The organism is Paenibacillus swuensis, from assembly GCF_001644605.1.
Lineage (GTDB): Bacteria > Bacillota > Bacilli > Paenibacillales > DY6 > Paenibacillus_N > Paenibacillus_N swuensis.
Genome location: NZ_CP011388.1, coordinates 4,460,716 through 4,576,058 on the forward strand (window position 1 = coordinate 4,460,716; position 115,343 = coordinate 4,576,058).

At 48.5% G+C, this 115,343-nt stretch carries 94 protein-coding genes, 1 tRNA gene, 1 other RNA gene and 2 pseudogenes (1 of these 98 running past the window's edge); 26 read left to right on the forward strand and 72 right to left on the reverse strand.

Annotated elements, in window-relative coordinates:
- Positions 1-105 precede the first annotated feature (105 nt).
- Positions 106-1,191, reverse strand: a complete 1,086-nt coding sequence (locus SY83_RS20130) for a lactonase family protein (protein ID WP_068609806.1) — start codon at positions 1,189-1,191, stop codon at positions 106-108.
- A gap of 167 nt (positions 1,192-1,358) precedes the next feature.
- On the opposite strand from SY83_RS20130, the pseudogene SY83_RS20135 reads away from it, so the two are divergent.
- Together SY83_RS20135 and SY83_RS20140 are read left to right on the forward strand one after the other, a co-directional pair.
- Positions 1,359-2,855: pseudogene (locus tag SY83_RS20135) on the forward strand (catalase); the annotation flags it as partial.
- Positions 2,856-3,015: 160 nt separating this feature from the next.
- A complete protein-coding gene (locus SY83_RS20140) occupies positions 3,016-3,447 on the forward strand; it encodes a DUF1284 domain-containing protein (protein WP_068609808.1) in 432 nt (143 codons plus the stop codon).
- Here the strand turns inward: SY83_RS20140 and SY83_RS20145 are convergent.
- The 6 genes from SY83_RS20145 to SY83_RS20170 all read right to left on the reverse strand — a co-directional run bounded on the left by SY83_RS20145 (position 3,405) and on the right by SY83_RS20170 (position 9,185).
- Complete coding sequence (locus SY83_RS20145) at positions 3,405-3,938, reverse strand: hypothetical protein (RefSeq protein ID WP_082882649.1); 534 nt, start codon at positions 3,936-3,938, stop codon at positions 3,405-3,407. The genes SY83_RS20140 and SY83_RS20145 overlap by 43 nt on opposite strands.
- 161 nt (positions 3,939-4,099) lie before the next feature.
- On the reverse strand, positions 4,100-5,440 hold the full coding sequence (locus SY83_RS20150) for an LLM class flavin-dependent oxidoreductase (protein ID WP_068609810.1): 1,341 nt from the start codon (positions 5,438-5,440) through the stop codon (positions 4,100-4,102).
- A 239-nt stretch (positions 5,441-5,679) separates the two neighbouring features.
- Complete coding sequence (locus SY83_RS20155) at positions 5,680-5,913, reverse strand: hypothetical protein (RefSeq protein ID WP_068609812.1); 234 nt, start codon at positions 5,911-5,913, stop codon at positions 5,680-5,682.
- Positions 5,914-6,057: 144 nt separating this feature from the next.
- Complete coding sequence (locus SY83_RS20160; RefSeq protein ID WP_068609814.1) at positions 6,058-6,897, reverse strand: hypothetical protein; 840 nt, start codon at positions 6,895-6,897, stop codon at positions 6,058-6,060.
- Between the two features lie 49 nt (positions 6,898-6,946).
- Complete coding sequence (locus tag SY83_RS20165; protein ID WP_068609817.1) at positions 6,947-8,044, reverse strand: threonine aldolase family protein; 1,098 nt, start codon at positions 8,042-8,044, stop codon at positions 6,947-6,949.
- Positions 8,045-8,099: 55 nt separating this feature from the next.
- Positions 8,100-9,185, reverse strand: coding sequence for an AI-2E family transporter (locus SY83_RS20170; RefSeq protein ID WP_197479906.1), 1,086 nt, complete (start codon positions 9,183-9,185; stop codon positions 8,100-8,102).
- Positions 9,186-9,316: 131 nt separating this feature from the next.
- Here SY83_RS20170 and SY83_RS20175 point away from each other — a divergent pair, with 131 nt between their 5' ends.
- Positions 9,317-10,156 carry an SDR family oxidoreductase gene (locus tag SY83_RS20175; protein WP_068609821.1) on the forward strand — a complete coding sequence of 280 codons (840 nt, stop codon included), beginning with the start codon at positions 9,317-9,319 and terminating at the stop codon, positions 10,154-10,156.
- A gap of 63 nt (positions 10,157-10,219) precedes the next feature.
- On the opposite strand, the gene SY83_RS20180 is transcribed toward SY83_RS20175, so the two are convergent.
- The 4 genes from SY83_RS20180 to SY83_RS20195 form a co-directional block, all read right to left on the reverse strand.
- A complete protein-coding gene (locus SY83_RS20180; RefSeq protein WP_068609823.1) occupies positions 10,220-12,343 on the reverse strand; it encodes a heavy metal translocating P-type ATPase in 2,124 nt (707 codons plus the stop codon).
- Positions 12,344-12,363: 20 nt separating this feature from the next.
- Positions 12,364-12,690, reverse strand: a complete 327-nt coding sequence (locus SY83_RS20185; RefSeq protein ID WP_068609825.1) for an ArsR/SmtB family transcription factor — start codon at positions 12,688-12,690, stop codon at positions 12,364-12,366.
- Positions 12,691-12,828: 138 nt separating this feature from the next.
- Positions 12,829-14,691, reverse strand: a complete 1,863-nt coding sequence (gene asnB / locus SY83_RS20190; protein ID WP_068609827.1) for an asparagine synthase (glutamine-hydrolyzing) — start codon at positions 14,689-14,691, stop codon at positions 12,829-12,831.
- A 197-nt stretch (positions 14,692-14,888) separates the two neighbouring features.
- Complete coding sequence (locus SY83_RS20195; RefSeq protein WP_068609830.1) at positions 14,889-16,184, reverse strand: DUF455 family protein; 1,296 nt, start codon at positions 16,182-16,184, stop codon at positions 14,889-14,891.
- 94 nt (positions 16,185-16,278) lie between these two features.
- Between SY83_RS20195 and SY83_RS20200 the strand changes: the two genes are divergently transcribed.
- Entirely contained in the window at positions 16,279-17,199 is a 921-nt protein-coding gene (locus tag SY83_RS20200; protein WP_157279893.1) for an AraC family transcriptional regulator, read from the forward strand.
- 34 nt (positions 17,200-17,233) lie between these two features.
- Here the strand turns inward: SY83_RS20200 and SY83_RS20205 are convergent, their stop codons facing one another.
- From SY83_RS20205 to SY83_RS20240, 8 genes are all read right to left on the reverse strand, one after another.
- The gene (locus SY83_RS20205) at positions 17,234-21,802 is read right to left on the reverse strand and encodes a fibronectin type III domain-containing protein (protein WP_068609833.1); all 4,569 of its coding nucleotides are present in this window, start codon (positions 21,800-21,802) and stop codon (positions 17,234-17,236) included.
- A gap of 18 nt (positions 21,803-21,820) precedes the next feature.
- Positions 21,821-24,895, reverse strand: a complete 3,075-nt coding sequence (locus SY83_RS20210) for a hypothetical protein (protein WP_157279894.1) — start codon at positions 24,893-24,895, stop codon at positions 21,821-21,823.
- A 263-nt stretch (positions 24,896-25,158) separates the two neighbouring features.
- Entirely contained in the window at positions 25,159-27,630 is a 2,472-nt protein-coding gene (locus tag SY83_RS20215) for an alpha-L-rhamnosidase-related protein (protein ID WP_068609837.1), read from the reverse strand.
- A gap of 107 nt (positions 27,631-27,737) precedes the next feature.
- Positions 27,738-28,403, reverse strand: coding sequence for a ribulose-phosphate 3-epimerase (gene rpe, locus SY83_RS20220; protein WP_068609841.1), 666 nt, complete (start codon positions 28,401-28,403; stop codon positions 27,738-27,740).
- A gap of 52 nt (positions 28,404-28,455) precedes the next feature.
- Entirely contained in the window at positions 28,456-29,493 is a 1,038-nt protein-coding gene (locus SY83_RS20225; RefSeq protein WP_068609843.1) for an alcohol dehydrogenase catalytic domain-containing protein, read from the reverse strand.
- A 21-nt stretch (positions 29,494-29,514) separates the two neighbouring features.
- Positions 29,515-30,561 carry a galactitol-1-phosphate 5-dehydrogenase gene (locus SY83_RS20230; protein WP_068609845.1) on the reverse strand — a complete coding sequence of 349 codons (1,047 nt, stop codon included), beginning with the start codon at positions 30,559-30,561 and terminating at the stop codon, positions 29,515-29,517.
- A gap of 56 nt (positions 30,562-30,617) precedes the next feature.
- Entirely contained in the window at positions 30,618-31,520 is a 903-nt protein-coding gene (locus tag SY83_RS20235; protein WP_068609847.1) for a sugar phosphate isomerase/epimerase family protein, read from the reverse strand.
- Between the two features lie 128 nt (positions 31,521-31,648).
- Positions 31,649-32,866, reverse strand: coding sequence for a GntR family transcriptional regulator (locus SY83_RS20240; protein ID WP_068609849.1), 1,218 nt, complete (start codon positions 32,864-32,866; stop codon positions 31,649-31,651).
- Positions 32,867-33,136: 270 nt separating this feature from the next.
- Here SY83_RS20240 and SY83_RS20245 point away from each other — a divergent pair, with 270 nt between their 5' ends.
- The gene (locus SY83_RS20245; protein WP_068609851.1) at positions 33,137-33,850 is read left to right on the forward strand and encodes a helix-turn-helix transcriptional regulator; all 714 of its coding nucleotides are present in this window, start codon (positions 33,137-33,139) and stop codon (positions 33,848-33,850) included.
- A gap of 54 nt (positions 33,851-33,904) precedes the next feature.
- Here SY83_RS20245 and SY83_RS20250 read toward each other — a convergent pair whose 3' ends face one another.
- From SY83_RS20250 to SY83_RS20350, 21 genes and pseudogenes are all read right to left on the reverse strand, one after another.
- Entirely contained in the window at positions 33,905-34,744 is an 840-nt protein-coding gene (locus tag SY83_RS20250; protein ID WP_068609853.1) for an alpha/beta hydrolase, read from the reverse strand.
- A 116-nt stretch (positions 34,745-34,860) separates the two neighbouring features.
- The gene (locus SY83_RS20255) at positions 34,861-36,303 is read right to left on the reverse strand and encodes a response regulator (RefSeq protein ID WP_068609855.1); all 1,443 of its coding nucleotides are present in this window, start codon (positions 36,301-36,303) and stop codon (positions 34,861-34,863) included.
- The gene (locus tag SY83_RS20260) at positions 36,278-38,113 is read right to left on the reverse strand and encodes a sensor histidine kinase (protein WP_068609857.1); all 1,836 of its coding nucleotides are present in this window, start codon (positions 38,111-38,113) and stop codon (positions 36,278-36,280) included. The genes SY83_RS20255 and SY83_RS20260 overlap by 26 nt, the downstream gene beginning before the upstream one ends.
- A gap of 89 nt (positions 38,114-38,202) precedes the next feature.
- Positions 38,203-39,087 carry a carbohydrate ABC transporter permease gene (locus SY83_RS20265; RefSeq protein ID WP_068609859.1) on the reverse strand — a complete coding sequence of 295 codons (885 nt, stop codon included), beginning with the start codon at positions 39,085-39,087 and terminating at the stop codon, positions 38,203-38,205.
- A 39-nt stretch (positions 39,088-39,126) separates the two neighbouring features.
- The gene (locus SY83_RS20270) at positions 39,127-39,984 is read right to left on the reverse strand and encodes an ABC transporter permease (protein ID WP_068611239.1); all 858 of its coding nucleotides are present in this window, start codon (positions 39,982-39,984) and stop codon (positions 39,127-39,129) included.
- A gap of 345 nt (positions 39,985-40,329) precedes the next feature.
- Positions 40,330-42,033, reverse strand: coding sequence for a type 2 periplasmic-binding domain-containing protein (locus SY83_RS20275; RefSeq protein WP_068609861.1), 1,704 nt, complete (start codon positions 42,031-42,033; stop codon positions 40,330-40,332).
- Between the two features lie 227 nt (positions 42,034-42,260).
- Positions 42,261-43,874 carry an alpha-amylase family protein gene (locus SY83_RS20280; RefSeq protein WP_197479907.1) on the reverse strand — a complete coding sequence of 538 codons (1,614 nt, stop codon included), beginning with the start codon at positions 43,872-43,874 and terminating at the stop codon, positions 42,261-42,263.
- A gap of 206 nt (positions 43,875-44,080) precedes the next feature.
- On the reverse strand, positions 44,081-45,601 hold the full coding sequence (locus tag SY83_RS20285; protein WP_068609863.1) for a glycoside hydrolase family 43 protein: 1,521 nt from the start codon (positions 45,599-45,601) through the stop codon (positions 44,081-44,083).
- Between the two features lie 91 nt (positions 45,602-45,692).
- On the reverse strand, positions 45,693-46,637 hold the full coding sequence (locus SY83_RS20290; protein WP_197479908.1) for a GerAB/ArcD/ProY family transporter: 945 nt from the start codon (positions 46,635-46,637) through the stop codon (positions 45,693-45,695).
- Between the two features lie 193 nt (positions 46,638-46,830).
- On the reverse strand, positions 46,831-47,904 hold the full coding sequence (locus SY83_RS20295) for a Ger(x)C family spore germination protein (protein WP_197479909.1): 1,074 nt from the start codon (positions 47,902-47,904) through the stop codon (positions 46,831-46,833).
- 13 nt (positions 47,905-47,917) lie between these two features.
- Positions 47,918-49,369, reverse strand: a pseudogene (locus SY83_RS20300) (spore germination protein).
- Positions 49,370-49,589: 220 nt separating this feature from the next.
- Positions 49,590-51,845, reverse strand: a complete 2,256-nt coding sequence (locus tag SY83_RS20305; RefSeq protein ID WP_068609873.1) for an ATP-binding cassette domain-containing protein — start codon at positions 51,843-51,845, stop codon at positions 49,590-49,592.
- Between the two features lie 145 nt (positions 51,846-51,990).
- Positions 51,991-52,428: a hypothetical protein gene (locus SY83_RS20310; protein ID WP_068609875.1), complete on the reverse strand. Its 438-nt coding sequence runs from the start codon at positions 52,426-52,428 to the stop codon at positions 51,991-51,993.
- A gap of 159 nt (positions 52,429-52,587) precedes the next feature.
- Complete coding sequence (locus SY83_RS20315; RefSeq protein ID WP_068609877.1) at positions 52,588-55,050, reverse strand: carbohydrate-binding protein; 2,463 nt, start codon at positions 55,048-55,050, stop codon at positions 52,588-52,590.
- A 92-nt stretch (positions 55,051-55,142) separates the two neighbouring features.
- Complete coding sequence (locus tag SY83_RS20320) at positions 55,143-56,498, reverse strand: FAD-dependent oxidoreductase (RefSeq protein WP_068609879.1); 1,356 nt, start codon at positions 56,496-56,498, stop codon at positions 55,143-55,145.
- A 28-nt stretch (positions 56,499-56,526) separates the two neighbouring features.
- Positions 56,527-57,351, reverse strand: a complete 825-nt coding sequence (locus SY83_RS20325) for a carbohydrate ABC transporter permease (RefSeq protein WP_068609881.1) — start codon at positions 57,349-57,351, stop codon at positions 56,527-56,529.
- 26 nt (positions 57,352-57,377) lie between these two features.
- Positions 57,378-58,280, reverse strand: coding sequence for a carbohydrate ABC transporter permease (locus SY83_RS20330; protein ID WP_157279896.1), 903 nt, complete (start codon positions 58,278-58,280; stop codon positions 57,378-57,380).
- A gap of 171 nt (positions 58,281-58,451) precedes the next feature.
- Entirely contained in the window at positions 58,452-59,798 is a 1,347-nt protein-coding gene (locus tag SY83_RS20335) for an ABC transporter substrate-binding protein (protein WP_068609885.1), read from the reverse strand.
- Positions 59,799-59,901: 103 nt separating this feature from the next.
- Complete coding sequence (locus SY83_RS20340; RefSeq protein ID WP_068609887.1) at positions 59,902-61,503, reverse strand: response regulator; 1,602 nt, start codon at positions 61,501-61,503, stop codon at positions 59,902-59,904.
- Complete coding sequence (locus tag SY83_RS20345) at positions 61,475-63,262, reverse strand: cache domain-containing sensor histidine kinase (protein ID WP_068609889.1); 1,788 nt, start codon at positions 63,260-63,262, stop codon at positions 61,475-61,477. The genes SY83_RS20340 and SY83_RS20345 overlap by 29 nt, the downstream gene beginning before the upstream one ends.
- Positions 63,263-63,448: 186 nt before the next feature.
- Positions 63,449-66,091 (reverse strand): adenosylcobalamin-dependent ribonucleoside-diphosphate reductase, encoded by a 2,643-nt coding sequence (locus SY83_RS20350; protein WP_068611241.1) that lies wholly within the window; start codon positions 66,089-66,091, stop codon positions 63,449-63,451.
- A gap of 451 nt (positions 66,092-66,542) precedes the next feature.
- On the opposite strand from SY83_RS20350, the gene SY83_RS20355 reads away from it, so the two are divergent.
- The 3 genes from SY83_RS20355 (at position 66,543) to SY83_RS20365 (ending at position 70,406) form a co-directional block, all read left to right on the forward strand.
- Positions 66,543-68,333 (forward strand): DEAD/DEAH box helicase, encoded by a 1,791-nt coding sequence (locus SY83_RS20355; RefSeq protein ID WP_068609890.1) that lies wholly within the window; start codon positions 66,543-66,545, stop codon positions 68,331-68,333.
- Positions 68,330-69,319, forward strand: coding sequence for a YqhG family protein (locus SY83_RS20360; protein WP_068609893.1), 990 nt, complete (start codon positions 68,330-68,332; stop codon positions 69,317-69,319). The genes SY83_RS20355 and SY83_RS20360 overlap by 4 nt, the downstream gene beginning before the upstream one ends.
- A gap of 136 nt (positions 69,320-69,455) precedes the next feature.
- Positions 69,456-70,406 carry a hypothetical protein gene (locus SY83_RS20365; protein WP_068609895.1) on the forward strand — a complete coding sequence of 317 codons (951 nt, stop codon included), beginning with the start codon at positions 69,456-69,458 and terminating at the stop codon, positions 70,404-70,406.
- Between the two features lie 56 nt (positions 70,407-70,462).
- On the opposite strand, the gene SY83_RS20370 is transcribed toward SY83_RS20365, so the two are convergent.
- Complete coding sequence (locus SY83_RS20370) at positions 70,463-70,642, reverse strand: YqzE family protein (protein WP_068609897.1); 180 nt, start codon at positions 70,640-70,642, stop codon at positions 70,463-70,465.
- A gap of 131 nt (positions 70,643-70,773) precedes the next feature.
- On the opposite strand from SY83_RS20370, the gene SY83_RS20375 reads away from it, so the two are divergent.
- Positions 70,774-71,538 carry an N-acetylmuramoyl-L-alanine amidase family protein gene (locus tag SY83_RS20375; RefSeq protein ID WP_068609899.1) on the forward strand — a complete coding sequence of 255 codons (765 nt, stop codon included), beginning with the start codon at positions 70,774-70,776 and terminating at the stop codon, positions 71,536-71,538.
- A gap of 18 nt (positions 71,539-71,556) precedes the next feature.
- Here SY83_RS20375 and SY83_RS20380 read toward each other — a convergent pair.
- Positions 71,557-71,644 (reverse strand) — tRNA-Leu (locus tag SY83_RS20380).
- 149 nt (positions 71,645-71,793) lie between these two features.
- On the opposite strand from SY83_RS20380, the gene SY83_RS20385 reads away from it, so the two are divergent.
- Together SY83_RS20385 and SY83_RS20390 are read left to right on the forward strand one after the other, a co-directional pair.
- Positions 71,794-72,111, forward strand: coding sequence for a hypothetical protein (locus tag SY83_RS20385; protein WP_068609901.1), 318 nt, complete (start codon positions 71,794-71,796; stop codon positions 72,109-72,111).
- A gap of 57 nt (positions 72,112-72,168) precedes the next feature.
- Positions 72,169-72,591: a hypothetical protein gene (locus SY83_RS20390; RefSeq protein WP_068609903.1), complete on the forward strand. Its 423-nt coding sequence runs from the start codon at positions 72,169-72,171 to the stop codon at positions 72,589-72,591.
- Between the two features lie 71 nt (positions 72,592-72,662).
- Here the strand turns inward: SY83_RS20390 and SY83_RS20395 are convergent, their stop codons facing one another.
- The 4 genes from SY83_RS20395 to SY83_RS20410 all read right to left on the reverse strand — a co-directional run bounded on the left by SY83_RS20395 (position 72,663) and on the right by SY83_RS20410 (position 74,350).
- Positions 72,663-73,007, reverse strand: coding sequence for a carboxymuconolactone decarboxylase family protein (locus SY83_RS20395; protein WP_068609905.1), 345 nt, complete (start codon positions 73,005-73,007; stop codon positions 72,663-72,665).
- 54 nt (positions 73,008-73,061) lie between these two features.
- Complete coding sequence (locus tag SY83_RS20400; protein WP_068609907.1) at positions 73,062-73,268, reverse strand: hypothetical protein; 207 nt, start codon at positions 73,266-73,268, stop codon at positions 73,062-73,064.
- Between the two features lie 99 nt (positions 73,269-73,367).
- On the reverse strand, positions 73,368-73,691 hold the full coding sequence (locus tag SY83_RS20405) for a hypothetical protein (protein WP_068609909.1): 324 nt from the start codon (positions 73,689-73,691) through the stop codon (positions 73,368-73,370).
- A gap of 86 nt (positions 73,692-73,777) precedes the next feature.
- Positions 73,778-74,350, reverse strand: a complete 573-nt coding sequence (locus SY83_RS20410) for a xanthine phosphoribosyltransferase (RefSeq protein ID WP_068609911.1) — start codon at positions 74,348-74,350, stop codon at positions 73,778-73,780.
- Positions 74,351-74,516: 166 nt separating this feature from the next.
- Between SY83_RS20410 and SY83_RS20415 the strand changes: the two genes are divergently transcribed.
- Positions 74,517-75,566, forward strand: a complete 1,050-nt coding sequence (locus SY83_RS20415) for a YkvI family membrane protein (protein ID WP_068609913.1) — start codon at positions 74,517-74,519, stop codon at positions 75,564-75,566.
- A gap of 59 nt (positions 75,567-75,625) precedes the next feature.
- On the opposite strand, the gene SY83_RS20420 is transcribed toward SY83_RS20415, so the two are convergent.
- The 3 genes from SY83_RS20420 to SY83_RS20430 are packed head-to-tail and all read right to left on the reverse strand — an operon-like array spanning position 75,626 to position 81,374.
- Entirely contained in the window at positions 75,626-78,865 is a 3,240-nt protein-coding gene (locus SY83_RS20420) for an AAA family ATPase (RefSeq protein ID WP_068609915.1), read from the reverse strand.
- Positions 78,865-80,142 carry a metallophosphoesterase family protein gene (locus SY83_RS20425; protein WP_068609917.1) on the reverse strand — a complete coding sequence of 426 codons (1,278 nt, stop codon included), beginning with the start codon at positions 80,140-80,142 and terminating at the stop codon, positions 78,865-78,867. Before SY83_RS20425 ends, SY83_RS20420 begins: the two co-directional genes overlap by 1 nt.
- Before the next feature lie 20 nt (positions 80,143-80,162).
- Positions 80,163-81,374, reverse strand: coding sequence for a glycosyltransferase family 4 protein (locus SY83_RS20430; RefSeq protein ID WP_082882659.1), 1,212 nt, complete (start codon positions 81,372-81,374; stop codon positions 80,163-80,165).
- A gap of 98 nt (positions 81,375-81,472) precedes the next feature.
- On the opposite strand from SY83_RS20430, the gene SY83_RS20435 reads away from it, so the two are divergent.
- On the forward strand, positions 81,473-82,627 hold the full coding sequence (locus tag SY83_RS20435) for a GGDEF domain-containing protein (RefSeq protein ID WP_068609919.1): 1,155 nt from the start codon (positions 81,473-81,475) through the stop codon (positions 82,625-82,627).
- 103 nt (positions 82,628-82,730) lie between these two features.
- On the opposite strand, the gene queC is transcribed toward SY83_RS20435, so the two are convergent.
- The 4 genes from queC to pdxR form a co-directional block, all read right to left on the reverse strand.
- Positions 82,731-83,408: a 7-cyano-7-deazaguanine synthase QueC gene (queC, locus tag SY83_RS20440; protein ID WP_068611242.1), complete on the reverse strand. Its 678-nt coding sequence runs from the start codon at positions 83,406-83,408 to the stop codon at positions 82,731-82,733.
- Positions 83,409-83,469: 61 nt separating this feature from the next.
- The gene (locus SY83_RS20445; protein WP_068609920.1) at positions 83,470-84,213 is read right to left on the reverse strand and encodes a 7-carboxy-7-deazaguanine synthase QueE; all 744 of its coding nucleotides are present in this window, start codon (positions 84,211-84,213) and stop codon (positions 83,470-83,472) included.
- 62 nt (positions 84,214-84,275) lie between these two features.
- Positions 84,276-84,545, reverse strand: a complete 270-nt coding sequence (locus SY83_RS20450; protein WP_068609921.1) for a hypothetical protein — start codon at positions 84,543-84,545, stop codon at positions 84,276-84,278.
- A gap of 76 nt (positions 84,546-84,621) precedes the next feature.
- A complete protein-coding gene (gene pdxR, locus SY83_RS20455; RefSeq protein ID WP_068609922.1) occupies positions 84,622-86,112 on the reverse strand; it encodes a MocR-like pyridoxine biosynthesis transcription factor PdxR in 1,491 nt (496 codons plus the stop codon).
- 110 nt (positions 86,113-86,222) lie between these two features.
- On the opposite strand from pdxR, the gene SY83_RS20460 reads away from it, so the two are divergent.
- Positions 86,223-87,137 (forward strand): DMT family transporter, encoded by a 915-nt coding sequence (locus tag SY83_RS20460; RefSeq protein ID WP_068609923.1) that lies wholly within the window; start codon positions 86,223-86,225, stop codon positions 87,135-87,137.
- A gap of 38 nt (positions 87,138-87,175) precedes the next feature.
- Here the strand turns inward: SY83_RS20460 and SY83_RS20465 are convergent, their stop codons facing one another.
- From SY83_RS20465 to SY83_RS20480, 4 genes are all read right to left on the reverse strand, one after another.
- On the reverse strand, positions 87,176-88,507 hold the full coding sequence (locus tag SY83_RS20465; protein ID WP_197479910.1) for a hypothetical protein: 1,332 nt from the start codon (positions 88,505-88,507) through the stop codon (positions 87,176-87,178).
- A 427-nt stretch (positions 88,508-88,934) separates the two neighbouring features.
- Positions 88,935-89,744 carry a Cof-type HAD-IIB family hydrolase gene (locus SY83_RS20470; RefSeq protein ID WP_068611243.1) on the reverse strand — a complete coding sequence of 270 codons (810 nt, stop codon included), beginning with the start codon at positions 89,742-89,744 and terminating at the stop codon, positions 88,935-88,937.
- Positions 89,745-89,767: 23 nt separating this feature from the next.
- Positions 89,768-90,529 (reverse strand): pseudouridine synthase, encoded by a 762-nt coding sequence (locus SY83_RS20475; protein WP_068609925.1) that lies wholly within the window; start codon positions 90,527-90,529, stop codon positions 89,768-89,770.
- On the reverse strand, positions 90,529-92,109 hold the full coding sequence (locus SY83_RS20480) for an RsmB/NOP family class I SAM-dependent RNA methyltransferase (RefSeq protein WP_068609927.1): 1,581 nt from the start codon (positions 92,107-92,109) through the stop codon (positions 90,529-90,531). Before SY83_RS20480 ends, SY83_RS20475 begins: the two co-directional genes overlap by 1 nt.
- Positions 92,110-92,247: 138 nt before the next feature.
- Between SY83_RS20480 and SY83_RS20485 the strand changes: the two genes are divergently transcribed.
- Both SY83_RS20485 and SY83_RS20490 read left to right on the forward strand, forming a co-directional pair.
- Entirely contained in the window at positions 92,248-92,736 is a 489-nt protein-coding gene (locus tag SY83_RS20485; protein ID WP_068609929.1) for a thioredoxin family protein, read from the forward strand.
- A 3-nt stretch (positions 92,737-92,739) separates the two neighbouring features.
- Entirely contained in the window at positions 92,740-93,216 is a 477-nt protein-coding gene (locus SY83_RS20490; RefSeq protein WP_082882661.1) for a PCYCGC motif-containing (lipo)protein, read from the forward strand.
- A gap of 50 nt (positions 93,217-93,266) precedes the next feature.
- Here the strand turns inward: SY83_RS20490 and SY83_RS20495 are convergent, their stop codons facing one another.
- From SY83_RS20495 to SY83_RS20505, 3 genes are all read right to left on the reverse strand, one after another.
- Positions 93,267-93,590: a DUF309 domain-containing protein gene (locus SY83_RS20495; RefSeq protein ID WP_407944601.1), complete on the reverse strand. Its 324-nt coding sequence runs from the start codon at positions 93,588-93,590 to the stop codon at positions 93,267-93,269.
- Positions 93,591-93,670: 80 nt separating this feature from the next.
- Positions 93,671-94,468 carry a GTP diphosphokinase gene (locus SY83_RS20500; protein WP_068611245.1) on the reverse strand — a complete coding sequence of 266 codons (798 nt, stop codon included), beginning with the start codon at positions 94,466-94,468 and terminating at the stop codon, positions 93,671-93,673.
- Between the two features lie 24 nt (positions 94,469-94,492).
- Positions 94,493-95,587 carry a quinone-dependent dihydroorotate dehydrogenase gene (locus tag SY83_RS20505; protein WP_068609934.1) on the reverse strand — a complete coding sequence of 365 codons (1,095 nt, stop codon included), beginning with the start codon at positions 95,585-95,587 and terminating at the stop codon, positions 94,493-94,495.
- Positions 95,588-95,750: 163 nt separating this feature from the next.
- On the opposite strand from SY83_RS20505, the gene SY83_RS23395 reads away from it, so the two are divergent.
- Positions 95,751-95,891 (forward strand): hypothetical protein, encoded by a 141-nt coding sequence (locus tag SY83_RS23395; RefSeq protein ID WP_197479911.1) that lies wholly within the window; start codon positions 95,751-95,753, stop codon positions 95,889-95,891.
- Between the two features lie 102 nt (positions 95,892-95,993).
- Here the strand turns inward: SY83_RS23395 and SY83_RS20515 are convergent, their stop codons facing one another.
- Both SY83_RS20515 and SY83_RS20520 read right to left on the reverse strand, forming a co-directional pair.
- A complete protein-coding gene (locus SY83_RS20515; protein WP_068609938.1) occupies positions 95,994-96,236 on the reverse strand; it encodes a ferredoxin in 243 nt (80 codons plus the stop codon).
- Between the two features lie 145 nt (positions 96,237-96,381).
- Complete coding sequence (locus tag SY83_RS20520; RefSeq protein WP_068609940.1) at positions 96,382-97,680, reverse strand: DNA polymerase IV; 1,299 nt, start codon at positions 97,678-97,680, stop codon at positions 96,382-96,384.
- 191 nt (positions 97,681-97,871) lie between these two features.
- Between SY83_RS20520 and cimA the strand changes: the two genes are divergently transcribed.
- The gene (cimA, locus tag SY83_RS20525) at positions 97,872-99,488 is read left to right on the forward strand and encodes a citramalate synthase (RefSeq protein ID WP_068609942.1); all 1,617 of its coding nucleotides are present in this window, start codon (positions 97,872-97,874) and stop codon (positions 99,486-99,488) included.
- A gap of 97 nt (positions 99,489-99,585) precedes the next feature.
- Here cimA and SY83_RS20530 read toward each other — a convergent pair whose 3' ends face one another.
- Positions 99,586-100,125: a TlpA family protein disulfide reductase gene (locus SY83_RS20530; RefSeq protein WP_068609944.1), complete on the reverse strand. Its 540-nt coding sequence runs from the start codon at positions 100,123-100,125 to the stop codon at positions 99,586-99,588.
- 147 nt (positions 100,126-100,272) lie between these two features.
- Between SY83_RS20530 and SY83_RS20535 the strand changes: the two genes are divergently transcribed.
- On the forward strand, positions 100,273-101,610 hold the full coding sequence (locus SY83_RS20535; protein ID WP_068609946.1) for an MFS transporter: 1,338 nt from the start codon (positions 100,273-100,275) through the stop codon (positions 101,608-101,610).
- Here SY83_RS20535 and SY83_RS20540 read toward each other — a convergent pair.
- From SY83_RS20540 to SY83_RS20550, 3 genes are read right to left on the reverse strand one after another with little or no spacing between them, the layout of a single operon-like run.
- Positions 101,607-102,341, reverse strand: coding sequence for an exonuclease domain-containing protein (locus SY83_RS20540; RefSeq protein WP_068609948.1), 735 nt, complete (start codon positions 102,339-102,341; stop codon positions 101,607-101,609). The two genes, SY83_RS20535 and SY83_RS20540, sit on opposite strands and share 4 nt — an antisense overlap.
- 2 nt (positions 102,342-102,343) lie before the next feature.
- Entirely contained in the window at positions 102,344-103,435 is a 1,092-nt protein-coding gene (locus SY83_RS20545) for a DUF294 nucleotidyltransferase-like domain-containing protein (RefSeq protein ID WP_068609950.1), read from the reverse strand.
- 47 nt (positions 103,436-103,482) lie between these two features.
- Entirely contained in the window at positions 103,483-104,832 is a 1,350-nt protein-coding gene (locus SY83_RS20550; RefSeq protein WP_082882663.1) for an ammonium transporter, read from the reverse strand.
- A 337-nt stretch (positions 104,833-105,169) separates the two neighbouring features.
- Between SY83_RS20550 and SY83_RS20555 the strand changes: the two genes are divergently transcribed.
- Together SY83_RS20555 and SY83_RS20560 are read left to right on the forward strand one after the other, a co-directional pair.
- Positions 105,170-105,607: a MerR family transcriptional regulator gene (locus tag SY83_RS20555; RefSeq protein ID WP_068609952.1), complete on the forward strand. Its 438-nt coding sequence runs from the start codon at positions 105,170-105,172 to the stop codon at positions 105,605-105,607.
- A 67-nt stretch (positions 105,608-105,674) separates the two neighbouring features.
- Complete coding sequence (locus SY83_RS20560) at positions 105,675-106,373, forward strand: zinc metallopeptidase (RefSeq protein WP_197479912.1); 699 nt, start codon at positions 105,675-105,677, stop codon at positions 106,371-106,373.
- Positions 106,374-106,447: 74 nt separating this feature from the next.
- On the opposite strand, the gene SY83_RS20565 is transcribed toward SY83_RS20560, so the two are convergent.
- Entirely contained in the window at positions 106,448-107,341 is an 894-nt protein-coding gene (locus tag SY83_RS20565; RefSeq protein WP_068609954.1) for a glutamate biosynthesis transcriptional regulator GltC, read from the reverse strand.
- Positions 107,342-107,453: 112 nt separating this feature from the next.
- Here SY83_RS20565 and tpx point away from each other — a divergent pair, with 112 nt between their 5' ends.
- Positions 107,454-107,972 (forward strand): thiol peroxidase, encoded by a 519-nt coding sequence (gene tpx, locus SY83_RS20570; protein WP_068609956.1) that lies wholly within the window; start codon positions 107,454-107,456, stop codon positions 107,970-107,972.
- 50 nt (positions 107,973-108,022) lie between these two features.
- Here the strand turns inward: tpx and SY83_RS20575 are convergent, their stop codons facing one another.
- The 3 genes from SY83_RS20575 to SY83_RS20585 form a co-directional block, all read right to left on the reverse strand.
- The gene (locus SY83_RS20575; protein WP_068611248.1) at positions 108,023-108,412 is read right to left on the reverse strand and encodes a DUF1499 domain-containing protein; all 390 of its coding nucleotides are present in this window, start codon (positions 108,410-108,412) and stop codon (positions 108,023-108,025) included.
- 111 nt (positions 108,413-108,523) lie between these two features.
- Positions 108,524-108,707: non-coding RNA, 6S RNA (gene ssrS, locus SY83_RS20580), on the reverse strand.
- 38 nt (positions 108,708-108,745) lie between these two features.
- A complete protein-coding gene (locus tag SY83_RS20585; protein ID WP_231891472.1) occupies positions 108,746-109,534 on the reverse strand; it encodes a YesL family protein in 789 nt (262 codons plus the stop codon).
- Between the two features lie 188 nt (positions 109,535-109,722).
- On the opposite strand from SY83_RS20585, the gene SY83_RS23590 reads away from it, so the two are divergent.
- The gene (locus SY83_RS23590) at positions 109,723-109,818 is read left to right on the forward strand and encodes a YjcZ family sporulation protein (protein ID WP_231891311.1); all 96 of its coding nucleotides are present in this window, start codon (positions 109,723-109,725) and stop codon (positions 109,816-109,818) included.
- Positions 109,819-109,885: 67 nt separating this feature from the next.
- On the opposite strand, the gene SY83_RS20590 is transcribed toward SY83_RS23590, so the two are convergent.
- Positions 109,886-111,478, reverse strand: coding sequence for a degradosome RNA helicase CshA (locus tag SY83_RS20590; RefSeq protein ID WP_068609962.1), 1,593 nt, complete (start codon positions 111,476-111,478; stop codon positions 109,886-109,888).
- A 351-nt stretch (positions 111,479-111,829) separates the two neighbouring features.
- On the opposite strand from SY83_RS20590, the gene SY83_RS20595 reads away from it, so the two are divergent.
- Positions 111,830-112,648, forward strand: a complete 819-nt coding sequence (locus SY83_RS20595; RefSeq protein WP_068609964.1) for a YitT family protein — start codon at positions 111,830-111,832, stop codon at positions 112,646-112,648.
- Between the two features lie 173 nt (positions 112,649-112,821).
- Positions 112,822-113,010: a hypothetical protein gene (locus SY83_RS20600; RefSeq protein ID WP_407944639.1), complete on the forward strand. Its 189-nt coding sequence runs from the start codon at positions 112,822-112,824 to the stop codon at positions 113,008-113,010.
- A gap of 59 nt (positions 113,011-113,069) precedes the next feature.
- Here the strand turns inward: SY83_RS20600 and SY83_RS20605 are convergent, their stop codons facing one another.
- Positions 113,070-114,230: an MFS transporter gene (locus SY83_RS20605; protein ID WP_068609969.1), complete on the reverse strand. Its 1,161-nt coding sequence runs from the start codon at positions 114,228-114,230 to the stop codon at positions 113,070-113,072.
- 165 nt (positions 114,231-114,395) lie between these two features.
- On the opposite strand from SY83_RS20605, the gene SY83_RS20610 reads away from it, so the two are divergent.
- On the forward strand, positions 114,396-115,343 hold the 5' portion of the coding sequence (locus tag SY83_RS20610; RefSeq protein ID WP_068609971.1) for a putative glycoside hydrolase. It continues 210 nt past the right edge of the window; 948 of the gene's 1,158 nt are visible here — the first part of the coding sequence; it begins with the start codon at positions 114,396-114,398; its stop codon lies beyond the right edge, outside the window.

A 115,343-nucleotide genomic window follows, 5' to 3' on the forward strand; every position in this document is an offset into this window, starting at 1 on the left:
GTATCATATCTTTACAATATCTTAATAATTTATTGATAAAAAAAATGTGACAAAACAAAAAACATCCCCGCTTGATAAGCGGGAATGTACCGTAATTGGATGAAATTACATGTATACAGGCTTTACACAGACAGGTTTGGAGAGATGGACATCATTTCCTGTGTATTGCAGCCTTCCGGAATCCGAATTTATCTTGAACACTGCAATATTGTTCGTGTCCCGGTTGGCACAGAGCAGATAACCTCCTCCGGGTGTCAGCGCAAAGTGGCGCGGATGTTCACCTTCCGTGGAAACATGCTGAACAAGCGACAACTTTCCTGTACTCACATCCACCGCGTACACCGCGATGCTGTCATGTCCACGGTTCGATCCGTATACATATTTACCGTCTTCGGAAACCGCGATTTCCGCCGTAGAGTTCTCACCGGCAAAGTCGGCAGGCAGGGTCGAGATGGTATGTACAGGCGTCAAGCTGCCATTCTCAGCACTATAAGCGAAAGCAGTGATCGTGGAATCCATTTCATGGATGACATAAGCATAGGATCCGGAAGGATGAAAAGCCAAGTGACGCGGACCGGACCCGGGATTGGTTTCGGTCACACCTTCCAAGCGGAGGGTTTGGCTCTCTTCCACAATCGAGTAGGTAAAGATCCGATCCAATCCTAAATCCGGAATCAGCAGGAAACGATTGTCCGGACTAAAGAAAGCGGAATGCGGATGAGGACGGTCTTGCCGTTCGGGATTGACGCTTGACCCCTCATGCTGTTCCACATCCAACACTTGACCAATGAGACCGTCTTCCGTAATCGCTTGCAACCCCGCCATCCCTTCATGATAACTCACGACAACCAGATACCGGTCATTCGCGTCGCGTTGAATATGGCATGTAGGTCCTTCCGTTGTATTCCTCCTGTTTAATATTTCGATTGAGCCTGAAGGCAGAATGTTGAATGCGACGGCCTCGCCAGCCTTCTTCCCTGAAGGCGCGGTCACCTCGGATATCGCGTATAATTTCCGGTTGGACGCATCCACATTCAGAAAAGTGGGGTTCTTTAACCCCGCTGCGCTGTCCAACAGTTCAAGACTTCCGCTTGTTTCATTGAATTCATAAACATAGACACTGTTATCCCCCGCCTCGGCGTACGAACCTGCGAAAACCAGCATGCGCCCGGTATGTTGTTGTGAACTCATAACTTGATTCCTCCTTTGGATATTTTGGATTAAAACAGCCATTCGTATCATATGTTCTTAGAAACAGGATCCCTGTCCTTCAGTATACCTTAAGTACACATCCATGCGCATCAGCGGGTCAGCTAAGTTCTGTTAGCGCTTTCTAAAAGGAAAGGTGGTCATCGTCCATGAATGAAAAGCAAGGTTCATCCCAAGGTCAGACACCGCAAACCGATAATTACACTCTTACGAATCGTCAAGGCCATCCCATTACGGATAATCAGAATGTAAGGACAGTCGGACGCCGAGGCCCCACAACTTTGGAAAACTACCACTTTATTGAGAAAATCACACATTTTGACCGGGAACGTATTCCTGAACGTGTGGTGCATGCGCGAGGCGCGGGTGCTCACGGTGTGTTTGAGGCTTACGGTACGGCGGGTGATGATCCGGTGTCGAAGTTTACCCGAGCGAAGTTATTTCAACAGGCCGGCAAACAAACACCGGTTTTCGTTCGCTTCTCCACGGTTGTCCATGGCGGTCATTCCCCGGAAACGTTGCGCGATCCGCGCGGCTTTGCGGTTAAATTCTATACCGAAGATGGGAACTGGGATCTTGTCGGTAACAATCTGAAGATTTTCTTTATTCGGGACCCGCTTAAATTCCCCGATATGGTACACGCGTTCAAACCGGATCCGATTACGAACACGCAAAGTATGGAACGTTTCTTCGATTTCGTCTCTTTAACGCCGGAGGCGACTCACATGGTCACTTTCTTGTTTTCTCCGTGGGGTATTCCGGCCAATTATCGGCAAATGCAGGGCTCTGGCGTGAATACATATAAGTGGGTCAATAGCGAAGGGGCCGGATTCCTGGTGAAATACCATTGGGAGCCGCTCAAACAAGGATTGCTGAATCTCCTTCAGAAGGATGCTGAAACCATTCAATCCACAGAGTTCAATCATGCAACCGTTGACCTGTACCAAGCCATCGAGAACGGTGACTATCCGGAGTGGGAGCTCTGCGTGCAGATCTTGAGCGATGACGAGCATCCGGAACTGGATTTCGACCCGTTGGATCCTACGAAGCTGTGGCCTGAGGAGCAAATTCCTTTTCTGCCGGTAGGCAAAATGACCCTTAACCGCAACCCCGAAGATTACTTCACCGAGGTGGAGCAGGCAGCCTTCGGGACTGGCGTTCTGGTGGACGGTCTCGACTTCTCCGACGACAAGCTGCTGCAAGGCCGCACGTTCAGCTACTCGGATACGCAGCGCCATCGTGTCGGGGCTAACTACCTCCAACTGCCTATCAACGCCCCTCGCGCACGGGTAGCGACCAATCAGAGCGGCGGCCAGATGCAATATCGGGTAGATCGGGCCCCGGGCCAGAATCCGCATGTGAACTATGAGCCTTCCTCTTTGGGCGGGCTTGAAGAAGCGCCTAAACCGGGCAAGGACCACGAGCCGCACGTTGATGCCCGTTTAGTTCGGGAGAAGATTGAGCGAACGAATGATTTCGGTCAGGCCGGTGATACGTACCGCAACTTCGCTGATTGGGAACGCGATGAACTCATCTCCAACCTTGCGGGAGCGTTACGCACCTGCCAAACGGATATACAGGAGCGGATGATCGGTTATTTTACCAAAGCGGATCCAGAGTACGGTCAGCGGGTGAAGGAAGCCATTTATGGTTCCGGTGAACTGAAATAGGGTGAAGCCCCGGTCCGCGGACCGGGGCTTCCTTTTGGGGACATAGGAGATTGATAATACGTCTTTTCTTGCGCCAGCGGCTGGATCTGATTATGATGGAGTATGTCTGCCAACTATGATACCGGAGTGTGAACCTATGAGCTTGAGACTGCGCGGCCACCATTTGCTGTGTTTGTTGGGATTTCGGGATATGGGCTACTCTCCTGAATTTACGTTAAATATGAAAGTCGTATATGAAGCTCTTCGTGAAGAACCCTCCACGATGGTGCTGCTCGTGGAAGGACCGGATGATCTTTGTCAGTGTTACCCTGCCGACAAGCCCAATCACTGCAGGTCCGAAAGCGTGGATCGCCGGGACCAAGCCGTTCTGGATCGGCTTGGTCTCGTTGCGGGTACATTCATCGCATGGGAGGACATCCTGAAGAGGATCAGGCTTCACATGGAACCTGAGCTGATTCCCCATCTCTGCGCATCCTGTCCTTGGGAACCATACGGCGTCTGCCGGGACGGTCTTACACGGATTGGTCAGGGCGAAGGTTTGCCGGAATTGCCGGCTGCTTCGGAGTAGGGCAAGTAAGCAATTTCAAACCGGGAACCCAGCGGTATGATCTCATACAAATATTTATGGACTAGTTCCTTATCAAAGTCGGTCACGGCGTAATCCACACTGAGATCATAATAGATCGTGCCCGTCTTCTCGTTGTAACTCCTGAAGGTCATCCGCCCCCGCTCGAACATGGAACTGATGACATCCACAATCATATATTGATCCAGCTTGCGGCTCATGGCCGCGGCAACGACAGGCTCCGGCAGATCATCCGTCGGAGGTACTTTATCCGTTTGAATCGCGGAGTATCCTTTCACTTGAAAGCAGACATGCGGCAGGAAATAATTCGACGCGAAACACATCAGATCGGTCATCTCAGTGTTCGTTAAACTCAAATCCTCATTCCAGGCATATATAACCGCCGAGTGCCTTCCGCTCGTATGCACTCTTACGTATTTCAGATGCGGATGATGCTTTTTGATTAAATATTCGGACCATAACCGAGTACCCATTCGGATCACCCCACACTCGTATTCGTATATATAAGATTTGAATAAATCAATGTTAACGCTTACATATATGATTAGTTTATGCCGCATCGAACCTGATCTTGACAACATTAGGCACATACAAATAACCTGACCCCTCGGTCAGGTTACATAGGTTAGTTCATTTAAAGAGAAACGCCGGCCGACGCGTATCGGTTCGCCGGGCGATCCAATCCGAAATGACCGCGCAGCGTGGCGCTGTCATATTCCGTCCGGAACAGGCCCCGCCTCTGAAGCTCAGGCACAACTTGTTCCGCAAATTCCTCCAACCCGCCGGGTAAATAAGGCGGCATCACATTGAATCCGTCGCTTGCTCCAGTTTGGAACCACTCCTCGAGCTGATCTGCCACCTGAACCGCCGTGCCCGCGAAGGTTCGATGCCCCCTCCCGCCTGCAAGGCGATGAATCAATTGGCGAATGGTCAGGTTTTCTCTCTGCGCCAAGTCGGCCACCAGTTGATATCGACTCTTGTTTCCGTTGATCTCGTTTACACCCGGCAACGCGGGCAGAGGACCGTCCAACGGATACTGAAACAGATCAATCTTCAGCATATTCGACAGTTGATTTAACCCGTAAGCAGGCACGGTAAGCTCGTTGAGATAGGCTTCTTTCTCCTTAGCCTCCGATTCCGTAGCACCCAGAACGGCGCAGATCCCCGGCAGAATTTTAAGCTGATCCGGATTTCGTCCGTATCTGGCAGCCCTGGATTTCACATCGGCATAAAATTGCTGGGCTTCTTCAAGTGTCTGCTGGGCCGTAAATATAGCTTCCGCATGCCGGGCCGCAAACTCTCTCCCGTCCTCGGAAGAGCCCGCCTGCACCAACACCGGATATCCTTGCGGGGATCTGGATATATTCAACGGTCCCTGTACATGGAACGTCTCCCCCGCATGGTTCAGTTCACGGACCTTAGTGTCATCCGCGAATATACCGGCTTGTTTATCGCTCACGATCGCGTCGTCTTCCCAGCTGTCCCATAAACCTGTTACCACTTCCAGAAACTCCCTTGCACGCTCGTAACGCTTGCTGTGCTCAAGGTGTCCGTTCTTGCTGAAATTTCTCGCTTCATACTCGCTGCCGGAGGTTACAATGTTCCAACCCGCACGGCCCTTGCTGATGTGATCTAAAGAGGCGAATTTACGAGCCAGATGAAACGGTTCATTATAAGTAGTTGACACCGTGCCGATCAGACCGATGTGTTCGGTTACAGCCGCTAAGGCGGACAGTAACGTAAACGGCTCCAACCCGATGTAGGCGCCATGCTTAATATTTTGGGAAACGGCTAACCCGTCCGCCAGAAACAACGAGTCGAATTTCGCCGCCTCCGCGATTTGCGCAAGTTTCTTGAAATAATGTATGTCGGTTATATTCTGCGGTTCCGTGTGCGGATGTCTCCATGCCGCCTCATGATGTCCCACATTCATTAGAAATGCGTTTAAATTCATTTGCCGATTCGGTTTACTCACGCTTATCGCCTCCAAAAGAAATTTATAGATTTCCACCTTTAACGCAAAAAAGAGACACCTCATCTTATGAGCGCGTCTCCGGTGGTCCGGTCGGTATAAAACATATAATTCCAATATGTATAGTATGATTTAACTAGATATTAAACGCAACTCTGTTTGATGTCAAGCAAAAAAAAGACTCGGCCGTGGTAACAAGCCGGGTCTTTGTTAAGCAGGTTTTATTACATTGCGCACCACAATTACTCTGCCTGTTCTTCTTCCGCTGCAGCTGCTTCTTCGTCGGCTGCTGCAGCTTCTTCCTCGGCTGCCGCAAGCTCTTCCTCCGCGGCCTCTTGGGCTTCCGCAGCAGGCTGTTCCGCAAGTTCTTCGGCGGCTTCTTCCGCTTCCGCTACTTCCTCCGCAATGATTTCCTCGGTTAGATCTTCCGCATCAATCTCGGTGATTTCCTGAACGATTTCCTCGTCTTGGCTCATGTATATCACCTGCCTTTATCTATAATTGTAGCGCTTACATTTGGGCGCGACAAGAGGTGTAAAATGTCGGTTTATAGGAAGTTATGCGGAAAAACGAACAGGGCTGAAGATGTGTATCCTCTCCTCAGCCCTTAAGGTTCCGCTTTAAAGCTTTTTGATTTTTGAAGGATTATTGATCTTGTACCGCACTTCCTTGTTCAGCTTCCGGTCGGCGAATTTGGCTTCGAACGAAATCTGTCCGCCAAGCTCCAGCTCCAACTTCTTCAGCGTATTGCTGTTACTGGACCAGGCTGATTCAATCGCCAGCTCTTCCCCGTTCGCCAACGTTAGCACCACGTCTTTATAAACGATAATCTCATCTTCCGTTTCGTTAAAGTGATTATATTTGGTCGTAAATTCTTCTATGGTGGCCGTTGCCGCCACCTTATCTTCAGGCAGGTTAATTTTCGGTTTCTTTTCTTTCTTCGTCGCCTTGGCTGGTTTCGTTTCCATCCCGGTGAAGTTCTCCGGATCTGATATGTCAACAACACCGGGCATCGTTGCTTTAGGCTTTGGTACCGCGGCGGGCGGTGAACTAACCTCCAACTGCTCCGCATCAACCTTAGCGCGGTCATCAGTATCATCACCAGACTCATCCGAATCAGGCTCGCCTTCGCCGTTGTCGTCCGAAATCACTTTCACGCCGGCGCTGAAGCTGGCAGCTTGCATTTCTTTAAGATATGCATAATGAACATTATGGAGATTGCCGTCCTGGAACTCCACTACACAAGTCAGCGGATGATCATATCCGACCAGTTTACATAAACGCTTGTATCCTTTGCCTTTGTACCAATATTCATCTTTGGTCTTCGCCTTTTCATTAATCAGGCCCCATTCCAGAGCTTTATCCCGCAGCTCTTCTTCACTTTCGAATCGGGTCAGATCACTGGGTCGAATGTACGGTGTAAGTTGACTTTCTTCCAAATGCGGCAAATCGGTTTTCATCGCGGACTACTCCTGTCTACATATGTATAGCTTATATTATATCCCTTATTTACGTTAAAGCTACCAAACGTTGATGGAGCAAGTCAAATGCTTTCTTCACCGATTCCTTTGAAATCTTTGTATATCGGTCACCTATATTGACCTCAAAGGAACATGTAGAATTTCCATTATTCCCGGTTAAATAAGAGGTCAATCCAATCCCTGTTTGCTCATATAGAGCAATGAGCTCAGGCTCCAGTTTCTCTGCCGGAATTGCAGCATGCACATGAAACATATTAGATACGGGCACGTAAGGGACCGTGGTTAAGCCAGAACAGGCGTTATACAACGCAGCCAGCTCTCTCGATTGCTCATAATACTCGTCCATCTTAGGCAACCTTTGCTTTATGTAATACTCAGCGCTCAGAATATAGGGATAAAGGCTGATTAAATCGCCGCCGAGACGTCTTTTCCAAACTTTAGTTTTCTCTGTAAATGAAAGATCACCCGCAAGGATCGCTCCGGCGACCCCGCCGATCCCTTTGTAGAATGAGATATATACACTGTCAAACAACTGACAAACTTCCGCTGCGGTTTTCTTATAATGGGGCAACACTTCAAACAAACGCGCCCCGTCCATATGCAGTTTGATACCAAGTTCACGGCAATACTTTGAAATCGCTTCAAGTTCTTCATATGTCGGCAACTGACCGCCGATCTCGCGTTGAGGTAATTCCAACAGCACACAAGAAATATCGGCTTTCATCTGTTTGATATCTTCCAAGCGGATAAGCCGATCAGGTTCACCTAACAGCACCGTTTCAATCTGATGTAGCTCTCTCAGGCAATCCTCTTCATGAATTTCCGGATGGGCCAAGGGATGATAGGCTACCCGCCTCCATCCTTTCTCATCACACCATAATCTTAGAGCGATCTGCTGGGCCATCGTACCGCTCGGGAAGAATACGGCGGACTCTTTCCCAAGCATCGTTGCCATTTCGGTTTGAAAATGTTCTATAAGCTCGCCTGTACCATAAATATCGCTTTCCATATTCCCAGGGTAAGAGGATAAAGCATCCATTAATACTTGCACATCTCTTGGCCCATGGCCGTTTAATAGGTATGGCGTTAACTTGTAGGCTTCCTTTAAAGTCAGAGACTCTTGCATTCGATGAAACTCCTTCCGGATCGTGAAATCCCCTCCATTTTAGCATATCTGTATATTACTGCTCCAAGATTTCTTCTACTTTGTCTTCCATGAACACCTCAAAGATTTGCTTCATAATAATTTTAATCATCATATAGACCGGAATCGCAAGCAACATCCCCAGAATCCCAAAGAAATTACCCGCGATTAATAAGATCAGAATCGTTGTGAACGGGTGTATATCCAGTGTTTTCCCAAAAATAAGCGGCGATAATAAATTATCCTGAATCTGTTGCGCAACGACAATGATCAGAACCACCCATAATGCCATCTGAGGGGATTCAATAAATGCGATAATGATTGGCGGAATCGCGCCAATAAACGTACCTACAAACGGTATGAGCGACAACACAGCAGCTACCGTAGTGAGCAACAGGGAGTAAGGCAGCCCGATCAACAGAAAGCTGACATACATCATCACCGCTAGAATCAGGGTGCTGATCATCCGGCTGGCGATGTAACCGCTTAGGGCATGGTCAATCTCGTCAAGCGCTTTATTCGCCTTAGGCCGATACGTTCTGGGAATAACCTTCAGAATATGCTGGGGCGCTTTCTCTCCATCCTTAAGAAGAAAGAACAGTATAATGGGAGCCGTACCGATTACCACAATGAATCTGGAAATAAAGGCAAGCACCATATTCGTATAATCCGTAACTACGGAAAAAGCGCGATTCGCGTATTCCGACAATTTATCCGATAGATTAAAATCCTCCGTGTTCAACATCGACAGATAATCCTGATCCAGAAACGCCATCGTTTGACCGCTTAGCGCGTTCACCAACTCCGGGAAGTTCTTCACAAACTCACGAACCTGCTCGACCAATACCGGCCAGGCGGCAACAAAGGTAATGACCAGAACAACCACGATTGAAAAGTAAATCAGGAGAACAGATACAATACGCTTGGTGTTCCGCCTGTCCAGATAATGCAATGCCGGTCGCAGAACATAATAGAAGAATCCTGCCAACACGAACGGAACTAACAGGAGATTGATGATTTCAACGACAGGTCCAAACACGAATCGTACCTTGTACAACAAATAGATAATTAACAGTACCGCAATGATGCCGGCGCAATTTTTAAGAAATCGGTTCGTTACCACAATAAATCTCCCCCTATCATCTCTAACTCTATTTCTTACCCTGTTTGCTGTGAGCGCACACCTTGTTTTGGAAAAAAATAATTTATTGATATAATATTTCTTGATAAAGCCGAGAAATAAGGAGTGTTCACATGAGTAAAATCATTGCGATTACAGGAGCTTCAACGGGTATAGGATTAGCCACCGCTTTGAAATTGGCGGATAACGGGTGGACGGTCTACGCGGGAACCAGAAATGTTGAACGCGATCAAGTCAAATACGGGGATAAAGCTAATTTGCGTTTCATCGAAATGGAAGTGACCGATCCGGGTTCCTTGCAGCGCGCATTCGATCAGATTGAGTCTGCGCACGGGTACCTGGATGTTCTCTTCTGCAATGCCGGGTTTGGGTTCCTTCGCGCCTTGGGACAAGCGGATCCGGCCGATATTGAACGCGTGTTTGATACGAATGTGTATGGTGTCATGCATTCCATTCGTGCGGGTCTTCCCTTGCTTCGCAAAGCGGCGTCGGGTCATATTATCGCCACAACCAGCGTAGGCGGCTTGGTCGGACAACCGTTTAACGAAATTTATTGCGCCAGTAAATTCGCGGTTGAAGGCTTGATTGAAAGCTTGGCCACTTATTACAAACCTGCTTTCAATATTGATCTGACTCTGCTGGAACCCGGGGCCGTTGCAACCCAATTTAACAGCACCGTGATGGGACATGTGGAACAAACCGGCGGTATACTTGAAGATGAATATAAGCCGATGCTCACGAAGTATATAGATACGTTTCGAAGCAGGACCACGGCGCCGCAAACAGCCGAAGGCGTGGCAGAAGTCGTATGGGAATTGCTTCATATGGAACCGAAACCGCTGCGAATCCGCACTTCCGAAGGGGCGGAACAATTCGTTCGGTTTAAGGTACAGAATGATCCCACAGGTCTTGAAGGGGTGCTGAACACCAGGAAATTACATTTGAATCTGTAATTGTTGCTTCATAACACAAGCTGTTCCCATAATCGTTATTAGGGAACAGCTTGTTTGTGCACATTACTGTGTTTGTGGCTTCTTGTCGGATAGGAGCACCGTCAGACTGACCAGCGTTACGAAGATCGTCGCGCCCATATCGGACAGAATCGCGATCCAGAGTGTAAGCCATCCCGGAATGGTGAGCAGCAAGGCAATCAACTTCAAACCAAGCGCGAAGGTTATATTAAACTTAATAATCGCATTTACCCTTCGGGCAACGGAGATCGCTTCCGGAAGCTTGCCCAAATGATCCTGCATCAGAACAATATCCGCGGTTTCGATGGCGCTGTCCGTCCCTTTTCCCATCGCGATGCCAAGGTCGGCACTCGCTAAAGCAGGGGCATCATTAATACCGTCTCCGATCATAGCAACCTTCCCTCGGGTTGCCAAATCCTTAATCTTGGCCACTTTATCCTCGGGCAACAGATTGGAGAAGTACTCTGTAACGCCTACGGCTTTGGCCACTTTTTCCGCTGTTTGGGCATGATCTCCGGTCAGCATAACAGTACGCTTGATCCCGCTTTCATGCAGAGCGCGAATAACGGACGGGCTTTCTTCACGGATTTCATCCGAAATAGCGAAGATCCCTAACACGCTCGCTTCATCGGCGACCAACACTAATGTGAATCCTTCAGCTTTAAGTGCCTGGATATCTTGAAGGATGTGATCTGGTATGGATAGATGCCGCATACTATGTTCATTGCCAACCGTATACATTTGGCCCTGTATTCTAGCTTTTATGCCTTGTCCGGATACCGTCTGTATTTCCTCCGCTTCCAGAGGAACCATCCCTTTGCTGCTTACAAAACTTACGACCGCCTTAGCGAGCGGGTGAGAGGATGACTTTTCAGCGGCATAAGCAATCTTGTAAAGCAGATGTTCATCATAAGCCCGTACTTGTTCAACATGCGGTTCCCCTTTGGTAAGCGTTCCTGTTTTGTCAAAAGCTAACGTATCCATTCGCCCAAGCTGTTCCAGAAACACGCCGCCTTTGATCAGAATACCGTTTCTCGCATTCCTTGTAATCCCGGAAACGATAGCGATCGGGGAGGAAAGAATCAGAGCGCACGGACATCCTACAATGAGCACCGCAAGAGCTTGATAGATCCAGTGTTCCCAAGCCCCGCCTAAGAAGACAGGTGGGATGAACAGGACGAGTAAACTGATCAGAATGATTGCCGGCGTATAATATCGGGCAAACCGATTGATAAACAGCTCTGTTGGTGTTTTCGTTTCTTGCGCTTCTTCTACCAGATGCAGAATCTTAGCCAGTGAGGAATCCTGATAGGCTTTATCCATTCGGATTTTCAATACGCCTTCGTTGTTAATGCTTCCTCCGTATACCGGCTCTTGCAACCCCTTCTCGACAGGAAGCGATTCGCCAGTGATAGCCGCCTCATTCACCGAGCTCTTCCCTTCGATAACTGTTCCGTCTGACGGGATTTTCTCCCCGGAACGCACCAACACGATATCGCCGGCACGTAACGAAGAAATCGGCACCACCTGCTCTTGCCCTCCTGAGATGACAGTCGCCTCTTTTGGAGCTACTTGCAGGAGAGCCTCCATGGATTTACGAGCTTTCTCCATTCCAAGACCTTCCAGAAGTTCATTCAACCCGAAAAGCAATGCTACCAGGGTAGCCTCTTTCCATTCGCCGATCCCGATGGCGCCCACAAGGGCAATGGTCATCAGTGTATCAATATTAAATTTCAAGCGAAGCAGGTTTTTCATGCCCTTCAGGAATGTCTTGTACCCGCTTAAGGCCATGGAGAGAAGATACAAGATAACGGCTGGAACATCGGGAATTTGAGATTCAATCGCAATGACAGCAACGAACAAGATCGCGCCAACAAACAACAGTCGCTTCATCATGTCATTCCCCTCATGACTGTGGTCATGGGCATGGCCATGGTTGTGGTCATGGTGATGAGCATGATGGGGATCACCCTGAGCCGAGTCAATAAAAGCACCGTCGGATTTAAGCACTTTCTTTACAGCATCTAAGGAAACCTTCGGATCAACCGTCAGCTTACCGCTGTTGTAGCTGAGCCTGGCCGATTCCCCGTACTCCAACCGATTTAGTTGTTCCTGGAGTCCTTGCGCGCAATTGGCGCAAGTAAGTCCTTTCACTTTATACTCCTTCATACCATCACCCTCAGCCTTTCTCAATCATGACATGCATGAATTATGGCTTGCTCCAGCAAATCCATGACGTGTTTATCATCATGGGAATAAAACAGCGTCTGTCCCGCTCTTCGAAATTTCACGAGACGTAAATTTTTCAGAAATCGAAGTTGATGGGAAACCGTAGACTGCAACAAGCCAAGTTGTTCCGCAATCTCATTTACAGAGTATTCACGCTGAGCCAGCAAGTGAAGAATGCGAATTCGCGTAGAATCCGATAAGGCTTTAAAAGTCTGGGATACGATAAATAAAGTTTCTTCATCCAACGGTTGGCAAGGTTGTTTACTAGTATCGGTATTGCTTTCCATTTCATTCACCTCAATAACTAATATATGAGTATATGTTCATATGTTACTTTATGTAAAGGTGATTTGTCAATTCCAGTCATGATGCCTTTATACACAAAAAAGCCGCATAATAAGCGGCTCATCGTGCTATAGAATTCCTCATGCGATTTGGGTAGGCTTAATGTAAGTTGCGTGCCAAAGGGAAAAGATATATATGGTCCATAATTTACGGGAGTAGTCGCCTTGACCGTTGCGATGTTTGTTCAACATGGCTTTGACTTCTTCCATCCGGAACCATTCGTCCGAACCGCTCCCCTTAATCTGTTCTAACATCTGATCGCCCCATTCTGTATGCAGCCATTTCCGTAAAGGAACCGGAAACCCGAGCTTTGGTCTGCTCAATACATGATCGGGCACAATCCCTTCCATAGCTTTGCGCAACACATATTTGGTTGTACCTTGCGCAAGCCGATAGTTATGCGGGATCTTTCGCGCAATCTCAAATACGTTCTTATCCAGGAACGGGACACGCAGTTCCAGGGAGTGGGCCATGCTCATTTTGTCAGAAACCATTAAGATGTCGTTCGGGAGCCAGAAGTTTAAATCAATCGTTTGCATTTGGCTTACTTCATCCAAGTGAGCAAACTTTTCATAAATCGGACGTGTCAGCTCTTGTGAGACTACCCAGGGTTTAAGCCAATCCTGCTGATTCAGGACCAGGTGCTTCTTCTCATCTTCCGAGAAAATTTTCGCGTTGCCCACAAACCTGCCCTCCAAAGGTGTAAGCCCCCGAAGCAAATAGTTTTTCCCATAGAAGGATCCGGGTGTTTGACGCAGCAGCCTCTCAAGTCCAGACTTCAGTCCGTCGGGAACCCAGGAAATCGGCCTTAACGAGGAGGGCTCTCGATAGATGCCATAACCACCGAATAGTTCATCCGCCCCTTCCCCCGATAATACGACCGTAACTTGCTCTCTTGCCAGTTTGGACAAACGAAAAGTTGGGATTGCCGCCGGATCCGCAATAGGTTCATCCATATGCCAGACCGCTTCCAGCGTATCCGCAAAGAAAACTTCCGGTGATATAAGCTCCTCATAATGCTCTGAACCGATAGCCGCTGCCGTCTCGGCCGCATACACCGTCTCGTTGTGCTCACCCGCGAATCCAACGGAAAACGTTTTTAGGGAACGATCCATCGAAACATAGGAAGCTATGGACGAAGAATCTATGCCTCCCGACAAGAAGCATCCAAGCGGAACTTCACTATGCATATGATCTTTGACAGATTTCTTCAGGCTGTGGCGCAATTCTTCAATAAACGTTTCAATGGGGCGGTTTTCAGGTTCAAAAGCAGGAGCCCAGTAAGGTTGTTTCGTGACTTTTCCTGACTTGTTAATGTGAATATAATAACCCGGTTCCAGTTTTCGGATGCCTTCAAACATCGTTTCCGGGTGAGGAACATACTGAAAAGTCAAATAATGCATAAGACTATTCGCGTTCACCATCGGAATTACGTCGTCGACCGTAAGAATACTTTTGATTTCCGAAGCAAAAATAAACTGGTCCTTATCCTGATAATAATAGAAAGGCTTAACGCCAAAGTGATCCCGGGCCGCAAACAGCTCCTGTGTTTCTATATTCCATATCGCAAAAGAAAACATGCCCTGTAAGTGCTCCAAGCATTTCTCTTTATATTCTTCATAAAGGTGCAAAATAACTTCGGAATCCGTATGGGTGCGAAAAATATGACCTTTGTCTTCCAACTGCATTCTAAGGGATTGATAGTTATAAATTTCGCCGTTGAACACCAACCATATACTGCTGTCTTCGTTCGGCATAGGCTGCGCGCCTTGTTCGAGATCAAGGATGGATAAACGGTTGAAAGCTAATCCCACTTGTTCATGAATTTGAATTCCGTTCTGATCCGGTCCCCGGTGAGTCATGGTGTTTGTCATTTTTTGCAACATATTATAACTGGGTTTCCGGTCGGGGTTAAAATATACAATTCCTGCAATGCCGCACATCTGCAAATTCCTTTCTAATGGCCTTGTTCAGAAGGCGTTTCATATTCACCTCTTCTAATACCATAAACGATTGCGAACGTGATGTTGTTGCGTGAATGTAAAACAGTATTTCTAAGTTGTAAACATTACAAACATTGCAAACATGAAAAAACACATGCGAGGTCAAGCATGCATGTGTTTAGATTACTATAAACTTCTTATAATCGGTCGTAGCTTAAATTCTTGAATTCAATCCGCCCGCAGAAGGCGAAGTGGGAAATGCTCTTGCGTTCCGCTTCGGGCAATTCCTGCATGACACCCTCAATCATCCCGCGAATAAGCTCCTCCAGCGTTCGATGATCTCCCAGCCGCTGGCTGAACATCGGCTCAAGCCATTTCTTGCCGAATTTTACGTGGGACCGTTCGTCCACAATATCAATTTCCGCTGTCATGCCTGAAATGATGTCGCCTTTCTCGTAGAAAGCCTCCATGGATTTCTTCTTCCGGGAGAAGGAGCAGGTTTCGCCAAGCATTGTCAGGTGAAGATAATATTGCTCCAGCTCGGTTACCGGCTTCTCATCGTATGGCAGCGGAAGCTTCTTCGGATCATAACCCATCTGCTCCAGGCGGCGAACGCCCATGAGATGATGACGGACTTCATCCCAGATATGCCGGCTGAAATCAACGAAGAATTCAAACGGCATATCGTCCATCCCGTAGAAGACGTAGCACATGGGATCAATAACCTGAATTTCCGTCGCGTAATGCCACATGAACGTCTTCAGAGTACCGGCGAATTCCTCCGGGAATTCATCGAGTTTGACGTTGGTGTCGAGCCAATCGGGCATTGAACGCTTTTCCGGCGCGGGTCCGTAAGGTTCGGCTGGCGCAACCGGCTGCGTGCACAAGGATTCTTCCTTCTCCAGCAAGCCGCCGATGTATAGCAAGTATTTCTTCGTATAGCTTCGCCAACGTTCGACCGAGCTCAGCGTTTCCGGTACTGCGACCGCATTGTGAATGACCTTGTGGGCCCATTCCAGTTGTTTCCGTTTCTTCGGAATAATCTCTTCCAGCAACTCAATCGTAGGCGCATCAAAGATCGGATCGCAGACATACAGGTAATGCTCGTAAGATGCGACTAAATCGCGTTGCACCTCTAGGAACCAGCCGCCCATGAACGCATGAAAGGAGTCGGCCCTAGCCACGTTCTGCAGCAGCTCTTCGAGCTTCTGCGATGGGATCACAATCTTCGCATTGCCGGCAAGCTCTTCCTTCCGCTTGCGGAGCTTTTCAGCGATGGTCATATTTTGCCACATATAATAAGTCAGTTGCGTCTTCCATTCGAATTCGGCCGCAGCCGGCACCCATCCCGCGATCACCCGCGAAGAGACCCATTCTATAAATAGTAATCTGTTTACCAGCTGAATTTGGTCGGACACGGTCACCCAGTATTGACGCAGCTGGCTCTGCACCTCACCGGATTCAAATTTCTCGATCTCGAATTTCTGTAACATGATATAATCCTCCTTAAGAAGTAACTGCTTTCATTGTACAAATTTGACGCGTAGACCCGCTTGGAGGATTTGACGCGTTTCATTGGATTATCTTATGAACACGATTCGTGAAAGGCAGGCCAGCGGGATGGTTATGTACCGGAGCAGCGATTATTTACAGAGTCCCGAGTTCCCTTTTCATATGGATAAGTATGAGATTCGGGCAGGACAGTTTGTTGAAGAACACAGCCATGAATTCATAGAATTCGTGTTTATCGCGGGGGGACGGGGCATTCATCGCTATCAGCAAGAAGAGTATACGGTCGCCAAGGGCGATGTCTTCGTGATTGGACCGGGGGTTGCGCACGGATATCGTGTGGATGCGGGCGATACGCTTGAAGTATACAATCTGTTGTTGGAACCACCGTTGTTGTCCGGTGAATTGGAAGCGCTCTTTAAAGTAACGCCTTTCGTTAACTTTTTCTATGTGGAACCTTTTTTACGCAAGACCGTCGAATTTCAATCCAGGCTTACTCTGGATGCCGCCCAAATTATTGAGCTTCAATATCTCATCGGCAAAATCAAGCAAGAATACCTCAACCAAGATGCCGGCTATCAAGTTTTAACGAAGACGATGCTGATTGAGCTGTTCATCTTCCTCAGCCGCATCTATGATCGGAATAAAAAAAATCCGCTGGCCGCGCTCACCGATGAAGGCAGGCTGTTCCAGCAGGTTTGTGAATTTATCCGGATGCATCATATGAAGCCGCTCACTCTGACCCAAGCTAGCCAGATGTGCGGATACAGTCCCTCCGCCTTCTCGGCCAAGTTCAAGCAGCATACCGGCAAGACGTTCGTGGAATACCGGAATGAAATTAGGTTGAACGTTGCCGGTGAATTGCTCAAAGGCACGGAGTTGAAGATTCTGGATATCGCGTTGAAAGTAGGTATTGATGACCTGAGCTACTTCAACCGGATGTTCAGGGGATTGTTCGGCGTAACGCCCGGAGTTTATCGTCGGGATGCCGGAAATTGAAAGGCGCTGACCAATGCGGTCAGCGCCTTTCAGTTCATGGTGCAATCAATTGCTGCAGCCCTTTCACAGACTTCATTAACAGATCTGCCGTTGCAGGTGTCAAAGTCGTTCTGTTCTTATCAATCTCTTGAATCAGCTGCGGAAACCACTTTGTTCTCAGCTCGTTCTTGGTTGCCGCGGACATGTTGGCTGACTTCATCTTGATGATTGTAATGATGGCACAGATCCCGTCCGCAAGCTTCTTGTTAGTCACTTTCTGCTTCACCAGTCTGCACAACCCGTCAAACGTAATCTTCACCTGGAAGCTTACTTGTGTGTCCGCTCGGTTGCCGGCACGGTCTACCGCGTTGTAGGCTGCGGTGTTAGCACCGAAGTTATACGTATAAGCCGGTTTAGAGGATGATGTGCATGCGGCTGTTGCGATTCCGGACGTAGCGTCACTGGAGGTGCATGTCAGCAAGACGGTGTGATCCGCGTCGTATACGGACTTATCGGATGTTGCAGTAAGTACCGGCTTCGTCATATCTAATACGATCTCGTCCGAGAACACCGTGCTCACATTACCGGCCTTATCCGTAATTCTGACAAACAGCTTATGTGCTCCGTCCCCCGCAGGTAAATTCAGTGATTTTTCCTGTACAAAAGGCTCTTCCTCGGACCACTGCTTGCCGTCCCAGGAGACACTCATCATGGCAAGCCCGCTTCCGTTGTCGGAACCCGTCAATACAGCTTTAACCACTGTCGTTCCTGTGAATGCGGCCCCTTGTTGAAGCTGAACCTCGCCTGTCGGAGCAGTAAGGTCCACCACGAATGTGGTTACCGCCCCTTCCATCGTGCCCTGACTATTCACAATGACGGTGTAATCCCCTTCCGTTGCGTTAGGAAGTGTGAAGGAGACGACGTATTGGCCGGTGTAACCACTCACCGTCTGACCTACGTATACGATGCGGCCGTATTCATCGGTCACCTTGACCGCCACCGGTTTGCGGTTTCCAGACGTAACTGTGCCTCTGATATTGACTTGATCATTGGCGTTAAGGAATGAAGCTTGAACGGTTACTGACGCATGCGCTGTGGTGACCGGCACAATTTCTGATGACTCAGAGATAAGTCCCACCTCATCTTCTGCGCGTACTGTAAACGAGTACGGTGTGTTCGGATCCAGATTGTGTATAGTCCAGGTTGTACCCTCTGTAAATCCAGCCAGTCGGATTCCATCATAGACTCTGTAGCCCTTCACCTTGTAGTTATCCGTGGAAGGATTCCAGGAAAGCGTCACACGGGTTTCCTTCACATTGGAAGCCGTGACGCCCTGAGGCGCGCTTGGAGGAAGTGCGTCTCCGTCTTTACCGAACATTTCCAACTCGGACACATTCGCATCCTTGCCGGGTGCAGGCATATATCGGATGTATCGATATCCCTTCACATTACGAATGACCACTTCGTTCCATCCTTCTGCCGGTTGTATGCGCATCGTATACAGCGTATCATAACCGCCATCAGCCGATAATGCAGATCCTTGGAACTTACCGCCTTTCATATCCGCAGCTTTGGCGCCGTCAACGAAGAACCGAATTTTAGTTATCTGCTTGTATTGATTCTCACCCATATCCATGCCGACATATCCGCCGCTGCCCGTCATTGCCGCATAAGAAGTAGACGTATCGCCATCGAACGCTTTCGTCACATCACGGTTTGCATCGATTCCCTCGGTTCCAAACGGCGTTCCTTGCAGCCGAGTGTAGGGAGGATCCGTAACTACGCTGACCGGTAAGCTGGATGCAGACACGTTTCCTGCTTCATCTTTCGCTTTCACCGTGAATGTGTAAGTTTTGGACGGCTCGAGGTTTAATACGCTGTATGCCGTCCCTTTCGTACTGCCCACCATGTTGTCATTCGCGAACACATCATAAGTTACCGTTGTTTCGTAATCCTTAGCGGCTTGCCATAACAAGGAAACCATCGTATCCGTATGGGCATTAACCGCAAGTCCCGCAGGCACGGTCGGAGGCGTTGTATCCGGCTCGCCGTACCCCGAGTACGTGATACTGTCAATCCACAATGTAACAGGATCATTGGCAAAAATATTGAATCCGAGACGCTCGGATGGCGAATCTCCTTGCGTAAAATCTACGCTGTACGTGTTCCATTCGCCCTTCTTCAAGTTCGCGCCGTCTGCCCAACCTCCGTTAAACGTCCATCCCGCGCCGAATATCATAGGCTGCAGCGCGGAAATCTTCGAATCTGCCGGAATGTACACGCGGAACGTTATCGTCTGGTTCTTATGAATCCTTGGATCCGGCCGGTCAATGCCTACGCCAACAACGCCGGTTGAAGCGCTTCCTGCGAATTGTACCTTCACAGACCCTTCTCCCTTGTAGGCGAATGCGGAATCCAGGGACACCGTTGCCGCGGTCCCGTCGAACACTTTAAAGCCGTGCATATCCCCGTTCTCAAAATTATAACGGGTGAAGTCCGCAGGCTCCACAGTTGCGGCTTGCAGCGGAGTACTTTCACCGGACGCATTGCCTTCACCGTCCAACGCACGCAGGATAATCGAATAATTTGTTTTGAACGTTAACCCGCGCACCGTAAATTCCGTTTGGGACGTTGTCCCCTTCAGCGCGCCGTTCACCAGAATCTGATAATCCGTGACACCAACATTATCAGTCGCTGCGTTCCAGCCCAGGGTAAGCGTCGTATCCGTTGCGCGCTGCAACGTTAAACCTTCCGGGCTTTGAGGAGCTTCGGTATCTAATACCGTCGGTAAGGCCGCACTGTACTTCGTAGCGATCCGAATTTCATCGAACGAACTCTGATTGGGACCGCTTCCTCCATAGTAGACCATGTTGAGGAAAGTCAGATCTGCCGAGGAAGTCGCAATGGCATCCGGTTGCGCCGGTGGAGAAACGAAGTCCGCAGGATCGACATACATACTGATTAAGGTCGTCGGGTTATAGTCGATTCTCATCAGAACCAGCGTAGGTTTTCCGACGATAACCGGTATGTTGCTTCGATATACATTGTTATCTATTTTTAAGGACCAATAGCGTTTGCCGTCCGCGTTCGATGCGGAACCGAAATATCCGGCTTGCACCCCTTGCTGCCAATATTCGTTACCGTAGCTAAGCTCGTCATTGTTGTTCTGGTCTTTGCGCAGCAGGGCGCTGAACCAGAGGGTCTTTCCGTGCTTGCCTGCTTTGCCGTTCTCGAGTAATTCTGCGAAAGGACCTGAAGGACTTAAATCCAGTCCGCGATAAGCGGTCAGATAGGATTTCCCACCCGCACTATAGCCGCCTTCCTGATACAATCCAGGATAGGTTAATGGCGATGCGTCACGCACTTCGTACCCGGGAACACTGTTGTTCCCGTCCTGCACCTCCCAGTCGGCTTTCCAGCCGCGACCGCCGCCGCTTCCGTTCAGCTTGCCGGTCGCGGCACCAAACGGTTCCCACGCCAGCAGCTTGCCTGGAACCGGATCAACGGTCTCCGGCGGTGTCGTCACATCCAGAACCTCACTGGACTCGGATACGTTGCCCGCATAATCCACAGCTCTCACTTGGAACTGATAGCGCGTGTCCGGCTGCAAGCCGGCTGCATCGTAGCCGGTAGTGACGGTGTCCGCAAGGTATGCGCCATCGTTATAAATCTGATATTTGGCCACCGCGTCATCATCCGACGAGGCTTGCCAGTTCAATTGAAGATAGGTTGATAACAAGGTACCCGCAGCGACACCGACAGGCGCTGAAGGCGGGCTCGTATCCTTGGCCGTCGGGGCAACCGCACCGAAAGAGGTGCCGATTCGCAGCTCATCGAATAGTCCCTTGCCCGGACTGTTTCCTGCATAGAATGTCACATTGGAGAAGGACAAATCCGCAGCTGTCTCCGCTTGGGCCGAAGGAACAGACGGCTCGCCGCCGTTTAACGCCGGATTCACGTATAAGGAAACTTTATTTGGGGTCCCGTACTCCACCTTCAGCGCAAGGAACGAAGCTTCATTCGTTACGATCGGCACCGTGCTTGGATACGTGACACCGTCTAACTGGAATGACCAATAGGTCGTTCCGGTAACGGTCGGCTCCGCACCGAAATATCCGGCCTGAAGCCGCATGGAGTTCCATTCATAACCGAAGGAAAGGTGATCTCTGTTATAGTGATTCTTGCGCAGCATGCCGCTGAACCATAACGTAGTTCCGGGCTTGCCAATCTTTCCGCCGCTGGTAACGTACTCTGCGAACGGTCCAGTATTGCTCACATTCATGCTCCGGTAAGCGGTTTTGAAAGAAGATCCTCCGGTAGCGTAACCTCCTGCGGTGGTCAGGTTGGAATAGACGGGAGGCTCCGACGTCTCCGTCTGGTATCCCGGTAACTGCGTGTCGCTGTCCTGAATCGTCCAGCTGCCACCAAAGCCGCGTCCCCCGTCAGCAAGTTGTAAAGAGGCGTTGTTATTATAAAGAAACGGATCATAGGCCAGCAATTCCCCCGAATCCTCTGTTAGGGCGGGCGTTTCCGCCGTTTCGGCCATAACGGGCACCACCATCATGTGCAACAGCAGAACAAAGACTAGAGAAACAGATACCATTTTTCTGAATATACAGCTCATCCTAATGCCCACCTCCCTTTATTTACGGAAATCATCGACATTCAGTGATTCGTAGATGGAAGAACCCTTCAGATTATACAAGGATTCCATATTCAATTTCTCAGAAGCCACAACAGGCGCTTCTTTAATATCCCCCCGTCTGTACATCAGCGCGTAGGCGGGGAACTGACCCATAATACCTGGTGTATTGATCGGCCATTTGTCAATCTTGGTGGACCATCCCGGTTTGTTCATGGCAAACCAGTGCAATACGTCAATACCTTGCATCGCTCCGTATGCAGCCATAAAGAATGCGCCTTCTGCCGTATAAGGTGTAGGATTCGTCCACGTAATTTCCGAGATCATAGAAGGATGACCTTCGTTATGAATCATCTTTACCGGATTCGTGTCCGGCTTGGTAACCACCGGCTCGGGCTTGAACGTATCGCCGGTCTGAACGGTATATACCATTCCGTTCGTAGCGCCGTGATTAGCTTCGAAATAAGCGTGACGATCAATGATATCCGCCGGCTCGTAGCTGTAGCGTTCAAGCGCTTCCAGTTTCTGCGGATCGGCCGTGATCCAGTTACTTGCACTGATCATACTTTCCGAGCCGATGTCGTCCCGCATGAAGTCAACCATCTCCTGATAGAAGTCGCGGCTGGTCTCAACAAGGAACCTCAGTTGGTCTCTGCGCCGCTTATGGTCGCCCTCTTCACCCGTCGCCCATGGAGTAGGTCCGATTTCTTCCACTTGCATCACCGTCTGCTCGGGAACGTCCGCCCATTCCTTCTGTAAAGGTCCCCACGCGTCATATGCCGCATCGATCGAACCGTAACGCGCTACAAGCCACTGGCCGAATTGACTGTACAGGTTCTGCTTCACTTTGTCAGGGTATTTCCAATCGGCGAACGTCCAGAACAAGAAGCTGTCTTCATTCTGAATTTCCAAATTGGCAATAGCGGGCTCCTTCGCGAGCGGGGTTCCGTTCTCGTAAGGATTCGGCGCCGTCAACATCTTGCGCAGCCCTTTCTTGTATACCTCTTGCTGCTTCTTGTCGAATAGCAACAATCCGAACGGATTCTTGTTCCAGTCGTAGAATTCATAACCGGGTTGCTTATAATCCTGCGCATTGGTCATATCCGACCACAGCACGAAATAATAGCTGAGATTCGTATAAATCCCTTTGTTCTTCATGGCATGCACGAAGTAATGCATGCGGCTCAGTGTGTCATCGGTGATTACGCCATTCTCATCGAACAATTCTCCATGAAGACGTACAGCATTCACACCATACTTCGCAAGTTGGCCTGCCATATAATCCATGTCCGAATTTTCCAGGTTGAGCACTTCCAGCCCGCTGTTAATGCCCCAAAAGCGCGCTTCCTGGCCGTTCCCGAGCAGAAGCTTCTCGCCTTCTGAGCGGATGAAGCCGGATTGCCCCGCCCGCTTCTCATTCAGGTAGGTCAAGTCGATCGGTGTTACCTGACCCGGTTGCTCGAGGTCCGGCTCGAATGCCCAATAACCCGGTTCGGCTAGTCCAAGCTTTTCACCGGGACGCACTAGCCCGCTTGGAAGAAAGGACTGCTTTGTGAGCAGGAAGGCATCCAGGGCCGCAACCGATTCTCCCGTTTCCTTCATTAACTTGATCTCAAAGGTATGCTTGCCCGGTGTTAACGCTACTCCGCCCATAGACACCCAGTTTGCGCCGATAAATCTGCGCAAGAACGTGTCGTCAAGCAGTGTAATATTGCGGTCCAGCGTCTTCCATTCCCCTCCGTCAAACCTCCAGTGGAAAGGCCCGTGCAGCCAGAATTTACGGACAAAGAAAGAATATTGACCATTCTCCGGCACGTTGATCTCGTATGTAGCCGAAGGCGGATTCGCTTCATCGACTTGCGTCGGTCCCAAATCCAGCCAATCGCCGCCCGATAACAAATGTCGGGTTGTCGGGAGCGTCTCCGCGCCGAAATCCGAATTGGCGAACTGACCGAAATTGGTGGATACCGGGGATTCGCCTTCCCACCAGACGTAGACCGGCGGTTTATTTACAATTGGAGCGGGAACATAAGGGTCCTGCAGACCGTTGCGTTCCACCAGAGTGTACATGGTATCCGCAGGAAGCTGGACGGTGACACCGCCGCTTACGGTGGTAACCGGCAGTTCCCGCTGAACTCTGCCGTTGCTGTCTAGGGCATACACCTTGCTGATATCGTTCATCTGCTTCAACAACACGGTTGCTTCAATATTACGTACATTCATGGGACCTCCGCCCAGTGCCGTAATCTTGCGGGTGCCGTCCGTTCCCGACGCCTCTGTTCTGAAACCGTAAGGTATATTCTCGGTGAAAGCTTGAATCAACAGTTTCCTGGACGTTTCAATAGGACTGCCGTCCATGGAAGTAACGGCAATATTACCGAATTCATTGGTAGAGGTAATCCGTACGTCTTTCAGTTCTACTCCGTTTGCGGCTGCAAGTTTTCCCGTTACGGCTTGACTTCGGGCTGTATTCAGCCGAACATGGCCTTGACCGTATTTCCACTCCAGCTCTCCTGTGGCGCTGGTAATTTTTTTGGCGTTCTCATCGATATATTGCGTAACATCTGCGGCAAGCTTCATGGCTGTGTCCGTTGAGAAACTTCGCGTGACTTTGCCTGTGAACAACAAGTAAGGATTTAATTTCGCCTCGGTTACGGGGGAAAGAGAAACCGTATTGACTTCCACGGAATGGGAAAGCGGCCTCAAATCAGTCAGGTTGTCCCAACTCATCAGTTTAACGGAACGGACAGATTGAGCATCTACCTCCCCGACGGGAATGACAACCGCTCTTGTTTCGCCAGCTTGCATTTCTGTTACTTCCGTAACGGCATGAATTAAACGATGTTCCTCCCCATAAATTCCGATTACCAGTGTCATAGCCAAAGAGCCTGAGGTTTCATTCTTCAACGTACCCGACACCGTGTTCGTGCTTCCGTTCCAGGTCACTGAGGACCAGGTAACCGCATAGGCTGCCGCAGCCTGGATAACCCTCTCGTCCGATGTTACGCCCATACCTCCTGCTGAAGTCAGTAACATGGCCGAAATTGTAGTGCGAACACATAATCCTCTCAGCATACCGTTACTCGCCACCTTTCCATATCAGTTATAGGGCATCTAGGCTTTTCATTGACCTATAATAACTTCAAAACGCCCTCATGCTTTACATCATAAATGTAAGCGAATACATAATAAACGGAAAATGATCCTTTCTTATGTGAAAACGGTGCTCTGAATGTAATGACATGACCATTTTCCCACATCAAAAAACGATGCCTAAGGTATGTTGCAACAACTCCATAACCTTAGTGCACCGTTGTTTAAATTTTATATTTCTATATTCAAGACTGCAGTACCTGCGGCACCGAGCTTGGGCAAGTCGCTGTACACTTGTCGCCGCCTATGCAGTATACTGCGGTGCCGTCCGGCATCATCAGCTTGACAGGAATGCGCGGCGGAGCGGTCGCTTCAATGAAGAAAGTGTCTTGATCCACACGCCAAGAAACGTATACTTCACCGTGCGGCGTCGCAACAGTTCCCTTCGCCCATGTCAACGGACCTGGCTTCGGTGAGACAAGAATCTCCGCGTAACCCGGAAGGCCCGGCTTCACACCCAGCACCTCGGCTGTGAAATCATAGAGCGGCACGGCTCCCCACGCATGGCAATCACTGCGCTGCATAAACGGGTCCTCCGCCCACGAGGTCATGTTCAAGCCGACCATTCGGTGCCAAGGCTCCCATGCCGCGTAAGCTTCCTCATAGATGCCTGCCAGCGCCAGCGCGCGGAATACGTAGAAGCCGTTGGAGTACGACATCTGCGGCAGTTCCTTGTCGCTCAGCGCGCGGCGCAGTAACTCTCTGGCATCTTCGCCAGAGACAAGCCCCGCCAGCACGCCGTATACCTGCATGTGCTGGCTGTAGGCCTCAACGTCCGGAGAATCGCGGAACATCCGCTTCTCCGGCGACCACGCGCGCGATAGCAACGCCGCGCGCACATCGCGGGACCGCTGCCTATACTCGGCTGCCGCGTCCCCGCGCCCCGTCGCCTCGCACAGCTCGGCGACGTAATCCAGCGCCACCGCGTACTTCATGCTGTACGCGGTGTTCGCGCCTGCATGCGTGGCCGGCGGAATCCCGTCGGGCCACGCCTCCACCCAATCGACCCAGTTCCAATACGCGGGGTCGTTAGGACCTACCAGCCCGGCATCGTCCAGCCGTCGCTCAAACCAGCCCAGTACGGCCTCCATCGTCGGCCGGTAACGCCGAACAAGCTCAAGATCGCCGAAGTATTGATAATGATCCCAGACGATTGAAGTCCAGTCCAGTGCGAAGCCCGGGATGACCTGAGGCTCGACCGAAGGATAACGGCTTTGCAGAATGCCCGAAGGGAGCAATGAGCTGTGATAATCGTATATCGCGCGCCTAGCAAGGCGGTCGTCCGCGCTGAGTTGATACGTAAACAGGATCTGCAATCTTGTATCAAACGTGTATTGCAGCTGCTCGTAGAAAGGACAGTCCTCATATGTTTCATGCATACAACGTTGCAGCGTGTTAAGCGAAATTCGCCACAGCGGAGCCAAACGCTCGTCCGACGAGTTGAACAACGCCTTAACCTCAAGCGGATAACCTGTTTCCCGATAGGAGAAACGCAGCAGCGTCATTGGTTGTTCGTCCGTCTGAATTTCCAATCGAATATAGCGAAACGTTCGGAACCAGAACGGTTCATATATTTCCGATGCTGCCCCCTGTGCCGCTGATCCGCACCCCGCGGCGATATATTCATCCCCGTCTCCGGCAAGAAATGTGTCTTGGAGCGAATCGCGCAACCCTTTGTTGCGCTTTCCGTGCTCAACGGGTTCGCTCTCGTAGCATTCCGAAGACAACATACGCACCCTGCTGGCTTGGCCTCCCGCAAGCTCTGCTCGCAGATACCCCGTTGTCAGCTCGCCCGCATCCAGTTCAACGATGTAAGTTGAATGGGGTTTAAGGACGAGCGGCGCTATCGCATCCTGTCCCGACAGTTGATCAGCTTTCGAAGTAAAGAACATGGATTCGTGATCCGCCTCGACACTTCCGCTTGCAACACGGCGGGAAATTGCCCGGAAGGCGGACGGCCGTTCGAACAGAAATGGAATCGGACGAGGAGCCAATTGCCAAGGAGGAAGAATACCCGCGCCCAATATGGTGTCGCTTATAATAACAGCCGGCTTCCAGCTTGATGCGTCATACCCTTCAAGCTCCCATCCATGCGGCAATTGCCTACCGTCTACACGTTCAACACCACCGAGGAATATAGATGTCATCCACGATTCCTGCTCAAAGGTAAGCGCTTCATCTTTGGAGCATAACCATTGTTCGTCCGTATGCAGGGATGCCACCACAACACCTGTATCCGCCAAGCGCAACTCTCCATCCAGCAGAAACACACCGGTATCCGCTCGCCATACGGAGGTCATCCCCGCACCGGGACGAAAGGGTTCGGATGTGGCATAGTGCAGCACCTTCGCCGCAATCACATTGTTGCCATGCTTTATATATTCGGATACATCCACCGTTTCATAATAATGGGTGTTTCGATCCCCCTTGCAGGGGCCTATCGCTACTGAGAATCCGTTCACATAAAGCCGATACCGGCTATCCGCTGAAACCCGCAGTACAAGGCTATATTCCTCTTCGGAAGGAACCTGGAACGATTTACGGAAATAGACCAACTCATGACCTCCGGTTATGGATTGACGAGGCATGCCCTCATCCCAAATCCATTTGCCGCGAAACCGATGTGTCTCTTCCGGTGTGTGTATGTTTAGAGCCATAGTCAATTCAACCCTTTCCTGATCATGTAACAAAAATCAAGCGTCCCATATATCATATAAGACGCCGCGTTCTGATACTATTATCTTTTGTTGATGTTTGTTATCTATTAAGCGATGCAATCTCTGAACTGCTTCGTGAGTTCCTGGATATTCTCGCCCTTGCGGAAAATACTGGACGTACCCGCCACGAAGATATCCGCGCCGGCCTCGCGCATCCGCACGGCGTTCTCCCAGCTTACATTGCCGTCGACTTCAATCTCAATATCGGGGTAGCCTTGCGCCGCCAAATAAGTCTTGACGTTGGAAAGCTTCTTTAGCGTGGCCGGCACTAGCTTCTGACCGGCGAAGCCGGGGTTGACCGTCATGATGAGCAGCACATCGATGTCATCCAACACATGCTCCACGGTATAAACAGGTGTCGCCGGATTTAACGCAACGGCTGCCTTCGCCCCGCGCTCGCGAATGGCCTGCAGTGTGCGCTGCAAGTGGGTTGTGGACTCCTGATGGACGGAAACGATGTCGCCCGGCCGGATGTCGAACAGGTGAAGATGATCCTCAGGACGCTCCATCATCAGATGCAGATCGAACGGAATCGCCGTCAGTTCCCTCACACAGTTCATCAGATCCGGACCTAATGTGAAATTAGGAACGAATCGTCCGTCCATAATGTCCCAATGCAAATATTCAACGCCAGCCTGCTCCAGCTCGCGCACTTGATCCTCCAGACGCCGGAAATCCGCGCACATCATGGAGGGGGAGATTTTGCCTGCCATAAGAGGTCCTCCTTTCGTTAAAGGGTTGGTTCCTGTTGCTTGCATATGTCGGTTAGGGCTTCACAATGACACGGAAGCCTTCGTGGCTCTCCGCTTTGGCAATCGCTTCGTTAATGTGCTCCAGCTTGAATTGATCCGTCGCGTACTTCTTCATATCGATCGTGCCGTTGTTAATCAGCTCCACGGCCTGGCGGTGATGTCTTGGCAATGACCCATGCGCGCCATGCACGAACAATTCCTTATAGTGAATGATATTGGTGTCAATCGTCACTTTGGAGCGGTCCTTCGGCAATCCGCCGAACAGATTGACGCGGCCGCGGTTGCGAGCCATGTAGATCGCATCGGATTGGGCTTCCGGGGATGGATTGCAAGTGATGACCACTTCCGCTCCCAAACCGCCGGTTTCTTCCAGCACACGCTCGATGCTGTTTTCTTCCGCGGCGCAAATATACACATGGGCGGCATCAATCTTCTTGGCCATCTCCAGCCGCGGTCGGGAACGGTTCACCAGAATGACCCTTGCCCCCATGTTACGCGCGACTTCGCACAGCATACATCCGATGGGACCCGCGCCAAGGACGACAACGGTGTCGCCAATGTTGACATTTGAGAGTTCCAGACCGTTCAACACGCATGCTAACGGCTCAGCCAGGGCGGCTTCCTCGAACGTGACATGATCGGCGATTTTGTGAATCGGACCGTAATTGACAACCATTTTGTTCAAAAGAACGTATTCCGCAAAGCTCCCCGCAAACTGGTATCCCATCGCATAGTTGATTTGGCAGTTGTTGCCTTGCCCTGCTTCGCAAAAGATGCATTCGCCGCACGGCACATCCGCGCCAAGGGATATGCGGTCTCCCGCCTTGAACCGCTTCACATTCTTGCCGACCGCTTCAACGCGGCCCGATGCCTCGTGACCCAACACTTGCGGCAATTGGACCCGGGCGTTGCCATGGTGATAAATCCGAATATCCGAACCGCAAATGCCTACCGCTTCCACTTTCATCAGAATGCTGTCGTCATCCACCTCGGGAACGGGCAAATCCTTTACAACCATCTGATCCAATGCTTCCAGTACCGCTGCTTTCATCGTAATCCCTCCATGTCGTCTTTAGGATAAGTTCGTATACATGACTTTGTTATAAAATGCCGTCCGGTCGCGCATCATCTCCATCGCTTCGCGCAAACCGTCCAGATCAGTCCGGTGTGTGATTAGTCCTTTCAGGTTGAGCCGACCTGCAACCATGAAGTCCAGCGCCAGCTTCCATTCGTTCTTGGGCATGCTCGCATACGACGAATTCCAGGTGCCGCTCACGGTAAGCTGCTTGCGCAATATTTCCCAATATCCGTTCTGGGAAAGCTTCATCTCGCCGGCCGGATTGCCCATCAGCACGACACGGCCGCCGGAACGCGCCGCCTTGAGGCAATTCTCCCATGACGGCGAAGAACCGGCTCCTTCGACACAGACGTCTGCCCCGCGGTCATTCGTCACGGAGCGCACCCATGCTTGCACATCCTGCTCAAACGCGTTCACCGTGTGCTCGAAGCCCTGTTCGCGGGCGAATGCCAGCTTCTCAGGGTCGATATCCGCAAGAAGAACGCGGCTTGCGCCCCACGCCTTCGCCCACAGTCCGAGCATGATGCCGATCGGACCTGCGCCGCTGATGAAGACGGCGTCGCCGATGTCGATCTTCGCCTGTCGGAGCGCATGGATGGCGACCGCCGCAGGTTCCGCCATGGCAATCTCTTCGTAGCTTAACGCAGCCGGCGCGGGAACGATGTTCCACAGCGGACAAGCGATATATTCCGCGAAAGCCCCGTCCGAGCGGGATCCCATGTAGTCATAATTCGAACAGGTGGCATAGTCGCCAATTTCGCAGGAAGGGCAGCTGCGGCAAGGGAGGAGCGGGAACACCGCGGCGCGCATGCCGATCAGAGAGGCGTCGACGCCCTCGCCGACAGCCGATATTTCTCCCGCGAATTCATGTCCCGGCACCGTTGGGAACGAATACGTGCCTTTCGTGAAGACGCGCGGAATGTCGGAGCCGCATACGCCGCAGGCGCGGACCTTTACGAGAACTTCACCGGCCCCCGGTGACGGCATGCCGATGTCCTCTACCCTCAAGTCGGAAATGCCGTGCAGAACAGCTGCTTTCATCAGGTTTCCACTCCTTCACGTTCGTTTGTTCGTTTGTTTGTTTGTTCATTCGTTTGTTACGCTTTGACGAATTGTCTCCAGTAGTTCACGGAATCCACATGATCCTGAATAATCTTGAATTCGCTTCCCCAAGCCTCGCGGTGCCCAATTTCGAAGATCAGCTCCGCCTCCTCCGCGCCGGAAGCTTCAATCGCCTCAAGAAGCGGTTCCCCAAGGACGATGCCTACCTTGTTATACTCCTCGGTGAACGGCCAATGACGGCTGTGGTTCAACTCCGTTTGCTGAATATGAATAATCGGCGAGTCCTTGCCGAGCTCCCGAACCCAGCGGTACGGATCCCGATCGTTCGGATGCGGCGCGTGGCCTACATCGAGACAGATTTTGAACGGAAGACCTGCCCCGTCATTTAACCGCTCCAAGAGCTCCTTCGTATCTGCCACGGTATTGGCCATCTCGCGGGGAATCGACATCGGTTCGAACATCAGAAATTCCATCCCGAGATCGCGGCAATGCCAGCTGAGTTCTTTCCAGTGCTTCAAGCCTTCCTCGATGATATATTCACGGCGCTTCGGATCGTCATAATTCGCGAACGTGAGAATGCCGAAGTGGCTGCCGGTTGATTTGGCTCCCATTTCCGTGGATATCTGCGCGAACTTCTTGAACCAATCAAGCCAAACTTTGCGCATCGCCGCATCCGGATGCATGAAGTGGTTAACGCGAGTGAAGGCGCTGGTGAAGGTGCTTGTGATTTCGAGCCCGTATTTAGCCGTGTTTTCATTTATAAGATGGACCTGCTCCTTGACAACCTCTTCCGGCAAAAACACATTCAGCAAATCCGCAACAAACTGCACATACTTGAGTCCCATGTCTTCCGCGACAATCTTCGTCCACACATGCGGCTCCACATATTTGTTGATGGCAAAACCCAGATTGATTCCAAGCTTTAAATTTGCGGGCATTCCGGCACCTCCGTGTGATATGTATTACTGATATAATTTAATACTATTTTGTATCAGTGATACATGCAACCCCTTACGCAAATTAAAAAAACTCTATGATCGTTGTTAAACGTTCACAGAGTTTACCTCTATTCCATGCCTATTCTGCTGACACTTTCGCGCAGCACCAATTCGGTCGGGAGCTTCACGGTCAACGCCTCCGCTTCGGGATGCCGTATTCTTTCGAGCAGCAGCTTTGCCGCGCCTTCGCCTAGCGGCCCCGTCGGTTTGCGCACCGACGTTAACGGCACGGCCAACACCCTTGCGAATGCCAAATCCGTGAACCCGGCCACGGATAAATCCTCCGGCACTCGGCGCCCGATCCGTCCAGCCGCGTTCATAAGCTGCAGAGCGACATAATCATTGGAACAGAATACAGCCGTCATGCCCGGATTGTTGTTCAGATATCGCTGCAGTACATCCTCCGCAGCCTCCGTTTCCTGATGGCGGTCTCCCCACTTCAATAGCACGGCTTCGCTCTGTACCGCCATCCCCCTGTCCGCATGGGCTTGCGTATAACCGTAATACCGATCCTCTCTGCTCATGATCCCTGATATATCCTCCGAGACGAAGCCAATTAACCGATGGCCCATGTCCGCTAAATATTGAGTCAACTGATAAGCGCCCTGGAAGTGATCATGATATACACTGGACATCCGGATTTCACGGAACATCCGGTCAACGAGCACGATCGGATACTTCTCAAGATGAAGCCGAAGGACCTCATCACCGCAAGTTCTCCGATTCCCTGGAAACAGAATGATGCCTTCAATACCCGGAGATGCCTTCAAGTCGCGTATAATTGCTTCTTCCGCGTCCAGCTCGCCGTCTGAAAACCGAAGCACGGCTTCATATCCTTCGGACTGAAGCGCTCTTGATGCGGCTTCGCACACCTTGCCCGCATATTCGTCCAACGCCGGAACGACAATGACGACTGTCCGCGGGACCGACCGGCTCGGGTGGTCCTTTACGGAAGCTTCGAATTGCCGATTATTCCTAATCGGGCTGCCGGAATTCTTTGTTTCACCCGACACATTATCACTATGATCTTCCGACAGCTTTACCTCCGCTTTTGCCAAGAACGTCCCTCGCCGGGGTAATCGGTACACGACCCCTTCCTTCGCCAACTGAAGCAAGGCCTCCTTGCTGGTCCGCGTGCTCACGCCGAACAGTTTCGCAAGCTCCGCTTCGGAGGGCACCGGATCATGAGGCTGTAATCCTTGCTCGAGAATCAGCTCCAGAATACGCAACCGCATTTGCTCGTACAAGACAACTGGCCCCTTCTTTAACTGTACTATTTCCCGCATGCCAATGGCTCCTTTACACTCCGCACAATTTCCTTATTCTACAACTTTTATGTATTAGTAAAACATATTTAATCAGAAGATGCAATGCGCACCAAACCGCGCCGATGTGGAAATGGTCTGATTTTATTTTGAAATTCAAACGAAAATCTCCCGCATTACCGAGGAAAGCACCATTTTCTCATAATGTATAACCGCTTTCTATCCGTAGCTTCGCTGTTGAGGGCATATAATGGTTACATGCCTTATCAATGTAATGTAGGAGAGAAACTAATGATTCAATTTCCCCCAATCAGCCGCGCGGAAGCCCTGTTGGCCGAGGATATGTTGCGCCGGAAGATGAGTCAGGCCTTTCGAATCGAGTTCATGTTCTTTGCGGGGCAGAAGTCCGAATTCATATTGTGGCTGCAAGAATGCACCCCTGCGGTCCAAGGAGTCTCGTGGGCCATCTGGACCGAGTGGTACTATACGATCGCGACGCCTTTGCTTTCCATAGCCAATCGAATCCATATCAACCGCGGCAGCGATTCTGTTGTGGACTCGGATACATTAATGCGAATTACCTCGCATCACAGCCGGGATTCCGCGCTAAACTATTTAAGCGATTATGGCGCCAAGCTGTTCACGTTCCGGGATCTCATCCATGTGACAACGGACAAGGACGCCGAACTCATCGCCCGCTTACACAGTTATATCGCATCCAACCTCCATGCGGACCTTTCCTTGAGCAGCCTTGCCGATATCGTCCGTCTGAATGGAAGCTACTTAAGCCGATTGTACAAAAGCGTTACGAATCAATGTTTAATGCATTATATTACCGATGAACGAGTTAAACGCTCGAGAGCGCTGCTGCGCGACAACCGCCTGAAAGTGCATGAAATCGCCGGAAAGGTGGGCTTTCTATCGCCTCCGTATTTTACACGTTTTTTCAAAAAAGAGACGGGAATGACGCCCATGGAATACCGGGAGTTGGTCCTCAATCATTAACAAAAGAAAATCTCCCGCGCAAATGGTCGGGAGATTTTCTTTGTAATTCTGTGATTATGGCGCCGTTACAGGGATTGACGCAAACCCGATAGCCTGAAGCCATTGGGCGCAGACAACCGTCCATTTCCCGACATGCGCGTCGTCCTCAGCCAAGCCCAAACCATGGGCGCCCTTGCGAAATACATGCAAATCATAAGGGACGCCATACTTGGTCAGTGCTTCCGCGAACAACAGGCTGTTGGTAACCGGGACGCCTTCATCATCTGCGGTATGCCATAGAAAGGCTTGCGGCGTAGAGGCATCGACATTACGTTCCAGGGAGAATCGAACACGAATCGCCGGATCAGTTTGACCCTTGAGTAAATTATCGAAGGATCCGGAATGGCTCCCATCGCCCATCGTAATGACAGGATAACCCAGCACCAACGCGTTCGGTTTCGCATCCAGACTGTCAATCGCATCGAGCGGGTGTCCTTCAGCGAAGCTTACATTTGCGAGTGTGGCAATTGAGCCCGCAAGATGCCCGCCGGCCGAGAAACCCAGAATACCGATCCGGTCCGGATCAACATTCCATTCTTCCGCGCGGCAGCGGACCGTCCTGATGGCTCTTTGAGCATCCAGCAAAGGGCATGGATAGTGGTAATCTGCGTCCGCGGTTCGGTAATGCAATACGAAAGCGGAAATTCCGATACTGTTCAACCAACGGGCAATCGGTTCACCCTCATGCGGCGCTTTCAGCCAATAACCGCCGCCGGGACAGATTACTACTGCGGCGACAGGTTTATTCGCTTGGACCAGATATGGAGTAATGGACGGACAATCGTCTCTCTCCGCGCCTTTGGCCAGTGGCGCACCCTCAGGCCATAACAGAATTTCTGAAGTTGAATCAGACATGATACGATTACCTACTTTCCTTATTCGTTAATTCGGCTGTTCCGAATTTTCGTCCGTATGGTTTGCATCTGCTTTCGGCAGCAGTAAGCCATTTCCTGCCATATTCATAGTGAACTTTAGACTCCGGCACCCGAGCCTATCCTGGAGGACCGATATTCGCTGGGCAATAATCCTACATTATCCCGAAACACCTTACTAAAGTACCTTTCATCCTGAAATCCGGCTTGCTCTGCAATGCGATAGACCGGCATCGTCGTCGTCGTTAACAATTCCTCCGCTTTGCGAATGCGAAATTGCTTCATCAGTTCATTGAAAGGCTGCCCCACCATATCCTTGAAGCACTTGCTGAAATAGCCCCGAGAGATGTTGACCTTCTGCGCCACATCCTCCTGATTCATACCGCTCTTCATTCCGCGGCGCATATAGTCAATCGCTTGCAGAACGCTCATGGACACTTCCTTAGACAAGTGCAGCTTGGATGCCGCAGCCATAAGCGATTGACGGATTTCCCCCAGCACTTGTTCGCATTCCTGCCAAGACGTTGCCTTTCGCAAACGCTTCTTCCACGGTTCGTATAAATCTCCCTTCAACAATTCCCCCCAGCCCTCCACCGTCGTGGCCGCAAGCCGCAGGATGTCCTCATGAGCCGGTTTAGCTTTAAGAAGCTCTGTGCGAAAGGTTTGCCACGCGCTCTGATCATATACCCATGAGAACCTGTGCCAGATCTTCTCCCATTCGCTATGCGCCTCCTTCTTCAGCCCTCCTGCCCCCCTCGTATCCTTGGCAGGACGAAGGTGCGCCCAAGAGATATAGTAGGTTTGTTTCCCATGCTCATACTCATAAAACCAATCCCGTTCAAGAAAAGCCGAAAGCCTCGCAGATACCTCCCCAGGATGAAACGGTTCGATTTCATTCACCACAACAACTTCCCAATGCACCGAGTCCATTTGTTCCCAAACCCGCTCCGACTCCACAACTTCGACGGTAGATTCTCGACGAGGCAAAAACCAGGCGTTGTTCTTCACTTGAAACAGACCCGCTCCGCTCCATTGGCTCAGTAGAAGTTTTGCTGCATGCGGGAGTTCCGTCTTGGCCATCAGAAGCATCCCCCAATTTATTGGAGCCGACAAAGGGGCGGTAGTGACAGGCGAATCTTCTGAACCGACCTGTATAGCTTGCAGCTGTTGAATTCGATTCGTAATGCGCTGCAGCACTTCTTCCACGCGTTCTTTCTCTAATTGTGTCTTGACCATGTAGTCCAGCGCGCCGAGTTTCAGCGCTTCCTGTACGAACTGGAATTCCTGATGACAGGTGAGAACGACTGAAAGTAACCGCGGATGCTTAGTGCGAACTTTGCGCAACAGATCGAAGCCCCCCATGACGGGCATCGTAATATCTGTAATAAGCAGATCAATCTCGTTACTCTCCAGAAATTCAAGCGCGGATTCACCGTTATCGGCTTCGCCCACAATGGTCATATTGTGACTGCTCCAAGGAAGAATGTGAATTAATCCTTGCCGAACCAAGTATTCATCATCCACGATTAACGTTCTGATCATGTTGAGGCTCCGCTCCCTTCATTGTAATCGGCAACAGCATCATCATCCGCGTGCCGAGACCCAGTTCACTGACGATTTCCAACCGGTAAGGCTCACCGTAATACACCCGGATCATCTGATCGACATAGCTCAGACCAATGCCTAAACCAACCTTGCGTTGTTCCCCCTCATCTTGCCGTAACAGCCTCTGTTGAGTTTCTAACGACATCCCTTCACCGTTATCCTCAACCATTATGAGGAAATGGTTCTCATCCTGCAGCTTAACCGACACCTCAATCGCGCCGTCCTGCTGACGGAAGCCGTGGTAGATGGCATTCTCCACCAGCGGCTGAAGCAAGAACCGGGGAACCTGCAACTGTTCCACTCCCGCGTCTTCCTGGATATTCACACTGAACTTGTGATTATAACGGATTTGTTGAAGCTCCAGATAATCCCGGAGCGCTTGTACTTCCTGGTGGATCGTAACGATATGGCCGTCTTTCGCCAGATTATAGTGAAGTACCCTTGTGAACGTGGAAATCAGATTGACGATCTCTTGCTGTTTGTTCATCGCCGCAATCCATTGAATCGTGTTAAGCGTGTTATGCAAAAAGTGCGGATTAATCTGAAACAGCAGCTTCTCGACCTCCAGATGACGTTTGTTCTTTTCTTTGGTCTCCACCTCTTGCAGCAACTCTACAATCCGTTCCTTCATGAAATGGAATTTATTCAGTAGATCGTCATACTCCATAATATTGACATACCGGATTTGCATATCGAACTGGTTGTTGGCAAGCAGTCGGAAATCCTCCTTGAAATGGGAAATCGGTTTGTAAATCATCCGCCATATAATCCATCCAAGCGCCAAGCTCAGAATAAGCGTCAACATTCCAATCAGCAGCAGATTACGGAACCACTGATTGATTTCCTGATTGTAAGCGCTCTTATCAATGACAGCCAACAAGCTCCAGCCCGCCTTGCTAATATCCCGAAACATATAATAATCTTTCTGTTCCTTGGCCGCGCCCGTCGGTATGCCGCTCAGGGGATACCCTTTCGGAAAGCTTTTCTCGTCTTCGCTATACAGCACTTCTTCATTCTGGTCGAGAATCAAATGCTTCACCTGGTAACCGTACTGTTCGCTGCTGATCAATTTATTAAATAACTTGAAATTGGTTTCAATATAGATATACGTCTTCTGAGCAAGCCCTTGTATTTCCGGTTTCTGCGGAATCAACAAGTCCCCTATCGTTTGCTCGACATTCAATTCCCGGACGACCGAGAACACGGTTTGGTTGCCGTTGCGGTAAAACGTTCGATGAGGACCGTAAAATATGATATTCTTTTCTTTGCTCATGACAGGGTTTGAAAACATATTGGCGTCCAGATCCACAGAAAGACTGTTAAACAGATATTCATGGGTGGACGGCATATAGTAGGACATGAGGCCCAGACTGGGATTCGTATAATTCGTCAGCGTCATGGAAGCATCAATGTATCGTTTATGCATCTGCTGCTCGCTTGTCCCCGCCGTTTCCATATACTTCTGTAAACTGTCCCCGATCTTGCCGTCAAGGGCCAATTGCTTGGAAGCGTAATTCAGATTCTCGAAGACCTCTTCAATCGCTTCCCGTTCCAAACGAAGATTCTTATACACACCCTTCTCGATCTTGTTCTGCAATATCGAATAGGTAGAATAATAGGTCATTCCTCCAACCAGCACAAAAGGGACGACTGTCACCAGACCCAGCACTAGCAGCAACCTGTATTTCAGCGCGTAAGGAAGTAATAGATTTCGAATGACGGACATGGCTTTCTCCGCCTGAGGCATGCTCTTCCCCGCCTTTCCACATTTCTTCGCCTCTAATTATATCAAAAAAAAGGAATAAAACCGCCATTGTTGACGGTTTTCCCTTACAACTACTCTTTCACTGAACCCATCGTAATCCCTGTTATAAAATATCTTTGCATCAGCGGGTAAATGAGCAGCACGGGGATCATGCTGACAATGATTTTGGCCGAATTCAACGTCTTGTTGGACACCCTCTGTAATCGGTCCAGATCCTCCGAAGTGACGCGGGTCGGATCGATTTGAACGATCAATTGCTGCAGGTAGGATTGCAACGGCATATTATCCGGGCGATTAACGAAGATCATCCCTTGGAAAAATTCGTTCCATGTATAGACGATGGTGAATAAAGTAATCGTTGCAAGCACTGGCAACGACAGCGGCGCATAGATGCGAGAAATCATGTACCACGGACCCGCGCCGTCGATAGACGCCGATTCGTCCAGTTCTTTGGGCAAATTGCGAAAGAAGTTAACGACAAGTATAACGTTGAACACATTGACGACCATCGGCAATACAAGTCCCCAGATCGAATCAATCAGGTTCAGATTCTTGACCACAAGGTACAGCGGGATGAGTCCGCCGTTAAACATCATGACAATCAGGAGCAGCCACATGTAGACGTTGCGAAGCTTGAAATCCCGGGTTTCTCTGGATAGCGGATATGCAGCTAACAGCGTTACGATTAACGAAATAACGGATACGAGCACAACCCGTTTCAGCGAAACGATAAACGCGGTCCAGAATTTACTGTCTTCCAGAATGCCGATATAGGAAGCAACCGTGAAGCCCTTGGGCCAGAAAGTTACGAAACCGGCGGAGGCGAACGAAGGCTGACTGAAGGAAACGGCAACACTATGCACTAACGGCGCGATGGCCGTAAACGAAATGATGATGAGCAGCGTATACAACAGGAAATCGGTGAACTTGTCGCTGAAGGTTCTCGATGTAACCATTGGGGCCCTCCCCTTTCTTTCTGAGGTTGGAAGATGAAATTAGAATATACGATAATTTGCAAACCTGTAGGCCAATCCGTACGTAATGGCGATTAATATAAAGCTGACGATAGACTTGGCCAGACCGATTGCGGTAGCAATTTCGTATTGCGCGCTGACGAGACCCATTCGGTACACATAGGTGTCGATAATATCGCCGGTATCGTATACGAGGGCGTTGTACATATTGAACACCTGATCAAAGCCCGCGTTCAGTACCCCGTTCAGACTCAAGGTGGCCAGCACAACGATGGTTGTAGCGATACCAGGAAGGGTAATATGCCTCATCTTCCGCCAGCGCGATGCGCCGTCGATATCGGCTGCTTCATAAAGCGCCGGGTTAATGCTGGTCAATGCCGCGAGATAAATAATAGTACCGAAGCCGAATTCCTTCCAGGTATCGGTAAGGACAAGAATCGGACGAAACCAATCATTACTTCCGAGAAACATAATCGGTTCCATCTGAAACAGTTTCCCGAGCGACTGGTTGATAATGCCTTCCAGACCGAAGATATCTCTGAAAATCCCTGCCAGAATGACCCAGGACAGGAAATGGGGCAAGTATACCAAGGTCTGCACGCTTCGCTTGAACCAGCGGACGCGAATTTCATTCAGCATCAGCGCGAACAGGATTGGCGCCACGAGTCCTGCCGAAATTTTCATAGCCGCAATGATCAGCGTATTTTTTAGAATAATAAGACTTTCGGGATTCTGGATAACGAACTGAAAGTGAGCAAGTCCTGCCCAGGGCGAACCCAGAATTCCCTTTGAGGGGTTGAAGGTCTTGAACGCCAGCACAATCCCGAACATCGGCGCGATATTAAAGATTCCGATCAGGATCAGGAGCGGCAGCAGCATCAAATGATAATGAAACCACTTGGTTTTGTAGAAAGGATGTTTCCTCGTTGTTCTGTTGTATAGAGGTTGCGCAGTTGACACCGGCATCGTCATTTTCGCATCGGCTGAATCGGCCATATCCTCCACCGCCTTCCTGTTACGTTAGTAGAATTAGTTAAGTTTATATTTATTACTATAGAGCAACATGCGGTATTCCTGTGAGAGAAAGCGGGGTTGAGGACCTGCGAATTTCGTCTACTAATGGCAAAATAGAGCCCGTATTCATAACAAAAAGGCTGCCTAAACACGTCCTGCGGACCTGTCTAGGCAACCTTTCACATAAGTCACAACTTACTGCATCCGTTTCTATTTTACAACTGCTTCATTCACTTCGTTCGTAATCTGCTCGCCGCCAAGCTGCTTCCATTGGTCTACGAATTTATCGAACGAATCTATAGGCTGTTCACCCATAATGATTTTCACATAGGTTTTCATCTGCAGGTCGAATAACGTGCCCCACTTCGTCTTCATGGATTCTGTCTGACCGTTAAATTCGCTGTATACAATGTTGGACTTGCCGCTAGCTACCGCACCAATGCCTTCCATCCAAGCGGTATATTCCTGCCAATGGGAGATGTCCTTCTTTGGATTTTCTTTCTCTGACTTGATTTTCGTATAAATGGATTGCTCTGATTCATCCAAGGTATCCTCACCCGCCGTACCGTCTTCAACCGCTTTAAATTTCATATAGCTGCGAATCGTGGTATCCGTGTATGCCGGGGCGGTTGTGATCGCGAATGATCCTTCCGCGTTCGAAGCGGACCAGCCTTCGCTAAGATCCAGCGCTTTCAGTTCAGGCACCTTCTTCTGGCTGTACATTACACTCCAGTTCATGAACTTAACAGCCAATTCCGGATGGGCGAAGCCTTTCTTGACGACCGTGTACGTATTCACCACTTTATCCGCGGACGCGTTCATAACGCCGCTTGCGTCCAGCAGAGGGAAAGCTTTCCATTGCGCTTTCGGATCGTTCTTTACAACCTCGCCAAGCGGCCAGTGAGGAGCCCACCAAGGCTGGAACATCATGCCGGCTTTGCCGGATGTGAGCATTTCTGTTGTCTTGCCTGCGTCAATGACACCGAAATCCTTGTTGATCAAGCCCGCTTTATACAGCTCAATAATCGACGCCAACGCTTCTTTCACTTTTGGATCGATGCCGCCGTAGATCAATTTACCGTCTTCACCTTTTAACCAATTCCGCGGATAGGCGTTATTCGCCGAGAACAGCGCATCTAGGGTGTGCATACCGCCGTTCGTGCTCATAATATCCTTTTGTACCGCAAGACCCGTTTTACCGTTTTTGGCAAAAGCTTCAGCAACCTTCTTCAAATCCGCCAACGTTTTGGGTTCCGGCAGCTTGTATTCTTCGAGCCAATCGGTACGCACCCATACAAGCATCTGTTGGGTCATATCCGCCTGATTGGGCAGCCCCATCAGCTTCCCGTCAAGCGACGCATAATCCAGTGCTTTATTACTCTCCGATTCGAAACGCGCTTTGACTTCATCGGAGGCATAATTCTTGTATACTTCAGTTAAATCTTCAATCATATCCGCTTTCGCCATGCGCTCAAGCACGGTTCTGGCGTCATAACCGAAGTTGGTGTCGCTGATCATGAATATATCCGGAATATCGCCGCTTGCGATCGCCAAGTTCAACTTGTTGCCGAATACCTGACCGTCGTTGTTTGCCGTCCAGATGACATCCACATCCACGTTCAGCTTCTCTTCGAGGAATTTGATATAATCGTTGTCCTCATACGTTTGACCTGCCGGAAACTTCGGATCCGGGTTTGTCGAGACAACCGTTGTGAATTTGACTTTCTCAGCCTGCGGACCGAGCGGGTCCGGTTTCTCCTCTTTCGGTGTTTCGTTCACCGGCTTTTCGTTACCTGCCGCCTCGTTCACTTTCTTACCGCCGTTCGCTTCGTTGACCCCGTTGTTACCGCTGTTGCATGCTGTAATAAATACCATGAGCAGAATCAGAGCTGAAAGCATGAATTTCTGTTTCATTGTTCCCCTTCTCTCTTTGCTTAGTATTAAAATTATTTACGTATTCATCATACTTTACAAACGCTTACATCATAGAGGGAATTCAATGATCTTAACCTGCGATTTTGGTGCTGATCTGTTCCGCTCGAGTTTAATCCATAGGATTGGTGACCATATTCGACATCAGCGTCTACTGATTTCGCACATTTGCATCTGTGTGGCTTCCCCTGTGGTCACTTTAATTACACTTATATCGTACCATGTTTAAGCGTCGCTGTTTCCATCAGATCGAACCAATCGTATCGGACTTCCTCTCCGCCTAACCGCCATCTGGCGGGACAGCTGTTTTCCAGCCAATCCAGCGGTACTGCCGCGGGCAACGGTTGCGATGCTGCACGGAAAGCTTCAGCCAAAGCCTCTTCCTGCTCCCTTCCTATTGCCGCCGGATGCGCCGATACAAACAGCGGTGTGCCGCTATTCGCAAGAAGATGCAGCCATTGCTTGTTCAGATGCCAAGGAATTTGCTCTGTTATGCCGACACAGTCGGCGTCTGCGGCGAAAAAAGCTTGATGCTGCGGCATTCGGAAGGCAAGCGTGTTCACCCCGTATTTGCGAGTGCGTTCCCATACCTTTCCGCTGGTATCATCGCCTGTGCGCTGCAGATGAACATAGCCTGCAGCGAGATGCCCAATCGTATTGCAGCCAATGATTATAGCATTTCCTGATGCTTCACGGATGGCACGATACAGGTCTGTAACAATTTCGGCAGTCGTTCGCGACTGATCGGCGAATGACCAACCGTCATCTGTCGGCTGCGACCCCATCTCGAAACCCCACTTTCCGAACAGATCAAACGTGCTGAAGTCATGTTTAATCAGCTCGTAACCCCATGCCGCTACACGTTCAACGTCTTCCCGAATCTGATCCAGCACCCCCGGGATACTAGGATCCATAATGGTTCCTTCAAAAGGAAAATTCACGTTTCTCCTATTGTTGAGCTGCCACTCTTCAGGAGTCTTCATTGTAGTCAGCAACGGCCTCATCCACAAACCCGGACGTGTCCCCAGCGATTTCATTTCTCCTGCAAGAGCGGCCATATCGGGAAATTTGTAATTGCCGGCAAACCATGGACCGCCGTTACAGACCCTCGAATGACAGATTTGCCAGCCGTCATCAATGATCATATAGGGACGGGGACCGCTTGACGGAGCAAGCGCAGCAATTCGTTTCGTATCTGAGAGAATCTCTCGATGCGAACTTTCCCCGTAAGCATAGTACCAGTTATTTCCTCCATATACCGGCTCATCAGGAAGCAAAGGTTGCTCGCACATCACCCGGCAGAATCTATGCATCGATTCCAACAGAGTCTCCCCCGCTTGTCCCTCATGACGAATGATAACCGCGGCCAGCAATTCCCTTCCGTTCAGTATAACGCCGCAGCCGCCCGAGCGCACATCAAGCCACAGCGTGATGCCGGATGCGTCCGCTTGCCAGAAACAAAGCGCTGCCGCGCCTGTTTGCACACCAAAGCCGTAGACTTGCCCTTCCGTATAAGCCGTCCAATACCATGGCATAACACGCTCACTGATCATCCCGCGCCACTCGAGATCGCCATAACCTCGCTCCCAATGGTCGGCTGCGATATGCGTTCCCTGGGGAAATTCCCCCTTCCACCGAATGGCGATACGGAGAACCTCTTCATGATTACTCATGAGATAAACAGCACATCTGCTGCCTGTATCCTCAAGTCTCACCTCGATTCCGGGCGCTGACCAGTTCGGACCGTCAGGGTGCAGCCTTCTCCATTCGTTACCTTGCTGTACGATAATTTCCGATGGAGTTTGTTCAAATTTCAGTTCCATTGCCATTCCTCGCTTTCCGTGTTGCCTTTACCATCATCTTAGCAACATCTCGGGAAGAAGAATGTGCGACTCTTGCACGTTGTTGACAGCTAATACTACGAATATGGTCTTCAGTTACTAACCCATCGACCAAAGTTCACCGCAACGCACAAAGGCAGGAGTCTAATTACTCCTGCCTTGGGTTATGTTTAATGTATTTCTCAAAACTATTCCGCGAACCGAGCTCGAACATATGTCCGGGGATCTCCCCAGATCCACCCCGCAGGTGTCCACACTCTTTCTTTGGGCATATCTCGCGAATTTACCTGTACCGTAATCGATAAGGGGAGCTCCGTACCTTGACGAAACAACGGGAAATCGGCCGAATCTCTTCCAATTTCAATATGGAAATCGAGCGTCTGTTCTTCCCCGCGGCTCCATGAAGCAGTAACATATTGCTCCGCATCCGCAGGGAAGCTCGAACCTATGTCGACATAATCCAGATACGTGCCAGTAACTACAGAACACTTTCCCTCAGGCAACCTAGCGAAGCTATATTGATAATGATTTACCGCAATCCACACATGATCCTTGTCCCAAATCCGATTGGACGGTTCAATCACCCCCGGAAGCTTTTCCCCGATGAGTCTGATGTGGAATACCAGTCCGTTCTCGTGCCAGGTCATATGAGCGGATGCGCGTAAATCCTTTTTGTCAGGCACAAAATCCAGTTCTCCGAGACTTGAACCGCCATGAAATGGCCTCTGATTATGCTCTAAAACAGCTCCATGCGGCACTGCTAATTCAGGACCCGCCGCCACATCTATATGCACACCGCGGTTAAACGCTTGAAAGTTCCATGAATTCATCCATTCTATATAAATCTGATCGCCTTCGAACTGAATAGGCAGCCATACATGACGGGAGTCGCTAAGGTTCGGGTATCTCCATCTATCGCACATGAGAATGTACTGATTCTCTTGGCCCGCCACAGTCAGCACATAGGTCGGTTGGGAATGAAACGTGCTTTCGCGCCCAGTTCCTCTTGCAATCATCCCTTGTACTTTCCACTCGCCCATAATCGAATCCGATACAGCGTAATAGGATGCGTTCGGACTAAAACCCGTGCAGCCGGAAGCAATCATATAATATTGTTCCTGATGCTTAAACAAGGCGGGCGCTTCGCGAAATTGTCCCTGAAATACTTTCTTGAACCGCCCGTCCATGGCAAGATAATCGGCCGTTAACAAGTTGATCTGTAAATTGGCATTATTATCCGTAGCGTGAATCAGGTAAGCTTGACCGTCATCATCCTGATACAGCGTCATATCTCGGCTCTCTGCTCCATTCGGCCGGAAACTGCCTACATATGTATAAGGTCCGTCAGGCTTGTCACTGACCGCAACTCCTGCATGAGCCAGGCCGTAGCCCTTATTCTCCACATGCATCCACATGACATAACGTCCGCTTTCCGGGTGTCTGATCACTTTGGGACGTTCAATGATGCGGTCCGGATGGAGCTCATGACCTTCCGCTTCCACCGGCGCTAGCGCGATGCCCCGATACGTCCAGTTCAATAGATCCTCAGAAGTGTAACAGCTAATACCGGGAAAACTCTTGAACCCGTCTCTCATTTCGCCAAACCAATAGTATAGACCTTCATCATAAAGCACTCCCCCGCCATGTGCGCGAATCGGGTTTCCTTCCGTATCCAACCAGCGTTCCCCCGGCTTGAACCCATTGGTCATACCCGGCCTCCTCTCAACTTACGATCTCCTCATCTCATTATAACGAGAAGAATAGAATGCTGACAGGGAGCTGTGTCTTCATTAGGTTGAATTATGTTGTTTTTAAACTTCGACGGGCTTTGAGCTGTGAAATGATAAAGAGAATCGGGATGTAAGCATACAGTACATAAAAACCAACGGTATTGTACATCTTGGTCAACTTTTGCAACGTCTCGTAATTGGTTATAAGCATACCCAAGATGCCAATTCCCCCAAGGAGAACCAGCAAACTTATCCACTGCTTCAGATGAAAGCTTCGCTTGGCAAATCGGCAGGAAACCCAAAGACTAAGGGAAATGTTAGCTAACAGAGGTACCAAGAAAATGGATGTCACCAAATATTCCAACCTTTGAAAGAAAGGAAGTTGAATAATCATATACATATGGAAAGTGGGCCAGATCAGGAGCCTCAATTGACCTTCGCTGAAGAACATATAGGTTATAAGGATCAGTGCCGTATAAAGGACAGTGGCAACTAGAACAGATAATTGTGCCCATTTCTGAGATTTAGCCGGCGATTTGATAAAGGGATAAAGCATGAGTAATGCTTCTACACCGATATATTGAAGCGTCATGTCCTTTGAGGATATTAGAAATTCTTGCAGTGTATGGTCGATTAAAGGCTTCAAGTTCAACGGGTGCAGATATTTCCACAATAAGAATACTAATGGAATTTTACACAAAACAACGGCAAGGGTTCCCCACAAGCTTGCTCCGTTAATCGTCCGAAGACCGCCGGAAACCGTGTAATAAAACAAAATAAGGAGAATAAGTAAAATGGACCATATGGGAATCGTCGGAAAGAGCCAAACTCGGATAACGGCGATATGACTTCTACACATCAGAAATGCGCCGAATGCAAAATAGAGCAGAAAAAAAAGGTCCACTGCCTTTCCCGCGTACCTTCCAAAATAAACGCGATGGATTGCCGAAATGTCCAGTTCGGGATGGCCTGCGAAAATCCGGTAGATCATCCAGACCACCGCATGAATGCACAAACCTGTGGCAATAACAGATATCCATGCATTATATCCTGCTCCGTTAAATATGTCCCTTTATAGGTTAAGACTCCCAAATCAACCATACTTATGAAAAGCAGGAAGAACAACAACACGGGACTAATCTGAAATTTCTCCTTGATTCCATTGATCATTTTAGTAAACACTCCAGATCATCATAGTAGCAAAATTGTTATTGACCATAACCCGTTTCCAGAATGTTGAGGTTTACATGAATTTCTTCAGTAAATGCCGGATGCTCTGTTCCAGCATTTCGAATCTGTTTCGTATGTCGAAGCACATAATCGGAAAGTCCCATTGGATCAACCCGTTTATCCTTACACAGCGCAATAAACTTCTCCAGATCTGTTGTTAGCTGTTTGCGAACTTTGTTCTCCAGTTCTCTAAACTGTTGTGCTTGTTGATCTTCAGATGCCTGCGGCATATCCTCGATATGAGCGGTAATGTCAAGTTGAATAGAAACTAAAGGACTGCGCTTTTGTTTTATGAACTTATAAGATACTTTAGATGAATTGATTTGCAATACGGTTTCGGACTTCCGGTTCTCCTGCAGCTGCAATTGCAATCTATAACTTCCATTACGGGCATTCTGCAGCAGCAGTTTAAGCAATAAAGCCTGGTTCAGACTAATATGTGTTATGTATTTATCCCTGCGGAATAGAGCCAGACCATCCAATTTTGCTTGGTTTTGCTCCATTATTAGATAGGGTGCAAATAAGTCTCTCCCTTTTCCGTAATAATCATATAAAGCGATATGGAAATTATGTTCAGGGAGATTTCCTTCTTTCATATTCTGTCTGAGTAAACTGGATAACAAAAAAGAATTTTGGGAAACCTGGGATGCCTTCAGCAAATCGTATGCTTCCCGGTCAGCAACAGCGAGTTGCATGCGGGTGGAAATTTTCGGGTCATGGCACAAGTTGTTCATCACTGCCTCCACGCCGGTCCGGGCATAGTCTTTCCCGAAAATAAGCATATCCAATTGTCCGTATTCCAGCGCACCCATGGTTTTCGTGTTTAGTGCCGGCATTAGACCAAGTTCCGAACGTGCGTTTGCAACATACATGGTAGCGCTCATCGTTTCCTTTTCCTTATAGTCGCCAACAAGAATGGAAGCTTTGATGTTATCGCCTATTTGGTCATAGCCAATCGTATGGACGAGGTCTATTTTGTTTACAATCCGCTCACTGCCGCAACCTGTCAGTGTAAGCCAAAGTATGACGATCAGAATATACCTTATGATCATGAAGTTTAGCTCCTTATTCATCATCATCCCATTCCTTTTGCCTCTTCCAGGGTTTAGGATTGTAAAACTTCTTATGTTGTGTTCGTAAAAACCCCGGCCTGTCGGTAATTTTTTCATAATCGGATCGTATAAAGCTGTCACTGAAATCGCCCGGCCGGAAAGGAAACAACGGTACCATATAAGGAAAACCCAAGGAGGTCAGACGAGTAACGTGCACGAGCAGGAAACAGACGCCAATGAATATGCCGAGCGAGCCCCAATATGCGGCTAATAAGATAATTGGAAATCTCAAAAACCGGATCGTATTCGACATCTTGTAGATGGGGGTTGTAAAGGATGCAAGCGCTGAGAGACATACTACTATAATCAAAATATTACTTGCCAGCGCAGCTTCCACCGCAGCGGTTCCTACGATAATCCCCCCTACAATGCCAAGCGTTTGACCGATCTTGCTAGGGAGTCTGGCCCCCGCTTCCCGAACAAATTCAATGATTAATTCTAAAAACAACACTTCTAACACCGGATCGAAGGGAACATTTAATCTGGAATAGATCAGGGGCTTTAACATATCCTGCGGAATGACTTCATAATGAAAGGTCATGATAGCCACATACATGGAGCTGGCTATGATGGAAAATATAACGCCAAAGATTCGGATTATCCGAAAGAAAGAACCAATAACCCATGGCAGGTAATAGTCTTCCGGGGAAATAAAGAAATCAAATAATGTGGATGGGCCAATGATAAAATAGGGAGAACCGTCGCTTATCACAGCTACTTGTCCCCGGATTAGGGAATAGGTGACCCTGTCTCTGCGTTCTGTGTTCAGCAACAGAGGAAAAGGTGTGTTAGAGTTATCCGTAATTAACTGGTCCAATTGTGTGGAGTCAAAGATGACCGTAAAATCTAGCGCTTTAATCCTTTGTTCAACCGTAGCTACGATCTGTTCATTGGTCAATCCGTCAATATATAGAATGGCAATTCTTGAATGAGATATTTTTCCTGATGTAACTTCTTTTATGACTAAATTAGGGATATTGACTTGGGTTCGCATTAAATGAAGGTTCGTATCTAAATCCTCTGTAAACCCTATTTTGGGTCCGACCACACTGAACTCATTTTCCGTATCATTGGTTTTTCGAAGTCCTATTAGGCTTTTGACCTTGTAAAGGATACCGCGATCGGCGTGCTCATGAATTCTTAAGAATACGTGGCCGCTTAGGATCAATTTGCGAATGAGATCTGCATCATCAGAAACTTGGTATTCTTGCAAAGGAATAAACGGAATGAAATCTTCAACATTCTTGATCTCTAGGTTCGTATTGCATTCCTGTAAGGGTTTCTAAATCTTGAATTGTAATTGCTTAACATCCACCAGCGTTGAAAGGTAGCAAATATATATTTTTTGATCAGCTAGAGATATCGTTTTGCTTTTGAAATCGTCTGATTTACGAAATATATTCATGATTTCGGTTAAGGACTTTAGCTTTGGATCAGACGCCTTGTTCGATTTATTCGGATTGTGGACCCTCAAAGAAGAATCAACTCCAAAAAGTTCCTTTGATGGAGAAAGTATGTGTTTCAAGATGTGTTTCTATGCAACCATAAGAAGGCTGTCCTCCAAGGTTAGGTTACCTTAGGGGGACAGCCTTTGTTTCTTAGCTATGCTGTTCATTTGTGTTGCATTATATCAGATGTTTTCCAGTGATGGACTGTTCCGCATGGATAATTTCCTGAGGCGTGCCCTCAAACACCACCTGGCCGCCCTTGCTGCCTCCGTCCGGCCCCATGTCGATGATCCAGTCCGCTTGGCTGATCACATCCAGGTTATGCTCGATGACAATGACCGTGTTGCCTGCATCCACAAGACGGTTCATAATGGCCAGAAGATGACCGATATCCGACATATGAAGGCCGGTTGTCGGCTCGTCCAATACATAGATGCTGCCTTTCTTGTGCAGCTCGCTTGCTAACTTGATGCGCTGGCATTCCCCGCCGGAGAGCGTACTTAGCGGCTGACCGAGTGTAATGTAATTCAATCCCACATCACTCATGGCCTGAAGTTTGCGCACAACCTCTTTAAGCTCGAAGAATTCCAATGCGCGCTCTACTGTCATCTCCAGCACTTCTGCAATGGACTTGCCGTTCAACTTGTACGCCAGCACCTCTTCCTTGAACCGTCTGCCTCCGCATACTTCGCATGGCAGTTTCACGCTTTCAAGGAAAGCAAGATCTGTATAAACAACACCCAGCCCTTGACAGTTCTCGCAAGCCCCTTTGGAGTTGAAGCTGAATAAACCTTGATTTACCTTGTTCGCGGATGCAAACGCCTTGCGCACATCATCCATGATACCCGTATAGGTTGCCGGATTCGATCGTGTTGACACGCCTACCGCCGACTGGTCAATAACGATCGCATCCGAATGCTGGCTGAGGAAGATATCGTTAATCAGCGTGCTTTTGCCCGAACCCGCGACACCCGTCACTACTGTCAGTATGCCTGTTGGAATATCCACACTCACGTTCTGCAGGTTGTGCAGCTGCGCATTCTTGATGGACAACTTGCCCGAAGGTTGCCTGCAATCTTGCTTCAGCTGGAGTGGACGTTTCATATGAGAGCCGGTCAACGTACTTGACGCAAGCAAGCCTTGGAAGCTTCCTTCATACATAATCGTGCCCCCGCGGCTTCCGGCGTGCGGTCCGACGTCGACGATATGATCCGCCATCTTGATTACATCGGGATCATGTTCGACGACAATGACGGTATTGCCTTTATCGCGCAGCTTCTGAAGTAACTCATTCAACCGGTGTACATCACGGGGGTGCAGGCCGACACTCGGCTCATCGAAGATGTAAGTGACATCCACCAGACTGCCGCTGAGGTGCTTTACCATCTTGACACGCTGCGACTCGCCGCCTGATAATGTATCCGTCTCGCGGTCGAGCGTCAAATAGTCAAGTCCGATATCCACCAGATGCTGCAATCGCTCTGTCAGCGACTTGACGACCGGGGCTGCGACTGGATCGTTAATCTCCCGGATGACGCGTATAAGTTGTCCCACTTCCATAGAAGAAACTTCCGCGATATTAAGACCGTTAATCCTGCAGCTCAGCGCGGCTTGACTGAGTCTGGCCCCGCGGCAGCTGGAACAGGGACCTTCGGAAATGTATTGCGCAACCGCTTTTTGTGTGCGCTCGGACATCGTCTTTACATCCCGCTTAATATATTTGTTAGTGAATTTCTCGATGATGCCTTCCACGGTCACATTCATGCTCTTCCCGGCGAACTGCATCTCTACTTTTCTCGCCTTGGCATACAGCAGTTGTTCCAGTTCCTCCTCTGTATAATCGCTCAGCTTCTTATCCGGATCGTAGAACCCCGATTCCATGATCATCGACCAATCCCAGCTGTTCACCTTATAGTCCGCCAGCAAGACGGCTCCTTCTCTCAGCGACCTTGACTTATCTAGCACCTTGCTCATATCAACACCTAGTCTGCGGCCGATTCCGTTGCATTCGGGACACATCCCTTGCGGATCGTTAAACGAGAACATGGAGGCTTGTCCGATATAGGGCTGACCTACTCGCGAGAACAATAGACGAACAATGGGTGAGATATCGGTAATGGTGCCCATCGTGGAATGGGAACCGCCGCCAAGCCGCTTCTGATCGACAATAACAGCCATGCTAAGGTTCTCGATGGCATCGGTATCAGGTTGTGGATACTTAGGCAGGAAATTACGCACAAACAAGCTGAAATTTTCATTCAGCAGTCGTGTCGATTCTGCCGCGATCGTATCAAAGACGATCGATGATTTACCCGATCCCGATACCCCCGTGAAGATTGTGATTTTCCGCTTGGGAATACGCAAGGATACGTTCTTCAGATTGTTTTCCCTCGCACCCGAGATCACGATATATTCCTGATTTAATTCACTCATGCTTACCATCCTTCCAATCGTGTTCATTTTATATTGACATTGTATCATTCATCGTGCACAAGAAAAGTATTAGACTTGTAAAGTTGCGCAGGTGTCTAAAACGCTTCAGTTTGCGCATCGGAAGTTAAGAACACTCGCACCAGTATTACTCCATAAGAATTGAATATACAATTGTAACCGCAAGACTTATCAACGTTGATGTTCCATAATACTTTAATACTCGCATTCTGGATTTCATATAAACGTCTGAGAGCACAACGTACGGATGGATCAAACCAAAGCATACTATAACGAACAAGATCATTGTGCCGATGATCATCATCGAATGAATGGAATCCGTCACATTCTCAGCAAGGCTCACGCTTAAAGTCATGGCAAGGCCCAGTCCAATAAGGACAACAATCATAACATATTGGAGAAACTTTACCCATCTTCGTTCCCATTTGTCGGTCTTTCTTTTGACATAGTAGCCCAAAATTACGTCATTCTCGAGAAAACTAAAGAATCTAGCTTTCTTCTTTTTCTCCTGCTTTGAAATGGAATTCATGATTCGCTTAAATTTTCTTTGCGTTTTATTCGACATATCATTCATCCTTATACTTTGTTGGCATCGTACAAGAATTCGACGAATTTCCTGTTTGCCCTTCTCCTCGCTCGATTCATAATTTTTCAAAAGAAAAAGACCTTGCGATAATTGAATATCGCAAGGCCAAACCCGCCGTTCCGCATACCTAGATTCGAATTATTTCGTAAGCGTAATAGAATCAAGCACTAAATCATACGCCAGACTTTCACTATGTTTACCGGTGATCATAAACTTGAATGTTTTATTGCCTGCTGTAGTAAATGTTTTCGTCCCCAAGTCAAGCTCAGTATACACCCCGCCTGTCGCGACAGGATCATAAGTATCCTGCGGTACTCCTTGGTTCTGCCCATCGATGGAAAGTTGAAAAATCCCCCGCTGGTTCAGCTTTTTGACCTTCACCTTCACGTTATAGGTTCCGGTAAAAGGAAGGTCGATACTGTTATAAGAGATGTAATCCCCTATTCCGTTGGCAACCAGCTTGTCTCCGCCTCCATCGCTCATTGCTTGATCCGTAAGCGTGATTCGTGCATCTCCGGACGAAATCGTCGCTTCCTCGGTTTCCAATTCCCTCACCATTACGAAGGGAGCGACCGGATTCAGCAGTACATAATCCACGGCCAATTCGTATCCGGTGCTGTCTGCGTGCTTCCCTGTTGCCGTAAACTTAAACATGTGGTTACCTGCAGTGTTAAAGTTTACATTTCCCAAATTCAGTTCCTCGTAAACCCCTCCGTTTGAAACCGGATCATAGCCGTCCATCGGTAATCCCTGGTTAGTTCCATCGACAGATAGCTGATATATACCTCTCGTATTTAGTTTTTTTACTTTAACACGCACATTAAAGGTTCCCGCTTCCGGCACATTGACGCTGTAAGAGACGAAATCTCCTACACCATTCGCGTTCAATTTATCCCCCGCGCCTCCGCTTAAATTCACATCTGTAAAAGCTGCGCGGGTATCTCCGGTTGAAGTCGAGGCTGTCAGAGACTCCGTTTCATAGAGCTTGCCTGAGACGGGACTGCCAGGACCCGCGTAGACTAAACCCGTCAGATTGCCCGAAACATATATCGGATGTTTGGTCAGAAGCAGCGTATGATTTCCGGGTGCATAGGTTTGACTGTTCCCCATCATATCCGTAATCGTGATGGCGCTAGCCGTATTCAAGGTTACATTCGCATCCGTAGTCGCCCACATAGCCCGTGTCGTTCCCCCGGAGCTGTTACTGAAAACGTAGCTGTGCACCGCCGAGCTTCCCGCTCCCAATTTATCTCTGCTCACAAAATTCGCTCCCGTCAGCTGCCGGGTCATTGCGGCATACGCAGCATAGCCCGGCTTCGGCACATATTTACCCATAGCATCGTTCGGATGACGGATGAGTCCAAAGTTTCTTTCAAAATCCGTCGGAATGGTCCCTTTGTTAAGGAAGTTATACCAATTATATTTGGCAACCTTCTGCGTGGACATAGCGATAACGTAACTCCGAACCAGATAATCGGCTTGAGTCAGCTCACTCACGCCTCCGCTATTAGAAGACCAACCATCTTCTGTCATATAGATCGGTTTCGATACTTGGCCATTGTACTGCTTCACTAAATTGTCCAAGTTAGAAATAAACTGGGCCAAATACAACTCCGGATGGTTGGCATGATCATATGGATGCATACTGACTGCATCCATATAAGCCAAACCGCCCTTCTGAAATACCGCCTCATGGAACGGCAGCCCTACACCCGCGGTTGCACCGCCAATAACCTTCACCGACGGATTCACCGATTTCGCTGCAGCATAGGTTGATTTAAGCAGCTGGTAATAGTATTCAGGCTTATCGGCTGCAGCCGGACCTGTGAAGAAAGCAGAGATGTTCGGCTCGTTGTAGACCTCAACCTCATTGATTTGAGAACCGAATCTCTGCATCAGCTGTTTCGTATAATTGGCAAAGCCCGTTCTTCCCGCATCCGTATAAGGTGTCACACCCGTTCCATTGCCGTCGTTGTCATAAAGCGAATGATCTAAAGCTAAGGTCATGAGAGGTTTAATCCCTTTGTTGCTTAAAGCCGTCATATAGTCGGTTAGGAAAGGTTGGAACGCATATGTCCCTTTAGTCGTCTCAATATATTCCCATCTTTGAGTATCGCGCACCGTTTTTACTCCCATAAGCTGAAGTAACGGTGCTATCTCCGGATGCTGTCTGGTCGAGTTGCCGAAATGAGTTTGTACACTGAAGAAAGAATCACTGATTCCGCTTGTGTCGAAAGGCGCCAATATGGCAAAGGTCGTAGACTTGGAAGCTACAACCGACGCTCCGCTCTTGGCATTCAAATCCAGCTTAAAATAGCCTTTAGCCGATAAGCTAAGCGTTAATGTCGTACTCCCGTTCACCGGCTTATTTCCTGAAGCCATCACTTTGCCTAAATAATCAGTAACCGAATAATCCACAGAGCTTTGATCCGTCGTAATTCCAAAGCTAACGGTCTCTCCTGTCTGATAAATATTTCCCAGCTTGTGCTGCGTAATGCTTAGCGTTGCCGCCATTGCGGGCGAGGGAATCGCCATAGATGTAATCAAGCCGGCAAACATACAAATCAACACTACCCACATTCCAGGTTTAAAAAAAGACATTATTTATCACGCTCCTACTATAATTTGGATTCACTTACAATTTATATGAACTGGAAAAGAGGTGCAGCCAGCGCCTCTTTCCCAGTAAAGCGTTATTCCAGAATCGCCCCATTTCGAACCAACTCCTCCTGCAGTAAACCTATGCTTAACTCGCCCGGAACCATATGGTTCTGATATGCCAGCGCTGCCGCGGTGCCCGCCGCCTCTCCGAGTGCCATTGAAATGGACATGACTCGCAGCGAGCTGAACGCCTCGTGTGTAGCCGAGATACAGCGGCCTGTTACGATCAGGTTGCTGACCTGCTCTTGAATCAGGCAACGGAAGGGGATATCGTATGAGGTGCCCTTTTTCAATTTCACGTAGTGTGTGCCTTGACCCAACGGATCGTGAATATCGACCATATAATGCGCCTTGGCTACGACATCGCTGAACTTTCGCGTGGTGATGATATCGTGCTCGGACAACGTATACTGACCCTTTACCCTGCGGCTTTCGCGAATACCGACTTGGGGAGCAACACGCTGCAGATAACACGTTTCAAAGCCCGGCATGAATTGTCGGAAGAAGGTTACCGCTTCTTCAACTTGAAAGCGGCCTTCAATCTCTGCGCGAGTCAAGTCCTCCGCTTTCGTGCCGTCCACGTTCTGGATCCGTGTAAAGTTAGCGTAAACGACATCCGGCCGCCCCGGCAGGCTCCAGGCAATGGCAATGTTCGTACGCGGAATATGAAATAAATAGCCGGCCTCCTTCGCTTTCGCCACCCGCTCAGTCTGACCTTCAAAAATCATGTGCGTTTCTCCCGAGATATGTCCGCTGAACGGCCCATCCTCGATAGGCGGCACTTCCCGTACCAGCTTGTCCCCATCCACGCCCCCCACCGCAAACATCAAGGAAACCGGCTGCATTAAGCCGTCCTTCGGTCTGCCGATTTCAAAGTCGACTCCGGCCCGGGCCGCCACGTCTGCATCACCGGTCGCATCGATGTACGTATGCGCTCTAATCGCCTGTCGGCCCGACTTGCTCTCGACAAGAATGGCCTCTATTCGGTCTCCTTGCATCACAACATCCGTGACGAGCGTATGCAGCAACAGCTGAACGCCCGCATCCACCAGTGTTCTTAAGTAGTAGAATGCCAACGCATCCGGATCGAAAGGCTCATAATTGTCCGTTTTCAGGAGTGCGCCCTGCTTATACATAGTCTCGCGTAACGTGCTGTAAATACCGCCAATAACCAGCCTTTCTCCATCATGAAAGCCGCTGGAGAAACCTGCGACCAAGCTGTTCGTGCCGACACCGCCCAAGAATCCATACCGCTCGATTAATAACGTCCTTACGCCGCTTCGCGCCGCGGCCAGCGCGGCTGCGTAGCCTGCAGGACCGCCGCCCGCAACGACAACGTCGACATCCTGAATAACCTCCACCTGCTGCTCGGGAATCCAAATTTGCATCCTGCTTCTCTCCTTTATAACTTCTTTACTATCCCTTCAAGCCTGAGCTAGCCACACCTTCCACAAACCATTTTTGCAATGAAGCTACCAATACAATGAGCGGCACTAGCGAAGAAACGGAGGCTGCCATCATCAGCGGGTAATTCGTTCCGTTCTCATCCACAAAATTGGTTAATCCCAGCGGAAGTGTGTACAAATTTTCGTCACGCAAAAAAATAAGCGGATTCTCGTATTCGTTCCAATGCCAGGTAAACGATAAAATTAGCAGGGAAACAAGCGCGGGCTTCGTAAGCGGCAGACAAATTTGCCAATAGGTCCGCCAATAGCCTGCGCCGTCTACGCGCCCTGCCTCCAGCAGCTCATTCGGAATCGTGGTAAAAAACTGCCGCATCAGAAACGTGCCAAACACGGTAAATATGCCGGGAAGAATAATGGCCCAATGGCTGTTAATCAATCCCATATGGTCAAATACAATAAATCTTGGCACTAACAACACCTGAGAAGGAATAATCATCGTCCCCAGATAGAGCAGGAACAGCGCATCTCTTCCTTTAAAATTCAATTTAGCGAAAGCAAATCCAGCAAGGGAGCTCGTTAACAACGAGCCTATAACCGTGAACAATGTGATCTTAATATTGTTCCAATAATATAAAGTGAAGTTGTAATCCCCTCCCCATACCCCTTTGTAGTTGTCTATATTCCACGTTGCTGGAATCCAGTCAATCGGATATGTAAATAGATCTGCCGAGATTTTGAACGAAGCCGAAATCATCCACAGAAACGGAAACATGAGGATCAGCGCTAAAACCGCCATCAGCAGCGTGACCATAAGCTTTTTTAAATTCAATGTCATAGGCTTGAACTCCCTTAATCTTATAGTTAAAAATGCTGCTGCCATTTTTTCTGACTCCGCCACTGCACCAGCGTAACCGCGAAAATAATCAAGAATAAAAACCAGGACATCGCAGCCGCGTAACCCATCTTATAATGTTGAAACGCTTGAAGATAAATATGATAAGAGAGTACCATTGTCGAATTGAGCGGTCCCCCTTTGGTCATCACATTGACTACCGCGAATACCTGAAAGGTTGAAATGATCAGCGTAATCGCAATTAGAAAGCTGGTCGGCTTCAGCATCGGAATCGTAACTTTGATGAATTGATGGATAGCGCCTGCTCCGTCGATTTCTGAGGCTTCATACAAATCTTTGGAAATCCCCTGGAGACCTGCCATATACAGCACCATCGTATAGCCGATGTACGTCCACACCACCATGATGATGATGGAAAACAACGCCCATTTAGGGTCAGCCAGCCATCCTGGGGGATTCTGAATACCCATTGACCGCAAGAAGCTGTTGAGCGGGCCCGACGATGAATTATAGATCACACTCCATACGATGGATATGGCCACGAGCGAGCTCACATACGGCAGGAAAAAAAGCGTTCGCCAGACGTTCCGCCAATAAACATGCTTGTTCAGAATAACCGCCACCACAAGACCCAAGGCCATCGAGGCGGGTACGGTCACAGCGGTAAAGATGACATTGTTTTTCAGCGAAGTAAGCAAATAGTCGTCCTTGAACATGAGAATGATATTGTCGAATCCGGTAAAGCTCAGTCCATCCAACCCTTTCAAATAATCCCAATCCATGAATATGAGAATAAAGCTAAACACCAGCGGCACGATGATAAAAAACAGCACGCCCAATAAATTAGGTAAAATAAATAAGTAACCGGCTATGTGTTCTCTCAGCCTCTGATTATTCCATTGCCGTACCAAGCCTTTCACCTCTTCCTTGTTGATTAGTCTAAATGTAGCTTTATGCGTTGTTAAAATGAATGGATTTTTATTAGTGCTTTTCGTTGTATTCCATGCAAAAAAAACCCGCTCTTCGTATAAGAGCGGGCGGCAACCTGTATTTAACTGCTTGCGGATAAGAAGGATTAGCGTTTATTTCTTAACAGACTCTATCGCATCGTCCGCTCTTGTCTTCAGTGCGGACATGGTCTTGTCGAGATCCTGAACGTTCATGAAATACTTCTCTGATTCTTCATTCAATATCGTCGTCAACGCCGGGAATGCGGTCGAAATGGTTTGAGCCGGATACACATAATCGGCCTTCAGCACCTTTTTCAAGGAGTCTATATCCATCTGTGCTGCGGCATCGCCTACAACTTGTTCGACAACCTTATCCATATCCGCTTTTTTGTTGCTTGGGATGCGGCCGCCCGGAATCATAAGATTATTGCCCTCGGTAAGATACCAAGTCATAAATTTCATAGCTTTTTCTTTATGTTTGCTGTTTTTGTTAATCGACATGAAATCGTTGAAGCCTGCTACATTCACATTCGTGCCTTTTTGATATTGCGGTGTTGGCGCGAAGACCACTTGAAAATCACGCGGAAAGCCTGTCAAATCTTTCACATAACGGATTAAATGCGTACCTCCGAATACCATCGCGGCTTTACCGGTGAACAATTCACTTTGCGGAGCAAGCTTATTTGTAATGGTCTCCGCCCATTTCACCATAGCGCCTTTGTCATACAATTCTTTTTGAAGCTCAAGACCTTTTCTTAGCGCGGCGCTGTCAAAGTTGGAGGTTCCATCCTCCTTATAGGAGAAATCTTTTGGCTTGGAGGTAATTAAAGTAAACCGCTGGATCGTTTCCCCCGGGTTTTGGATAAAGCTTCCGGCCATGCCGCTTTTCGTTAATTTTAATGCTAAGGCGGTATACTCATCCCATGTCCAGCTATCCGGTACCTTCTCCCCGGCCGCATCCAACACTGTTTTATTCATTAATATCGCCGAGATTTGCTTCATAGCTGGCAAATAGTGTGTTTTACCATCCGTCTTAACAATGTTAGCGTTGCCGATTACTTCATCAACCTTCAAGCCGCTTTTGTCAATTAAATCATCCAGTTCAATCGTCATACCGGCATGAATACGGCGGTTCAAATACGTTTCCCCATAGCTGAAGAACAGGTCCGGCGGATCGGATTGACTCACCAAAGCGGTATCCAATTTCGTATTGCCCGAATCATCGTTCACATATCGCACATATTCCACTTGAATATCCGGATTCGCATTATTCCATGCCGTAACGACGTCCTTCGGACCGCTTTCTTCAGGAACACCGCCCCATATCTTTAATGCCACCTGCTTCTTTTCGACTGCTGACGCACCATCCCCGCCATTGGTTTCCGTAGCTGCAGGACTTCCTGTGTTCGCACCGCATGCTGTAAGAAATAATGTCGTTACCAACAGTATTGAAGCTAGCTTTTGTCCTCTTTGGTTCATGTTGTAACCCCTCCATTTTGGATTGTCTTAAAGACTGAGTACAGCATAGCAACCAGAAGAGTTCTTTATGAATAGATTAATATGTTAGGAATCCGTCTTATTTTTAGTTGTTCAAATACTTCTTTCTGAACTCCAATGGGTAAATCCCTTCTACCTTCTTAAACAATTTGGCAAAATAGTTCGGGTCCGTATAGCCTATCGCATCGGAAACCTCATAGATTTTCACAGAAGGATCCTTAAGCATTTCGCGGGCTTTGCGCATTTTGTGGCGAATAATACAGTCAATAATCGTTTCACCTGTTTCCTTCTTAAAGAGAACGCTCAAATACGCATCTGTAAAGTTTACCGCTCTTGCCAGGTCGGACACCTTGAGCCCTGTCGCATATTGCTCCAGTATCATTTTCACAACCGTTTGAATTTCAGGACGCCACTGCTTATTGGAACACTCCTTGACATAGCTGAGATAGAGCGGTATCCAGCCCCTTAACCATTCATAAATATCCTCCATCGTATCCGCAGCCCGAATGGCATGGAAGGGATTCTTGTCCTCATAGGGCAGTACCGAGTAAATATCTCCGCCGATTTCCTGCAGGTTTTGCGAGAAGTGATAGATCAGCTCGATCCACGCCTCCTTCACCGTTTCCGGGTGCCATCTGCGCTCTTGGACGACAAAGCGGTACAAGTCTTCTAGTCCGACGAGCATTGCTGCCTCGTCACGCTGTTCAATGCGGCGCGTCCACTGCTCCCCTTGCATCTTGAGGAAAGAAAGAGAGGCATCGTTTGGATGTTCCAGCATAGGCTCAAACTGCACGATGTGACCCATCCCCATGTAGAACTGCTGCTGCAAAGCGGTTTCCGCCTCTTCGTATGCGTTATGTATCCCGTATATGTCGGCACATAGACATGAAATTCCAAAGCTGACCGTCAGCTTTAAATAACGCGCCACACAATCCCGCATCTCCTCCAGCATGGGAATGGAACATTGCTGCGTAAGCAAGGCGTATGTACCGGGTTCTAGTTCGATGTATTCGCCCTGCATATGTCCTTTCAGCACCTCTTGGAGCACGTTGGACACCGAATAGCCCAGCAGCTTTTCACTCTTATATTTATTCTCGCCCAGAACCTTTTGGTAATGTCCGATTTTTATGCTTGTCAAGTAAAATGGGCCTTCAATCGAGGTATATCCATTCTCTCTGAACGTCTCTTCAATCTCTTTGCGTGAGCACATCTTCGTGATAATATCGCAAAACCGCCTCTCACTGAACTGCTCCTGCAGTCTGCTTATGCGAGAGTTCAGATGACGGTTAAGAATCTCCTCCGACCGTTCCTTCTCAATCACCGCTTTCAAGGTCAGCAACTTCTCCTGCAGCTCCTCCGGCTCCATCGTCAGCTTCAATACATAATCCAATGAGCCTAGCTGCAGTGCCCTGCGCACATATTGAAAATCATGGAGATTCGAAAGAATGATGCTCTTCATATGGGGATACTTCATTTTGACCTGCTCAAGCAGAGTTAGGCCATCCATCACAGGCATAGAAATATCCGTCAAAATAATATCACAGGTAGATTGCTCCAAAATCTGCAAAGCCTCTATTCCGTTTGCCGCCTCACCAATCAGATGAAAACCATGTTCATCCCACGGCACGAAGGTTTTCAGCCCTACCCGAACCAGAAATTCATCTTCTACGATTAATATGCGGATCATTCTGCTTGTCCCCTTCCAGCCATGGCATGGACAGCTTCACACTAGCCCCGCCCGTTAGACTTTGCAATTGTTCCAGACCATAGCCCTCACCGAAGTGCATATGAATTCGTTCATGAATGTTGCGCAAACCGATTCCACTGAATTTCGCTTGAATAAGCGGATTCGGGGGCACTTCCATCTGTTCCGCTCGTTCAGCAAATCCCACTCCATTGTCATTCACATAAATATGCAGGTCGCCATCAAGCATTTCGGCGCGAATTACGACCTCGATTTGAGAACGATTCCCATGAATAAGGCTATTCTCAACCAAAGGTTGCAGGGACAGCTTTAAAATATGTGCCTTCAACAGAGATTCTGGCACCTCAATGACCAGGCTTAAATGGTTGTTGAACCGAATATTTTGCAGTTTGATGTACTGTTCCAGAAAATCCAATTCTTCTCGAAGGGCGATCATTTCACGGTCATGGCTCATGACGAAGGTCAGCATCTTGCCCAGTGAAGTAATCATCCGGCTAACGTGCTCCGCGCCGGACATGCGGGCCGACCACTTGATGGAATTGAGCGTATTGAATAAAAAGTGCGGCGAGATTTGCGATTGCAGCGCATGAAAGCGGGCTTCCTCCTTACGCTGCTGTTCCTCGGATAAGTTGACGATTAACTTTCTCAGCTTATGAACCATGCTGTTAAAATTGTGACTTAGCAAAGCAATTTCATCGCTGCCTTTAATCTCAATTTTTTCATTGAAATTGCCGTCGCCCACCTTGACCATGGAGCTAAGCAAGCGCTTAATCGGCTGAATAAACCGAAACATAAAAACCACAAACAGAGCGCAGGAGCCCAGAAAGAATAGCGACAGCCAAATAAACGACTGATTTCGCAAGTATCTCAGTCCTTGTGTATATTCGAGCTGCGGCATCACTTGAACGAAGTTCCAACCGAGCTGTTGAATCGTTTGGTGATTAATCAAATAGTTATCTTGTGTAAGCACCTTGTTAGGCCTCTGATCGTCCTTGTCACTGCCTAATTCAAGCTGATCGAGCCTTAGCTGCTGAGCAAGGAGTGGATCACCGAACAGCACCTTTGATCCTTTTAAAAGAAAAATGTCCTTGGCATCCGGCAAAAAATGCTGAAGCGGAATCCCGATCATCATAACCCCCAAGGGTTGAACCGAATCCCCCTTCAATTGACGGGACATTACGAGCAATTGTTCTTGATTTGCCAGGATAGCCGCATTAATCCCGTGGGCATCCTGCAGCTGCCATTGGGGCGTTCCCTTCCCAGCAAGAGCTGCTGCGTACCACCCCTGACTGCTATAGTCATCTAGCAGCTGATCGGGATTTCCCACATTTAAACTGGTAAATACATGCCCTCTGGAATCTACTACCGTGATATAGGAGCGGCTTTGCAATATAAAATCAAGAATGTTATTCAGCTTGGCGTTAAAGCCTATGTATTGCTGAAAGGCACTGTGATCCTCCAGCCATGCATTTTCCTTAAGCTTCAAAAACTGTTGAACTTCCGGATCATTCACAATCAAGTTGGAGGCTTTAAACATCCGTTCAGCGGTTTCGTTCATGCTATCGCCTATTCGGGTAATCACCTGATCATTCGATTGATTGACGGTTTGAACGAAAAGCTGCTGGGAGGAGGAATAATAGGAATAGAACAGAATGAAAATAGGAGCAATTACGAGGGCTATAAAAGCGAAAAGGAGTTTGTTGCGAATACTGTTCAACGGGTACTTGAGCGGATGCAACATATCGGATTCCCCTTTAAATCAGTAACCCTGCCCATCTACCGACAAAGTTTTCATCTCATTCTACTATAAAAGAGGAGCATTGAGAACGAATTATTTTGTGCGGAATCCGGCTATTTCTTAGCTTATAATTTGGTCCTGGAAAATGTGGTGAAAGAAGAAAAAAAGGACCCGTCAGGGTCCTTTTCTTTAACTACACTTACTGTAACCACAGTTCGTGCACGTCTTGCAACCTTCCGAATTCACCAGCGCCGCCGTACCGCACGCCGTACACAGATCCAGCGACGGTACCGAGCTCGGTCTCGCCATTTTCGCCGCAGCAGGTGCAGGCGTTGCCGTCGGCGCGTCCAGCACTTCGCTGGCCGCAGATACCAATTCATCCGGGTCGCTGCCCTGGATGTGAATCTCGAGCGCTTTCGCTACCGCGTCGGCGATCGATTCCACACGGTTCGGGCCGAAGCCGATCGCCCCGGAACCGCCGATACCCTTGAGGTGCTTGATAAGTAACAGCACCTTGTTGCCGTGGTCGCCGTACCGCAGGAACAGCGAGCACACGCGGCCCAGCGCTTCCGCCATCGCGAACACGTCGGAGCCGGCTTTGCCGACGTTCAGGAAGATCTCGCCCGGCGTGCCGTTCAGGTCGTTGATCGTGATATACGCCATACCGAACGGCGTATTCACTTTATACGTAGCGCCCTTCAGAATCTGAGGACGGCTCTTATATTCTTTGTCGAACAATCCCTTAGCCGCAGGGGTTGCCTTCACCGGCAACGAACTTTCCAGTGTTTTCAACGTACCCGCATCGGTACCGGAAGCAACGGAAGCCAATGCCGCGGCCACGCTGTCGTCTTTCTTCTCAGCCAACGGCGCATCCTTCGCAGCTTCATCGGCGGAGGATTTCTTGCTCTCCGTGCTCAATACCTGCACATCACGGGAGCCGTCGCGATAGATTGTTACGCCCTTGCAACCAAGCTCAAACGCCAGCTCATACAACTTGCCGGTATCTTCAACCGTAAAGTCGGCAGGACAGTTGGCTGTCTTGGAGATGGAGCTGTCCACCCAGCGTTGAATCGCAGCCTGCACACGGATATGGTTCTCCGCGGACAGATCCATGGAAGTTACGAACCATTCCGGCAATTCCTGACCCGGGTTCGCGTCTTTCCACTCTTGCGCGATCGGAACATACTGCTTGTCGAAGCCAAGACGGCTTTGACGGAAGTATTCGAACGCGAAGTACGGCTCAATACCTGTGGATGTGCCTACCATCGTACCTGTGGAGCCTGTCGGCGCCTGGGTAATAACGGTAACGTTACGCATTCCATTCTCTTGGATCGCCGCGCCGACTTCAGGGAATTCCCCGACGATGTTGCGCATAAATCCGCTTTGCAGGAATTTGTCTTCGACATAATGCTTAAACGAGCCTTTCTCGCCCGCGATTTCCGCGGAAGACAAGTAAGCTTCTTTAGCCATAAATCCGTACAACTTATCCAGGAATTCAAGCGATTCCGGGCTGCCGTAACGAACCTGGAGCTTAATCATCAATTCCGCGAGTCCCATCGTGCCGAGACCGACACGGCGCTCGCCTTGTTGATTCTCTTTGTTCTCCTCGAAATGGTAAGGCGTCGCATCAATGACATTATCCAGGAAACGAACGGAATAACGCACCGTCTTGCCTAATTCATCCCATGCCACGTCATGCTTCTCGGCATCATAGAATCGGGACAGGTTCACCGCGGATAAGTTACATACGCCCCATGCCGGCAAACCTTGCTCCCCGCAAGGATTCGTACAGATAATCGGGTTAAAGTACCAGGAGTTCGACATTTCATTGTAATACTCCATGAACACGATGCCCGGCTCCGCGGACTTCCAAGCGGATTCAATAATCGTTTGCCATACGTCGCGAGCGCGTACTGTCTTAACATGGTTTACGGACTTGCCCATCTCTTTCCACTTATCCAGGTTGCCGTCCCACATCTCGTCATATTCCGGATCTTTCGTATCCGGGAATACCAAATCCCAATCCAGGTCTTCCTTAACGGCCTTCATAAATCCGTTGGAAACACATACGGACAAGTTCGCGTTCGTCACTTGACCCATCGTCTGCTTCACGGTGATGAAATCCAACAGATCCGGATGCCAGTCGTTGATCATCAGCATCAGCGCGCCGCGCCGGCTTCCGCCTTGTTCGATCAAACCCGTGGTATAGCTGAACAGACCGCCCCAGGATACGGAGCCGCTGGACGAACCGTTAACACCTTTAACGACAGCCCGGCGAGGACGAAGGGAAGACAGGTTGATCCCTACGCCGCCTCCGCGGGCCATAATTTCCGTCATCTCGGACAGAGTCTTCATAATACCGCCGCGGGAATCCTTAGGGGAAGGAATGACGTAACAGTTAAACAGCGTAAGCTCTTCGCTGGCGCCCGCGCCGGCGGCAATACGTCCGCCCGGCACCAGCTTCCAGTCATCCAGAATATATCTGAAGTTTTCTGTCCACTCTTGCTGTTTCTCCGGTGTTTTCTCTACGGAAGCAATGGCGCCTGCCAGACGGCTCCATAGCTCTTCCGGTGTTTTCTCTATAGTAAGGGTAAGTTTTTCAATGTTAGATTCGACGATTTCACCGCCGCGGGTTTGCACGGTTACGTTGTTTCCGTTCCTGGCGATGACTTCGCCGACTTCTTTAGCCGGAAATTTAGGATCATCCTTTGTTAAAACCAGAACGACATCTCCGACTTTCGTCTCGCTGGTGTCCGCATTCTTCCAAGCGTAACGATCCAAGAAAATCTTCTCACTTAATCCTTCTAAACGCTTCTTCTGCACCGTCTCCAACAACAACTACCTCCCACGAAATATATATATCAGCGCTTTACCCACACACATGTTTAAAATACGAATTAGGGCTCTAAGATGGGCAATTCAAGCGGCGAAACGCCTGTTTCGGCCTATATCATTGTATGTATTCAGTACAATATATTGTGTGCGAATACCATTATACTATACTACATATTGTGCATCTAATGACTCAGAGACGATTATTCGAGAATTTCGGGAGTACTGCCCCCGTTTGCTTTCGTTTTCTCTATGAATCTCTCTTTTTTGACTTTACCATCACTCCGCACCGCTGTGCGATTCTTCTATAAACCGAGCCGGCTCCGACCTGCCGAACCTTCATTTTAACACGAACCGGTTTGTGTTTGATTCGCCAATTTTTGGACCATACTAAGAGATGCACTTTAAGTACGTCACGGTACCACCCAGGAATCCGAAGGAGGCTTAATCTATGCGCAACGAGAACCCGGAACTCCATATCAGGAACTTGAACGAACATTTAGAGCTTCAATTCAACCGGGATTGGGTCGGGGAACTGGAAGCCAAGATGGATAAGAACGGTCCTTGGGACGATTGGACGATGTTCCAGCTGGGCATGGAAGCGGAGCAAGCGGAGCTTGTCACCGGATTTGACGATCTGATGTGTCTTCGGCACATTCCGCAGCTGAAACCCCTCCCCCACCAGATCGACACCGCCAAAAAAGTACTGAATGAAATGCGCGGGCGCGCAATTCTTGCGGATGAAGTAGGTTTAGGCAAAACGATAGAAGCCGGTCTGATTCTCAAAGAATATATCGTACGCGGTTTGGTCAGCAAGATCCTTATCCTTGTCCCTGCCTCCCTCGTGCTTCAATGGGTGCGGGAGCTTAACCAGAAATTCGGCATCTCCGCCGTGGCCCAGAAGAAAGAATATATGTGGAAGCAGCATGACGTCGTTGTGGCTTCTATGGATACCGCCAAACGAGATCCCCACCGCGACATTGTCCTGAGCCAGGAATACGACATGCTTGTCGTAGACGAAGCCCACAAACTCAAAAACAAGAAAACGACAAACTATCAATTCGTGACCCATATCCAAAAAAAATACTGCCTCTTACTCACCGCTACCCCTGTGCAAAATGATCTTGGCGAGCTTTATAATCTGATTACTTTGCTGAAACCGGGTCAATTGGGCGGGCAAGGCAGCTTCTCGGCTAACTTTGTCGTTGACAAACGCATTGCCAAGAACGAAACGCTGCTGCAAGAAGAGCTTTCCAAGGTGATGATCCGCAACCGTCGCGGAGACGGATTGGGATTTACGAAGCGTCATGTGAAGAACGTTCCGTTAACCTTATCCGATGAGGAACAATCATTGTACGACGGCGTTACCTCCTTTGTCAAAACCCGTTACGAGGAATCCGGAGGAGACGTTTCCAGCGCGCTTTCACTCGTTACTTTACAACGCGAGGTATGCTCCAGCCGAGATGCGGTGTTCCTGACATTAGTGAATATGTTCAAAAAAACAGCCGAAGATTCTCCGGTGCGACCGAAAATTTGGGAGCTGGTAGACAAAATCAAGCAAATCCAAGCCAACACGAAAGCCGAGAAAGCCATGGAGCTGATCGAAGGCATGGACTCCAAGGTTATTGTGTTTACAGAATACCGCGCCACGCAGGAATATTTGATGAAATTTTTTAAAGATCACAAGCTCATCGCCGTACCTTACCGGGGAGGCATGAACCGCGGCAAGAAAGACTGGATGATGGACCTGTTCCGCAACCGCGCGCAAGTCATGGTCGCCACGGAAGCCGGCGGGGAGGGTATCAACCTCCAATTTTGCCATAATATCATCAACTTTGACCTGCCCTGGAACCCGATGCGCGTAGAACAGAGGATTGGCCGCATCCATCGCCTAGGCCAGAAGAATGACGTGAATATCTATAACCTGTCCACGCACGGCACGATTGAGGAACATATTATCCATCTGTTGCACGAAAAAATAAACATGTTCGAATCCGTCATCGGTCAACTGGATATGATACTGGAGCGCTTTGAGAAAAAGTCGAGTTCACTGGAAAACTCGCTGTACAAAATCATCCTCGAAGCCAAAACCGATGAGGAAATTCGTCAAAGTATCGGGTCCCTCGGAGAATCCATCAGCGGCGTCAAGAAGGAACTGGAATCGCAGGAAAGCGCAGCGCCTCGGGCTGGCGCCATTCTGGACAGCGGCACATACGGACGTACGGTGGAGGGAAGATCATGAATCCGAAGCAAGTACAGAAATACGTGATGCGTTACCTGGACACGACCGAATGCCAAGTGCTGGAGAAACATCCGGCGTATGTGACCGCCAAGCTGTCCCCGGACGCCGATAGGGATCTGACCGGCCGATCCTACTATTGGAGCTTCGTTGAGCGTACCGGGGCTCCGCCGCAAACGATGACCTACACCTTCGTGTTTGATCCCGAGAAACACGAAGAACTGAAGGCGGCGAAAGCCGTGCCGCCTCAGGGGCAGCCTGCGCCGGGCGGTGCGCAGGTATCGCCCGGCGCAGCAGGCCCGCAGCAGCCCGCGAGCGACTCCATCCTCGGACGTTACTTCGGTTTTGTGCCCACCGCGCCGGTGGCGCGGGTGCCCCAAGACCACGTCACGTTCGGGAGCAAGCGGCTGCAGCAGATCTTTAACGTCGCGCGCGCCAAAGGCCGCTGCGTCTGTCTGTTCGAGGAGCCTGCCCGGGAGCAGAGCCGGGCAGGCTCCTCTATGCAGTACAGCACGTGGCTGTGCGTGAACTTCAAGGCGCAATTTATTTGCGACATGAAGCGCGACGAGCTCCACTCGCTGGCCATGAACCTCTCAACGGGCGAGATCGTGGAGAATTTCTACCCGGGTCTGCTTGAACGCAAGCTGACCCCGAAGCTCCCCGCCCAGGCGCATACGCCCAAGCGCACGGTCACGCTGGCCAAGGCGGTAACGCAGCTGGAGCAGCTGCTGGAGCGCAAGATCAAGCGTTACGATCACGCTTGGGCCAATGAAGCACAGGAACGGCTGCAAGAGGAGCTTGCGCGTATACAGGCTTACTATGAAGACCTGTTAAAGGCGGCGGAAGAAGAGGAAAAGAAGGCGGAGATTCAGACTCAGTTTGATAACCGCGCCAAAGAAATCAGGTGGCAATATAAACCGAGGGTTGAAATAAATGCAGTCTCTTCCGGAATCTTTCACCTCGATCCGATGAATGCCGCCGGAAACTGACGATTATCGCTAACAGGCGGCAAAAAAACTGCTATCCTCGCAGCAAACGTCTGACAGGTTCTAACACGTTTCTCGCGGCATATCTTTTATGATAGAAACATAGAATCGGGGACACCCGGGAAAACGGCGGTGGACGATGCGCAAATGGTTTATAACGCTCGGCGGAGCATTAATCGCCTGGGGTTTATTCTGGCCGACGGGAACGCAGGCACTTAAGGCTAAACCGTCATTACCTGCTCCAAAATCCATACATATAGCCAGCGGTATCCTTCAGCCCGCCGCGTTTCAGGACAAGCTTCAGCAATATATCGGTGACAAGCTTCACACCCTGTCTAGCCAAAAAGGTTTTGAGAATTGGAACAATGCCGAAATTCACATAACCACACTGGGTCCGGGCACCCATGGCTGGCTTGTTCTTCTAACCCAGCGGGGAATTGACGTAGGTTATCTTGTCATCACGGCCGACGACAGCGGCATGCTGAAGTTAGCCGAATACGGTCGGGGCGGCACCTCCCTCTTCTCACCCGTCAAGCTGTACGCATCCATGCTGCAGCAGGAACTTATTCCATCCAATATGAGCTACACAGACTTTAGATCCAGTCCTACCTACCAATCCGAACGGTATTACTTCTCGGCGCTCCAATCTCTTTGGAAAGTTACTGTATCCGGCGCAGGAGGTGAACCCTGGTTTCTGGACGGCAAAACAGGGGAGATCCTTCCTCTGACAATGAAGGATTTGAAGGCGGTCATTCCTGCCAAAGAAAACCCTTCCAAGGCAAATGTCAAGTTGTCACAGCCTTCCTCTTTACTTCTGCCGACCTTCGACCCGTATGCGCGTTTACCTTGGGTTAAGAAGCCCGCCTTAACTTATGAAAACTTCGAGGATGTGCAGAAACGCCTGAATCAACGTGACAAAATCATGTATACCGCTGAATATTGGGACAGAAGCATTCGTTATGTCTTTCCTGTAACGGGGTATGAATCCCGTCCGGATGAAACTCCATACCTTATCGTTGAACAGGATGGTTTAAGATATTTGCCGTTTCACAGCGTGTCTGAACAAGGCAAATTTTATAAATCCTCCTAATCATGATAAAAGGCACTTGTCTCCGCTTAAGACAGCGGAATCAAGTGCCTTTATTTTTATTTTCTCCATTTGGTAAACCATAGCTTCAATGATATAGGAATCATCCCGAACCACTTGGATTCCCAAGGTTCTTTCCTTGCCGTGTTGCGGGCTTGATGTCGAATTTCTTTAGGTGTATCGATATAGGTCACGACTTGTTGCGTAATATATTTAATTAGATCTTCCCCTTTAGCCATACAGCATCCCCTCCTCGCTAACATCCTGCCCTGATTGTCCCCCTTTTATCCCTTTGTATGAAATCCGACAGACTGCGCAAGCTTACAAACATTGAGCTGTGTAAATTTTGAAGGAAGGGGAAGAACCATTCATGACGAAGACATCACATCCTAAGGCTGTGTTCAAAAAGGTACTGCAAGCTTTAACCTTGTGGATCACCCTCACGGCAGTTACTGCCATCTGGATAAACAAGGAGTCTTCTGCGCAAGCGGCCCCCCCTCATGTTGTTACAACGGAGGTCATCATTGATGCGGGCCACGGGGGTGTTGATGGGGGAACCAGCTACGGGAACTTGCTCGAGAAGGATATCAATCTTCAATTGGCGCAGAAGCTTTATGAGCAGTTGCATAAGCGACGGCTGCCCGCGGTTCTGAACCGGACAGGCGACTATGCGTTAAGCGATCACAACCAGTGGCTTCGAACCCGGTCCCGTCACCGAAAAGATTTGGCGCAACGTAAAGAGCTGAGTCATGTGATATCCAGCCGCATCCTTGTGTCGCTGCATGTCAATTGGGGCGGCCGCGGCGCGACGGGTCCCATTGTCCTGTATCAGCGGAATATGGAAAGCTTCTTGTTAGCCCAGCAGCTTCAAACCAAGTTAAATCGCGTCTATGGTACCCTTTACAGGCCCAAAGCGGCCAGACAATATTATCTGCTTAACCAAAGCGCGGTTCCCGCTGTCATTGTGGAGACCGGATTTATGAGTCATCCGCGGGACCGTGAACTTCTGACAAGCCGCAAAGGTCAGTCCCGGATTGTGAAAGCGTTAGAAAACGGAGTTCTTTCCTATTTGTATTTGCACGGAAACGGGGAAGTGAACCACGGAGAAAAACATAAAAACCCTCTACCAAAGTAGAGGGAGGAAGGTTATGTATGGTGCGGTCGAGAGGACTCGAACCTCCACGGGGGGTTAGCCCACACGGACCTGAACCGTGCGCGTCTGCCAATTCCGCCACGACCGCATTTAGCTACGACTGAAAGTGTTACCCGCTGTCGTCGTAATTAAGATAATATCACGCACAAAAATCGAAGTCAAGCATTTTTTCATTTCGCATAATCGTGGTTAAAAAAGAACATTCTAGCACTAATGAAACTCGAGGAGCTGCCCTAAATGGAAAGAGAATGTATCGTGCATTTTGAAGTAAAGCATCAGGAGCCGCAAGAAGTCAAACATCTTCACGGTCTCCTCTACGTTGACGGAAAACGTGAACCGACGGTGGACGAACTCACCGGCTGTCTGCAAGCGTGCGGCTTTGATGTACGCCCGGACAGGCCGGAGAAATTAACGTTCAAGCCTACTCTTCCGGGAGAAGATGATTACCGCATACGGATTACCAACCTCGATTTTGGCGATCAGGAGGAAGAACAGAATAACGAAGTATTACGTCAATTGGCCAAAAATTTCGTGCGTCGGGAACCCGAACTGTAATCTTTTGAACAAGCTCCGTATATGAATAGTGTAAATGCGCTGTTGGGAGTTGGGACAATGGATGACATGTTCGGGCAGTTCGAATGGATTTACCGATATGCTGAAGTAAACAAAGTACAGTTGACACTCCTTCTATTAAACGCTGCGGGGTTGTTCACGTTGTGGTACACCTACTGGAAAACACGCTTCATCCGATTGATGAGAACTACATTTGAGCGCTCGAATCTGTACGTGACTGTAACCAAGCCCAACAAGAAAGTACGTAAGCTCTATCCCCGGCTCACCAAGCTAAGCGATCAGGACGATCCCGAATACTTCGTATTTGAATATGCCATGCCCATCGGCATGACCGTGAAATCCTTCGAGGAGAAGAAAAAACATTTTGAAACCGCGTTTGACGCCAAAGCGCTGGTAAGCGGCGAAGGTCTTATGTTAAGCATCAAAATAAAGAAGGAAAAGCTTATTCATTCCGCCGCCTAAACGCATGACAACCTCAAAAACACCTTTTCCCCATCAGCGGAAAAGGTGTTTTTTGAGCAGGCAGGAGTTAATTAATGTACGATGCCTTCCAACGCTTTCTGCACACGGGTAACCCCTTGCGAAATAGCGTGTCCGCCCCCGACCGCGCCGGCGACGGCTACGGTCTCCATGACTTCTTCCGGGGTTGCGCCTTTCTGCAGAGCTTCCCGTACATGATAGAAGGTGCATACCTCGTTGTTTGCGAACAGCCCCATGCCGAGTGCGATCAACTGCTTCGTCTTCGCGTCCAGGGCTCCCTCCTGAAAACATTCACCGGTAAATTGATGATAAGTTTCCACTACCTGCGGCATCTGGGCCGACATATGGGTCAGCTCATCCTTGTATGCGCGCACTTTCGATTCCATCTGATCGGACATTGGAACGCCTCCTATATACAATATCTGTCATAGAATGCCCCGCTGCTTCTCAAATTATAAGCGACGTTCTTCATCCGCCTTCTGATAAATGTAACTGCGGTCCAGCTTCACGATCTTCCGGTTCTGTTTGCGCAGCATGACACTGTCATCATCCCACGCGACAACAATCCCTTTCACATCATTCTCTTCCAACGCGTCACGAATGACACGCAGCTTGGTACCTTCAACCCGGTAATGGTCTAATTGCTCCTCTGTAATCACAGCTTGTCCCTTCCTTCCGTTACGAAAAAACAGAGCCTAAACGCTTTCACATTTAGGCTCTTGCTTCTATATGCTTACCCGCTTTCCGCGGAACCATAATTAACCGATCGTTTCCTTGGATTCATTCGTCTCATACCAGCAATCCAATACCGTGCTGGACATGACCCGCTTGCGGATATATTCCGCTTGGGCTTCTGTGAACTGGCCGTCCCAGGACATTTGTAATTCTTCGCTTAACTTGACCACCGTCAACAATTCGGACCAGGCAACATAGCGTTTATACCAGAAAAATTGAGGATGCTCGATCATATAGGGATATAGATCGTCAAACTCGGTGTGCTTACAATCTAATGCGCGTTCAAAATGTACCTTAGCGTCAGACACTTTCTTGCCTAAAAATTCAGCCATTTGTTCGTTCCCCATAGCTTCTGCCTCCTCTACCGTCAACTTACTGTTTATTATAAAATAAAACGTTCTAAGATGGAAGGCTGAGCGGCACGAATTCGCGCCTAATCTTCAAACCGGATGGTTTGGTCGGATAATGAAGAAATTTTCACCAGGGTTTCCAGACGAATGCCCTGTTCCCTGATGGCTGCCCCGCCGGCCTGGAACGTCTTCTCCAGAACCACGCCCATGCCTGCAAGGTGAGCGCCTGCCGTACGAATGATGCGGACAAGACCTTGAGCGGCGTCTCCGTTGGCAATAATATCATCTACAAACAATACCCGATCATCCGCGTTTAGAAACTTCTTGGAAACCATAATGTCGGTTACAATTCCTTTCGTAAAGGAAGGAACCCGTTCGCAGTAGGCATCGCTGTCGGTGGTGACGGACTTTTTCCGCCGCGCGAATACCATGGGAACACCCAGCTCCAGCGCGGTGGCAAAAGCAACGGAGATGCCAGAAGATTCTACCGTGATAACTCTTGTAATTCTCTCTTCCCGGAATCTTCGGGCAAACTCCCTGCCCATTTCCATAATCAGCTCCGGATCGACTTGATGGTTTAACAGCGCGTCTACCTTCAGAACCTGATCATTTACAACACTGCCCTCGGACAGAATTCTTTGCTTCAACAATTCCATAGTGTACACGCTCCCCGTATTATTATTTGTTAAAATAACACAGATGATGAAACAGGCGCAACCTTTTGCCATGAAAAGAGGTGTATTGCATGGGTTAAACCCGGGTGGCATGCCCGTCCCGTTCATAACATAGGCTGTTAAGAGAGGATTGCGAAGGGATGAGGCTATGGTAAAAGGAATCGGCAGAACGTTGCAAATCGCCTTTACTTACATCGGCACGGTTGTTGGCGCGGGATTTGCCACAGGCCGGGAAATACTGCAGTTCTTCACGCAATATGGCGGTTGGGCAGTGGCTGCGATCGGCTTGGCGGCATTGCTGTTCATCTGGCTGGGCACCAAAATGCTGCTGATGGCGCAGGCTATTCGCGCAACATCCTATGAGGACTTCAATAAACACCTGTTCGGGGATCGAATCGGGCGTTGGATCAGCACCGTATCCCTTCTTTTATTGTTTGGCGTATCCTCCGTCATGCTGGCAGGCGCGGGATCGGTGTTTCGTGAACACCTCGGGCTTCATTATCAAATCGGACTTGCCGTAACCTTGGTGCTGGCATACTTCGTGTTATCCAACGGCATGCGGGGTATTCTTGCCGTGAACTCCATCGTTGTGCCGGTCATGCTGGTGTTCACTTGTATTGTCGTCGTGCACACATGGCATTCCCCTACACAAGGCAATTGGCTTCACCTGGCGGGGGACGCGGCGCCTTGGCGGGCAGGCTTATCTCCGCTGCTGTACGCGGCTTTTAATCTGTCCATGGCTCAAGCCGTGCTTGTTCCCGTCGGAGCTTCTGTAGATGGCCGTAAACCCCTGATCTGGGGAGGCATTCTTGGCGGAATCGGCATCGGCCTTATGCTGCTTGCCGGCCATTACGCCCTCTCCGCGCAGATGCCCGGCATTACACAGTATGATATTCCGATGGGGCATCTCATTGCGGGACTGGGCGTTACGGTTCAACTGATTTACATTATTATGATTTATGCCGAAATCTTCACGACCTTCCTTGCCGATGTCTATGGACTGATGCTGCAGATCACCCAACGCTCCGGCTTACCTTCCCGCTGGGTGCTGCTCTGTTTATTGTCGTTGTGCTATCTGGTCAGTCAGGCGGGCTTCAGTCACTTAGTCGACACGCTGTATCCGTTGTTCGGCGTGATTTCGCTGGCTTGGTTTTCCGCCATGGTTTGGCGAAAGAGCGCCGGCGGAAAGCTGGTTTGAAGAACATGATAAAAACAGGCACCAGCGGATTTCAATCCGCTGGTGCCTGTTTTTTTGTTTCAAATCGTTAGCCGCAGATCCGTTTCTTGCCTTCGCAGTTCCGAAATTGAACTTTTAGATAAGGAGTTCACGACTGCATCCCGAACATGCGTGTGGCAGGTCATCATAATTATTTGTCGATGGCTTTGGAGACGTTTCAACGCGTCCAGTGTATGCAGTAATCGTTCATCGTCGAAATTAACGAAAATATCATCCAGAATGAACGGCATATGGAAGGAATCTTTCATATGCTCCGCCATGGCGAACCGCATCGCCAGATAAACCTGCTCCGCTGTACCCCGGCTGAGACGGGAGCTTTCCAGCGGCTCTCCGTTCGCCCGCTCCACCACAATGAGGCGCTCACCGATCGGCGCCATCATTCGTACATACCTGCCTCCGGTAATGATGCTCAAATACTCCGAAGCGAGACGCAGCACCTGAGGTTGACGCTCCCGCTCAAAGACGCGCTTCGTCTGCGACATCAGCTGCGCGGCATAGGCGAGAACCGCGTAGCGCTCTGCCAGCGTATCCAGCTGCGCCGTCAGCTCCTGAACCCTCTGCAGCCGCTCCGCATGCGCTTCCTCGTTGCGCAGCCGCGCAAGCTCGCCGCGCACCGCGCCGCGCTCATCCACGCGCGCCCGAAGCTCGCGTTGCAAACGGCTGAGCTCCGCGGCTGACTGCTCCCTCGCGTTCTGCAACGCGAGCAGATCGTGCGAGCCCAGGTAAGCCAGCAGCTTCGCCTGCTGCTCCCGGGGCACCCAGGTGGACAACAGCATGTCCACCTGGCGCAGCTCCGCCTGCAGTTCAGCGCGGCGCTCGAACTGCCTCACGCGCAAGCGGAACGGCTCCTCGCCGTCCGCCCCCGCCTCGCTCCACAGCGAGGCGATCTGCGACCGCGTCCGTTCCGCTTGCGCGTGCAGCGCCTCCCGCGCGTCGCGAAGCTCCGCCAGCTGCGCTTCGCGCATCCGCCGCTCCTCTGCGAGGGAGCGGTGTTCGCGCAGCTTGCCGTGCAGGAGCTTCAGCGCGGCGAGCGGTTCGGCGCTGGGTGCGCCGAGCAGCGGCGCGGCGGCATCCGCGAAAGCGGCGCGCACGGCGGCCGCTTTCGCGAGCTGCGCGGCAAGCTTGTCGCGCGTCGCGAGCTTCGCCTTCGCGGCTTCCGCGAGCCCGAACAGCTCGCGGACCGCCGCCGGCGACAGCTCGGGCGCCACGCTCAGCGCGCGCAGGTGCGCGGCCCACGCTTCGCGGGCTGCGGCATCGCTCGCCGCCGCGTGGGCGAGCTCGCCTTGCAGCGCCTCGCGCCGCTTGCGCAAAGCGACGCGCTCCGCGCTTAGCTCGCGGACGCTGTCTTCAAGCTGCAGCTGTTCTTGCTCCAGCTGCCGCACGCGCTCCAGCGACATCACGATGTCCGCGATCTGTTCGTCGGTGTACGTTGTTACTGCGGCCTGCAACATCGGATCCGCAAACAACTGATTATCCCTTAGCTTCAGGTCTTGAAGTAAGTCTGATTGGGTTTGCTGTAATTCCATCCACTCCGGATGCGGCTCAGCTCCGCGAACACGTCTTGGGTTGCTGGCGTTTGACCGAACCGCGTCTCCTCTCCGGTTTCCGGAAACAGATTTTAGTTGTACTTTGCCGCGGAACCAATACCCCAAGATGATTAGGACTAAGCCTATAACTGCAAAGACGGACCCTTGCTGCCATCTCTCATAAATATAAGAATATACCGCCAACGCCAGCACAACCCAAGCTCCGGTGAACAACCACGCCGGACTCCGAACATGCACGCCGTCGGCATGACCGTCCTTTACTGCTTCATTTCTTATCAACTCAACCTGAATTTTGTCCTGAACATGTTTCATTTCAAGCGCTAACATCTTCAACTGATCCATATGGTTTCGAATTTGACTCCATAAAGCGGCGCCCTCGGCATAAGTTTCGGTTCTGAACTTCATGGGTAACGCATCCGCAACGGCGGTTAACGTGAATCTTCTGCGAGAAATCGTTGCCAGCTGTTCCTCCAGTTTAATTTCCTCATCCTGCAGCCGTTCCTCTTCCGAGATGTGACGCTGTTGTAAACGCCTGAATGCTTCCCAACGCTCTTCTTCCCCTTGAATGAATTCTTTATGTGAGATCGTTAACGGAAAAGATTCGAGGTGCTCCTCGGTCCAGTTCTGATCCATCCTGCCCAGAAGCAATGAAATCCCGGCCCCGGCTTCCTCCAACTCTCCTTGAAGTCTGATCGCGCTTACAGCCGCTTCCTGTTCTGCTCCGGCACCTTCAAGCAATCGTTCCAGCTGATCTCCGCGTGATAACAGCTCCGGATCCGGTCTCAGTTCATGCAATGCTTTCTCGGCATGAGCCATCTTCAGGCGAATCTCTTCCAGGTCTTCTGATTGTCTTTCGAACCGGGCAGCCCATCCTTCATAGCGCTGCAGAGCCTGCGCCGGAAAAACCTCGTCCTTCGGTAAATGCCGTAATTCTTCTTCCGCGGCCAATTTACGAATCCAATGCTCACGCACCTTTAGGCTGGTATCCACCCAAGCTGATTCCAGGGAAATTTCCTTTAGTAGAGCTTCGTTATCTTCAATGGCATCATCCAGCACATTTAATTGTTCTTGTAATTCGTTAAATTTGTGAACGTCTTCCTTCGTTTGTCTTAGTTCCAATTCAGCAGATTCAAGTTGTTTCATAACTTGATTCATTTCCTGATTCTTACCTCTGGGTTTAAAAAGAAGCTCTTGTTCCTGTTGAATTCTCCGTTCTGCGGAACGCACGGCGCTGCTCGACATCCCCATCCCGGCGGTGTACAAAAAGCCGTTCATCTCTTCGGAATGAAGGGTGCGAACTTCCTGCAGCTCGGTCAGACTGATCGCGAAGAGGTCACGAAATAAACTTGGCGTCACAGTTCCCAATAGATCAGTCAGTTGTTCCTTTCCTCCGGTTGTGCCGTCTGGAAGCAACACGGTTACCGACTCGCTTGGCGCCTTTCCCGCACCGTAGCGTACCTGCCTTTCTATGATGTAACGTCCGTGGTCAACGGACCGCAGAATAACCTTCCCGCCTGCGGTTCCGCTTCCCCCGGATGGCATTCCCTCAAAGGCTCTGTTTGTAAATCCGAACAGCATCATTCTGATAAATTGCAGAAGCGTGCTTTTTCCCGCCTCGTTATGTCCGTAAACCACATGAACTTCAGCGGTAAAGTCATTGGACACTTCTTTAAGCTCGCCGAATTCTTGGATTCGGATGCCTTCAATCCTCACTAAGCGTCCACCTCCATCCAATCCAGAACAAGTTCACGGGCCTGCGACAATCTCTCCTTGATGCGATCCGGATCTTTCAGGGAAGACAATGAAGAAAACTTGGCATGATGCAGTAAGAGAGATAATGCTTCTTCGTGAAATGTCTCTAATTCAGGCAGGTCATTCTCCAACTGACCCTGCTGCCGTACAAGCTCTCCCGGAAAGCTTTCCTGCGTGAGCAGCTTATCGAGATCCATCTTGTTTCCCGTCTGTTGCTTCACAGATTCAATCCAGACAAACGGATACTCCTTCTGCTGAGCGGCTTCCCCTTCCACCTCCCGAAATCTTTCTGCCAATTCCGAAATCACACTGGTTTGGGACAATTCCCGATGTAAAGCTCCTCTGCCTGTCAAAATAAACCGAACCACAGAAGCCCTGCCATCCTGACCGTCGCGCAGCTGTTCCATCGCTTCTTCCATGGCTTGTTTCAAGGCTTGAATACTGTCTATATTCTCGATCCCGATCGGTATATGCTGCCAAACGACATGATCGAGCCTGTGAAACACAGGCTCGGTTCCCCGTTCATCCACGGTTACAATCATGCAGCCTTTCGGTCCCGTCTCCTTAACACTTCGTCCTTGCGGATTTCCGGGATAGATGATCCAGGGTTTCATATGTAATACTTGCCTGATATGGATATGTCCGAGCGCCCAGTAATCCAGACCGGCGTTAAGTAACTCCGCTTTGGAGCAAGGAGCGTAGTTATCATGAGAGGCATCGCCGTCCACATTGGTATGAAGCAATCCGATTTTATACAGCCCGGAAGGTTCAACATTGAAACGCGTTACCAAGTTCTCCTTGACCGCCGCCGCAGCGTAGGATATTCCGTACACCTCAGCCAGCGGAGTGCCGTCAGAGGAGTGAGCCGTCTTCCTTTCCACCCCGCTTGAACCAAAAAAATGAACGAGATCCGGCCATTTCAGCGCGGCTCTGCGTCCATTCTCCGGATCATGATTGCCATGAATGATATAGGAAGGAATTCCGGCTTCAGCCAGCTTCTCCATCCCTTTCTGGAATCTCAGCTGAGCCCTCAAGGAACGGTCAGCCAAGTCGTAAATATCTCCGCTGATCACAACGAAATCAACCTGTTCCCTGAGCGCGAGCTCGATCATAGACTGAAAGGCGCGATACGTTGATTCCCGGATCGCTGCCGCGATCATCGCAGGGGGAGCGGTCATCCCCCGAAACGGACTATCCAAGTGCAAATCGGCCGCATGCAGAAACTTAAACGCTCTCATTCGTTGGGGCACCTCCGTACCTATTCATCAGGTTCCAGTTCCATTGTCAACTCAACGGAAGCCGCTGTTTCCGAGTTGGCGGACTCCGGATCGGGCACGTAGACCGAAGTTGCGGCATAGCTGCGATAAATATCCTTTAACTCCAGGATTACGCGGTTTAAAGAGTAGGATCGTTTAGCTTTGTCCGAGGCCGCGCGAGCCAATTCATATCGATAGCTTGGATCAATGATAAGCTTCTCTAAAGCGTCTGCCAGAGCTTGGGGATCTTCAGAAGGAACCAACAAACCGTTCTGTCCGTCTTGGATCTGCTCGGATATTCCTCCTACGTCGGTTCCTACCAATGCAAGCCAGCACAAGGCGGCTTCCGCAAATACAGAACCGAAGGCCTCGGCGCGCGACGGCAAAACAAAGATGTCAAAGAACGGCATAAATTCTTCGGGATGCAGCGTATATCCGTAAAATATGGTTTCTTCATAAACATCAAGCTGAACAGCCAATGCTTCCAGCTCTTCCCGGATGGGTCCGTCTCCGATCATGTGAAGAACATAATTATGCCCTCTCTTCTTCAAGACCGAACAAGCTCTTAAGAGAATATCCAGTCCCTTAGCCGGGACAAGCCTGCATACCGTAATCAGTTGAGCTGTTTCATTCTCATGCGGAACAGGACGGAATCGCTTCTCGTCGAACCCGTTGGGAATAACAACCATTCGTTCGGGCGACTGCGTATATGCTGACAAATAGGTTTTGAAAGATTCCGAAGCCGTTACAATTTGATCAGCCTTATATTCAATTTCCCTGTATAATGATGTCAGGAAAGCTTGTTCCGGCCCGTTCTCTTGGATTTTACCGTTCAGCAGCAATTCCCTCTCATAGCTGGAATGAATGGTTACAACCAACGGTGTTCCGGGGAACCGTTTCTTCATGGCCAGCGCGGCGATCGGATGATGAGCATGGATGACATCATAAGGCTTCTTCAGTCTGAGCTCCGTCCACCATAAGTAATCCCTGTAAGTTTGAATATATTTATCCACAATCGGATTCCCTGCATATTTCTCCCAATCAAATGTATCAAATACCACATCTTCCATACCTTTGTTGCGTATGCGTCTGGGTAAAGAAAATAACTCCATTTCCCAACCCATCTTGAGAAATCTCTCTTGAATATAGGGCACCATGGAGGAAACGCCGCCCGGTTGTTCCGGCGGAAAAAATAAAGCTTGTAAAATATTCATATCCGTCTTCTCCTCCCCAGGAATTATGATATAATAGAACGTATGTTTCTGTAAAGTTGTTAGTTAAACCACACATATCCCAGTAACGGAGCCACTTCATGACACCTATCGATTATATTACCGGGCCGATCGGCCTCATGTTTTCGAATTCCTGTATTTTAATTATTGTTCTATTAATTTTCATCATGTCTTTACGGTTGTTTCTTGACCGCCGGAAGAAAGCTTACTTCACTCTGACTCTTTCTTTATTAATTGTATTAATTTATCATGGTTTGAACCTCTTTACATCTCTGCAATCCGTACCTATGATTGGAACGGCGTATACGGGTCATTTGTTGCAAGTCATCGCCTTTATTGTCATGAATGCGGCTATCTTTCAATTATACAACAAAACCGGCAACAGAGAGTTTGTCCTCGTAATGTTTTTCATCGGGTCGGCCATTGCTCTTTCTTTTGCCCATTTCCACTGGAATCCTTCCTTATTCGCTTTGAACAGTCCCGCTTACTCCCCTTTGTACGCCATACATAATATTTGGTTGGAACTTTATTTGTTTATGTTGATTTTCGTATGCTTCTACCTTATTTCCCCTTATATCGGACAGAACGGAAAGTATCAATTCAGCCTTACCGTGTATTTTGTCCTGCAGACGGCTCATATGTCCAATGTCTATTTATTCGATCATCACCAGCTCGGTTTGACCGTTGTGGAGAATTTTATGCCTATTCTTTATTACGCTATAATGTTCTTTATGCTGTTTGACCGGGTCGTTGAGCTCCTTCAAGCCGTTTATCGGTCTTCCATTACCGACGGACTTACTGGGTTGTACAACCGTAAATTTTTCTTTGGCCGCGTCAGTCAATATGTGAACGGAGATTATAAGGTTTCCGTTATTTTCGGCGATATCGATAACTTCAAGAAGCTTAATGACACCCAAGGACATCATAGGGCTGACGGTGTGTTGAAGCAGGTGGCGGAGATTATGACGGAGGAAACCCAAGGCATCGGTTTGGTGGGACGATATGGCGGAGAAGAGCTTGTAGCCCTCATTACCCAACCGGGTTTCAAGGCGGAGCATATCGCGGAAGCCATACGCAGCCGGGTGGAAGCGGAATCGATCGTAACCATCAGTATGGGATGCAGCAAGTACAAGAAGGGGCTTACGGCCGAGGAACTGGTCAAGCAAGCAGATCAAGCGATGTATATATCCAAAACAACGGGGAAGAACAAAGTTTCCGTGCATAACGGGCGTTAACCATTATGAACCCATTTCGAACAGAAAAGAACGCTTCACAGCGTTCTTTAGGTAGTTCAGTTTTTTCTGTTGGTACACTACATTACATCTTACTCTTCACATCTTACTCTTCGTATGCAATCGGATCCTGAAGTCCCGCTTCCGCGAAACCTTTCAATCTTAATCTGCAACTGTCACAAGTCCGGCAAGCCTCTGCCTTACCGTTGTAACAAGAAGTCGTCAATTCATAAGGCACTTCCATACGCGTTCCCTCGCGGATAATATCCGCTTTGGTAAGTAGCAGCAGCGGCGTTTCAATCGACATGGATTTGCCTTCAACCCCCGCTTTCGTGCCTAACGCAATCACTTCTTCAACCTTGGAGATAAATTCTGGACGACAATCCGGATATCCGCTGTAATCCATGGCGTTTACGCCAATGTACAGCGCTTCCGCACCATTCACTTCCGCATATGAGGCTGCAATCGACAAGAAGAGCAAATTTCTGGCAGGCACGTAGGTTACGGGAATTTCATCCTCTGCCTCGGCTCCTTCAGGAACCGCTATACTTTCATCCGTCAAAGCACTTCCGCCGAACTCTTTCAAGAATCCTAACTGAACGACTTTGTGCCGTCCTTCCGCCCCATAGAATGCCGCCACCTTTCGCGCATTCTCCAATTCAATACGATGGCGTTGTCCGTAATCGAACGTAATCGGGTACAATTCATAGCCTTGCTCTTTGGCATAGCCCATACATGTTGTACTGTCCAGTCCGCCACTGAGAATAATAACCGCTTTTTTCATACTCATTCCTGATCCCTGCCTGTCTATCATCCTATTTAGTAACTCCTTACGTGTTAATGCATTACACTCCGCGCATGGCCGGATCCCATATAATTTTGTGCATCTGCATATTCAGCTTTACTTGGGACAATCCATGCTCCAACATCAATTCCACCAGCCTTCGCGGAGGCATCGTTTCCCATACGGGCGAGAATAACGGAAGTGCTTCTGTTGGATTCTCCTTCAGGATTCGTAAAGCTGCCTGAAAGTCTCGCTCGCTGCCAATCACAAATTTCAATTCATCTTGTTTGCGCAGTAAAGCAAGATTCCCCGTATTCATCTTACCGCCTTCCCCTGAATCCGGGAGCTTGTAGTCCATCACATATCTTACTTTGGATGATTGTACACCTTCCATGAACGGCTTCAAATCAATGGCACCGTTCGTTTCAATATGAAGATCAACCAGATGCGGCAATTCCGCCAAGTTTCTGATGAGGGCCATGGAACGACCTCCGTACAAAAGAGGCTCTCCCCCGGTCAGGCATAGATGCGTGGATCGGTAAGTCATAACCTGTTGGGTAATTTCGCGAATCGTCATAAAATTATCGGCTTCCGCAGGAGGATAACTGTAAGTAGTATCACACCAAGTACACCTTAGATTACAACCGAAGAGACGCACAAAAACGGTAGGGAATCCGGCCCTTGTGCCTTCGCCTTCTACCGTTTCGAATATTTCTACCATAGGCAGCCTGAGTTCTCCTGCATCAGCCGGATTTACTTCTGCCCTCAGTTCTCGTTCCATTTCACGTTCTTGCTCTTGGTCCATAACAACACACCTCATATATAAATGCAGTACATCAGATTATAACATGGATATGAACATCGGGGCTATACCATGGGTTTTCGCCGGTTGGGCATGGCCAAATTAATCTGAATTTCCTGCAATCGACCATTCTCTTCTCTAAGCCGCTCCTCCACCTGTTCAATTAACCTGGCGATTTCCTCGCTGACATCTTCAGAAAACTCGGCTTCCTTTAACGATTTAACTATGTATAACAGCATCAACAGCGTCTCTTCCATCATCCCCCGTTTATTGCCCTGCAGGACAACTTCCGATAAGAATACGACATGCCTTAACTGCTCCTCGGTATACTTCACGGCAATCCCCTCTTTCCTACTTTCATTATCGGAGATATTGTCGAATATGGGTAGTGCTGATTTGTTTCACTTCCCTTCAGATCACCGGAACATACGTTTGATCAACTTGCCGATCCAGATGCCGATCCATCAGCTTGCATAACTGAATAATTCCCATTTGCAGCTCTGCCGGAGGTAAATAGGAATAACATAACCGCAGATGATGATACTCGGGTTCACCCGGATAGAAAGCCGAGCTTGGCAGAAAGCTGATGCGTTCTCTTTGCGCTTCATGAAGCAAACGGTCCGTATCCGTCTGCGGCGGCAATGTGAGCCATAAATTCAGTCCTCCCATCGGCTCGGTCCATGTCACCCCGGCAGGCGCATGCTCGCGCAGGAGACGAATGGCTAGATCCCTTCGTTTCAGGAGCTCTCGGTTTAACTTTTCCATATGTTTATAAATCCGGTTCCCTTTAAAAAATGGAAGAATGACCTGCTGTGTCAACAGCGGACTGCCAAGGTCAGCTATCGCCTTGGAAGAAATTAAGCGACTCAGTACGGTGCCTACAGCGGCCAAGACCGCGATTCGGCAGCCCGGCGACAATATTTTACTAAAGCTCGTCATATAAATGACGTGTCCGTCGGTATCCATACTCTTGATCGGCGCCGGCGGGGGACTGCCGAATTGAATGCCGCTCCAGGCCTCATCCTCTACAATCAGCGCATTAAAGCTTTGTGCCAGTTGAAGGAGCTGGGCTCTTCGCGGTGCGCTCATAACGGACCCCGTAGGATTTTGATAAGTAGGATTAACATAAATGAGCTTAGGCGTATAAGAGTCGCATAACCGGGTCAGCACATCCATCCGCATGCCCTCGCCGTCTACCGGAACAGGTACCACTAGGGCGCCTCTCGCCCGGAACACGTCAATGGCCGCCATATACGTTGGAGACTCCATCATAACAACATCGCCGGGTCCGAGAAACGTCCTCGCTACCAGATCAATGCCTTGCTGACAACCGTTCGTAATCAGAAGCTGCTCCTTGGAAACGGACACCAAGCGTGATTTCAGGTAATCAGCCATGTGACCCCTTAGTTGCTTATCCCCTTGGATCGGTCCGTAGTCAGAGATTAGGGCAGGGTCAGATTTGGTTATGCGGTAAATTTCCTCCGACACTTCTTCAAGAGGGTATAATTCCCGGTCAATCGAGGCCATAGACAATTTCAACTCCCCCTCCTTGGGGTCAAAATTGTGAGAATGTCTCCAAATCTGAGCTCTGGGCAAATAATCCTGAAGCACCAGTTGCCAATCTTCCTTCGAGGAGGGCGTAGCTCGGACCTCTTGGCTGTACTGTTCCGTACTTACATAAGTACCTTTTCCATGGACACGTCGAATATATCCGTTCTCTTCCAATTGATTATAGGCTTGAACGACAGTCATTACACTAACGCCCGAAGTCTTGGCCAAAGCTCTTACGGAAGGCAACGCCGCGCCATGAGTAAGCAAACCGGATCGGATTCGATCCGCTATGGAGTGCCTGATTTGCTCCACTACAGCAGTACCGGACCCTCTCTGTATAGGAATATGCATGAACGGTGGCCACCTCACTGTTATAAACATCTGTTTACTGTACTATAACTCATCATAGTATATTGGCGATACTTGGTAAACAGAATTCTGACGGATAAGGGGCGAAACCAATGATTTGGAGATATTTATTGATGTGTCTCATTTATGGAACAACTTTTCTTGGAATAAAGACGGGATTAAACGGAGGGTTCGAGCCGTTCTTCTATGCAGGATTGCGCTTCGGCACTGCGGGTATATTGGTTCTTGCCTTCTTGGCCGTCAAGAATAAATCCTTTCCCGCGGAACGACGCGACTACGTGGATATGGCGATGATCGGGATCGGAATGACCGGTATAGAATTTGCCGGCTTTTATTGGGCGGAACAGTATGTAACCTCCGGATACGCCGCACTGCTTGCTGCGGCTACCCCTTTACTCGTAACGCTGATGAATTACTGGATCAACGGGCAGAGCATTACACAGATTCAAAAGGCCGGGCTGGCTTTGGGATTTCTGGGTGTCTTCCTAATTATTTTCCCCCAAATTTTAGAAGGCGGGCTGGCAGAGTCGAATTGGTTCATCTCTTCAGCTGTTATATTGGTCGCTGAAGTGTTTTATGCTTTTGGTGCTGTACATTCGCGCAAAGTATTGGCCAGAGGAAATAACCCGTTTGTGGTAAACGGGTTTCAAATGTTCTTTGGCAGCCTGTTTCTGTTCATTCTAGCTATACTATTCGAGCCTGTAACCTTGAACATCTCAAATCCGATGCTCGGTTATTCATCCCTGCTTTATTTAATTGTGTTTGGCTCTATCATAGCTTCAGGTATATTCTATTGGCTGGTCCAACGGACCAATCCTTTGTTTCCGTCAACCTGGACATATGTTTCACCCGTAATTGCCATCATTGTAGGGTATATTTTGCTAAATGAAACTCTTCATGCCGTATCCGTTATTGGAGCGATTGTAGTACTGCTTGGCGTATTATTAACCAATGCGCCTTCCTTCCGCGCAGCTTCCGGAAGTGTTGAAAGAGACCCCGCTGCATGATGGAAGCGGCCCTCTCCTATCGGAGAAGGCCGCAGTAATTAATGATATTGATCCAATTCGAACATGACTTCATCGATTGTCTCATTGTTATACATCATCGTAAAGTTTACAGAATCGTAATCACGCTCTTTATCCAACTCCTGCATGAGCATGGTAGCGATAAATTCGCGATCGCTGCCGTTTCCCGGCTCCCGGAAATCAATAAATCCCGTAATCTGATGCGTGCTGATGTCTACGGTTGCCGTTCCGATCGGAAGGCCCCCATAGCTCTGCTGATAAATTTCATAGGTCAACACATCTTGATCATCTCTGGCAAGTACGACCGTGTAATCTTCCTCAGCCAGTTCATCGTCATCATCATCCGCATACATAGTCAACTCATCGTCAATTTCTTCAGACGTGTAATCGTCGTCCTCGTCATCAAGCGAATAAATTTCTACAACTTCAAGATCCTCGTCGTCATCGTCGTCGTCCGCGTAGTATGCGTAATCATCATCATCATCATCATCCGTATAATAAATCAATTCATCATCGTCTTCATCTTCATCATCCGCGTAATAGGCTGTTTCGTCCTCTTCGTCATCGTTCGCTGCAAGATCATACAACGTATCCTGGGCATCCAATAAATCGCGGTGAGTTAATTCGATGGTATCGAAAATTTCACCCTCATACTCCATATCAATCAGGAACGTATCAATTTCATTATCGTCAAAATCAGACACGATAAGATCGGCTACCGCATCGGACTCTTGTTCTTCGGGCGGATACATCCAGTTCACTTCTCCGATTACATCACTTCCGGAGATCGTCATCAGGGCTTCGGCCACCAGCACTTCTGTATCGGAATATACATGATATTCCACTTTATTGCGTGATTCTCCTACGATGACAAGTTCGAAGTAAACCGCCTCATCCTCATCGCCATCCAGATCCAGGAGCATTTCGCCCTCGTCATCCATACTGGTGTAATATCCATAGTCATCTTCTTCATCTTCATATTCAAAAGCGTCTTCCACCATCTCGGTCACTTCACCGATGTTATGGTCCGTGGCGATGACGTGATCATACTTGCTGTAAGTAACGAGTACATCGCAATCTTCTACATTTAGAGCGTCGATCAAGGACTGCACATAATGCTGTGTAAATTCAATTACCGCCTCTTTATCCGATGGCGACATGGATTCCTTGTCCAGCTGAATCGAACCTGAAATTCGATCCCCTTCACGGTATACCAATGTCAACGTTCCCGCATACTTACCATTCAGTACGACATCGTTTACTTCTCCGCCTGATGTTCTTAAGTCTGGCCTTAGCGATATATTGGGCATAAATGCGCCTCCCGTCACCAATGTAATGTGCTTCTGCATCATTAGATTGTGTTATTCCGGCATGATTTATCCATTGTATAAGCCTAATCTTTGGGACACTGGTCAAGAGTCCATTCCATATTTACCCTATTGCATATGATAAACCATACCGAATTCCATAATGGCATAACCGGAGGGCCCCCGGATCTTGCGCAGGAATGTCGGAATTCTCTTCAGGGGAGGAATTGGAATGACAGCAGTCGGCGGAGGTTACTCTTCTACAGGTGCAATTTTGGTACTGTTCATTTTATTAGTAATCATTTCCCGTACATTCCTTTACTAAGATCTCTCACCTATAAGGATATGACAATAAAATAACCTCTATCGTGGCCTCTCATAATGGGCGGCCGCGTATAAAGGTAGGTTAATGTGGCACCGAAAACGCCGGTTCCCTCGGGAATCGGCGTTTTCTTCTTCATTTATAATTCAGTCATAAATTCTGTTTCTGATCTGTTGATACATAACGTTCGATTGCCTGATGGACCCCGTCTTCGTTGTTGGATGCCGTTACCGCATCAGCTGCAAGTTTTACCGCTTCAGGTGAATTTTCCATGGCTATGCCCAGACCTGCGAAGGTCAACATCTCAATGTCATTATAATAGTTACCCATTGCGACAACCTCTTCTTGCCTGACGCCAAGAACCTCGGTCAGGGCTTTAAGCGCGCTTCCCTTATGGGCTTGAGCGTGCATCACATCAATAAAGATGTCGCCGCTGCGAATAATGCGCAATTCCGTTGAGAGCAACGCCCATTCCTTTTCAATCCGATCCATTTCTTCTTTGGGTGCGGCACAAGTGAATTTCACAATAGGGAAATCCAAATCAAGAACATTGTCCACGACTTTGGGTTGAATATAAAATTGTTCGTACATGCTATTAGCTTCAGGCGTTAAATTCTCCACATACATTTCAAAAGAGGTATTTACATCAAAGTGTATACCGTGTTCACGGCAATATGAAATAAGAGGCTCGATCTTTTTCACATCATATGCAAACTCATGCAACACACTGCGATCTGCCGAAGCAATCGTCGCCGCGCCGTTATGACAAATCAAGGTGCCGCTGAGACCCAGCTTCTCCATGACAGGCAATGTGCTGACAGGGCTGCGCCCCGTGCAAAGCACAACACCGCATCCTTGTTCATATACACGGCGTATTGTCCCCTTCGTGAGCTCTGTTAATTGGTGATCATCCGTTAATAATGTTCCGTCAACATCCAATGCAATTAATCTGTAGGTCATCTTCATCCCACTCCAGTCTCCAGTTAATCCTGTTCCGATTCTCCGTTTAATTTCCCTTGTAACGCCTCTAACTCTTCGGCTGTTAGTTCTCTGTATGCGCCGAGCGTCAAATGTTCGTCGAGCTTCAGAGAGCCCATGGAAATCCTCTTCAGATAAACAACCTCTTTACCCACAGCCTGAAACATTCGCTTAACCTGATGAAATTTACCTTCCATGATCGTCAATTCAATTTCTGAGCATGGACTGCTTCTTTCTAGATCAACGGATAGTACACGCAGCCTTGCACCCATAGTAACGTACCCGTCATCCAAGGTCACGCCGCGGGAGAACGCGTGAACATCTTCTCCGCCTACATGCCCCTCCACTTTCGCATAGTATGTTTTGGGAACATGCTTCTTGGGAGATAACAGATTATGTGATAGCTTCCCGTCATTGGTCAGCAACAATAATCCCTCTGTATCCTTATCCAATCTGCCCACAGGAAAAGGCTCATAATGTCGCTCACCTTCCGATAGCAGATCAATGACCGTTCGGTCCCGTTTATCCTCGGTCGCGGAAATAACGCCCTGAGGCTTATTCATCATCAGGTAGATGAACGGTTTATATATGATGTCTTGTTCATTGACTTTAAGCTGATCTACATCCGTATTAATTTTCATGCCTGGATCTTTGGCGGCATGCCCGTTGACCGTAAGCGCGCCTTGTTTGGCCAGTCTGCGTATCTCACTGCGGGAACCAACGCCCATATGAGCCAATATTTTATCTAATCTTTCCGGTTTGGCCATTACGTGATCCTCCATCCTGCAGGGTATTCGTTTTTTAAGTGTCCGTCGATCCATTTGCCCCATCCCATAGGATACCCGTCTACACACACCAGTGTATATCCCTTGGCCTCAGAGCTGTTGTTCGCAGGCCGTTCCTCCCGCGGGTTCTCCCGCACAATCACAGCCTCCAAGGGCACCGAAACGGTCTCGCCTTTTAAATAACGAATACAGTTATTTTCTTCCGCGGTCATATAGATGTTACGGGATACATCCGAGACTTTCAAGCCCAATGCAAGGGGGTGGGACGGTTCAAACCGTTCTTTCTTAAGTGTGCCGATAAACCATCCCGGTCTGGCTACTTTCAAACCGTTCAACTCCGGAACGCCAAGAGGACTCAAGTAGATGTGATGACCATACTTCATAAACTTGCCATTTAAGGAACATGTCAAAAGATTATTCAGCATAAAAGTTACCGTTTCCAGCTCACTAGAGGAAAGTGCCGTTTCCATCCCTGTGTTGGGTTTAGACCTGGCTCCCTGTTTGGAATTGCGGTCATGGTTGTTCCTCTTCAATTCTTTCGACATTCTGTGGCTGACGGTCTCCTCATCAACATGATCTGCATCCATTGGCGTATGTACCCTGTCGATTCCAACGTTGTCGTTACCGTTATGCTCCAAGATCGCAAAGAAATGTCCTTCTCCTTGAAATAAATGCGGCCATATTCTTCCCGTGTGTCGGGTGGTATCCATACTCTTCTGCGTTAGTTCCCCTTCTGGATTTGGAATCCATTCCGGACGTCCGGGTGCAAGCCCGAGACTCACCGGGACCGGCACAATGGCGAAGTCCATGTGATTGTCCAGAAACTCCGCAATCATTTCTTCATTTTCTTCGGGGGAGAATGTGCAGGTGGAATACACAATGCGCCCTCCCGGAGCCAGTAGCGCTGCCGCGTGTGACAGAATATCTCTTTGCATCAACACACAGCGTTCCACAGAATGCTTCGCCCATTGCCCCGCCATTTCTTCATCTTTGCGAAACATACCTTCTCCGGAACACGGTGCATCAATCAGAATTTTGTCAAAATAATGCGGGAATGCAGCCACGATCCGATCCGGCAGCTCATTCAGAATAACGGCGTTCCGCACACCGAACAATTCAAGGTTCTTGGCGAGCACTTTAACACGTTCCCCCGCATTATCATTAGCGACAATCAGCCCCTCCCCTTTCAATGCGGCCGAGATCTGTGTGGATTTCCCGCCGGGCGCCGCGCAAAGGTCAAGCACCTTCTCTCCCGGCTTCACCTCAAGCAGTTCCACGGGCACCATGGCGCTGGGCTCCTGAATATAATAAAGACCCGCATGATAATAGGGATGTTTTCCGGGTCGATCTCCTTCGCTGTAGTAATAACCATCCTTCACCCACGGGATCGGACGCAATACGAACGGACTGATATTTAGAAAATCTTCAGGCTCAGCTTTCAATGAATTCACCCGGAGTCCGTAGTAACGGGGATCTTCATAAGACGCGAGAAATGCAGGAAATTCAGGGCCGAGCAACTTGTTCATTTTGTCCAAAAAAGCTTGCGGCAAATTGGCCGTCATAGGTCCACACTTCTTTCCGACTGTCTTCCTTTGTTCACAGTTTCCCATGGAATCTTCTTAGAATTATAGTCACAAGATGCAAGATAGGACAAGGATGTAGTATAATTTAATTCATAAAAACAACCACAGGGGTGAATTATGAAGAAACTTGGTATCTTTATTGGCATTATTGTTGCACTTTTTGTGTTACTTTATTTTCTAAACACATCTACGAACAATAATGTATACGGCAAATCCGAAAGTTCATTAAATCCGGCAACACGCGCGCAACTGAAAGATCCTGATTATCAGAACATTATTAAACCTGAAGATCTCGATTCCAAAATCAAAAGCGGCGAAGGCGTTTATGTATACTTCTTCTCCTCCACTTGCCCTCATTGCAAGCGTACAACACCGGTATTGAACCCGATTATTAAGGAAGTCGGTGTAGATGTAGAGCAGTTTAATCTGCTTGAGTTTGAAGAAGGTTGGCTGAAGTATAATATTGAAGGAACGCCGACACTTATTTACTTTAAGGACGGCAAAGAAGTGGACCGTCTCGCGGACGGAATCCGTGAACAAGGAGCCACGACGGGTAATACGGTTGAGGACTTCCGCAATTTCTTAACCAAACATAAAGGGGCGTAACCGATGAGAGTTCGTAACCGCAACCTGTTCTGGTTCATGTTATTCCTGTTCATTGTATTCTGCGGTGTGGTTACTGCTTGCGGTTCCTCCGATCAAGCCGCGAATTCAGGCGGACATTCCGGCCACAATGAAAACGAGGGATTTGAAGTGACCTCTTCCGCAGATGTCATGCCGTCATTCCTCAAGACATACACACCGCGTACCGGGCAACTCTACGCGAGAGTGAATGAGTATGAGGAGCTGCTGAAAACTCTTAACTGTTATTGCGGTTGTATGGATTACGCCGAAAATCGTCACGACTCGTTATACCGCTGCTTTATTATGGGTAAGGAGAACGGACGAGTGACTTGGACGGACCACGGTACGCAATGCGGTGTATGTCTGAATGAATTGAAAGATGCTACGGACATGGCTTCCAAAGGCAAATCCAACGAAGAAATCCGCAAGGCGATTGACGCAGCATATAAAGGTTCGATCTAATACAACAGTAATAGAAATCGCCCCCGACTACGCAGTCGGGGGCGATTTCTTTATTCAGACGCAGCTAACTTTAACATCTGTACCTGACGTTCAAGCTCTGAATCTATGATCAGGACCTGAATGGGATAGAACGAAAAAGGTGCCTCATCATATTGCTTAAGCTTCCTTAGATAGTTACCGCTTTCTACACGCAACAATTCTAGGTTAATGCCCAAGCAAGAATGCGGATATGCAGACAACTTTTCTAAACCGGCCTCCATTAACTTTACGGCCCCGCCCAGGTTATCGCCCTGAAAGTGATATAACCCTACCGCAATTTGCAGAAGCCCTTGATACAGAGGGCTTCGGCCTTCTTCCAGCCACAGTTCCTCCATGACCTCATGACATTCATAATAATCTCGTTTTTCATTAAAATAGTAGAGAAACTGTATATACAGCCGGTCGAAAACAGGCACTATTGTCCGCCTTTTTTGGCCCGTTGAATGGAAATCTGAATTTCTTTGTGTAGATCTTTAATTTCATATAAATTATTTTCTTCCCAAGCCTCATTAAAGCGCATTTGATATTGAGCTGCTTCGCGTACACGGTAGAAGAAATATAACTCCTGGATTCCATTCAGTACCTTGTGCACTAGGACCGAGCTGTCTTCAAAGCTTTTCTGCGCCTCCACGATATCTTCCCGGATGTTAGACATTTCTTTATCGAGAATGAAGGCCGCCTGGGCCGCGTTACGAAGCCGGTTCCGCACCTCTTCCGGCAGCGCCTCTTTATATTTATAATTCAGAGAATGTTCAATCGTTGCCCAGAAATTCATCGCCAGGGTACGAATTTGAATTTCGGCTAACACTTTCTTCAAACCGATGGCCGTCTGCACGGGATATTCCACGATGATATGAAATGAGCGGTAACCACTGTCTTTATAGTTGGTAATGTAATCTTTCTCATATAATACTACAAGGTCCTGCCGTTGCCTTAACAACTCTGCCACACGGTGTATATCTTCCACAAACTGGCACATAATTCGAATGCCGGCAATATCTTCAACCGACTCAATTTTCTCCATCGGAATGGATAACCGTTTAGCTTTTTCCAAAATACTTGAGATTTTCTTGACCCGGCCTGTAACAAATTCAATGGGCGCGTACTCGTCCCGAGACCTAAGTTCAGAACGTAAAATCTTGAACTTCACTTTCAATTCTTCTACAGCTTGCTCATAAGGAAGCAGGAATTTTCCCCAATCTCTTGCATCCAACGGCCTCGCCTCCGTGTTCATAGGCTACGCATCCTTTCCAATCGCTTGGGAAATATGGGTAAATCCGTCGCGTTTCAATAGCTCACGCAAACCGGAATGAATCTCTTTAACAATATGGGGTCCGTGATAAATCAACGCGGAATACAGTTCAATCATAGACGCGCCTGCCTTAACTTTGTCATAGGCATCTTGCGCTGTAAATATACCTCCGGAGCCGATAATAGGGATCGCGCCCTTCGTTTGCCGGTATATGCTTCTGACTGTTTCCGTGGATTTCATGAACAACGGCCTGCCGCTAAGGCCACCGGTTTCTCTGGCATTCGCATTCCTGAGCCCTTCTCGGCTTAAAGTCGTATTCGAAGCTATGATTCCTGAAACACCGCTCTGAACTATGGTTTCTGTGATTCCTTCCAGTTCTTCTGCCGTCAAATCAGGAGCAATTTTCACGAGTACAGGTTTACCCGCTCCGCCCGCGCTTGCTTGCTGCTGTGAAAGCTCGTCATTCACAGCCAGTAACAGCTTTCTCAAATCTTCCCCATGCTGCAAACTACGCAAACCAGGCGTATTCGGTGAAGAAATGTTGACAACGAAAAAATCACCATGTGAATACAGCGTCCGGATACATTTACGGTAATCGGATTCCGCCTCTTCGTTTGGGGTGTTTTTATTTTTGCCGATATTGACTGCAACCGGGATCGTCCGTTTGTTTAGTTGAGACAATTGATGAGCCATAGCTTTGGCACCCTTATTGTTAAAACCCATCCGATTAATTAAACCCAAATCTTCGGGTAATCGAAACAGGCGGGGCAAATCATTTCCTTCTTGTGAAAGCGGCGTGACCGTTCCCACCTCAACAAAACCGAATCCGATGGATGAAAACCCTGGAACGGCCTCTCCGTTCTTATCCAGTCCAGCGGCAAGGCCGATCATGTTCGGAAAGTGCAAACCCCACAACTCCATGGCGAGATCAGGCGTTTCTTGTACACTGTAAAGCCCGGAAAGAAGGGACAGAGCGCCAGGAACACGAGCTGCTCTGCGCATGCCGTCGATCGTTAGGTGATGGGCTTTTTCCGGATCCATTTTGAAAAAAATCGGTTTAACAACGTTTCTGTATAACATGTTCAACTCTCCACTCGACAATTTAGGCTCTAACGAACAGTTTATCGTTTTCAAGGTCAAAATGGAAGTGGACACTCGTCAATTCTTCACTGGATTTATCATTATAAAGCGGTTACAATTATACTTACAGACTATTCATTTCGTAGGAAAAGGGGCATATCATATGGCTAAGAGAATACCGCCCGTTATGCAACATCAACGTAAAGCCAAGGAAGAAGTCAATAAGAAGGCCTTGATTTGGAGCGCGGCTTCTTTGAGTATGGTCGTTGTGCTTGTTGCTATACTGCTCATTCTTGACAAATAATGTGCGTTATAACCAAAGCCCCGACATCTTGGTGCTGGGGTATTGTCTTTCTATTAAAAAAGAGCTTTGCTCCAAGAGCAAAGCTTCTTCTTTATTTCGAAATTAACCTTCTTTATTGAAAGCAGTTTCGGCGATCTTAATGGAATCTGTCGGACAGCCGTCAGCCGCGTCCTGTAAATCATCGAACAAATCTTCCGGGATTTCGGTATTTCCGTGGTTTGCGTCCGCGTTGTAAATAACTTCGGCCAAACCTTCATCGTCGTAATCGTAAATATCAGGTGCAGTCGCTCCGCATGCGCCGCATGCGATACATGTTTCTTTCTCAACCCAAGTATACTTAGCCATGATAACTAACCTCCATAATATAAGCTTCGAATAATAAACACTCTATCTACAATATAATACAAATCTATTGAAAGTTCAAACGATAACTGTTCTCAGGGCACCACCCCAGCGCTGCTTAACCTATTATGACCAACCCTTAACTAACCTACTCTCCTTGTTCTTCGTCTTGTCCCGATCTTAAATGATCCATCTGCAGCGAAGTCCCCCGAACCCGATGGTTGCGAATAAGCGCGGAAGGGTCATCGCTAAGCATACCCGCGGTTAATACCGCGCTCTCCCCGAATTTATCCCTTAGTTTATCCAACGTTTGATTCAGGATCTCTTTCTTAGGGCTTTCTACGTAATCAAATAAATCCAGCTGAATTGCCGATTCCGTCTTAGCGATTAAATTCTGCAATGTAATGCCAAGCAGCCGGATCGGTTTTCGATCTTTCCAATGCTTCGCGTAAAGTTTGCAAGCTTCCTTATATATCATATCGGCGTCTTCGGTAGGTGTTTCTAAAGTGGATGAACGCGTAATCGTATGCATATCTGGATTACGAATGGTGATTTGGATGGTTTGCGTAACAAGTTGCTGTTTACGAAGACGGCGAGCTGTTTGATCCGCCAGATTGAGGAACACACGATGCACATCTGCACTTTCCGTTACATTGGCGGGTAATGTGGTCGTATGCCCTATAGATTTACTTTGTTCCCGATCCGGATTAACAACCCCGTCGTCAAGTCCGTTGGCCGCGCGCTTGAGCCAATGTCCCAATACCCCAAATTCACGGCTCAACAAGGCCTCATCCGCTTTAGCCAAATCACCCAAATTATGAATCCGCAATTTATTTAACTTTTCTCCCGTTTTGGCGCCGATTCCGAACAAATGAGAACAAGGTTTATCCCATAACACGTACGGTACATCCCGTATGCGCAACACCGTTATTCCATTCGGCTTCTTCATATCCGACGCCATCTTGGCCAGTAATTTATTCGGTGCGATTCCTATGGAACAAGGCAAGCCGAGTTCTTGCATAATTCTGTCCTGTATTTTCTGCGCAATTTCCACCGGATTACCGAATTGCCTGGATCCGGAAATGTCGACATAGCATTCATCAATGGAAGTCGCCTCCAGCATGGGTGAATAGTTATATATAATTTTCATGAATGCTTTAGAAAAATGTCTGTACAGATGAAAGTCCGGCTGCAACAATATCAAATCGGGACATAACTTTAACGCCTTACCTACCTGCATACCTGTCGAAATCCCTCTTCTTCGGGCCGCATAGGAAGAGGTTACGATAATGCCTTTACGCAATTCCACACTCCCCGCAACCGCCAGCGGCTTACCTTGATAGCGATCAGGTTCCACCGCTTCATGAACCGAGCAATAGAAAGCGTTCATATCCACGTGAAGAATGACTCTGCCCTTTGCAGAATAATAATCATGAACTGGTTTCATAGAAAGATCTCCGTTATTTATTGTAATGAGGCCTTGAATTCATTGTGTATCTAACACTTTAAGGATACGTTTCCAGATGTGTGTGGTCAAGAAACATGCGCTCTCTTTTCAAAAAAGTTGTCTACAACGCTTTAAATCGGTGCTATAATAATGAATCATATTGGACTGCTTGAACGAGGAGGACGAATTGGATGGCAACACAGATCTCCATTTTTGATACGACATTAAGAGATGGCACGCAAAGTGAAGGCATTAGCTTATCCGCGGAAGATAAACTAAAAATCGCTGTAAAACTAGACCGGCTGGGTGTTCATTATATTGAGGGCGGAATCCCGGGAAGCAATACGAAGGATATTGAGTTCTTCCAACGCGTTAAGCAGTTGAATCTGCAGTCCAAGATAACCGCGTTCGGCTTTACCAGACGTAAAGATTCGGTGACAGAGCATGATTCTAACCTGAAGCGGATTGTCGAATCCGGAGCGTCGGCTGCAGCATTAGTCGGCAAGTCTTGGGACTTTCATGTGCATACGGCACTACAGACTTCATTAGAAGAGAACTTGGCGATGATTTCAGATTCCATTCGTTACGTAAAGCAACACGGCATGGAAGCGATCTTTGACGGAGAGCATTTCTTTGACGGTTACAAGAGTAATCCTGAGTATGCCCTTTCCGTCCTGCAGAGAACTGCTGAAGCCGGCGCGGATTGGATTGTGCTTTGCGACACGAACGGCGGAACCTTACCTCATGAAATTCATGAAATCGTTAGCCGGGTTGTTTCACAGATTCGAACGCCCATTGGCATTCATACGCATAATGATTGCGAGTTGGCCGTGGCGAACACACTGGCGGGCGTACAAGCCGGAGCCCGCCAGGTGCAAGGGACCATTAACGGATATGGAGAACGTTGCGGCAATGCCAACTTATGTTCCATCATTCCAAATCTGCAAATTAAGCAGACCTATGAATGTATCAGCAGTGAACAGTTGAGCCAATTGACCAATGTAGCCCGATACATCAGCGAAATTGCAAACGTGCACATGCCGGTTTTTCAACCTTACGTAGGGAATGCCGCGTTTGCGCATAAAGGCGGAATTCATGTTTCCGCTATCATGAAAGATGCGAAGACCTATGAACATATTCGTCCTGAATCTGTAGGTAACAAGCAGCGTGTGCTTGTCTCCGAACTTGCAGGACAAAGCAATGTGCTGCTGAAAGCCCAAGAGTTGGGATTGAATATGGACAATAATAACGAGAAGACCAAGGAAATGATTGAGCGCATCAAGAATCTTGAGCATCAAGGCTATCAATTTGAAGGCGCGGATGCCTCATTGGAACTTTTGTTACGTGACGCATTTGGAGAACTGGAAGAAATCTTCACTCTGGAGTCCTTCAAATTATTCGTTGAGAAAACAGCGGACCAAGCCGTAGTATCCGAAGCTTTCGTGAAAATTCGGGTTGGTGATGAGAAAATCTATACCGCGGCAGAGGGAAACGGACCAGTCAACGCACTGGACAACGCCCTGCGTAAAGCATTGGTACAGTACTATCCCAACATTATGAAGATGCATCTTGCTGATTACAAGGTCAGGGTCATTGATGAAAAGGATGCTACCGCGGCAAAGGTTCGGGTACTCATTGAATCATCGGACATTGATGCGTCCTGGAGCACCGTAGGGGTTTCTCCCAATCTAATTGAAGCGAGTTGGGAAGCGCTAGTTGACAGCATTCGCTATTCGTTACTTGGTGAAATCAAGCAACAGATTGCACAAGAGCCCGCTTCGGGGCGTCTGGGGATTGTAAATCACTAAACGACAGGAACGTCCACAGCTTAAATTGTCGCAATATTCAATGAAAGAGCCGCTCCGAATGATTAGGGAGCGGCTTCTTTATTTGGGCATACATCAACTATTTCATCCAGCGTTTCGTCAATCGCTCCAGTTCATCGGGTTCCACCGCGCCATAGAACACCTCGCGGATCACTCCCTCTTGATCGACCAAGTAACTCGTGGGGAACGCCATGATCCCATACAAATCAGACACGTCACCTTGTATATCCAGGAATGAAGGAAACGTGAATTTATAGGTTTGAACAAATGATTTGGCGTCCGCCGCCTTATCATTTTTTGTGCTGTTCACAGCGTAAATGTCGATTATATCTTGATGCTGATCATAGAACGATTGTAGTGCCGGGGCTTCCTCCTTACAAGGCTCGCACCACGATGCCCAAAAGTTAAGAAGCAGCATCTTATCGCGTTTACCCCCCACATGGAAAGTCTCACCCTTTAAATCTACAAGATTAAAATCTGGCGCAATATAATTTTTCTTTGGGGCTTGTTCGTAAGTCACGGCGGATTCCGCTTTAACCGAAGTGTATTGGTACAAGGCAATGGCCAGAACAATCAGGGCTGCGCTCACAATAATTGCATTGCTCCATTTTGTATTCATTCGTGAAACCACCTTATCTTTATTTTCCCCCTTATTATAACCTTGACTAGCTCTATATTCCAAATTGGCATCTTTTCCCCTTACGTATGACGTATTCGCCAAAGGGTACATTAAAGCTACTAATGTTTGACGAAGGAGTCATGTTCTATGGAGAAAACAAAACGAAACAAGCTTCTCGACATTACCTTCGATAATCCGAATGACATCACATTCGACAGTGAAGTGGAGGCGCATGCAGAAAATCAAGAAGATGAGAAATCCGGAAAATCCGCATCGAGCGGTAAGAATACCGGAAAAGGAGTTCTCCTGCAATTCTTCGCCATTGCCACGATTCCGTTAGTGATGGTGTTGGGAAACTCCATGCTTGTACCTATTTTGCCTCAATTGGAAAGAGAGTTAGGTGTCAGCCAGTTTCAAAGCTCCTTGGTTATCACCCTGTTCTCCGTTACGGCCGGACTGTTCATCCCCATCGCGGGTTATATGTCGGATCGATTTTCACGAAAAGCCATCATCATCCCTTCTTTAATTGTTTATGGCGCGGCAGGTGTGTTAGCGGGCTTCGGCGCTGTGTGGAACTCCTACACCATCCTCATTATCGCAAGAGCTATTCAAGGTTTGGGGGCGGCGGGAACGGCACCTATTGCTATGGCTCTTGTAGGCGACTTGTACAGCGGGGGCACAGAAAGTAAGGCGTTGGGATTAACAGAAGCCTCCAATGGGACGGGGAAAGTACTCAGTCCAATCTTAGGGTCCTTGTTGGCCTTGATCGTCTGGTATGCGGCTTTCTTCGCTTTTCCGTTATTCTGTGTAATATCTCTGCTTTGCGTGATGTTCCTGATTAAAGAGCCTAAGAAAGACAAGAAACCCCCGACACTTAAGGAATACCTCCATCAAATCGGGGCCATCTTCCATAAACACGGCAAATGGCTCATTCCGGCTTTCTTTGCAGGTTCATTAGCTTTGTTTATTCTGTTTGGTGTTCTGTTTTATTTATCCGATATTCTCGAAAAAGAACCTTACACGATCGACGGTGTTCTCAAAGGGGTTATATTAGCGATTCCATTGTTGGGGCTTGTTGCCACATCTTATACCACGGGGAGCAAAATCAAGAAAAACGGTGTGTTAATGCGTAGGTTGATGCTGATTGGGTTGGTTATGATGAGTGTCTCTTTGTTGTTAACCATCTTCTTTATGCGCAACATCTATGTGTTCATCGGTCTGCTAACGCTTAGCAGTGTGGGTACAGGACTGTTGGTGCCTTGTCTGAATACAATGATTACGGGCTGTGTCAAAAAAGCGCAGCGAGGCATGATTACGTCCCTGTATAGCTCATTACGGTTCTTGGGTGTAGCCGCCGGACCGCCGTTATTCGGGTGGATGATGGAAAAGTCCGAGAAGTGGATCTTCATATCCGTATCTATTCTGTCCTCCTTCACGTTGGCATTGGTCTTCTTCTTGATCAAGCCGGACAAAAAAGTAAGTTAATGCCTGCTTAAGTACGCATACAAGTCGCCTAAAGTCACCACTTGTCTGGTTTCAATGATCTCCATAAAGCATGCCCATAGCTTGGCCGTCATCAAGGAATCTTCTAAAGCGTGATGACGCGTTGTCACAGGAATGTTATAACACTCCAGTAATTCATCCAACCCGTAAGAGGGGCGCTTGGGATCGATCCACTTGGCAATCATCATCGTATCCAGCAATCGATGGGTTAAATACACTTTGGAAGTCTTCCACAAGGCTGCGTTCAGAAACTGTTTATCATGGCCGCTGGCATGAGCTACCAGCATTTTCTTGTCGATAAACTCCATAAAGTTATGTAACACCGTCAACAGATCAGGTGCGTTCTCAACCATGTCATTGGTGATACCTGTCAGGAGTTCAATATGTTCGGGGATTTGCCTTGTAGGTTTAACGATGCTGTAGAATGTTTCGTTTTCTTGAATCTGATGACCTTTCACAACCACTCCGCCGAATGAAATTATTTCATCCCCGTTATTGGGGTAGAACCCGGTAGTTTCCAGATCGAACACTACAATTTCAAGCTCCTTCAATGGCATGTCAAAGAGCGTATTCTTTCGTTGTTCTTTCATCATGGAACGAATAAAGGCCATTTGTTGAGCATTTCGCGGATCGAACATGGAGGTGATGGCCGGCGCGATTCCGCCCATTTTGTAAAGATTCCATAGCCGTCCCGTCCGTTTCTCATCACTCATGTCTACACACCTCTTCCTGTTGGATAGGCCAGCGCCGCTTTCTGTACCGCCTTCTGCAGTTCTTTGCCTTCCCTGAGGCTCAGCTTCAATCGGTCCTGAAGCTCTTTACTAAGATTTCTGATTTTAAGCTTACCGCTGGATGTATACAACCCTTCCTCTTCTTTGTGCGCGGCTAAGGCACGAAGTTCGAGAATGAGTGAGAATGCGTCGGTCCAACGTTCACATAGTTGTTCAGGAACGGCCTTGTTCGCTTTTAAAGAGGATAATCGCTTAAGTGTAGACGTATCCGTTACTCTGTGACATAGAGACAGCAATCTTACGCCGTTCACAAAAGGGATATAAGCTCCATACTTAATATCAACGGAGCCGGCATCTTCACCGTACTGCTCTTTAATAAAGCTGCCAAACAGGTTAAGCAGCATCTTGTGTCTCAGCGTATTGCTTAACATGGCCGGAATGATGGCAGGATACGTTTCTGTTTGCTCCATGTAATATCGCTTCAATTCGGTGACAAGAATTTCAGAACCATAAACGCTGCGGGCATCCGCAACGATAAGTAAATGGCGTATTTGCTCCCAGGTCCCCTCTGTGATCCAAACATGAATTAGTGCCTTCCACTCGTCTTTGGACTTGCGCCAAGCCTTATTGGATGCGCTAACTTCGCCTTCACATGGCGGATAACCTAATGCCTGTAGTGATTCAACAACCTGGAATGATAATTTCTCAAAATAGTGTTCCGTTTCACTCCGGAATTCGGGCTGAGGTTCTTCATAGATGAGCCCGTTATCCTGATCGCTCCAAAGCGTTTGTTCACCTCGGCCTCCGCTGCCGAATAGCATGAATGCGTAAGAAACAGGAGGAGGACCCATCCCCTCGTCGGCTAGTGCTTTCTCCGACAATTCAATGGTCCTCCCGATGATGGCGTCGTGTAACTTGTTAATGAACAAGCCCCGCGCATAGCTTACGTCTTTCCCCGCTATAAGGGAGCCTTGCCCGTAGTGTGCATGAACCCATTCGCGTACCTTCCGCAGTTCATCGATATGTTCACACTGTTCAATTTCCTGCAGTTGTACCGCTTCCGTCCGCTCTTCCACGGGAAGCCCCCCTATATTTAGGTCTCTGTCTCTATATTATAAGCGAATTACACTGTGATGGAAGAATCCTTCCTCATTTGTTCAGGGTAACCGTAAGCACCGTGCTCACTAAGATCCAAACCGATAATTTCTTCTTCTTCGGTTACACGAAGACCATTAACAGCTTTAATAACGAACAGCAAAACGAAAGATACTACGAATGCAAACGCTCCGCAAGCCAGAATACTCAAAGCCTGAACGCCTAGTTGGTGAAGTCCGCCGCCGTAGAACAGTCCCGCTTGACCGATGTTGACTTTAGTCGCCAATTCAGGTGTTGCGAAGAAACCGTTAGCCAGCGTACCCCAGATACCTGCAGCGCCATGAACAGATAAAGCATAAATCGGATCGTCAATTTTCAATTTCTCAAACAACTTGGTGCTTGCGAAAACAAGAATTCCGGCAATTAGACCAATAACGATCGCTGCCCATGGAGCTACATATGCGCAGGATGCGGTGATAGCTACAAGACCTGCAAGCGCGCCGTTCAACATCGTCGAGATGTCTGCCTTACCCATAATAATCCAGGAAATCAACAAGGCCGCGACCGCACCGCCAGCAGCGCCTAATTGAGTGTTGAAAGCGACGTAACCGAAAAACCCGTCTCCGACAGCCACCGTGGAACCTGCATTAAATCCGAACCAACCTACCCAAAGGAGTAACACGGATAGCGCTGTGTACACTTGGTTGTGTCCCAGAATTTCATTAGCGGAACCGTCTTTATTAAATTTACCGATACGAGGTTTAAGTAAAATCGTCGCTGCCAAAGCCGCCATAGCACCGGTTAAGTGAACCACTGTGGAACCCGCGAAATCTTGCGCACCGTCCAGTGCCAACCAACCGTCAGCGTTCCAGATCCAGTGTGCGATTACAGGATATACGATAGCTGAGAAAAGAATAGCGAAGATTAAGTATACGGACAGTTTAGCTCTTTCAGCGAAGCCGCCCCATGCAATGGATAATGAAACACCCGCGAAAGCGAGTTGGAACAGAAAGAATACGGAACTTCCGTACATGGATTCGATAGCTAAGGATGGGTCATAGAAGAATGAATCTAAACCAAGAATCGGATTTCCGCCGCCGCCGAATGCCACGCCGTAACCTACCGCCCAGAATATTAATGAACAAAGCCCGAAAGTGAAGATGGTCTTACCGGCTACGTGACCCGCGTTCTTCATTCGGGTCGATCCTGTCTCCAGAAGAATAAATCCGCCTTGCATCAGAATTACCAGGATAGCTCCCAGCATAACCCACAGAGCATCAACGCCGATTGCCGTAGCCGGTGCCGGATCCTCTGCAAAAGCCATCGTTGGAAACATCAATAATAACGTTCCTAAAGCAACCAGTGATTTCTTTAACAAAACAACCACTCCCCTTAATAATGTTAGTTTATATAACATTGCGTGATAAACTTAATGTCATTATAGTCTGTTACTCCTATTTTGACAATAACTATTTCATCATAATTTACCATTTCACGAAAGTTAGATCATATTTATCGTTACATAATTCGGGTTTATCGGAATTATGTAACGATAACTAACGTTGAAAACACATTTACAGAAAAACCATCTATGCGTAAAGCACTACATTCGCCTACACCGATACGTTTGACTGTAATGTTTATATTAAGTATCATAAATTTAAGGTTATAACGTGTTACTTATGCATAAAGTTAGGGTAAAGAGGTGAAAGAATATGGCGGCTAATTTATATCGGATCGGCACTCTGTCCAAATTATCCGAAGTGAGCCAGCGAACCATTGATTACTATACAACTATGGGATTGATCCAGCCGGAGAAAAGAACGGATAACAATTATCGGCTTTACAGCGATGACACCCTAACAAGATTAAAGCGCATCGAAATGATGAAAAAAGAGAAGTATACATTAGAAGAAATACGAACGGCCCTCAAGAGCTGGAATAAAGTGTCCAACGAGGAAGAGCTCACAGAGAAGTTCACCACACTACAGATGCATATGCAGCAACTGGAACGCGAAGTTAAAGAATTAAGTCCGATCATTGAGCATCTGAAACCAAATCAAATTCAGAACGTATTTAAGAATCTGACGCCTCAAGGCGCGGCATGCATTGAAGCCTTATTGCTGCTGCTGGGTAAAGGACCTCTGATGTAAAATTTTCGTTCACATTCTACCGGGCCTCCAGTCAGACGGCACACTACTTTATGATGGAGGTTAGCTTATGTTCTTTCCTATAGGTTTTCATTATATGGATATATTCATATTCGCGGCTTTCGGCTTATCGCTGTGGGCTCAGTTTCGAGTAAAGGGAACGTTTAATAAATGGTCCAAAGTTCAGGTGTCCACCGGAATAACAGGTTATGAAGCCGCTCGCCGGATGCTGGATGTCAACGGACTTCAAGATGTTCCGATTGAGCCCATCCGTGGAGCTTTAACAGACCATTACGACCCCATCCACCGGGTTGTGAGGCTTTCCGAGCCGGTATATTATGAAAGCACGATTTCAGCGGTTTCAGTTGCTTGTCACGAAATCGGTCATGCCATACAACATCAACAGCGTTACCCCATGCTGACTTTGAGACATCGGATGTTTCCTGTAGCCAGCTTTGCCTCGGGAACGGCTCCATTATTGATTATAGCCGGATTATTCTTTCAACAATTCAGTTTCTTGTTCGGCTTGGGCATCATCTTCTTCTCGGCGGCTGTATTGTTTCAGGTTGTGACCCTGCCCGTGGAATTTAACGCCAGTTCCCGAGCACGAGACACGATGATTTCGGAAGGGTATATTTCGAATAACGAGGAACGCGGCGCAGCCAAGGTATTGAATGCCGCTGCTCTGACTTACGTCGCCGCTGCTCTTATATCTGTGCTTGAGCTGCTTAAGTACATTCTCATCTTCACCGGCCGTAATAACGATTAAATCAGTGCAACAGCAAAGAAGAAGCGATCCTCCAAAGGATCGCTTCTTCTTTGCTGTTAATGAATATCAGACGACTACTTAAGCTCTTTAAAGTAGTCGAGCAGAAATTTGTGAAACACATCCGCGACTAACGGCAAATCCTCATTCGACCGACGTATAACGCCAATGCTTCTCGTTACATTAGGTTCACTCACTTTCACCTTGACGGGCTGGAGCGAGCTTGTTTCGAATAAAGCCATCCCGGGAAGCAGGCTAACTCCCATCCCGGCTGCCACCAAGCCGCGGATGGTATCCGTCTCTTCTCCTTCGAAACCGATGATGGGTGTAAAGCCCGCCTTCAAACAAGCGTTCCAGACAATCGGACGTAGAGAATATCCCTCACGGAACAATACGAAAGATTCATCCTTCAATTGATCCAACCGAATGGACTCACAACCGGCCAACGGATGATTCGAAGGCATAATGGCGAATAACTCTTCTGTAAGCATATGCTCGCTTGTTACGAATTCGTGTTTATCGGGGCTCGGGGAAATAAAGGCCAAATCCACTTCGCCTTCCATCACATCTTTTAACAATGTATTATACATGCCTTGTTTAAATCGAAATTTCACATTAGGGTGATTCTTACGGAATTGGGAAACCACAGAGGGAATTAAATGAATACCCAGACTATGGGGAAAACCAAGCCTGATTTCACCTAACTCCGGGTCAAGAAACTCATGAATCTCATGAACGGATCGTTGCAAATCAGCCAATATACCCTCCACTCGCGTCAAGAAGAGTTTGCCTACCGGCGTAAGCTGAAGATTTCGACCTTTCTGTTGAAAAAGATCAACACCCAGTTCTTCTTCCAGTTGATGGATTTGCCGGGAAACGGCCGATTGAGCGACATGCAATTCTTCCGCAGCCTGGGTAACATGCTGCTTGCGCGCCACCTTCACAAAGTAATGAAGCTGTCGTAATTCCACAATATCTCTCCGTTTCTGTGCACTTCATGCATTGGACAAGCGGGTTTTAAACAGTTTATAATGAAAAGGTTGGTAATGTTTAGTGATTGACCATTCGAAGGAGGAATATGACATGTCCCAAGAACGTACAGGCGTAGCTACATTTAAAAGTAATCCTATCACTTTAATCGGCCCGGAAATTAAAGTTGGCGATCAAGCTCCTGATTTCCACGTTAACAAGAATTTACTTGAAGAGGTTACTTTGGCAACTTACGCAAATAAGGTAAAGTTGATCAGCGTTGTCCCTTCCTTGGACACAGGCGTATGTGATACGCAAACACGCCGTTTCAACGAAGAAGCTGCTAATCTAGGCGAGAATGTCGTTATTCTAACCATTTCTGCCGACCTTCCTTTTGCTCAAGCTCGGTGGTGCGGCGCGGCGGGCGTGGACAAAGTAATTACTCTGTCCGACTACAAAACCAAGTCCTTCGGCACATCCTACGGCGTCCTTATCCAAGAATTCCAATTGGACATGAGAGCCATCTTCGTAATTGATGCTAACGACACAGTACAATATGTTGAATACTTGTCGGAGATGACGGAACACCCGAACTACGAGAAAGCGATTGAAGCTGTGAAAGCTCTCGTATAAGCTATTTATAATAAAAGCGAGGAAGGTAACCCTTCTCTCGCTTTTTCATTTTATTCAGAGGTTTTATAATCCTTCATTTTACGGTCTAGCGCCGCATGTATATCCAGAATCGTCCTGTAGTTCGATCCAAGGTCGCCTAATGAGCCCCTGGAAGCCGAGTAGACGTCAATTGCGGACTTACTAGGTGTAATTGTAATCAAGGTCAGTGTAATGTCCTGTACTCTGCCTGTGACCGTCCGTTTCTCCAGTACAATTTCACCGACACTCTTCACTTCATGTAACACCTTGTAACCCGGCATTTTCTTAACGGCTGAAATAACCTCTTCCCAGAATTGCTCCTTAGACATCCGATAGTACCTGGTTTTCAGAAGAGGATCTTTCACTTTCTCTCCAGTTGATTCATGGCTGCGTATAAGTCCGATTAATGCTCTCTTTAACAACAAAGTGTACCCCCTATTCATGTCCGTTTACTGCGATTGTGTGTTTATATCATCTTAACATTGTTTTCGGCGTAAAAAAAGACCCCTCGGAAGGAGTCTCGGTTTTAAGTTAGGAATCCCGCATATGCCGTTCGGCTCCTGTGTTTCAGAACCCGCTCTCGCAGGTGGGTGTCCTCAGCAGCGCTTATGAAGTCCCCGTTCGTGGGGCATGTCAGCCACGCCGTCTTATTGGTCTCCCTAGAAACAGTCATTGGTTCAAAACAACTGAGAACCGTCACGTACATCGCAGGATGGTAGTTCATATTATAAAGTTATTATTAATGAAAGGCAAGTTTAAGAATTTTCCTTCGCTTTAGGTTCTTCAGCGGTCAAAGCTTCCTGTTCCGCAACGGCCGCCGCTTCCTCTGCAGCTAACGCATCCTGCTCCAATTTCAACTGTGTTTTGTTATAAATTCGATTGAATTGGTAAAAGGACATATATGCGATAACACTACCCATAAAGAAGGGAATCAAGAACGTAAACTTAAAGAAACTGATATACAAGATCACCAGGTTCGTAATAGCCAGCAGTACGGTTGATACAGGTCTCCCAATCGTAATGAGTACCGAGTTCTTGAACACTTGCCAGAACTTCATATGAAAATGTACCATGACAGAGAAGAAATGAAACATCGAAGCAAACATCAACACAGAGAATGCGATAAAAATATAGGAAATGATTTGAAATGTGCCGGTTTGGCCTTGATAAAATATAAAGTTTACATAAAAAATTAAACTGATTGCCGTATAGAGAAGCCCGCCAAGTAAACTATGCTTATAATTCTCCTTGTAACCGCGGAAGAACGTTTTGAACAAAGGCACATCTTCGTCCCCCATCACCCACTTGCGGGCAACCGTAAACATGGCAGCCGTAGCCGGAAAGAAAGCAAACGCTCCGACAACACCCATTATCACATAAGCAAAGACAAGCTCAGATGTATTTGTAGAAGTTCCCACTATTTGCAGAAAGCTGAACAATACAAAAATAAAAGGGATCGAGCACACAACCCAAAGCACATTGATGACGGAGAGTCTCATAATCCATTCGGATATCCGGTAAAACCCTCCCATTAAACCTCTCATTTCCACAAACTTGTCCTCCTTAAAATCTGTAGCGTTTTCATTTAGGCATATGCTTAACTATAATATACATTCGACAAATTCTCCAGTGCCCATTTTCCCTTCCCCTGGGTGTGTGTCTAGACGGCTCGGTCCCGTTTGCATACGATGTATGGTTACCAGCGATTAACATGGCAGAGGAGGAAACAAACATGACAGCAGCAGGCTACGGTGGCTTTACTTCCACAGGTGCGATTCTGGTTCTTTTCATCTTGTTGGTTATTATCAGCAAATCTTTCTTGTACTAATTGCCGGTAATTTTATAACTATGCGCAAAAAAGACGAAGGTCTCGGACCTTCGTCTTCTCTTTGTGTTTATTTCGTTTCCGCAAAAGTGCTGCGAGGTTTACGCGGTCCATCCGAATTCGGACGGCTGTCCTTGGAGTATCCGCCACGGCTGCTGCTGCTACCGTCGCTGCGACGCTCTCCGTCTTTCCAGCTGCCGCCGCTGCGAGGTCCGCTGCTGCGAGGCCCGGAAGAGCTTCTGGAGCCGCCGGAACCGTATCCGCCGCTGCCGCTACCGCCGCCGCTGCCAAACCGTCTGTTGCCGCCTCCGAATTTGCTGTCTCCGAAGCGTTTCTTCTTCGCGCGAAGCGGCTCTTCCGGTGTAAGCTCCACATTCACATCTTTACGCTCGCCCGTTAACAATTTAATCGCTGCCGCAATCAGTTGTACAGAGTCATATTGCTCAAGAAGTTGAATGGAGATGGCTTTAAATTCGTTGTAATCCTCGTTGTTCATCACTTCAATAAGTTTCTCAGCCGTTAGCTTTTGTTTGCCTTCGATGGCTTCCGCAAGACTTGGCAATGGCTTCTTCGTAATTTTGTGACGAGTCACCTTTTCGATAAAGTGAAGGTGATCAATTTCGCGAGGCGACACGAACGTCCAAGCCGTTCCTTCTTTACCCGCGCGACCTGTACGGCCGATCCGGTGAACATAGCTTTCCGGATCTTGAGGAAGGTCGAAGTTGATAACATGTGTTACACCGGAAACATCAAGACCGCGCGCAGCTACGTCAGTAGCTACCAATACGTCAATGCTGCCGTCACGGAATTTACGCATAACCGCATCCCGCTGATTCTGAGACAAGTCGCCATGCAGACCGTCAGCGGAGTAACCGCGCTTCTGCAGAGCTTCCGCAAGTTCATCTACACGGCGCTTTGTGCGTCCGAAGATGATGGCAAGCTCAGGAGCTTCCATATCCAACAAGCGGCTGAGCGCATCAAACTTCTGGCGCTCATGAACCTCTACATAGGCTTGAGCAATTAAAGGCGCGCTGACTTGTTTAGGAATAACCGAAACATGCTCAGGATTATTCAGGAACTGGTCCGCCAGTTTGCGAATGTTCGGAGGCATTGTAGCTGAGAACAACATCGTTTGACGTTCTTTCGGCACAAGGCTCAGAATGGACGTAATATCTTCCATGAAGCCCATATCCAGCATTTCATCCGCTTCATCCAAAATAACCGTCTTCACATCGTCTAAACGAATGGTCTTACGGTTAATATGATCCAGCAAGCGACCAGGTGTTCCGATAATTACTTGCGGCTTCTTCTTCAATGCGCGAATTTGCTTACCGATATCCTGTCCACCGTAAATCGCAAGAGTACGGATACCTTTAAACCGTGCTAATTTACCGATTTCATCCGCAACCTGAATCGCCAATTCCCTTGTCGGCGCCATGATTAAAGCGGAAATCTTCTCTTCGGAAGTGGGGATCTTGTTAATCAACGGAATACCGAACGCAGCTGTCTTTCCCGTACCTGTCTGCGCTTGACCAATTAAGTCCCTGCCTGAGATGGCGATAGGAATCGATTTGGCCTGAATCGGTGTTGCCTCCTCAAAGCCCATGTCGCTGATGGATTGCATGACCTTCGGCTCTAAGCCAAGTTCACTAAATGTAATCAATAGATTTCAAACTCCTTTTCGTGAGGGCGTATTCGCCCTTCTGTCTGTACTCTTAAGTTTGACTCAGCACTTATATAGTATCCCAACGAACTTCATTTTTAACATGGTGAAACCTTGAATGATGCGTTATGCATGAACTTACACGCTAAGGCCACCCAAAAAAACAAATTCCTCTGCCCGGAGGAACATAGCCGCACTTAAGAATATCCAAGTTATTATATCACAAATGAGTATCGGATTGCCAACTTCATGTAAATATAGTTTTTTGAGAATGATTTGCTTCATACATTTTTGTATATATAATGAATGATGCGGTTGCATAACAACCGATACTACATCTGAGGTGACATCATTTTGAAAATGTTCTTGAATGGTTTGATTATTGTAGCTGGGGCCGCCTTAATCGCCGCCGGCTTCAACTTTTTTCTGATTCCGTTAAATCTGTTAAGCGGCGGGATCTCCGGAATCTCCATGTTAATCGGATATTTCTTCGGAGGAAATATCGGATATATTTATCTCTTGTTAAACATACCCATTATTATCTGGGGTTATTTCGTCCTCGGACGAGCTTTCGTCATGATCAGTATCCTTTCGGTTGTTTTCACCACCTGGTTTATGCAGCTGTTCCCGGCATCGGGCGTACCGACCGAGCAATTACTTGGAGCCGTATTCGGCGGGGTGCTGATCGGAATCGGTACAGGCATCACCCTAAGAATCGGCGGTTCGAGCGGAGGGTTCGACATTGTCGGATCAATTCTGACCCGAAACCGGGATTTCCCTCTTGGTACGGCCATCTTCATTCTTAACGGCCTCGTCATATTGGTGCTTGGCTTTCAAGAAAACTGGGATTTGGCGCTTTACTCCATGATATCCATTTTTGTTACCGGAAAAGTAATTGATATTATTCACATCAAACATGTGAAGGTTACTGCCATGATCGTTACAAGCCAAACAGATTTGATGCTGGACAGGCTGATGAAGCTTCATCGGGGTGTTACCGTTATGAAAACCCGCGGCGGTTACACTCATATGGATCGCGAGATGTTAATGACTGTGACTACCCGCTATGAGCTTGTTGAATTGCAAAGAATTATTAAAGAGACCGATCCGAAAGCGTTTGTGAATATCGTTGAAACGGTAACCGTGTGGGGAGAATTCCGAAGAAACTAACGGACGTCCCTCCTTATGATCACCCATGTATTTCACAAATATTGTATGCTATAATGTTCAAGTAAGTCCCCAATTTCATATAGTTCTGGTTAGACCGGTTTACTGGATTCACGGAATGGCTGCTATTCTAATCGCAAGTCAACTACTCGATTGGAAGGGTGATTACTGTGGAAATGGAAACAGTGAAGTTATCCAGGATTGTAACGAAATTAACGCCCGAAATGCATCCTTTCCTGACTTCGGAGGAGCTTAATTCCTACATTGTGCTAAGAGACGGGCTTGGGGTGTTAAGAAGGCAAGACGCGTTGGAAATCATCCAACAGAGCATTTATGAGCAACAGAAAGATGCAGTTATGCATTGACCTTGAATCACATAACGGTCGGGACATGAGTCCCGACCGTTATTTTGTGTGTACAGAAATTAGGTAACCTCAGACATGTTCTTACGTTCAGCCGCTTGCGCATAAAAGAACATACCGCTCGCCACGGCGGCAAGAACCGCCCCGAACCAATACATGCCCGCTCCGCCGTACTCTCCCCGAATCCAACCGCCTGCGGAACCTCCTGTAATCCCCGCAAGACCGAGAAATACAGCCGCCAGAACGGATTGACCCGTTGAACGCAAGTGCTCCGGGACCAACCGCACCGCATAGCTTACCGCTGTGACCCAAAACACGCCAAACGTGAACGATGCCGTAACCTGAAGGAACATGAGCAACCAAGGATCCTGCACCAAAGCATAGACAACCCAGCGTAAAGCATACAATCCGCCTGCAACCCCCAACAGTGCAAGTTCATTGAATTTATGCATATACTTTCCTAGTAAAGCAAATGCCGGGACCTCTCCGAATGCGGCAATGGCCCATGCCCATCCGACCATTGTCGCGGTCGCGCCCAAGCTGCTCAAATGCAACCCATACAGACCATCATTCATACGATGAGGTATCATCAGGATAAAGACCATCAATAAGAAAAACAAAAACGAACGGTTCGCGAATATGGATTTGAACGATTTCAATGTAATCGAAGCGCCTTTGGACGGTACGTCTTTTACAAGGAAGAGGAATATGAAGGCAGGCAGCCACACAGCCCAGTAAATGTATTTAATGTTCAAAATACCTCCTATCGCATTTATTGCAAAAGGAGCCGTAATCGCGACGACGGTAAACCCGATCGAGCCCCACATTCGAATGGAGCCGTATGAGATGTTGGCATTACTCGCGGAGGTAATCGTCAACCCGTCCAATAACGGAGACGAAGGCATCATGAAGAAATACAGAAGCAACGAAAAGGTTATAGAAACCGCAAAATTCTGAGCTGTAAACAATACAACACTTGAAAGAACCGTACAAACCCACAGCAAGAATACAATCTTCTTCACCGTCTGCATTCGGTCACTAATGTATCCCCACATCGGCTGCGCAAACACGGCTACAAACGGGCCGATCATCATCAGCACTCCCACCTGAAATGAATCATAACCCTGTTTGGCAAAATATAAAGGTAAAAAAGGCAACAGCACCGCTTGCATGGCATAATAACTGAACACTAAACCTCGCAACCGGAAAATTTGTTTCTGCATTCATCTGTCTCTACTCTCATGTTTAGTTTATCCACACCCTGTCCTTTAGTTATGGTAACCCACATGATTCCAAAAAAAAAGGACAAATTAATTTGTCTGTTCGTGCGGATTAGTCTGTTTTATAATAGGGTAAGAGGCAATAGGCACACGGAGAGGAGTTACATCATGGATTTCTTATTGGCAGCAATGTTACTACTTGGAAATCAAAGCGACACCCAGCAAGATATGACGATGAATAAACTATTATTGGCTACAATTCCGAAGCAAACAGGGGTTGCAGGACAAGGAAACACTTTGCCGGTTAGCGGAACAACAGGCGGTAAAGTTGATCCTCAGAAGGACGCACCCATAGTTAAAGGAGTATACGCCACAGCGCATACGGCTGCCGGTTCACGGATGCAGTCGCTCCTTACATTATTGGATGAGACTGAATTAAATTCTATGGTAATCGACATAAAGGACGACTGGGGCTACGTTACATACGATACTAAGAATCCCGCTATTACCGCGCTAGGCACAACCAAGCCGATTATCAAGGACATGAGCAAATTAATGAATACGTTGGAGCAGCACAAGATCTATCCGATTGCCCGCATCGTGGTATTCAAAGATTCGGTATTGGCCAAACAGAAGCCTAATCTCTCATTTATCAAAAAAGACGGTACCGTTTGGAAGAACGGTAAAGGCGACAGCTTTGTAAACCCATATGTGAAGCAGGTTTGGGATTATAATATTTCTGTCGCCAAGGAAGCGGCTAAGGCCGGTTTTAAGGAAATTCAGTTTGATTATGTGCGGTTTCCGGAAGGCTTCGAGAAGAAGGCCGATACCCTAGGTTTCTATAAGGACAAACGTAAGAGAACGGAAGCGGTTCAAGACTTTGTCAAATATGCCCGTGAGCAATTAGCTTCAGACGGAATCCGAATTTCCGTCGATATATTCGGATATGCGGCCGCTGTACCGGCCGCGGAAGGAATCGGGCAAGATTTTGTGAAAATCTCCGAAAATGTGGATGTGATCTGCCCGATGATCTATCCGAGCCATTACAGCGAGGGATGGTACGGGGCCAAAGTTCCTGACGCAGCACCGTACCAGACGATTGCCGGAGCTACTAAG

Excerpts from the sequence above, each read along its gene's own strand:
- SY83_RS20335 (WP_068609885.1), bottom strand. The coding sequence starts at position 59,798 with ATGAACCAAAGAGGACAAAAGCTAGCTTCAATACTGTTGGTAACGACA.
- SY83_RS20490 (WP_082882661.1), top strand. The coding sequence starts at position 92,740 with ATGAGAGTTCGTAACCGCAACCTGTTCTGGTTCATGTTATTCCTGTTC.
- SY83_RS20235 (WP_068609847.1), bottom strand. The coding sequence starts at position 31,520 with ATGCCCGCAAATTTAAAGCTTGGAATCAATCTGGGTTTTGCCATCAAC.
- SY83_RS20405 (WP_068609909.1), bottom strand. The coding sequence starts at position 73,691 with ATGGGGAACGAACAAATGGCTGAATTTTTAGGCAAGAAAGTGTCTGAC.
- SY83_RS20460 (WP_068609923.1), top strand. The coding sequence starts at position 86,223 with ATGATTTGGAGATATTTATTGATGTGTCTCATTTATGGAACAACTTTT.
- SY83_RS20375 (WP_068609899.1), top strand. The coding sequence starts at position 70,774 with ATGACGAAGACATCACATCCTAAGGCTGTGTTCAAAAAGGTACTGCAA.
- SY83_RS20345 (WP_068609889.1), bottom strand. The coding sequence starts at position 63,262 with ATGTTGCATCCGCTCAAGTACCCGTTGAACAGTATTCGCAACAAACTC.
- SY83_RS20280 (WP_197479907.1), bottom strand. The coding sequence starts at position 43,874 with ATGGAACTGAAATTTGAACAAACTCCATCGGAAATTATCGTACAGCAA.
- SY83_RS20390 (WP_068609903.1), top strand. The coding sequence starts at position 72,169 with ATGGATGACATGTTCGGGCAGTTCGAATGGATTTACCGATATGCTGAA.
- SY83_RS20320 (WP_068609879.1), bottom strand. The coding sequence starts at position 56,498 with ATGCAAATTTGGATTCCCGAGCAGCAGGTGGAGGTTATTCAGGATGTC.
- SY83_RS20230 (WP_068609845.1), bottom strand. The coding sequence starts at position 30,561 with ATGAAAGCAGCTGTTCTGCACGGCATTTCCGACTTGAGGGTAGAGGAC.
- SY83_RS20515 (WP_068609938.1), bottom strand. The coding sequence starts at position 96,236 with ATGGCTAAGTATACTTGGGTTGAGAAAGAAACATGTATCGCATGCGGC.
- tpx (WP_068609956.1), top strand. The coding sequence starts at position 107,454 with ATGTCCCAAGAACGTACAGGCGTAGCTACATTTAAAAGTAATCCTATC.
- SY83_RS20260 (WP_068609857.1), bottom strand. The coding sequence starts at position 38,113 with ATGCCTCAGGCGGAGAAAGCCATGTCCGTCATTCGAAATCTATTACTT.
- SY83_RS20185 (WP_068609825.1), bottom strand. The coding sequence starts at position 12,690 with ATGGAAAGCAATACCGATACTAGTAAACAACCTTGCCAACCGTTGGAT.
- SY83_RS20480 (WP_068609927.1), bottom strand. The coding sequence starts at position 92,109 with ATGACGGCCAATTTGCCGCAAGCTTTTTTGGACAAAATGAACAAGTTG.
- SY83_RS20145 (WP_082882649.1), bottom strand. The coding sequence starts at position 3,938 with ATGGGTACTCGGTTATGGTCCGAATATTTAATCAAAAAGCATCATCCG.
- SY83_RS20325 (WP_068609881.1), bottom strand. The coding sequence starts at position 57,351 with ATGACATTGAATTTAAAAAAGCTTATGGTCACGCTGCTGATGGCGGTT.
- SY83_RS20130 (WP_068609806.1), bottom strand. The coding sequence starts at position 1,191 with ATGAGTTCACAACAACATACCGGGCGCATGCTGGTTTTCGCAGGTTCG.
- SY83_RS20560 (WP_197479912.1), top strand. The coding sequence starts at position 105,675 with ATGTTCTTTCCTATAGGTTTTCATTATATGGATATATTCATATTCGCG.
- SY83_RS20395 (WP_068609905.1), bottom strand. The coding sequence starts at position 73,007 with ATGTCCGATCAGATGGAATCGAAAGTGCGCGCATACAAGGATGAGCTG.
- SY83_RS20270 (WP_068611239.1), bottom strand. The coding sequence starts at position 39,984 with ATGCTGCTGCCGCTCCTGATCCTGATCGGAATCTTTAATATCGCGCCG.
- SY83_RS20255 (WP_068609855.1), bottom strand. The coding sequence starts at position 36,303 with ATGATCAGAACGTTAATCGTGGATGATGAATACTTGGTTCGGCAAGGA.
- SY83_RS20305 (WP_068609873.1), bottom strand. The coding sequence starts at position 51,845 with ATGAGTGAATTAAATCAGGAATATATCGTGATCTCGGGTGCGAGGGAA.
- SY83_RS20605 (WP_068609969.1), bottom strand. The coding sequence starts at position 114,230 with ATGCAGAAACAAATTTTCCGGTTGCGAGGTTTAGTGTTCAGTTATTAT.
- SY83_RS20200 (WP_157279893.1), top strand. The coding sequence starts at position 16,279 with ATGAACACGATTCGTGAAAGGCAGGCCAGCGGGATGGTTATGTACCGG.
- SY83_RS20485 (WP_068609929.1), top strand. The coding sequence starts at position 92,248 with ATGAAGAAACTTGGTATCTTTATTGGCATTATTGTTGCACTTTTTGTG.
- SY83_RS20370 (WP_068609897.1), bottom strand. The coding sequence starts at position 70,642 with ATGGCTAAAGGGGAAGATCTAATTAAATATATTACGCAACAAGTCGTG.
- SY83_RS20225 (WP_068609843.1), bottom strand. The coding sequence starts at position 29,493 with ATGAAAGCAGCGGTACTGGAAGCATTGGATCAGATGGTTGTAAAGGAT.
- SY83_RS20495 (WP_407944601.1), bottom strand. The coding sequence starts at position 93,590 with ATGGAGGAACTGTGGCTGGAAGAAGGCCGAAGCCCTCTGTATCAAGGG.
- SY83_RS20295 (WP_197479909.1), bottom strand. The coding sequence starts at position 47,904 with ATGATCATAAGGTATATTCTGATCGTCATACTTTGGCTTACACTGACA.
- SY83_RS20430 (WP_082882659.1), bottom strand. The coding sequence starts at position 81,374 with ATGAATATTTTACAAGCTTTATTTTTTCCGCCGGAACAACCGGGCGGC.
- pdxR (WP_068609922.1), bottom strand. The coding sequence starts at position 86,112 with ATGCATATTCCTATACAGAGAGGGTCCGGTACTGCTGTAGTGGAGCAA.
- SY83_RS20215 (WP_068609837.1), bottom strand. The coding sequence starts at position 27,630 with ATGGCTCTAAACATACACACACCGGAAGAGACACATCGGTTTCGCGGC.
- SY83_RS20205 (WP_068609833.1), bottom strand. The coding sequence starts at position 21,802 with ATGAGCTGTATATTCAGAAAAATGGTATCTGTTTCTCTAGTCTTTGTT.
- SY83_RS20140 (WP_068609808.1), top strand. The coding sequence starts at position 3,016 with ATGAGCTTGAGACTGCGCGGCCACCATTTGCTGTGTTTGTTGGGATTT.
- SY83_RS20360 (WP_068609893.1), top strand. The coding sequence starts at position 68,330 with ATGAATCCGAAGCAAGTACAGAAATACGTGATGCGTTACCTGGACACG.
- SY83_RS20285 (WP_068609863.1), bottom strand. The coding sequence starts at position 45,601 with ATGACCAATGGGTTCAAGCCGGGGGAACGCTGGTTGGATACGGAAGGA.
- SY83_RS20470 (WP_068611243.1), bottom strand. The coding sequence starts at position 89,744 with ATGACCTACAGATTAATTGCATTGGATGTTGACGGAACATTATTAACG.
- SY83_RS20535 (WP_068609946.1), top strand. The coding sequence starts at position 100,273 with ATGGAGAAAACAAAACGAAACAAGCTTCTCGACATTACCTTCGATAAT.
- SY83_RS20365 (WP_068609895.1), top strand. The coding sequence starts at position 69,456 with ATGCGCAAATGGTTTATAACGCTCGGCGGAGCATTAATCGCCTGGGGT.
- SY83_RS20410 (WP_068609911.1), bottom strand. The coding sequence starts at position 74,350 with ATGGAATTGTTGAAGCAAAGAATTCTGTCCGAGGGCAGTGTTGTAAAT.
- SY83_RS20165 (WP_068609817.1), bottom strand. The coding sequence starts at position 8,044 with ATGCAAGAGTCTCTGACTTTAAAGGAAGCCTACAAGTTAACGCCATAC.
- SY83_RS20275 (WP_068609861.1), bottom strand. The coding sequence starts at position 42,033 with ATGAAACAGAAATTCATGCTTTCAGCTCTGATTCTGCTCATGGTATTT.
- SY83_RS20555 (WP_068609952.1), top strand. The coding sequence starts at position 105,170 with ATGGCGGCTAATTTATATCGGATCGGCACTCTGTCCAAATTATCCGAA.
- SY83_RS20245 (WP_068609851.1), top strand. The coding sequence starts at position 33,137 with ATGATTCAATTTCCCCCAATCAGCCGCGCGGAAGCCCTGTTGGCCGAG.
- SY83_RS20465 (WP_197479910.1), bottom strand. The coding sequence starts at position 88,507 with ATGATGCAGAAGCACATTACATTGGTGACGGGAGGCGCATTTATGCCC.
- SY83_RS20160 (WP_068609814.1), bottom strand. The coding sequence starts at position 6,897 with ATGAAAACCGATTTGCCGCATTTGGAAGAAAGTCAACTTACACCGTAC.
- SY83_RS20530 (WP_068609944.1), bottom strand. The coding sequence starts at position 100,125 with ATGAATACAAAATGGAGCAATGCAATTATTGTGAGCGCAGCCCTGATT.
- SY83_RS20520 (WP_068609940.1), bottom strand. The coding sequence starts at position 97,680 with ATGAAACCAGTTCATGATTATTATTCTGCAAAGGGCAGAGTCATTCTT.
- SY83_RS20310 (WP_068609875.1), bottom strand. The coding sequence starts at position 52,428 with ATGTCGAATAAAACGCAAAGAAAATTTAAGCGAATCATGAATTCCATT.
- SY83_RS20155 (WP_068609812.1), bottom strand. The coding sequence starts at position 5,913 with ATGAGCCAAGACGAGGAAATCGTTCAGGAAATCACCGAGATTGATGCG.
- cimA (WP_068609942.1), top strand. The coding sequence starts at position 97,872 with ATGGCAACACAGATCTCCATTTTTGATACGACATTAAGAGATGGCACG.
- SY83_RS20175 (WP_068609821.1), top strand. The coding sequence starts at position 9,317 with ATGAGTAAAATCATTGCGATTACAGGAGCTTCAACGGGTATAGGATTA.
- SY83_RS20445 (WP_068609920.1), bottom strand. The coding sequence starts at position 84,213 with ATGGACCAAGAGCAAGAACGTGAAATGGAACGAGAACTGAGGGCAGAA.
- SY83_RS23395 (WP_197479911.1), top strand. The coding sequence starts at position 95,751 with ATGGCTAAGAGAATACCGCCCGTTATGCAACATCAACGTAAAGCCAAG.
- asnB (WP_068609827.1), bottom strand. The coding sequence starts at position 14,691 with ATGTGCGGCATTGCAGGAATTGTATATTTTAACCCCGACCGGAAACCC.
- SY83_RS20435 (WP_068609919.1), top strand. The coding sequence starts at position 81,473 with ATGACACCTATCGATTATATTACCGGGCCGATCGGCCTCATGTTTTCG.
- SY83_RS23590 (WP_231891311.1), top strand. The coding sequence starts at position 109,723 with ATGACAGCAGCAGGCTACGGTGGCTTTACTTCCACAGGTGCGATTCTG.
- SY83_RS20265 (WP_068609859.1), bottom strand. The coding sequence starts at position 39,087 with ATGGTTACATCGAGAACCTTCAGCGACAAGTTCACCGATTTCCTGTTG.
- rpe (WP_068609841.1), bottom strand. The coding sequence starts at position 28,403 with ATGGCAGGCAAAATCTCCCCCTCCATGATGTGCGCGGATTTCCGGCGT.
- SY83_RS20475 (WP_068609925.1), bottom strand. The coding sequence starts at position 90,529 with ATGGCCAAACCGGAAAGATTAGATAAAATATTGGCTCATATGGGCGTT.
- SY83_RS20180 (WP_068609823.1), bottom strand. The coding sequence starts at position 12,343 with ATGAAGGAGTATAAAGTGAAAGGACTTACTTGCGCCAATTGCGCGCAA.
- SY83_RS20340 (WP_068609887.1), bottom strand. The coding sequence starts at position 61,503 with ATGATCCGCATATTAATCGTAGAAGATGAATTTCTGGTTCGGGTAGGG.
- SY83_RS20585 (WP_231891472.1), bottom strand. The coding sequence starts at position 109,534 with ATGAGAGGTTTAATGGGAGGGTTTTACCGGATATCCGAATGGATTATG.
- SY83_RS20240 (WP_068609849.1), bottom strand. The coding sequence starts at position 32,866 with ATGCGGGAAATAGTACAGTTAAAGAAGGGGCCAGTTGTCTTGTACGAG.
- queC (WP_068611242.1), bottom strand. The coding sequence starts at position 83,408 with ATGAAAAAAGCGGTTATTATTCTCAGTGGCGGACTGGACAGTACAACA.
- SY83_RS20210 (WP_157279894.1), bottom strand. The coding sequence starts at position 24,895 with ATGCTGAGAGGATTATGTGTTCGCACTACAATTTCGGCCATGTTACTG.
- SY83_RS20385 (WP_068609901.1), top strand. The coding sequence starts at position 71,794 with ATGGAAAGAGAATGTATCGTGCATTTTGAAGTAAAGCATCAGGAGCCG.
- SY83_RS20540 (WP_068609948.1), bottom strand. The coding sequence starts at position 102,341 with ATGAGTGATGAGAAACGGACGGGACGGCTATGGAATCTTTACAAAATG.
- SY83_RS20505 (WP_068609934.1), bottom strand. The coding sequence starts at position 95,587 with ATGTTATACAGAAACGTTGTTAAACCGATTTTTTTCAAAATGGATCCG.
- SY83_RS20315 (WP_068609877.1), bottom strand. The coding sequence starts at position 55,050 with ATGTCTTTTTTTAAACCTGGAATGTGGGTAGTGTTGATTTGTATGTTT.
- SY83_RS20195 (WP_068609830.1), bottom strand. The coding sequence starts at position 16,184 with ATGTTACAGAAATTCGAGATCGAGAAATTTGAATCCGGTGAGGTGCAG.
- SY83_RS20355 (WP_068609890.1), top strand. The coding sequence starts at position 66,543 with ATGCGCAACGAGAACCCGGAACTCCATATCAGGAACTTGAACGAACAT.
- SY83_RS20415 (WP_068609913.1), top strand. The coding sequence starts at position 74,517 with ATGGTAAAAGGAATCGGCAGAACGTTGCAAATCGCCTTTACTTACATC.
- SY83_RS20600 (WP_407944639.1), top strand. The coding sequence starts at position 112,822 with ATGGAAACAGTGAAGTTATCCAGGATTGTAACGAAATTAACGCCCGAA.
- SY83_RS20425 (WP_068609917.1), bottom strand. The coding sequence starts at position 80,142 with ATGAGAGCGTTTAAGTTTCTGCATGCGGCCGATTTGCACTTGGATAGT.
- SY83_RS20250 (WP_068609853.1), bottom strand. The coding sequence starts at position 34,744 with ATGTCTGATTCAACTTCAGAAATTCTGTTATGGCCTGAGGGTGCGCCA.